Annotated in this window: 120 protein-coding genes, 1 tRNA gene and 2 pseudogenes (1 of these 123 running past the window's edge); 79 read left to right on the top strand and 44 right to left on the bottom strand. The window is 36.4% G+C overall.

The genetic code is table 11. The features are described from left to right. The 4 genes from B9N66_RS00980 to B9N66_RS00995 form a co-directional block, all read left to right on the top strand. Positions 1-1,017 (top strand): ATP-binding protein (locus B9N66_RS00980; RefSeq protein ID WP_445082232.1); only part of this gene is annotated, 1,017 nt, incomplete at its 5' end. Further along, a complete protein-coding gene (locus B9N66_RS00985; RefSeq protein WP_087579517.1) occupies positions 1,014-1,727 on the top strand; it encodes a hypothetical protein in 714 nt (237 codons plus the stop codon). The genes B9N66_RS00980 and B9N66_RS00985, both read left to right, overlap by 4 nt. After that, positions 1,727-1,924: a DpnD/PcfM family protein gene (locus tag B9N66_RS00990; protein WP_087579518.1), complete on the top strand. Its 198-nt coding sequence runs from the start codon at positions 1,727-1,729 to the stop codon at positions 1,922-1,924. The genes B9N66_RS00985 and B9N66_RS00990 overlap by 1 nt, the downstream gene beginning before the upstream one ends. A 26-nt stretch (positions 1,925-1,950) precedes the next feature. Then, entirely contained in the window at positions 1,951-2,112 is a 162-nt protein-coding gene (locus B9N66_RS00995) for a type II restriction endonuclease (RefSeq protein ID WP_257639757.1), read from the top strand. Here B9N66_RS00995 and B9N66_RS01000 read toward each other — a convergent pair. Then, positions 2,068-2,415: a DpnII family type II restriction endonuclease gene (locus B9N66_RS01000; RefSeq protein WP_087579520.1), complete on the bottom strand. Its 348-nt coding sequence runs from the start codon at positions 2,413-2,415 to the stop codon at positions 2,068-2,070. The genes B9N66_RS00995 and B9N66_RS01000 overlap by 45 nt on opposite strands. A gap of 45 nt (positions 2,416-2,460) precedes the next feature. Between B9N66_RS01000 and B9N66_RS01005 the strand changes: the two genes are divergently transcribed. The 15 genes and pseudogenes from B9N66_RS01005 (at position 2,461) to B9N66_RS01070 (ending at position 12,079) form a co-directional block, all read left to right on the top strand. Then, entirely contained in the window at positions 2,461-2,739 is a 279-nt protein-coding gene (locus tag B9N66_RS01005) for a DpnII family type II restriction endonuclease (RefSeq protein WP_374057412.1), read from the top strand. Then, positions 2,732-3,535, top strand: coding sequence for a DNA-methyltransferase (locus B9N66_RS01010; RefSeq protein ID WP_257639735.1), 804 nt, complete (start codon positions 2,732-2,734; stop codon positions 3,533-3,535). The genes B9N66_RS01005 and B9N66_RS01010 overlap by 8 nt, the downstream gene beginning before the upstream one ends. Further along, positions 3,525-3,659, top strand: a pseudogene (locus B9N66_RS09820) (hypothetical protein); the annotation flags it as partial. The gene B9N66_RS01010 and the pseudogene B9N66_RS09820, both read left to right, overlap by 11 nt. A gap of 163 nt (positions 3,660-3,822) precedes the next feature. Continuing rightward, the gene (locus B9N66_RS01015; protein ID WP_087579523.1) at positions 3,823-4,263 is read left to right on the top strand and encodes an isoleucyl-tRNA synthetase; all 441 of its coding nucleotides are present in this window, start codon (positions 3,823-3,825) and stop codon (positions 4,261-4,263) included. Positions 4,264-4,312: 49 nt separating this feature from the next. After that, entirely contained in the window at positions 4,313-4,864 is a 552-nt protein-coding gene (locus B9N66_RS01020) for a DUF507 family protein (RefSeq protein WP_087579524.1), read from the top strand. Continuing rightward, positions 4,864-5,982 (top strand): glutamine-hydrolyzing carbamoyl-phosphate synthase small subunit, encoded by a 1,119-nt coding sequence (gene carA, locus B9N66_RS01025; RefSeq protein ID WP_087579525.1) that lies wholly within the window; start codon positions 4,864-4,866, stop codon positions 5,980-5,982. Before B9N66_RS01020 ends, carA begins: the two co-directional genes overlap by 1 nt. Position 5,983: 1 nt before the next feature. Then, complete coding sequence (locus tag B9N66_RS01030) at positions 5,984-6,649, top strand: sulfite exporter TauE/SafE family protein (RefSeq protein WP_257639737.1); 666 nt, start codon at positions 5,984-5,986, stop codon at positions 6,647-6,649. An 80-nt stretch (positions 6,650-6,729) separates the two neighbouring features. Then, the gene (locus tag B9N66_RS01035; protein WP_021090989.1) at positions 6,730-7,413 is read left to right on the top strand and encodes a response regulator transcription factor; all 684 of its coding nucleotides are present in this window, start codon (positions 6,730-6,732) and stop codon (positions 7,411-7,413) included. Positions 7,414-7,505: 92 nt separating this feature from the next. Continuing rightward, on the top strand, positions 7,506-8,993 hold the full coding sequence (gene ccoN / locus B9N66_RS01040) for a cytochrome-c oxidase, cbb3-type subunit I (protein ID WP_087579526.1): 1,488 nt from the start codon (positions 7,506-7,508) through the stop codon (positions 8,991-8,993). Next, a complete protein-coding gene (gene ccoO / locus B9N66_RS01045) occupies positions 8,993-9,658 on the top strand; it encodes a cytochrome-c oxidase, cbb3-type subunit II (RefSeq protein WP_087579527.1) in 666 nt (221 codons plus the stop codon). The genes ccoN and ccoO overlap by 1 nt, the downstream gene beginning before the upstream one ends. Before the next feature lie 9 nt (positions 9,659-9,667). Continuing rightward, positions 9,668-9,877: a cytochrome c oxidase, cbb3-type, CcoQ subunit gene (locus B9N66_RS01050; protein ID WP_021090915.1), complete on the top strand. Its 210-nt coding sequence runs from the start codon at positions 9,668-9,670 to the stop codon at positions 9,875-9,877. Beyond that, entirely contained in the window at positions 9,865-10,728 is an 864-nt protein-coding gene (locus tag B9N66_RS01055; protein WP_087579528.1) for a cbb3-type cytochrome c oxidase N-terminal domain-containing protein, read from the top strand. Before B9N66_RS01050 ends, B9N66_RS01055 begins: the two co-directional genes overlap by 13 nt. Further along, the gene (locus B9N66_RS01060; protein WP_021090794.1) at positions 10,728-10,940 is read left to right on the top strand and encodes a DUF4006 family protein; all 213 of its coding nucleotides are present in this window, start codon (positions 10,728-10,730) and stop codon (positions 10,938-10,940) included. Before B9N66_RS01055 ends, B9N66_RS01060 begins: the two co-directional genes overlap by 1 nt. Before the next feature lie 106 nt (positions 10,941-11,046). Beyond that, positions 11,047-11,616, top strand: a complete 570-nt coding sequence (locus B9N66_RS01065) for a hypothetical protein (RefSeq protein WP_087579529.1) — start codon at positions 11,047-11,049, stop codon at positions 11,614-11,616. Beyond that, complete coding sequence (locus tag B9N66_RS01070; protein ID WP_087579530.1) at positions 11,609-12,079, top strand: FixH family protein; 471 nt, start codon at positions 11,609-11,611, stop codon at positions 12,077-12,079. The genes B9N66_RS01065 and B9N66_RS01070 overlap by 8 nt, the downstream gene beginning before the upstream one ends. Before the next feature lie 123 nt (positions 12,080-12,202). Here the strand turns inward: B9N66_RS01070 and B9N66_RS01075 are convergent, their stop codons facing one another. Continuing rightward, positions 12,203-12,790, bottom strand: a complete 588-nt coding sequence (locus B9N66_RS01075; protein WP_087579531.1) for a flavin reductase — start codon at positions 12,788-12,790, stop codon at positions 12,203-12,205. 150 nt (positions 12,791-12,940) lie between these two features. Here B9N66_RS01075 and B9N66_RS01080 point away from each other — a divergent pair, with 150 nt between their 5' ends. The 6 genes from B9N66_RS01080 to B9N66_RS01105 all read left to right on the top strand — a co-directional run bounded on the left by B9N66_RS01080 (position 12,941) and on the right by B9N66_RS01105 (position 20,886). Further along, the gene (locus tag B9N66_RS01080) at positions 12,941-15,286 is read left to right on the top strand and encodes a PD-(D/E)XK nuclease family protein (RefSeq protein WP_087579532.1); all 2,346 of its coding nucleotides are present in this window, start codon (positions 12,941-12,943) and stop codon (positions 15,284-15,286) included. Continuing rightward, positions 15,283-18,102 (top strand): RecB-like helicase, encoded by a 2,820-nt coding sequence (locus B9N66_RS01085; RefSeq protein ID WP_087579533.1) that lies wholly within the window; start codon positions 15,283-15,285, stop codon positions 18,100-18,102. The genes B9N66_RS01080 and B9N66_RS01085 overlap by 4 nt, the downstream gene beginning before the upstream one ends. An 80-nt stretch (positions 18,103-18,182) precedes the next feature. Then, a complete protein-coding gene (gene rplM, locus B9N66_RS01090) occupies positions 18,183-18,611 on the top strand; it encodes a 50S ribosomal protein L13 (RefSeq protein ID WP_002939292.1) in 429 nt (142 codons plus the stop codon). Positions 18,612-18,613: 2 nt separating this feature from the next. Then, positions 18,614-19,003 carry a 30S ribosomal protein S9 gene (gene rpsI, locus B9N66_RS01095; protein ID WP_087579534.1) on the top strand — a complete coding sequence of 130 codons (390 nt, stop codon included), beginning with the start codon at positions 18,614-18,616 and terminating at the stop codon, positions 19,001-19,003. 153 nt (positions 19,004-19,156) lie between these two features. Then, positions 19,157-20,173, top strand: a complete 1,017-nt coding sequence (locus tag B9N66_RS01100; protein ID WP_087579535.1) for an OmpA family protein — start codon at positions 19,157-19,159, stop codon at positions 20,171-20,173. A gap of 74 nt (positions 20,174-20,247) precedes the next feature. Continuing rightward, entirely contained in the window at positions 20,248-20,886 is a 639-nt protein-coding gene (locus tag B9N66_RS01105) for an HAD family hydrolase (RefSeq protein WP_087579536.1), read from the top strand. Positions 20,887-21,137: 251 nt separating this feature from the next. Here B9N66_RS01105 and B9N66_RS01110 read toward each other — a convergent pair whose 3' ends face one another. Beyond that, positions 21,138-22,274, bottom strand: a complete 1,137-nt coding sequence (locus tag B9N66_RS01110) for an NAD(P)/FAD-dependent oxidoreductase (protein ID WP_087579537.1) — start codon at positions 22,272-22,274, stop codon at positions 21,138-21,140. Then, positions 22,271-23,572, bottom strand: a complete 1,302-nt coding sequence (locus B9N66_RS01115) for an MFS transporter (RefSeq protein WP_087579538.1) — start codon at positions 23,570-23,572, stop codon at positions 22,271-22,273. The genes B9N66_RS01110 and B9N66_RS01115 overlap by 4 nt, the downstream gene beginning before the upstream one ends. A 114-nt stretch (positions 23,573-23,686) precedes the next feature. On the opposite strand from B9N66_RS01115, the gene B9N66_RS01120 reads away from it, so the two are divergent. Further along, positions 23,687-24,331 carry a non-canonical purine NTP pyrophosphatase gene (locus B9N66_RS01120; RefSeq protein WP_087579539.1) on the top strand — a complete coding sequence of 215 codons (645 nt, stop codon included), beginning with the start codon at positions 23,687-23,689 and terminating at the stop codon, positions 24,329-24,331. On the opposite strand, the gene B9N66_RS01125 is transcribed toward B9N66_RS01120, so the two are convergent. The 3 genes from B9N66_RS01125 to B9N66_RS01135 form a co-directional block, all read right to left on the bottom strand. Then, positions 24,299-24,553, bottom strand: coding sequence for a hypothetical protein (locus B9N66_RS01125; protein WP_141083423.1), 255 nt, complete (start codon positions 24,551-24,553; stop codon positions 24,299-24,301). The two genes, B9N66_RS01120 and B9N66_RS01125, sit on opposite strands and share 33 nt — an antisense overlap. A gap of 635 nt (positions 24,554-25,188) precedes the next feature. Next, entirely contained in the window at positions 25,189-25,752 is a 564-nt protein-coding gene (locus B9N66_RS01130) for a hypothetical protein (RefSeq protein WP_087579541.1), read from the bottom strand. After that, positions 25,742-27,136 (bottom strand): AAA family ATPase, encoded by a 1,395-nt coding sequence (locus B9N66_RS01135; RefSeq protein WP_087579542.1) that lies wholly within the window; start codon positions 27,134-27,136, stop codon positions 25,742-25,744. Before B9N66_RS01135 ends, B9N66_RS01130 begins: the two co-directional genes overlap by 11 nt. Before the next feature lie 95 nt (positions 27,137-27,231). On the opposite strand from B9N66_RS01135, the gene B9N66_RS01140 reads away from it, so the two are divergent. Continuing rightward, complete coding sequence (locus B9N66_RS01140; RefSeq protein ID WP_087579543.1) at positions 27,232-28,443, top strand: saccharopine dehydrogenase family protein; 1,212 nt, start codon at positions 27,232-27,234, stop codon at positions 28,441-28,443. Positions 28,444-29,233: 790 nt separating this feature from the next. After that, entirely contained in the window at positions 29,234-30,154 is a 921-nt protein-coding gene (locus B9N66_RS01145) for an MFS transporter (RefSeq protein WP_219336835.1), read from the top strand. 334 nt (positions 30,155-30,488) lie between these two features. On the opposite strand, the gene B9N66_RS01155 is transcribed toward B9N66_RS01145, so the two are convergent. The 9 genes from B9N66_RS01155 to B9N66_RS01195 all read right to left on the bottom strand — a co-directional run bounded on the left by B9N66_RS01155 (position 30,489) and on the right by B9N66_RS01195 (position 37,929). Further along, positions 30,489-31,034: a hypothetical protein gene (locus B9N66_RS01155; RefSeq protein WP_087579544.1), complete on the bottom strand. Its 546-nt coding sequence runs from the start codon at positions 31,032-31,034 to the stop codon at positions 30,489-30,491. A gap of 111 nt (positions 31,035-31,145) precedes the next feature. Next, complete coding sequence (locus B9N66_RS01160; RefSeq protein ID WP_087579863.1) at positions 31,146-32,252, bottom strand: NnrS family protein; 1,107 nt, start codon at positions 32,250-32,252, stop codon at positions 31,146-31,148. Continuing rightward, complete coding sequence (locus B9N66_RS01165) at positions 32,245-32,934, bottom strand: ABC transporter ATP-binding protein (protein ID WP_087579545.1); 690 nt, start codon at positions 32,932-32,934, stop codon at positions 32,245-32,247. Before B9N66_RS01165 ends, B9N66_RS01160 begins: the two co-directional genes overlap by 8 nt. Further along, positions 32,934-33,731, bottom strand: a complete 798-nt coding sequence (locus tag B9N66_RS01170) for an ABC transporter permease (protein WP_087579546.1) — start codon at positions 33,729-33,731, stop codon at positions 32,934-32,936. Before B9N66_RS01170 ends, B9N66_RS01165 begins: the two co-directional genes overlap by 1 nt. Then, on the bottom strand, positions 33,728-34,693 hold the full coding sequence (locus tag B9N66_RS01175) for an ABC transporter substrate-binding protein (protein ID WP_087579547.1): 966 nt from the start codon (positions 34,691-34,693) through the stop codon (positions 33,728-33,730). Before B9N66_RS01175 ends, B9N66_RS01170 begins: the two co-directional genes overlap by 4 nt. An 11-nt stretch (positions 34,694-34,704) precedes the next feature. Next, on the bottom strand, positions 34,705-36,555 hold the full coding sequence (locus tag B9N66_RS01180) for a TonB-dependent receptor domain-containing protein (protein WP_087579548.1): 1,851 nt from the start codon (positions 36,553-36,555) through the stop codon (positions 34,705-34,707). Between the two features lie 243 nt (positions 36,556-36,798). Continuing rightward, positions 36,799-37,260, bottom strand: a complete 462-nt coding sequence (locus B9N66_RS01185) for a molybdate transport repressor (protein ID WP_087579549.1) — start codon at positions 37,258-37,260, stop codon at positions 36,799-36,801. 11 nt (positions 37,261-37,271) lie between these two features. Further along, positions 37,272-37,706 carry a molybdopterin synthase catalytic subunit gene (locus tag B9N66_RS01190; RefSeq protein WP_087579550.1) on the bottom strand — a complete coding sequence of 145 codons (435 nt, stop codon included), beginning with the start codon at positions 37,704-37,706 and terminating at the stop codon, positions 37,272-37,274. 1 nt (position 37,707) lies between these two features. Next, positions 37,708-37,929, bottom strand: a complete 222-nt coding sequence (locus tag B9N66_RS01195; protein ID WP_087579551.1) for a MoaD/ThiS family protein — start codon at positions 37,927-37,929, stop codon at positions 37,708-37,710. A gap of 83 nt (positions 37,930-38,012) precedes the next feature. Between B9N66_RS01195 and nspC the strand changes: the two genes are divergently transcribed. Further along, the gene (nspC, locus tag B9N66_RS01200; RefSeq protein ID WP_087579552.1) at positions 38,013-39,152 is read left to right on the top strand and encodes a carboxynorspermidine decarboxylase; all 1,140 of its coding nucleotides are present in this window, start codon (positions 38,013-38,015) and stop codon (positions 39,150-39,152) included. Positions 39,153-39,556: 404 nt separating this feature from the next. Here nspC and B9N66_RS09830 read toward each other — a convergent pair whose 3' ends face one another. Further along, positions 39,557-39,889, bottom strand: a complete 333-nt coding sequence (locus tag B9N66_RS09830) for a hypothetical protein (RefSeq protein WP_257639738.1) — start codon at positions 39,887-39,889, stop codon at positions 39,557-39,559. 17 nt (positions 39,890-39,906) lie between these two features. Further along, positions 39,907-40,155: a hypothetical protein gene (locus B9N66_RS09835; protein WP_257639739.1), complete on the bottom strand. Its 249-nt coding sequence runs from the start codon at positions 40,153-40,155 to the stop codon at positions 39,907-39,909. Between the two features lie 398 nt (positions 40,156-40,553). Here B9N66_RS09835 and B9N66_RS01210 point away from each other — a divergent pair, with 398 nt between their 5' ends. The 9 genes from B9N66_RS01210 (at position 40,554) to B9N66_RS01250 (ending at position 51,334) form a co-directional block, all read left to right on the top strand. Beyond that, positions 40,554-41,501: a formate dehydrogenase subunit gamma gene (locus B9N66_RS01210; protein WP_087579553.1), complete on the top strand. Its 948-nt coding sequence runs from the start codon at positions 40,554-40,556 to the stop codon at positions 41,499-41,501. Positions 41,502-41,647: 146 nt separating this feature from the next. Beyond that, on the top strand, positions 41,648-42,250 hold the full coding sequence (yedF, locus tag B9N66_RS01215) for a sulfurtransferase-like selenium metabolism protein YedF (protein ID WP_087579554.1): 603 nt from the start codon (positions 41,648-41,650) through the stop codon (positions 42,248-42,250). Beyond that, positions 42,247-43,269, top strand: coding sequence for a selenide, water dikinase SelD (gene selD / locus B9N66_RS01220; RefSeq protein WP_374057413.1), 1,023 nt, complete (start codon positions 42,247-42,249; stop codon positions 43,267-43,269). Before yedF ends, selD begins: the two co-directional genes overlap by 4 nt. A gap of 93 nt (positions 43,270-43,362) precedes the next feature. Next, positions 43,363-43,992 carry an NAD(P)H-dependent oxidoreductase gene (locus tag B9N66_RS01225; RefSeq protein ID WP_087579555.1) on the top strand — a complete coding sequence of 210 codons (630 nt, stop codon included), beginning with the start codon at positions 43,363-43,365 and terminating at the stop codon, positions 43,990-43,992. A gap of 146 nt (positions 43,993-44,138) precedes the next feature. Further along, complete coding sequence (locus B9N66_RS01230) at positions 44,139-48,233, top strand: diguanylate cyclase domain-containing protein (protein WP_087579556.1); 4,095 nt, start codon at positions 44,139-44,141, stop codon at positions 48,231-48,233. Continuing rightward, positions 48,233-49,099 carry an ATP phosphoribosyltransferase regulatory subunit gene (locus B9N66_RS01235; protein WP_021090725.1) on the top strand — a complete coding sequence of 289 codons (867 nt, stop codon included), beginning with the start codon at positions 48,233-48,235 and terminating at the stop codon, positions 49,097-49,099. The genes B9N66_RS01230 and B9N66_RS01235 overlap by 1 nt, the downstream gene beginning before the upstream one ends. Before the next feature lie 2 nt (positions 49,100-49,101). Next, on the top strand, positions 49,102-50,352 hold the full coding sequence (locus tag B9N66_RS01240; protein ID WP_054196124.1) for an adenylosuccinate synthase: 1,251 nt from the start codon (positions 49,102-49,104) through the stop codon (positions 50,350-50,352). A 41-nt stretch (positions 50,353-50,393) separates the two neighbouring features. Then, positions 50,394-50,771 (top strand): flagellar export protein FliJ, encoded by a 378-nt coding sequence (locus B9N66_RS01245; protein WP_257639740.1) that lies wholly within the window; start codon positions 50,394-50,396, stop codon positions 50,769-50,771. Further along, positions 50,771-51,334, top strand: a complete 564-nt coding sequence (locus B9N66_RS01250) for a MotE family protein (RefSeq protein ID WP_087579558.1) — start codon at positions 50,771-50,773, stop codon at positions 51,332-51,334. The genes B9N66_RS01245 and B9N66_RS01250 overlap by 1 nt, the downstream gene beginning before the upstream one ends. Positions 51,335-51,453: 119 nt before the next feature. On the opposite strand, the gene B9N66_RS01255 is transcribed toward B9N66_RS01250, so the two are convergent. Together B9N66_RS01255 and B9N66_RS01260 are read right to left on the bottom strand one after the other, a co-directional pair. Then, complete coding sequence (locus tag B9N66_RS01255; protein ID WP_087579559.1) at positions 51,454-52,455, bottom strand: TerC/Alx family metal homeostasis membrane protein; 1,002 nt, start codon at positions 52,453-52,455, stop codon at positions 51,454-51,456. Positions 52,456-52,473: 18 nt separating this feature from the next. Beyond that, entirely contained in the window at positions 52,474-53,673 is a 1,200-nt protein-coding gene (locus B9N66_RS01260) for a molybdopterin molybdotransferase MoeA (protein WP_087579560.1), read from the bottom strand. Between the two features lie 135 nt (positions 53,674-53,808). On the opposite strand from B9N66_RS01260, the gene yedE reads away from it, so the two are divergent. The 3 genes from yedE (at position 53,809) to B9N66_RS09785 (ending at position 57,244) form a co-directional block, all read left to right on the top strand. Beyond that, positions 53,809-54,867, top strand: a complete 1,059-nt coding sequence (gene yedE / locus B9N66_RS01265) for a YedE family putative selenium transporter (RefSeq protein ID WP_087579561.1) — start codon at positions 53,809-53,811, stop codon at positions 54,865-54,867. Positions 54,868-55,160: 293 nt separating this feature from the next. After that, the gene (locus B9N66_RS09780) at positions 55,161-56,177 is read left to right on the top strand and encodes a TonB-dependent receptor (RefSeq protein ID WP_219336834.1); all 1,017 of its coding nucleotides are present in this window, start codon (positions 55,161-55,163) and stop codon (positions 56,175-56,177) included. Next, entirely contained in the window at positions 56,174-57,244 is a 1,071-nt protein-coding gene (locus B9N66_RS09785; RefSeq protein WP_257639759.1) for a TonB-dependent receptor, read from the top strand. Before B9N66_RS09780 ends, B9N66_RS09785 begins: the two co-directional genes overlap by 4 nt. Positions 57,245-57,336: 92 nt before the next feature. On the opposite strand, the gene B9N66_RS01275 is transcribed toward B9N66_RS09785, so the two are convergent. After that, positions 57,337-58,167 (bottom strand): peptidylprolyl isomerase, encoded by an 831-nt coding sequence (locus tag B9N66_RS01275; protein WP_087579562.1) that lies wholly within the window; start codon positions 58,165-58,167, stop codon positions 57,337-57,339. Between the two features lie 70 nt (positions 58,168-58,237). On the opposite strand from B9N66_RS01275, the gene gltX reads away from it, so the two are divergent. The 6 genes from gltX to B9N66_RS01305 all read left to right on the top strand — a co-directional run bounded on the left by gltX (position 58,238) and on the right by B9N66_RS01305 (position 63,045). Further along, positions 58,238-59,617 (top strand): glutamate--tRNA ligase, encoded by a 1,380-nt coding sequence (gene gltX / locus B9N66_RS01280; RefSeq protein ID WP_087579865.1) that lies wholly within the window; start codon positions 58,238-58,240, stop codon positions 59,615-59,617. Beyond that, complete coding sequence (locus B9N66_RS01285; RefSeq protein WP_087579563.1) at positions 59,614-60,867, top strand: malic enzyme-like NAD(P)-binding protein; 1,254 nt, start codon at positions 59,614-59,616, stop codon at positions 60,865-60,867. The genes gltX and B9N66_RS01285 overlap by 4 nt, the downstream gene beginning before the upstream one ends. Before the next feature lie 89 nt (positions 60,868-60,956). Beyond that, a complete protein-coding gene (gene upp, locus B9N66_RS01290) occupies positions 60,957-61,583 on the top strand; it encodes a uracil phosphoribosyltransferase (protein WP_004317747.1) in 627 nt (208 codons plus the stop codon). 9 nt (positions 61,584-61,592) lie between these two features. After that, entirely contained in the window at positions 61,593-62,099 is a 507-nt protein-coding gene (locus tag B9N66_RS01295; RefSeq protein WP_087579564.1) for a ribonuclease domain-containing protein, read from the top strand. Continuing rightward, complete coding sequence (locus B9N66_RS01300; protein ID WP_087579565.1) at positions 62,096-62,368, top strand: barstar family protein; 273 nt, start codon at positions 62,096-62,098, stop codon at positions 62,366-62,368. The genes B9N66_RS01295 and B9N66_RS01300 overlap by 4 nt, the downstream gene beginning before the upstream one ends. Continuing rightward, positions 62,365-63,045 carry an MqnA/MqnD/SBP family protein gene (locus tag B9N66_RS01305; RefSeq protein WP_087579566.1) on the top strand — a complete coding sequence of 227 codons (681 nt, stop codon included), beginning with the start codon at positions 62,365-62,367 and terminating at the stop codon, positions 63,043-63,045. Before B9N66_RS01300 ends, B9N66_RS01305 begins: the two co-directional genes overlap by 4 nt. Positions 63,046-63,086: 41 nt before the next feature. Here B9N66_RS01305 and B9N66_RS01310 read toward each other — a convergent pair whose 3' ends face one another. From B9N66_RS01310 to B9N66_RS01320, 3 genes are all read right to left on the bottom strand, one after another. Continuing rightward, positions 63,087-63,719 carry a DUF6803 family protein gene (locus tag B9N66_RS01310; protein ID WP_087579567.1) on the bottom strand — a complete coding sequence of 211 codons (633 nt, stop codon included), beginning with the start codon at positions 63,717-63,719 and terminating at the stop codon, positions 63,087-63,089. Between the two features lie 125 nt (positions 63,720-63,844). After that, positions 63,845-64,558, bottom strand: a complete 714-nt coding sequence (locus B9N66_RS01315; protein WP_087579568.1) for a formate dehydrogenase-specific chaperone — start codon at positions 64,556-64,558, stop codon at positions 63,845-63,847. Next, entirely contained in the window at positions 64,551-66,224 is a 1,674-nt protein-coding gene (locus B9N66_RS01320; protein ID WP_087579569.1) for a 4Fe-4S binding protein, read from the bottom strand. The genes B9N66_RS01315 and B9N66_RS01320 overlap by 8 nt, the downstream gene beginning before the upstream one ends. Positions 66,225-66,378: 154 nt before the next feature. On the opposite strand from B9N66_RS01320, the gene selA reads away from it, so the two are divergent. The 16 genes and pseudogenes from selA (at position 66,379) to B9N66_RS01400 (ending at position 84,004) form a co-directional block, all read left to right on the top strand. After that, positions 66,379-67,704 carry an L-seryl-tRNA(Sec) selenium transferase gene (selA, locus tag B9N66_RS01325; RefSeq protein ID WP_087579570.1) on the top strand — a complete coding sequence of 442 codons (1,326 nt, stop codon included), beginning with the start codon at positions 66,379-66,381 and terminating at the stop codon, positions 67,702-67,704. After that, positions 67,701-69,521: a selenocysteine-specific translation elongation factor gene (gene selB / locus B9N66_RS01330; RefSeq protein WP_087579571.1), complete on the top strand. Its 1,821-nt coding sequence runs from the start codon at positions 67,701-67,703 to the stop codon at positions 69,519-69,521. Before selA ends, selB begins: the two co-directional genes overlap by 4 nt. A 53-nt stretch (positions 69,522-69,574) precedes the next feature. Then, positions 69,575-70,315, top strand: a complete 741-nt coding sequence (locus B9N66_RS01335) for a thioredoxin domain-containing protein (RefSeq protein ID WP_087579572.1) — start codon at positions 69,575-69,577, stop codon at positions 70,313-70,315. A 285-nt stretch (positions 70,316-70,600) separates the two neighbouring features. After that, positions 70,601-70,807 (top strand): twin-arginine translocation signal domain-containing protein, encoded by a 207-nt coding sequence (locus B9N66_RS01340; protein WP_087579573.1) that lies wholly within the window; start codon positions 70,601-70,603, stop codon positions 70,805-70,807. 77 nt (positions 70,808-70,884) lie between these two features. Further along, positions 70,885-71,079, top strand: a pseudogene (locus B9N66_RS09840) (hypothetical protein); the annotation flags it as partial. Between the two features lie 48 nt (positions 71,080-71,127). After that, a complete protein-coding gene (locus B9N66_RS01350; RefSeq protein ID WP_257639760.1) occupies positions 71,128-73,794 on the top strand; it encodes a formate dehydrogenase subunit alpha in 2,667 nt (888 codons plus the stop codon). 11 nt (positions 73,795-73,805) lie between these two features. Beyond that, positions 73,806-74,366 (top strand): formate dehydrogenase FDH3 subunit beta, encoded by a 561-nt coding sequence (gene fdh3B / locus B9N66_RS01355; RefSeq protein ID WP_087579576.1) that lies wholly within the window; start codon positions 73,806-73,808, stop codon positions 74,364-74,366. Between the two features lie 268 nt (positions 74,367-74,634). Then, complete coding sequence (locus B9N66_RS01360; RefSeq protein ID WP_087579577.1) at positions 74,635-76,575, top strand: FTR1 family iron permease; 1,941 nt, start codon at positions 74,635-74,637, stop codon at positions 76,573-76,575. Positions 76,576-76,595: 20 nt separating this feature from the next. Continuing rightward, a complete protein-coding gene (locus B9N66_RS01365) occupies positions 76,596-77,117 on the top strand; it encodes an iron transporter (RefSeq protein WP_084041674.1) in 522 nt (173 codons plus the stop codon). A 50-nt stretch (positions 77,118-77,167) separates the two neighbouring features. Then, positions 77,168-78,547, top strand: a complete 1,380-nt coding sequence (locus B9N66_RS01370) for a Fe-S-containing protein (RefSeq protein WP_087579578.1) — start codon at positions 77,168-77,170, stop codon at positions 78,545-78,547. Continuing rightward, positions 78,544-79,836 carry an ABC transporter permease gene (locus tag B9N66_RS01375; protein ID WP_087579579.1) on the top strand — a complete coding sequence of 431 codons (1,293 nt, stop codon included), beginning with the start codon at positions 78,544-78,546 and terminating at the stop codon, positions 79,834-79,836. Before B9N66_RS01370 ends, B9N66_RS01375 begins: the two co-directional genes overlap by 4 nt. After that, a complete protein-coding gene (locus B9N66_RS01380; protein WP_087579580.1) occupies positions 79,823-80,965 on the top strand; it encodes an ABC transporter permease in 1,143 nt (380 codons plus the stop codon). The genes B9N66_RS01375 and B9N66_RS01380 overlap by 14 nt, the downstream gene beginning before the upstream one ends. A gap of 1 nt (position 80,966) precedes the next feature. Next, positions 80,967-81,656 carry an ABC transporter ATP-binding protein gene (locus B9N66_RS01385; RefSeq protein ID WP_021090626.1) on the top strand — a complete coding sequence of 230 codons (690 nt, stop codon included), beginning with the start codon at positions 80,967-80,969 and terminating at the stop codon, positions 81,654-81,656. After that, positions 81,646-82,140 (top strand): TlpA family protein disulfide reductase, encoded by a 495-nt coding sequence (locus B9N66_RS01390; RefSeq protein ID WP_021090806.1) that lies wholly within the window; start codon positions 81,646-81,648, stop codon positions 82,138-82,140. Before B9N66_RS01385 ends, B9N66_RS01390 begins: the two co-directional genes overlap by 11 nt. A gap of 8 nt (positions 82,141-82,148) precedes the next feature. Continuing rightward, on the top strand, positions 82,149-82,727 hold the full coding sequence (locus B9N66_RS01395; protein WP_087579581.1) for a hypothetical protein: 579 nt from the start codon (positions 82,149-82,151) through the stop codon (positions 82,725-82,727). A 29-nt stretch (positions 82,728-82,756) separates the two neighbouring features. Next, the gene (locus B9N66_RS01400) at positions 82,757-84,004 is read left to right on the top strand and encodes a DUF2920 family protein (protein ID WP_087579582.1); all 1,248 of its coding nucleotides are present in this window, start codon (positions 82,757-82,759) and stop codon (positions 84,002-84,004) included. Between the two features lie 44 nt (positions 84,005-84,048). Here B9N66_RS01400 and B9N66_RS01405 read toward each other — a convergent pair whose 3' ends face one another. The 6 genes from B9N66_RS01405 to der form a co-directional block, all read right to left on the bottom strand. Next, on the bottom strand, positions 84,049-86,421 hold the full coding sequence (locus B9N66_RS01405; RefSeq protein WP_087579583.1) for a tetratricopeptide repeat protein: 2,373 nt from the start codon (positions 86,419-86,421) through the stop codon (positions 84,049-84,051). Continuing rightward, positions 86,421-87,665, bottom strand: a complete 1,245-nt coding sequence (gene serS / locus B9N66_RS01410; RefSeq protein WP_087579584.1) for a serine--tRNA ligase — start codon at positions 87,663-87,665, stop codon at positions 86,421-86,423. Before serS ends, B9N66_RS01405 begins: the two co-directional genes overlap by 1 nt. A gap of 9 nt (positions 87,666-87,674) precedes the next feature. Then, positions 87,675-88,115 carry a hypothetical protein gene (locus B9N66_RS01415; RefSeq protein WP_021090475.1) on the bottom strand — a complete coding sequence of 147 codons (441 nt, stop codon included), beginning with the start codon at positions 88,113-88,115 and terminating at the stop codon, positions 87,675-87,677. 12 nt (positions 88,116-88,127) lie between these two features. After that, positions 88,128-89,090: a tryptophan--tRNA ligase gene (gene trpS / locus B9N66_RS01420; RefSeq protein ID WP_087579585.1), complete on the bottom strand. Its 963-nt coding sequence runs from the start codon at positions 89,088-89,090 to the stop codon at positions 88,128-88,130. Between the two features lie 534 nt (positions 89,091-89,624). Beyond that, a complete protein-coding gene (locus tag B9N66_RS01425; protein WP_087579586.1) occupies positions 89,625-90,146 on the bottom strand; it encodes a shikimate kinase in 522 nt (173 codons plus the stop codon). Next, positions 90,127-91,515: a ribosome biogenesis GTPase Der gene (gene der, locus B9N66_RS01430; RefSeq protein WP_087579587.1), complete on the bottom strand. Its 1,389-nt coding sequence runs from the start codon at positions 91,513-91,515 to the stop codon at positions 90,127-90,129. Before der ends, B9N66_RS01425 begins: the two co-directional genes overlap by 20 nt. Positions 91,516-91,667: 152 nt before the next feature. Here der and B9N66_RS01435 point away from each other — a divergent pair, with 152 nt between their 5' ends. The 9 genes from B9N66_RS01435 to B9N66_RS01475 all read left to right on the top strand — a co-directional run bounded on the left by B9N66_RS01435 (position 91,668) and on the right by B9N66_RS01475 (position 96,099). Next, entirely contained in the window at positions 91,668-92,558 is an 891-nt protein-coding gene (locus B9N66_RS01435) for a DMT family transporter (RefSeq protein WP_087579588.1), read from the top strand. A 10-nt stretch (positions 92,559-92,568) separates the two neighbouring features. Beyond that, positions 92,569-93,375 carry a 3-deoxy-8-phosphooctulonate synthase gene (gene kdsA / locus B9N66_RS01440; RefSeq protein ID WP_087579589.1) on the top strand — a complete coding sequence of 269 codons (807 nt, stop codon included), beginning with the start codon at positions 92,569-92,571 and terminating at the stop codon, positions 93,373-93,375. Continuing rightward, entirely contained in the window at positions 93,365-93,694 is a 330-nt protein-coding gene (locus B9N66_RS01445) for a DMT family transporter (protein ID WP_087579590.1), read from the top strand. Before kdsA ends, B9N66_RS01445 begins: the two co-directional genes overlap by 11 nt. Then, positions 93,691-94,014: a DMT family transporter gene (locus tag B9N66_RS01450; RefSeq protein WP_087579591.1), complete on the top strand. Its 324-nt coding sequence runs from the start codon at positions 93,691-93,693 to the stop codon at positions 94,012-94,014. Before B9N66_RS01445 ends, B9N66_RS01450 begins: the two co-directional genes overlap by 4 nt. 11 nt (positions 94,015-94,025) lie before the next feature. Then, a complete protein-coding gene (ribH, locus tag B9N66_RS01455; protein ID WP_021090940.1) occupies positions 94,026-94,496 on the top strand; it encodes a 6,7-dimethyl-8-ribityllumazine synthase in 471 nt (156 codons plus the stop codon). 1 nt (position 94,497) lies between these two features. After that, complete coding sequence (gene nusB / locus B9N66_RS01460) at positions 94,498-94,893, top strand: transcription antitermination factor NusB (RefSeq protein WP_054196158.1); 396 nt, start codon at positions 94,498-94,500, stop codon at positions 94,891-94,893. After that, positions 94,890-95,570 carry an orotidine-5'-phosphate decarboxylase gene (gene pyrF / locus B9N66_RS01465; RefSeq protein ID WP_087579592.1) on the top strand — a complete coding sequence of 227 codons (681 nt, stop codon included), beginning with the start codon at positions 94,890-94,892 and terminating at the stop codon, positions 95,568-95,570. Before nusB ends, pyrF begins: the two co-directional genes overlap by 4 nt. An 89-nt stretch (positions 95,571-95,659) precedes the next feature. After that, on the top strand, positions 95,660-95,884 hold the full coding sequence (locus B9N66_RS01470; RefSeq protein WP_087579593.1) for a helix-hairpin-helix domain-containing protein: 225 nt from the start codon (positions 95,660-95,662) through the stop codon (positions 95,882-95,884). Positions 95,885-96,008: 124 nt separating this feature from the next. Beyond that, positions 96,009-96,099, top strand: a tRNA-Ser gene (locus B9N66_RS01475). A 67-nt stretch (positions 96,100-96,166) separates the two neighbouring features. Here B9N66_RS01475 and B9N66_RS01480 read toward each other — a convergent pair. From B9N66_RS01480 to B9N66_RS01520, 9 genes are all read right to left on the bottom strand, one after another. Continuing rightward, entirely contained in the window at positions 96,167-97,057 is an 891-nt protein-coding gene (locus tag B9N66_RS01480; protein WP_087579594.1) for a tyrosine-type recombinase/integrase, read from the bottom strand. Positions 97,058-97,059: 2 nt separating this feature from the next. Next, positions 97,060-98,274, bottom strand: a complete 1,215-nt coding sequence (locus B9N66_RS01485) for a replication endonuclease (protein ID WP_087579595.1) — start codon at positions 98,272-98,274, stop codon at positions 97,060-97,062. 51 nt (positions 98,275-98,325) lie between these two features. Beyond that, a complete protein-coding gene (locus B9N66_RS01490) occupies positions 98,326-99,591 on the bottom strand; it encodes a type II secretion system protein GspD (RefSeq protein ID WP_180382044.1) in 1,266 nt (421 codons plus the stop codon). Further along, complete coding sequence (locus tag B9N66_RS01495) at positions 99,539-100,663, bottom strand: zonular occludens toxin domain-containing protein (protein ID WP_087579596.1); 1,125 nt, start codon at positions 100,661-100,663, stop codon at positions 99,539-99,541. Before B9N66_RS01495 ends, B9N66_RS01490 begins: the two co-directional genes overlap by 53 nt. Before the next feature lies 1 nt (position 100,664). Next, positions 100,665-101,111, bottom strand: a complete 447-nt coding sequence (locus B9N66_RS01500; RefSeq protein WP_087579597.1) for a hypothetical protein — start codon at positions 101,109-101,111, stop codon at positions 100,665-100,667. Then, positions 101,108-103,300, bottom strand: a complete 2,193-nt coding sequence (locus tag B9N66_RS01505; protein ID WP_087579598.1) for a hypothetical protein — start codon at positions 103,298-103,300, stop codon at positions 101,108-101,110. Before B9N66_RS01505 ends, B9N66_RS01500 begins: the two co-directional genes overlap by 4 nt. 240 nt (positions 103,301-103,540) lie before the next feature. Beyond that, positions 103,541-103,846, bottom strand: a complete 306-nt coding sequence (locus B9N66_RS01510) for a hypothetical protein (RefSeq protein WP_087579599.1) — start codon at positions 103,844-103,846, stop codon at positions 103,541-103,543. A gap of 37 nt (positions 103,847-103,883) precedes the next feature. Then, positions 103,884-104,105, bottom strand: a complete 222-nt coding sequence (locus B9N66_RS01515) for a phosphonate transporter (RefSeq protein WP_087579600.1) — start codon at positions 104,103-104,105, stop codon at positions 103,884-103,886. A gap of 125 nt (positions 104,106-104,230) precedes the next feature. Further along, positions 104,231-104,560 (bottom strand): hypothetical protein, encoded by a 330-nt coding sequence (locus B9N66_RS01520; protein ID WP_087579601.1) that lies wholly within the window; start codon positions 104,558-104,560, stop codon positions 104,231-104,233. A 284-nt stretch (positions 104,561-104,844) separates the two neighbouring features. Between B9N66_RS01520 and B9N66_RS01525 the strand changes: the two genes are divergently transcribed. The 5 genes from B9N66_RS01525 (at position 104,845) to B9N66_RS01545 (ending at position 109,199) form a co-directional block, all read left to right on the top strand. Then, entirely contained in the window at positions 104,845-105,075 is a 231-nt protein-coding gene (locus tag B9N66_RS01525; protein ID WP_087579602.1) for a histidine kinase, read from the top strand. A 4-nt stretch (positions 105,076-105,079) separates the two neighbouring features. After that, positions 105,080-105,532 carry a hypothetical protein gene (locus B9N66_RS01530; RefSeq protein WP_087579603.1) on the top strand — a complete coding sequence of 151 codons (453 nt, stop codon included), beginning with the start codon at positions 105,080-105,082 and terminating at the stop codon, positions 105,530-105,532. 180 nt (positions 105,533-105,712) lie between these two features. Beyond that, positions 105,713-106,999 carry a tyrosine-type recombinase/integrase gene (locus B9N66_RS01535; protein WP_180382045.1) on the top strand — a complete coding sequence of 429 codons (1,287 nt, stop codon included), beginning with the start codon at positions 105,713-105,715 and terminating at the stop codon, positions 106,997-106,999. A 50-nt stretch (positions 107,000-107,049) separates the two neighbouring features. Continuing rightward, the gene (locus tag B9N66_RS01540; RefSeq protein WP_087579604.1) at positions 107,050-108,726 is read left to right on the top strand and encodes a phage integrase SAM-like domain-containing protein; all 1,677 of its coding nucleotides are present in this window, start codon (positions 107,050-107,052) and stop codon (positions 108,724-108,726) included. A gap of 59 nt (positions 108,727-108,785) precedes the next feature. Continuing rightward, entirely contained in the window at positions 108,786-109,199 is a 414-nt protein-coding gene (locus B9N66_RS01545) for a hypothetical protein (RefSeq protein ID WP_087579605.1), read from the top strand. A 41-nt stretch (positions 109,200-109,240) separates the two neighbouring features. Here B9N66_RS01545 and B9N66_RS01550 read toward each other — a convergent pair whose 3' ends face one another. The 5 genes from B9N66_RS01550 to B9N66_RS01570 all read right to left on the bottom strand — a co-directional run bounded on the left by B9N66_RS01550 (position 109,241) and on the right by B9N66_RS01570 (position 114,344). Further along, positions 109,241-110,803 carry a hypothetical protein gene (locus B9N66_RS01550; protein ID WP_087579606.1) on the bottom strand — a complete coding sequence of 521 codons (1,563 nt, stop codon included), beginning with the start codon at positions 110,801-110,803 and terminating at the stop codon, positions 109,241-109,243. Between the two features lies 1 nt (position 110,804). Further along, complete coding sequence (locus B9N66_RS01555) at positions 110,805-111,365, bottom strand: ClpP family protease (protein ID WP_087579607.1); 561 nt, start codon at positions 111,363-111,365, stop codon at positions 110,805-110,807. Between the two features lie 106 nt (positions 111,366-111,471). Continuing rightward, on the bottom strand, positions 111,472-112,578 hold the full coding sequence (locus tag B9N66_RS01560) for a hypothetical protein (RefSeq protein WP_141083425.1): 1,107 nt from the start codon (positions 112,576-112,578) through the stop codon (positions 111,472-111,474). A gap of 242 nt (positions 112,579-112,820) precedes the next feature. After that, a complete protein-coding gene (locus tag B9N66_RS01565; RefSeq protein ID WP_087579609.1) occupies positions 112,821-113,840 on the bottom strand; it encodes a hypothetical protein in 1,020 nt (339 codons plus the stop codon). A 90-nt stretch (positions 113,841-113,930) separates the two neighbouring features. Further along, positions 113,931-114,344: an NINE protein gene (locus B9N66_RS01570; protein WP_087579610.1), complete on the bottom strand. Its 414-nt coding sequence runs from the start codon at positions 114,342-114,344 to the stop codon at positions 113,931-113,933. A 126-nt stretch (positions 114,345-114,470) separates the two neighbouring features. Between B9N66_RS01570 and B9N66_RS01575 the strand changes: the two genes are divergently transcribed. Continuing rightward, the gene (locus tag B9N66_RS01575) at positions 114,471-114,911 is read left to right on the top strand and encodes a hypothetical protein (protein WP_087579611.1); all 441 of its coding nucleotides are present in this window, start codon (positions 114,471-114,473) and stop codon (positions 114,909-114,911) included. A 361-nt stretch (positions 114,912-115,272) separates the two neighbouring features. Next, positions 115,273-115,343, top strand: partial view of an NINE protein gene (locus B9N66_RS01580; protein WP_141083426.1) — the 5' portion only. The gene runs 397 nt beyond the window's last position; the window shows 71 of its 468 coding nt (coding positions 1-71); the start codon lies at positions 115,273-115,275; its stop codon lies beyond the right edge, outside the window.

The following is a 115,343-nucleotide window of genomic DNA, read 5'->3' on the forward strand; positions in this document are numbered from 1 at the left end:
CTTGATAAATTTTTACAAGACGCAAAAGAGCTCGACGTGGACGCGATATGTGACGGCAAAGAGGTCTATATAGGTGCGATAATGGAGCACATTGAAGAGGCTGGAATTCACTCTGGCGACTCAGCTTGCATATTGCCACCGATGAGCTTAAGCGCAGAAATGATAAAAAAAGTGGAGAAGCAAACCAGAGATATTGCTCTAAATTTAGGCGTTGTCGGCCTTATGAATATCCAGTTTGCTATCTATGAAAACGAGCTTTATATGATCGAGGTAAATCCTCGCGCGAGTAGAACCGTGCCGTTCGTGAGTAAGGCTACTGGCGTGCCTATGGCAAAGGTGGCGACAAGAGTTATGTGGCAGGGAAATTTACGTGAGGCTCTTAAATTTTATGATGATTACAAGGTTGTTTATGAAGATGGCGATATCCTAAAACCTCGTGTTAGCTCGCATATTTGCGTAAAAGAGTGCGTGTTGCCGTTTAATAAGCTAAGCGGCGCCGATCTCATCCTTGGTCCTGAGATGAAGAGTACGGGTGAGGTTATGGGTATAAGCCACGATTTTGCAAGCTCATTTGCAAAGAGCCAGATCGCTGCAAGCAACACTTTGCCAAGCAAAGGCAGGGTATTTTTAACGCTAGCTGACGCTGATAAATCTTACGCGCCTGATCTTGCAAGAGAGCTAATAGCGCTTGGCTTTAGCATCATCGCAACTGGCGGCACGCATAAAATTTTAAGCGAAGCTGGCGTTGAGGCTGAGTTTGTCTATAAGATAAGCGAAGGCAGACCAAACGTCGAAGATAGGCTAAAAAACGGCGACATCGCACTTGTTATAAATACAAGCGATACAAAATCAAGCGTGGATGATGGCAAAAAGATCCGTCAAAACGTGCTTAGATTTAAAATTCCTTACTTTACAACGATCCGCGCAGCACTTGCTGCTGCTAAGTCGCTAAGTGCAGTTCTAACTGGCAAAGCACTTGAAGTAAAAAGCTTGCAAGAGTATCTAAGCGAGAAATGAGCCAAAAAGAGTGCGTAGTAGAAGCGTTAGCTAGCCTTGGTGGCATGGCAACGCTTTTTGATCTTTATCATAAAACTGATGTTAGCGCTTGGGGTAGTAAAACTCCATTTGCTAGTATAAGACGGATAGTGCAGACTAATAAAGAATTTTATAAGATCAGAACCGGACTTTGGGGACTTTGTGAGTTTAAGGATAAAAATTTAGCCAAAACAGGTGATAGCAAGAGTGAGCAAAATGAGAAATTTACACATTCTTATTTTCAAGGCGTTATCGTTGAGATAGGAAATTTAAGACATTTTCAAACATTCATTCCAGCTCAAGATAAGAACAAAATTTATAAATCAAATAAGAAACTTTGCGAGCTTGTGAGCTTGAGTAAGATATATAAATTTAGTTATGAAGATATCGTTAAAAGAGCAAAAACAATAGATGCGATATGGTTTAACGAAAGAAATTTACCAAACTCATTTTACGAAGTTGAACATAGTACAGACTTTAAAAATTCACTAAACAAATTTTTTGAGCTTCAAGACTTTAATGCTAGGATGTTTATAGTCGCAGACAAAAAGAGGCAAAGAGAGTATGAAAGCGTTTTGAAGGCTAGTATCTACGAGCAGATAGCTCAAAAGGTAAAATTTGCTAGTTACGAAGATATATCAAGGCAGCTTGAAAGAGAGAGTGAGCAAGCATTTATTAAAATGGGAATTTAATGAAAGAATTTGAAGTTGAGATAACTGAAATTTTAAGTAAAAAGATAAAGTTTAAAGCAAAAGATCAGCATGAGGCATGTAAGATCGCCAAAAAGGCTTATGAAAAGAGCGAGATCGTGCTTGGAGCTGATGATTTTACTGAGGTGAAATTTAATATCTTGCCCATAAGTAAGCCAAACAATCAAGGTAAAAAATGAATAATATAACTCCTTTTGATGAATTTATGGCAAGTTTAAAAGAGACAAATGCTACGCTCGGCTACTTTTGTGATTTTAAAAAATGTTCTAAAAACCTTGCAGAGGTCGCTACCAAACTTAATGCTTTAAATTCCTTACTTGGTTCAAAAGATTTGAAAACAGATATTTTCAGAGTGAAACCTTTCTGAGATTAAATTCGCAAAATTTGTTCCACTGCGGTTTTTTCTGGCATTTGTGTCAAGTCCAACCTCTACGCCAAACACATAATCACATAAATTTTTAATTTTTCTATCCTTGAAAATTTCATCAAGTCCAGTCTCTAAAAGAAAGTTGTAAATTTTCTCTGGCTCATCAAAATAACTCTTTAACTCAAGTAAACTGCCACTTGAACTCACAACTTTTCTACTACTTTCTCGAACGGCAATTAGTAAATTTAGCACCTCAAAACAGCTTCGATATTCTTTAAAAAGCGTGAAACTATCTGCTTTCAAGCTGAAGTATCAAGCTCAAATTTTTCATTAAATTTAGGTAGTGATGTGAAGATATTTGATTTTTCGACTCGCATACAAAATATCACTTATCTAATCGAAGCAAATTTTTATAGTGGCGGTGGCTCGAAATTAAACGAAGTAGCAAGAGCTTACATCGAAATAGCCAAAAGGATCTCCCCTTTGTCAGAGTATAAATTTATCTGGATCACTGATGGCTGGGGTTGGCACGATGCTAGAAATAAGTTGCAAGAGGCCTATAAGAGTGTAAGGATTTATAACCTTGCAAATTTGCACCTTTTTATAAATGAGCTTAAAAATGCGTAATGATTTCAGACTCATAAATGGTGACTGCTTCAGTGAATTGGCTAAATTTAAAGGTGAGTTTGATCTTATCTTTGCGGATCCACCATATTTTCTTTCAAATGGCGGACTTAGCATCCAAAGCGGGCAGATAGTTAGCGTAAATAAAGGCAAGTGGGATGAGGGCACAAATATCGATGAGATCGACGAATTTAACCTACAATGGCTCAAACTCGCTAAAAACGCACTTAGTAATAACGGTAGCGTGATGATAAGTGGGACGTATCACAACATCTTTTCTATAGGTAGAGCGCTTCAAAAGCTTGATTATAAAATTTTAAACATCATTACGTGGCAAAAGACCAATCCTCCGCCAAATTTTAGCTGCAGGTATCTAACACATAGCACTGAACAGGTTATTTGGGCTAGAAAAGATGAGAAACATAAGCACATCTTTAACTATGAGCTTATGAAGCGGATAAATGGAGATAAACAGATGAAAGATGTGTGGAGTTTTGCTGCGATTGCTCCTTGGGAGAAAGCATGCGGTAAGCATCCTACGCAAAAGCCACTTTCACTTTTGATAAGGCTTATCTTGATGGCAAGTAACGAAAATAGCATCATTTGTGATCCTTTTGCAGGCTCAGCAACAACTGGCATAGCTGCAAATTTACTAGGTAGAAATTTTGTTGGTATCGAAAAAGAGCAGGAATTTATGGATATAGCACTTAAGCGAAAGGCTGAGCTAGAAGCAAATTTTATAAAATTTAGAGATAAATTTAGTGATATAAAGTTGCTCGACAGCTTAAAATTTGGTTAGATTCAAGATACCTTACTTTACAACGATCCGTGCAGCACTTGCTGCTGCTAAGTCGCTAAGTGCAGTTCTAACTGGCAAAGCACTTGAAGTAAAAAGCTTGCAAGAGTATTTATCTAAAAAATAATAAATTTAAGGCAGTTTAGCTTATAGCTAAACTGTTTTTAAAGTATTGCTAGAAGCAGTAGATGTCTATGTATGGCATTTTGCTTTGAATTTTAGTCTAGCTTTCATCAATCTAGTAATATTAAAGCTTATGTTTAATATAATCTCACTCAAAAGGAGAGATTATGAAAATTTTAAATGCTTTTTTTACGGGTATTATATTTGCCCTTGCTCCTATTTTTACACTATTTGTTGGAATTTACAACAACTACTTTTCTTACTATGGCATAAGCGAGTATTTTAATGTTGTTTTTGTTGATAACGTGCCTTTCCTATGGCTTTTGCCTATATTTTTTATATTTGGGTATTGCTTTTTTTACGCGCCTTTTAGAAAAATTTTTAGAGCTTTTTATTTAGTTTTGCTGATAGTTTGTGCTTTTAGTTGGTATCCTGACTTTGGACGCACTTTAGGAGAGAATTATTTTATGAGTAAATCGCTATCTTTAGATATCTCATCAAATTTAGAAAATGAGCAAAAGACTGATGGAAAGATACTTTATGAAGGACGAAGAGAAATTTATTTTTTAAGAAGCGATAATAATAAAGTCGTTAAAATTTCAAAGTAAAGTTTTACCTTTATTTAGTTAAAATGGCATAAAAATTTAAAGGTTTAAAATGCGTTTAAAACTCCCACACGTTCCGTATATTTCACATAAAATAGCAATAGATCTTCTAAATTGTGGTTTCGTAAGACTAAATAAAGGTATTGAGCCAATCGTAGCAAAAACAAGTGAAATTTTAACAGTCGATATTCAAAAAGAAAGAGCTTTAGATGAGCGAGTAAATGAGCTTTTGGAGAAAAATGAAGATGAGATGCAAACTATGCAAATTGACCGCAAAAATATGTTTTGGCTCGTTAAAAAGAAGCTCGCAGGTGAATTTGATGTAATTTTAACCCACGAAGATAGATTTAGTAATATCGCTCACAAAGTGCTTGAAGCTATTTGGAAGAGCGGCTTTGTTGATTATAATGTATCTGAAAATCGCGTAAAAAATGTGATTTATAACTCAATAGACGAGTACTTAAAAAGCTATGAGAAGATAGAAGATGATGTTTATGAAATGATACAAAATTATAAACATAAGCTAATCCCAGGAACTGATGAATATGATCTTGTCTTTGAGCGTTTGTATCAAGATGAGCTTAAAAAAAGAGGTATGCTTTAATGAAAGCTTACATTTATATTGAAAATGGTGTTTTTTTAGAAGCAAAAGCTTTTGGTGCTCATGGTGAGTGTGCAGGCGAGCTCGTTTTTAATACCTCGATGACTGGCTATGAAGAGATCATGAGCGATCCAAGCTATGCTGGTCAGTTTATCGTCTTTACGATGCCAGAAATAGGTATAGTAGGCATAAATGAAGATGATATGGAGAGTCTTAGAATTCATGCAAGTGGCGTTATAATGAGAAGCTATAACGAGACTCCGTCAAATTACCGCTCGCAAAAATCTTTGGGAAAATTTTTCGAAGAGCAAGGTAAATTTGGTGTTTATGACGTTGATACTAGATACCTTACAAAGATGCTACGTGACGAGGGTGCGCTTATGGCTTATATCTCAACGCAGATAAGTGATAAAGACGAGCTAAAACGTAGGCTTGAAAGTAGCGGGCGTATCGAAAATATAAACTACGTAAAAACAGTTAGTGCGATGGATGAATATGAGCACAAAAAAGGCGCTTGGGATAGAAATTTAAAGTCATATAAGCCGCTAAAAAGTATTGGTAAAAAGATAGCTGTTTTTGACTTTGGTGTAAAGAGAAATATCCTAAACGAGCTATGTGAAACTGGTCTTGAAGTCATCGTAGTGCCACACGACACTAAGGCTGAAATTTTGATAGAAAAATTTAAAAATGGCGAGATAAATGGGGTGTTTTTATCAAATGGTCCTGGTGAGCCAAAAAATTTAAAGGCTGAAATAGGCGAGATCAAAAAGATGATTGAGGCTAAGATACCTATATTTGGCATTTGCCTTGGACATCAGTTACTCTCAAACGCCTTTGGGTACGAGACATATAAGCTTAAATTTGGTCAGCACGGAGCAAATCACCCAGTGCTAAATTTAGAGACAAAAGCGATCGAGATAACAACACAAAATCACAACTACAACGTACCTGAGAGTATCGCAGAAGTAGCTGTTGTGACTCATAGAAATTTATTTGACAACACGATCGAGGGTGTGAGATACAAAGACTATCCGATCTTTTCAGTTCAGCACCACCCAGAAGCAAGTGGTGGTCCAAGCGAGAGTAAATATATATTTAAGCAGTTTTTAGAAATTTTATAAGATGCAAAACATAAACCTTTACATGATTGTCTCAGTTGCATTTTTAAGCAGCTTTAGTCATTGTGTAGGTATGTGCAGCGGATTTTTGAGCTTGCAGACTCTATTTTTTAAAGGTAAGAATAAAATAGAAATTTTAATGCTAAGCACACTTTATAGTCTAGCTAGAATTTTTGCTTATGTAGTTTTAGGAGCTTTGTTTGGCGCCTTTGGAGTTGTTATTAGCTTTAGCATGCAGGCAAGAGGTCTTATATTTTTCATAGTTGGCTTAGTGATCGCGTTTATCGGCATTACCTTACTTTTTAGGGGTGAGCTTTTAAAATTTGTAGAGAATCAAAAGGCGCTTAATTTTGTAGTAAGAATTGCAAAAACAAGGATTCAAAAGAAAAATTTAGCAAATTTTTTATTACTTGGTTTTTTAAATGGCTTTTTGCCTTGTGGTGTGGTTTATTATTTTTTGGCACTTGGGATTTTAAGTGCAAATTTTATTGATTCGGCTTTTATAATGCTTGTATTTGGTCTTTGTACATTGCCAGCCATGCTTTTAGCTAGCTTTGTATTTGGGATTTTAAATGAAAAATTTAAAGACATAATGTTTAAGATTTCGGCTAGCATAATGATAATAAATGGAATTTATCTATCATTTTTAGGATATAGAGCAAATGCCTAAGATAGTAAAGTAAGAAAGATAATTGTTAATTGCGTCAAAATTTATGATGTTTGATAAATATAACCAAAAAGGAAGAATAAATGAGCAAGATTCTTAATAATCTAACCGTTCTTATCGTTGAAAATGAGGGAGATGGTAAAAAAATAGTACAAGAAGTTATGCGAGATAAATTCGAAAAAGTTATCACTGCTCAAAATGGCGATGAAGGACTTAAGAAATTTAAAAAATATAATCCAAATATGGTTATAACAGACGTTTTTATGCCTATAATGAATGGCCTTGATATGGCTAAAAGCATTAAAGAAATTTCAAAAGATACACCTATTATAGTTTTTAGTACAAATAGTGAAAAAGAAACACTTCTAAAGGCGATAGATGTTGGTATTGATAAATACGTTTTAAAGCCGATTGATCTTGATGATTTTTTGGTTACGTTAGAAAATGTTGCTAAAAATAAGATAGAAACAGCAAATATTATTCAGGTTACAAATGGATATAGTTTTAATAAAATAAAACGTGTGCTTATTAGAGATGGTGTTGAAATTTCTCTTACAAAAAAAGAGCTTGCATTTATATCTTTACTCATAAAAAGACTTGGTACGCTTGTACTTCACGATGAAATAAAAAATGTTGTTTGGGTTGGCGAGAGCGTGACAGAGGCTGCTATTAGGACCTTCGTTAAGCGTGTCAGAGATAAAGTCGGTAGTAATTTTATAAAAAATGTTCCTGGACTTGGTTACAAAATAGATAGAAGACTCTCCTAGTAAAAGAGAATTTATATTAATTAAGTCTTTTTATAGTTTTTCTACTCTAAAATAACCGAAAATTAATATAAATTTAACTAGGAGGAAAATTTATGCGACCATCCCAGTTGCTACATTATGATTATAGTGTGGTAAAACTCTTTATGTTCTCCACGATATTTTTTGGTATTGTTGGCATGGCTATTGGTGTTTTGGTGGCTTTCCAGCTTGCCTGTCCTGATCTAAACTATATAGCTGGTGAGTATTCGGCATTTGGTAGATTGCGTCCTCTTCATACTAACGGTATCATTTTTGGTTTTATGCTCTCTGGTATATTTGCCACTTGGTATTACATAGGACAGCGTGTTCTAAAAGTATCAATGAGCGAATCTCCGTTTTTGATGTTCATTGGTAAGCTTCATTTTTGGCTTTATATATTTGTTATGATTCTAGCTGTTGTGACGCTTTTTATGGGCGAGAGTACATCTAAGGAGTATGCCGAGCTTGAGTGGCCACTAGATATTGCAGTAGTAGTAGTCTGGGTGCTTTGGGGCATAAGTATATTTGGACTTATTGGTATTCGCCGTGAGAAAACACTTTACATCTCGGTTTGGTATTACATTGCTACATTTCTTGGCGTTGCTATGCTTTATCTATTTAATAACATGGAAATTCCAACAAGGCTAGTTAGTGGATATGGCTCATGGCTACACTCAGTTTCGATGTATGCTGGCTCTAATGATGCTTTGGTTCAGTGGTGGTACGGTCACAACGCAGTTGCGTTTGTATTTACAGTAGCGATCATCGCCCAAATTTATTATTTCTTGCCAAAAGAGAGCGGACAGCCAATATTTTCTTATAAGCTTTCGTTATTTTCATTCTGGGGCCTTATGTTTATCTATCTTTGGGCTGGCGGTCACCACCTAATATATACTGCTGTGCCTGATTGGATGCAGACTATGGGTTCAGTTTTTTCTATTGTTTTGATTTTGCCTTCTTGGGGCTCAGCTATTAATATGCTTCTTACAATGAAAGGCGAATGGACACAACTTCGCGAGAGCCCGCTTATTAAATTTATGATTTTAGCTTCAACTTTTTATATGTTTTCAACTCTTGAAGGCCCTATCTTGGCTATCAAATCTGTAAATGCACTAGCTCACTATACTGACTGGGTGCCAGGACACGTACATGATGGTGCACTTGGCTGGGTTGGTTTTATGACTATGGCAGCACTTTATCATATGACACCACGTGTCTTTAAGCGCGAAATTTATTCAAAATCCTTAATGGAAGCTCAATTTTGGATACAAACAACAGGTATCGTTTTATACTTTGCTTCTATGTGGATTGCTGGTATTACGCAAGGCATGATGTGGAGAGCAACTGATAGCTATGGAAATTTACTCTACTCATTTATTGATACTGTTGTAGTACTTATACCTTATTATTACATTAGAGCTATTGGTGGGCTTTTGTATTTGATTGGCTTTTTGATGTTTGCTTACAATATCTACAAATCAACTTCTGCTAAAGCTATTTTGGCAGAGCCAAAAAGTGCAACGCCTATGGGCGGTGCTAAAGCCAATGCGGAGGTGATGTGATGTTTGCTTGGTTAGAAAAAAATCCATTCTTTTTTGCAGTTTGCGTCTTTATCGTCATAGCTTATGCTGGTGTGGTAGAAATTTTACCTGACTTTGCAAATAGAGCTAGGCCACTTGAGGGCACAAAGCCTTATACGGTTTTAGAGCTTGCTGGAAAAAAAATATATATACAAAATGGTTGCAACACTTGTCACTCACAGATGATACGTCCGTTTAAAGCAGAGACTGATAGATACGGCATGTACTCGCTAAGTGGCGAATTTGCTTATGATCGTCCGCATCTTTGGGGTTCAAAAAGAACTGGCCCAGATCTTATGCGTGTGGGTAATTATAGAACGACAGATTGGCATGAAAATCATATGTTAAACCCAGCCTCTGTTGTGCCAGGTTCGATCATGCCGGCATATCCATTTTTATTTAAGAAAAATGCTGACATAGAGACTGCTTACGCTGAAGCACTAACTGTTAAAAAGGTCTTTAATACGCCTTATGATGAGAAAGATATGCCAGCTCTTGGTACTTTTGAGCAAGCAAATGCTAACGTGAAAGAGCAGGCTGCAAGTATCGTTGAAAGTATGAAAGACGAGCAAGTAAAAAGTGCTTTTGCAAAGGGTGAAATTCGTCAGATCGTGGCACTTATCGCCTATCTAAATAGCCTAAAATAGGAGTTAGTAATGGACATTAGAGAACTTCAAGCTTATGGCTATTTTATTTTGACAGCATTTTTAGCTATCACTTTGTATGCTTATTTTTTTCATCTTTATAAAAGTGAAAAGCAAGGTAGAAGAAATTATGAGAAGTATTCAAGATTAGCCCTAGATGATGAGATCGGTAGTAAAATTTTAGAGCAAAAGGCTACAAAGGAGAGCGTATGCAATGGCTAAATTTAGAAGATAATATAAATTTACTTGCGTTAATAGGTGCCATCTTAATTATCGTACTAACTGTCGTTGTAGCTGGCAAGTATGTTGGTCAAATGAAAGTTAAAAAAGATGAAAGCGTAGAGCTTAGCGAGCACAACTGGGATGGGATAGGCGAGTATAAAAATCCAGTTCCATTTGGTTGGGCGGTAGTTTTTTTACTAACTCTTGTTTGGGCGATCTGGTATTACTTACTTGGTTATCCACTAAATTCTTACTCACAAATCGGTGAATATAATAAAGAAGTAAAAGAGGCAAACGCTAAATTTGAAAAAGAGTATGCAAACCCAAGCAAAGAAACACTTCATGCTATGGGAGAGAGCGTATTTTTGGTGCAATGCTCAGCATGTCATGGTATCACAGGCGATGGCATTGGTGGTAAAGCTGCAAATTTACAAATTTGGGGTAGCGAACAAGGAATAATTGATACGATACTAAATGGCTCAAAGGGGCTTGATTATCCTATGGGTGAGATGCCAGCTGGGCTAGCTGATGCTAATGGAGCAAAGGCTATCGCAGCTTATGTTGCAAAAGAGATAAGTGCTATAAAAAGTACAAAAAATGAAAATTTAGTAGCTATGGGAAAAGAGCTTTACGCAGCTTGTGCAGCTTGTCACGGAGATGATGGCAAGGGCATGGATGGTATGTCGGCTGATCTTAGTAAATATGGTTCAAGTGAGTTCATCGTAGATGTACTAAATCGTGGTAAAAACGGCAATATCGGTGTTATGCCTAAATTTAATGATGGCAGATTAAACGAGATACAACAAAAAGCAGTTGGCGAATATGTCATATCGCTATCAAAGGGCGAATAATGGAAAATAAAAATAGAAATATCTTTGCTTTAAATGGTATTAGCGGTTATTTGGTGGCAGTTTTGCTTTTGCTATCTATCCTTGGCGTACTTACTTATATTGGTATTGGCTTGCAAAAAGATGTAGCAACCAAGCCTTACTCATTAAAAGATGCAAGTAGCATTGAGATGAAGAGCGTTGATAACGCTAAACACGTCATTATAAAGGAGTAGCGATGCTAGGCATAATAGAAAAAGCCATAATCTTGCTGATAGTTGTTGCAGGAGCTATTTGTGCGTGGTCAGTGCTTACATCAAACCACCTTTTTGTAGGCTAGGTGTGAGAAAATTTATACTCATTTTTATATTTTTGCTCTCGCAAAGTTTGGCTTTGGGAGCAAATTTTGTGATAAATAATGATGAAATTCTAAGCCAAAAAGTAAGTGCAAAGCTAAATGAGATCGGCAGTGAGCTTTACGCAAAAAGCGGTATAAATTTAGTAGTTGGCGTATATAAAGATGGTGAGCTAGAAGCTCTTTTTAAAGAGCAAAACCTTAGCTCACCTTATGCTTTTTTACTGCTTATAAAGGATAAAAAGAAAGTAGAAATTTTTGCCGATGCTAATACTTCAAAACTTTTTAATAAAGAACAAATTTTAAGTGTAAATCCAGAATCAGGAACGATAATTCCTATTTTGGTTTCTAAAAATGGCAAAGATGTCTATAACGCTGCTATATTAAATGGTTACGCTGATATTGCCGAGCAAATCGCATCTAGCTTAAATTTTCAGCTTGAAAGTAGTGTTGGAAATTCAAACAAAACTACGTTAAATTTTTTAAGATTTTTCATCTATGGTTTGGTTGTATTTTTTGTAATTGTTGTCTTTTATAAAAAGGTAAAAAATGGATAAAAAAACCTTTTGGCCTTATACTATCGTACTTAGCTTTATTGCTATCATTATCGCTTGTGCAGTAACGATCATTATAGCACTGAAACATCCAGTCGAGATGGATAGCTCCTATATGCAAAGCTACCAAAATGTCGATGAAAATATAACCTTTATCAAAGAGAGTGAAAAACGCTTTGATGAGAAATTTGATCTAAAATTTGAGCCAAATTTTAATACCCTAAATGCCAAGTTTAAATTTCATCTAACTCCTAAAAAAGGAGAAATTTCAGCTTTAAAATATGAAATTTTACTCACTCGCCCACAGACAAATAAAGAAAATAAAATTTTAAGAGCTTCATGGCATGAAAATGATCTAGTAAGTGAAGAAACAAGCCTAAAAGAAGGCAGGTGGCAGCTACTTTTAAGGCTAAGTGACACTAATGATACAAGGTATTATAAATTTGATCTTAATGTCACAAAATGATCTTAAAATCGTAGCTTTGGTATCTGGGAAAGATTTCAAAGCTAGATTTAAATTTTAACAAACTAATCTTTTTGGCTAAAACTAAAACCAAGTTGCTAAGTTCTTATCAAATAAAGCTATAAATCAAATCTCTTTAAATCCAAAATTTAATCCCAAACGCTCGCAAGTGCCGACATATTCTTTAAATTTATAGATTAATGGATGCCATTTTTGCGTATCTATCTTTTCATCTTTTAGCAAATTTTCATCTACAAAAATGCCTGTAATCTTACAAGTAACGATGCTAAACCACTCTTTTAACTCTATCTTTTCTACAGCCGTTTCTATCTGTATCTTACACTCTTTTATCCTGACGGTTTTTGCATTTATGCCAGGCTCTTTGTTGAGATTTGCCACCTTAAATTTGTCGTGCTCGTAGATGTAGCCAAGATTCTTTTTTTCTTCTGGCACGTTACTATCGCCAGTTAGTTTTTCCATTTTTTGCACAGCTTCTAACAGACCCTCATCACATAAATTTAGCGTGATATCTGAACCATTTTTGATATTTTTAAAGCCTTGATTTTCAATGCCTATGCCAAGCACCACTGTATTTCCTAACGTCCAAGAAGATGAAAGCACCGTGATATCATCGTTTGTGTTTTTATCTTTTGTGGTAGCCAGCAAAACCGGAAAGCCGTAGTAAAAACCTTGTCTGTTTAACTCTTTATGCATTTTTACTCCTTTTTTATGATTGTAGCTTTTGGCTCTTTAAGGCTTAAAATTTTAATGTATTTAGATAAAAATTTAAAGCTTTACCTAAGCGTAAAAAGCGCTCTTTTATCAGCATTTAGCTATCATTGCTTAAAAATTTAAGAGAGAAAAATGCATAACCTAAATCAACTTTTTGTATTTACGAACTCTCGTAAGATTCGTGAATTTAATGCAAGTTTTAATGATGAGCTAATCCCAAAAAGCCTAAGTATCGCCGAGTTTTATAAAAAGATAGTTTATGTAGATGGTAGGTTTGAGATTGATAGCACCTATGCTTTGGTGCTTATGAATAGAGCCTGTGCCAGTGTCAAAAAGGCAAACTCGGTTCTTAAAATTCCAACTGAGTTTTTTGAATTTTTGAAAAATAATGACTATCTTTTTTCATTTTTTAAAGAGCTAGCTATTAGTAAAAAGAGTATTGCTGAGATCAAATTTAACGATATTTACGCTAACTTTGAGGAGCATTTAAACATACTTGAAGAGGTTTTAAAAGAGTATGAGAGATTGCTTGATAGAGAAAATCTCTACGATGATATAACCTTGCCAAAAATTTACTCCATTAATGAAGGCTATATCAGAAGCTTTAGTGAAATTTCACTACACATAGATGGAATTTTAAGCGAATTTGAGTGGGAAATTTTAGAGAAAATCTCAAAGCTAACTACGCTAAAAATTATCTTTCAAACTAGTGTTTTCAACACAAAGCTAATCAATAAAATAAGGCAAATTTCAGCTATTAACGAGATTGAAAATTACAAAAAATATGAGCTAAATTTAAAGACAAATGAGCTAATTTGCTTAGAAAATATCAAAAAATTTGAGCCAGTCTTAGAAAAGCGGTTTGCCACTAGAAGCCTGCAATGTGCCTACGCTATGGCAAAGGCGAGCGAGTTTGTGCGTGATGGAATAAAGCCTGAAAACATCGCTGTCATATTGCCAGATGAGAGTTTTAGTGAAATTTTAAGGCTTCATGATAGCAATAAAATTTTTAACTATGCTATGGGCGAGAGCTTTAAAAATACAAAATTTTATGAGACGTTTTTTTACATTACAAGAGCGATAAACGAAGAGATAAAGCCAGTTTTTGATCAAAGTAAGTGTGAGAGCTACGAGGAGCTTGGTTTTATCTTGAACACACTTGGCGTAAGCGAAGAGCTTTTTAATAAATTTAAATCAAGCTATTTTGATCTTTGCGATTTTGCTAAATTTAAAGGGCTAATAGATGAGCTTTTAACTCTTGAAAATGAGCCAAGATGCGAAGAGAAGCTCGCGCTTGAGCTTTTTAGGATTGAGAATTTATGTAGGTATTTTAGCTTTAGCTTAAAGCAGTTAAGTGAAATTTTCTTGCTAAATATCTCGCGCCTTAGCATCGATGATGTGGGTGGTGGAAAGATCAGTGTCATGGGCATGCTAGAGAGTCGTGGAATGAAATTTGATGGCGTGATCATAGTTGACTTTAATGATAACTTCATCCCAGCAAGAAGCACAAATGAGATGTTTTTAAACTCAAAAGTGAGGCAAAAGGCAGGGCTTATAAGCTACCTTGAGCGTGAAAATTTGCAGAGATTTTACTATGAAAGCCTTATAAACAATGCCAAAAAGGTCGCCATAAGCTGTGTTTTAAACGAAGAGAGTATTCCTTCGAGATTTTTAAAAAATTTCAAAACAATAAAAGATGAGAAATTTAGTGACGAGGCATATTTAAAATTATTTTTAAAAGGAAATACAAGCCTAAATTTAAGCGATGATGAGATCATTTTGGAGCATGATTTTTTCACTAGACCGCTATCATTTTCGACACTAAATTTATTTCTAACTTGCCCAAGAAAGTATTATTACGCAAAGATAGCTGGTATAAAAGGAGCAAAAGCCATAGCAACTGAGCCAGGATCTAAGCAAGGAAATAGCGTGCATAAGGCGCTTTATGAATACTACACGAGTGAATTTTATAGACAAAAAAATATATTTGATTTGGCTATTTTTAAAGAAATACTTGCAAAGCAAGATTTTTCTTCGCTTGAGCTTGAGATTTGGTCGCAGAAATTTAAAGAATACGCAGAGTTTGAAAATGAACGTTTAAGTGCTGGCTTTAGAGTGCTTGAGTGCGAAAAAGACATAGAGAGCAGTTTTTGTGATGTAAAGATAAAAGGCATTATCGATAGGATCGATGCTAGCCCTGATGGTGAGCCTTTTATACTTGATTATAAAACTGGTGAGGCAAATGCGAACTCGCTTCAGCTTGCATTTTATGAAGCACTTTATGGTAGCGAGGTAAAAAGTGCTTATTTTGCTCTAAAGAATGAGCCTGTGCTTATCAGCTCTAAAAAAAGCGTGGATGATCTAAAGGCTGAGATAGAAAATCTAAAGAGCATAAATAACACTAAGATAAATTTTGAAAGAAAGAGCGGAGCTTGTAAATTTTGCGAGTATGTCATACTTTGTAGGAGAGAGTTATGAAAGATTTTTTAGCCCTAAAAGCAAGTGCTGGAAGCGGGAAAACATTCGCTTTAAGCGTTCGTTATATCGCTTTGGTGCTTAGAGGCGAAAATATAAACGAGATCATCGCTCTAACCTTTACCAAAAAAGCGGCCAATGAGATGAAAGAGCGCATAATCGCAACTTTTTTGGACTTGCAAAACAAAAAAGACGAGCTTGATAAGCTTTGCAAAGAGCTTAGTTTGAGCCAAGATGAGGTCATAAAAAGACGCGATGAGAAGCTTGATAGGTTTTTGCAAAGTGAGCTAAAAATTTATACATTTGATGCATTTTTCTCTGGAATCCTAAAGAAATTTAGTCAAAATTTAGGGCTTAGTCCTGATTACAGTGTGCAAGATAGTCTGCAAGATCTGGCGTGGAAGAAATTTGTAAAAGAGGCAAGCAAAGATCAAAAGCTTCTTAGTGAGCTTGCACTCATGATGATCATCTCAAGCCAAAAAGAGGCGAGTTTCTCACAGACTTTGGCTAAATTTTATGAGAGTTTTGGCGGTGAGCTAAAAGATAGTGGTGCAGGCTATCCAGATGATAGTAAGGTAAGGGCGGCGCAAAGGGCGATAAATGAGTATATAGCCTTGCAAAATGGTGCTAGTGATACGGCCAAAAAGACATTTAGTGAGCAAAGTTTGTTTGAGCTTTTTAAAAACAAGGTCTTTGAAAGAGAGAGCCTAGATTACCGCACTCTTAGTAAAATTTATACAAGTGAGCTTGATAGGCTCTTTAACGAGCTAAAAGAGGCGGCAAAAGAGTATATTTTGGAGGTCGAAAGATACAGACTTAGCGGTTTTAGCAAGCTCTTAAACGTTTATAAATACTCAAATTTAGAGCTAAATAAAGAGATAAATGCTTTAAGTTTTGCTGATATAAATAAGCTGGTCTTTAAGCTTTTGGTTGAAAATTTTGATAAAGATGTGCTTTATTTCAGGCTTGATGGCCGCATAAATCACCTTTTGATAGATGAGTTCCAAGATACAAATGTGATCCAATATGAGATCATCTTGCCGCTCATCGCTGAGATCGTATCTGGATATGGTCAAAATGGGCTTGGAAGCTTCTTTTATGTGGGCGATACAAAGCAAAGTATCTATAAATTTAGAGGTGGGAAAAAAGAGCTTTTTGACAAGCTTGGGGAGGATTTTAGTCAGATAGATATAGAAAATTTACCAAGCAACTACCGCAGTTTAAAGGCTTTGGTGAAATTTAATAACGCTATTTTTGAAGAAATTTATCATAGATATGGGCTTAGCTTTGAGCCACAAGAGCCAGCTAAAAAAGATAAGGAGCTAAACTACAAAGTAAGTGGCGAGTGTCCTTATTTTGAAGCCGAGGAAGATGACTATGGCTACTTGCGTGTGCTAAGTGACGAGGATATCGCGGGTGCGGCAGTTTCACAAGTAAAAGAGCTACTTGCTGCTGGCGTAAATGTAAGTGAGATAACTGTGCTTTGCTGGAAAAATAGCGACATCAGCCTCATCTCAGAGGTGCTTAGCAGTGAGGGGATAAAAAGCGTAAATGAAGGCACCTTGGAGCTAAAGCGAACGCCGTTTGTTGCAGCGATCATCGAGTATGCAAAATTTTGTCTTTTTAGTGAAGAAATTTATGAAAAAAATGTAAAAGCACTTGTAAATACAAATCCTAAAAGGCTAAAAATAAAAGCTGAAGATAGTGCGACAAAAAGCCTATTTTATTTAGCTAAAAATTTATATATAAATATGGCTGATGTTGATATTCTAAGGCTTTTTGAGCTAAGCAATGGCTATAAAAATTTAGGTGATTTTATCTTTAATCTTGAAAATTTTAGTTCTAAAATCAGCCCTAAAAATGCTGATGGCGTAAAAATAATGACTGTTCATAAGTCAAAAGGGCTCGAGTTTGCTCACGTGATAGTTTGTGATATGATGAGTAAGGGCAGAGGCGATGACTCAAACTTTATAGCAGAATATAACGAAAAAGGCGAGTGGATAGTAAAAAGTAGAATTTCTGGTAGAGAAAATTTTGACCCTGAGTATGCTGGCGTGTTAGAGCAAATAAAAGAGCTTGAGAAACAAGAAAATATCAATAAAATTTACGTCGCTTTCACTAGGGCTACAAAGTCGCTTATCATTATTAAACAAGCTGCTCCAAGTGGAAATAGTCCTAGCTTTTTTTCTTTTTATACTAGAAGCGATAAAAGCGAAGTAAACGACTATCTTGATTTAAAAGAGTTTAGTTTTGGTAAAATTTTACCTAGCAAGAGTGAGCAAAAAGAGGCAAAAAAAGATGAAAAAATGCCTGAAATTTTAAAGATAGAAAGGCAAGACGTAGAGGCAAGAGAGCAAAAAACGAGCGGTAAAAATTTAGAGGCAATCTATTTTGGCTTAGCGTTTCACTATTTGCTTGAGATGAGTGAGAAATTTGATGGAAATTCGCTTTTAAAAGCTAAGAGTTTAATGCTAAATAAATTTTATAAATTTCTCTCACCTGATAGGCTTGAAGATGCCTTTAAACGGGCAAAAATGCTAATAAATGAGCCAAAATTTCTAGAGTGCATAAAAGGCAAAGAAATTTACAAAGAGCAGCCGTTTAAAGTGAAAAATGAGCTAAAACAGATGGACCTTTTTTGCTTTAATGAGCGTGAAATTTGCGTGATTGATTATAAAACGACAGATAAAAATATAGAAGAGAACAAAAAACAAGTAAAAGAGTATAAAGATGCGCTTGCTAAATTTTATGAAAAACATAGTATAATCGCTGTCATTTTCTATGCACTTGAAGGCAAAATTTCATATATTGAAGTTTAAATGCTACTTAATTTAAGCTTTATTAAAGCATTGTTTAAATACAATCACAACTCAAAAATTAACTTGGCAAAGGTAAGAAAATGACAAAAATAACAAAGCCAAACGAAGTTAAACGAGACTGGATCGTTGTTGATGCAGCTGGTAAACGTTTTGGTAGATTGCTAACTGAGGTAGCAACTATACTTCGTGGCAAAAACAAACCATGCTTCACGCCAAACGTAGATTGTGGCGACTATGTTATCATCATAAATGCTTCAAAAGTAGAATTTACTGGTAATAACAAAGCTGAAGATAAACTTTATCACAGACACTCAGGATATTTTGGTAGCGTAAAGAGTGAAAAATTTGGCGATTTGATAGCAAATAAGCCAGAAAAACTATTTAAATTAGCTGTTCGTGGAATGCTTCCAAAAACTAAACTTGGAAGAGAGATGATAAAAAAACTAAAAGTTTATGCTGGCAGTGAGCATCCTCATACGGCACAAATAGCTAAAAAAGAAGGAAAATAATTATGGCAAAAGTTTATGCAACTGGTAAAAGAAAAACTGCCGTAGCAAAGGTTTGGGTAAAAGCTGGAAGCGGTAAAATCGTAGTAAATGGTATGGATCTTAATACTTGGCTTGGTGGACATGAAGCTATAAAGCTTAAAGTAATTCAGCCACTTCTAGTTACTAAACAAGAGAGTTTAATAGATGTAGTAGCTACAACTTTAGGTGGTGGTTATTCAGCACAAGCAGAGGCTTTGAGACACGGTATTTCACGTGCTTTAGCTGATATGGATGCTGATTTTAGAGCAGCACTTAAACCAAAAGGCTTGTTAACTAGAGATTCTCGTGTTGTTGAACGTAAGAAATTTGGTAGAAGAAAGGCAAGAAGAAGCCCACAATTTTCTAAACGTTAATGAATTTTTGCAAGTGCTTTTGCATTTGCAAAATTTAAGTTGTGTAAATTTCAAATTTACATTGTTAATTAAATTATGATTTAGAGTCGGTTAAATTTTATTCAGTTAAAATGTAACCACTTTAAAATAAATCCTAAGAAAGGAATTCTAAATATGAAAAAGATTGCTTTAGCTATGGTTGCCGCAACAGCGGTTTTTGCGTCTAACGCAGCATATAATTATGAAGTTACTCCAACTATTGGTGGTGTTCACCCAGAGGGAAATTTACGTGTAAAAGACCATAACTTCGTTGGTGTTAGAGCTGCTAGAAATCTTGAAGATTTTTTCTTTGATCAAGTAGAGCTTGGTGTTGATTACACTCAAAAAGCAAAAGAAAAAACAGGTAGCTTAACAAGAGAAGGAAGAGTTCTTAGATATCATGCAAATCTTGTAAAAGATATAGTTGATTTTGGACCAGTTAGTCTATATGGCTTAGTTGGTGCTGGTTATGAAGATGTTCCAGCTATTTTTGTTAAAAATGAAGATGGCGGTTTTGGCCAATATGGTTTTGGCTTAAGATATCAAGTAACTGATAGATTTGCTCTTAAAGCAGAAGCAAGAGACGCTATCAAATTTGAACATGCTGATCATAACCTATTCTATTCACTAGGCTTTGGTATCGGTCTTGACTCAAAAGCAGCTCCGGTTGTGGCAGCAGCTCCAGTTGCAGCAGCAGCTCCAGCAGCAACTCCAGTTCTTGATGATGATAATGATGGCGTGCCAAATGATATAGATCAATGCCCTAACACTCCAGCTGGCGTAGTTGTTGATGAAAGAGGATGCGAGAAAGTTATCGTTCTTAGAGATCTAGATGTTAACTTTGCATTTGATAGCTACAAAGTCGGACCAAAATATGCAGCTGAGATCAAAAAAGTAGCTGACTTCATGGGCGAACACCCAGATTATAAAGTTGTACTTGCTGGTCACACTGATAGCGTAGGTGCAGAAGCTTATAACCAAAAACTATCTGAAAAAAGAGCAAAAGCTGTAGCTGATGTTCTTGCTGGCTATGGTGTAAGTGAGGATAAAATTTCAACAGTTGGCTACGGTGAGCTTAAACCAATTGCTACAAACAAAACTAAAGAAGGCCGCGCTCAAAATAGACGCGTTGAAGCTACTTTCAATAAATAATCTTATTATTTAAAGTTACTTCTTTTTGGGGCTTAGCTTCGGCTAGGCCCTTTTTTATTTCTACGGAGAAAATGATGAAAAAAACCATACTTTTTGATTTGGACGGTACGCTTATTGATTCAACTTCTGCTATTTTAAAAGGATTTGATAGAGCTTTCTTATCCCATGGTAAAAAAGAGCCAGACCATAATGTATTAAAGTCTTTGGTTGGTCATCCGCTTGAAATAATGTTTGAAAGACTTGGTGCAAGCAAAAATTCAATTGATAGCTATATAAAAGAGTATAAAGCTTGCTACGAAAAAATTTATCTTGATGAGACGGTACTTTTAGATTATGCAAATGAAGCATTGAAGGAGGCAAGTAGCTTTGCTGATGTTGGTATAGTTACTACGAAAACTTCAACATTTTCTATTATCTTGCTTGAGCATTTAGGGGTTATGAAATATATAAAAACTGTTATTGGAAGAGACGATGTTACTAATCCAAAACCAAATCCAGAGCCTATAAATTTGGCTCTAAATAGACTTAATAAAGATAAAAATAATGCATTTATGGTAGGTGATACCATTATGGATCTAATGGCTGCACAAGCCGCTTTTATTACAGGCGTGGGTCTAACTTGTGGATATGGTCAAAAGAGTGATTTGGAGAAATTTAGTAAACATATTTTCTCAAACCCATTTGAAGCCGTTGGCTTTATAAAAGAGGTTTAATAATCTAATACTCCTAAACTACTTATACTTTAAATTAAATTCAACCTAATGTTTAGCTTGCTTGGCTATAAAAATTTATTCCAAAAATTCGTTGCTTTTGTTTTGGCATAAAATCTTTTTAAAGTATTTATTATGAATTTTAAACATCTAAATTACTCTGAATAAATTTGCTTAAAAACGCTACTTTCATGGTAATTTTATCTTATTTAAAATATGAAAATTTGTCTAAAAATTAGCTAACTTCTAGGAGATCATAGATTTAAGACCCTAGCCACCTTTAGAGCGCTTGCAAATGCAAAATGCAAGTTATATCCGCCAAGCATGCCAGTGATGTCCAAGACCTCACCAATGAAATAAAGCCCCTTAACGTTAGAGTCTTGTAAATTTTCATCTAAAAATTCAATCTTTACACCGCCTTTTGTGACTTCCGCTCTTTCAAAGCCAAATGTCCCAGCTGGAGCAAATTCATAAGCAAAAAGCCTTTTTATGATTTGTCTCTCTTTATCGCTAAATTCATAAAAAGCTCTATCTTTTAGGCCAAAATTTTTTAAAAACTCTAGCACAAATCTCTTTGGTAAGGGTAAAACCGAGCTAAGCTGCTTTTTGCCGTTTATTAAATTTTTCTCACTAAATCTAGGCAAAAAATTTATGCAGATTCGTCCTTTTTGCCAAAACAAAGATGCGTTTAGTATCGCTGGGCCGCTTATGCCTCTGTGTGTAAAAAGCAAGTCGTCACTAAATTTACGGCTCTCGTTTTTGGTATTTATCACTACATCCGCGCTTAGACTAACGCCGCTAAGCTCTTTAAACCAAAACTCATCTTTTTGCACGCTAAATCCAACAAGTGCAGGTGTAAGAGCTGATGTCTCAATACCAAAATCATTTGCTATTTTATAGCCAATGTCACTTGCACCAAGGGCTTTGTAGCTTAGTCCACCACTTGCGATGACTAAATTTCTAGCTCTAAATTTCTCATCTTTTGTCAAAATTTTAAAAATTTCATCTACTTTTTTAGCGCCAAGAACTTCTTTATTGTAAAAAATATCTGCATTTTGCCTTTTTAAAAGTACGCTCAAGACACTCTTTGCGCCGCTATCGCAGAAAAATTGATTTTGCTTTTGCTCACTAAATTTAAGCTCGCTAAAAAATTTTAAAACTTGATCTGGAGTCAGTACTTTTAAAATTTGCTCTATAAATTTTTGCTCTCCAATATAGTTTTTAGCGCTTATAAAGCGGTTTGTGATGTTGCATCTGCCTCCACCACTTGCTAGGATCTTTTTGCCAGCGCTGCTATTTTTCTCTAAAATCGCAACCTTTTTACCCTTTAAATTTGCTCCTAAAAATAGTCCGCTAGCACCGGCGCCAATGATGATGACGTCGTAGATCAAAACTTCAAACTCTCTTTTAAAGCCGCCTCGCTTGTAAGGCGAGAGTCAAATTTTATCACTTGATTTTTCTCGTTTTTGTAATAATCGACTACACCTTTTTGTCTGTTTAGCAGCTCTAAATTTAAGCTAACTTCAGGACTTAGATAGATGTTCTTAAAAATTCTTGGATCGCTTAAGCTAAAGAGCAAAACAAGCCATATCACGCAAAGTACTACGCAGATGATGGCGAGTACTTTAAAGCCAAAGGCATGCAAGATGTATCCACCAAACGCACCTCCAATAAAGCTTCCTAGATAGCCAAATGAATTAAATACACCAAGGGCTGAGCCTTTTTGTGAGGATTTTACAAATTTTGTCGCGGTTGATTGCATGATGGGCTCGTGAAGGTTAAATCCTATAAAAAATATAGCAACTCCCAAAACGAAGATAAAAAGCGTAAAACTAATGGCAAAAATAGTGTAGGTTAGGGCAAAAAGTAGCGTACCAGCTATCAAGATGACCTTGCTAAGTCCCTTGCCATCGCCAAGGGCGCCAGCTAGCCCCATAGCCAAAAAGCCAAGCACGGCGCCAAGCGAATAGATCTTGTAAAGCTCGCTACTTTCGTAACCATACTCTTTTACCAAAACGATAGGGATCACCAAAAATGCGATACTTGCTAGCATCTTTTGCATAAAAGAGGTGAAATTTATGATCATGTAGTCTTTTTGTAAAAACAGCTTACCAAATGGCACTTTTTCACTTTTGGCACTCACTTTTATCTCTTTTGGCACAACGGTATAAAGAAGTACAATGCAAAGTAGGCTAAGAGCGGCACTTAGGTAAAAAAGGCTTGAAAGCCCGAAACTTCTAGCAAGAAGCGGTCCAAGCACCATCGAAAGCGTGAAGCTAAGCCCTATAAAAGCACCCATTATCGCCATGGCTTTTGAACGTTTTTCTTCTGTTATATAGTCACTTATCATCGCAGTCGCAACTGCTCCGATAGCACCTACACCTTGTAAAAATCTACCAAATAGCATGGTAAAAATATCGCTTGTAAGTGCACAAATTATTGAGCCGATGATAAAAACCAAAAGTCCGATTGTTAATGTTTTTTTGCGTCCTATCCTATCCGAGAGCGCTCCAAAAGGCACCTGAAATATCATCTGCGAGATCGCATAGACGCCTACTATTAGCCCTACTAAAAACTCGTTTGCTCCGCGTAAATTTAAGGCATAAAGGCTAAGCACTGGCAAAACTATAAAAAGACCTAAAAATCTGCTTGCTATGATAAAAGATAGTGGTAAAACGCTTTTTAACATAAAATTTTCCTTATTTTTAAAAGGACTAAGTTTATCATTTTAACGCTAATTTAAATTTAAAAATTTAATCTACTTTTTTGTAAAATACGCCCAAAAAATCAAGGAGCTTTTGCAATGAAGATTGTGCTTGCGACGTCAAATTTAGACAAAGTAAAAGAGATAAAAGAGTATTTAAAAGGCTATGAAATTTACGCCTTAAGCGAGATTGTAAAGCCATTTGAGATCGTTGAAGATGGCAGCAGCTTTCAGCAAAATGCACTCATAAAGTCAAGAGCGGTTTTTGCAAAGCTTAAAGAGCAAGGGCTTGATAATGAGTTTATCGCTCTTAGCGATGATAGTGGCATTAGCGTAGATGCACTTGGTGGTGAGCCGGGGATCTACTCAGCTCGCTATTTTGACCTTGATGAAAATGGCAAAGTATGTGGCAAAAACGCAAATGACGCAAACAACAGAGTAAAGTTAATTAGCAAGCTAAAGGCGCTAAATTTAGAGAGTTCGCTAGCCCACTACACTGCCTGTATCGCTATTAGCTCAAAATTTGGCGACTACACGACGCATGGCTTTATGTATGGTGAGGCGATAGATGAGGAGCGCGGTACAAACGGCTTTGGCTACGACGCACTCTTTATCCCAGATGGCTTTACTAAGACGCTTGGCGAGCTAGATAATGAGACAAAGCTTAAAATTTCTCACCGCTCAAAGGGGCTTGAGCTGATAAAATACGTTTTAAGAATCTTGGAAGCGAAATTTAGGCGCTAAATTTGCCTTACCTCTCTTTATCTCTGCCCTTATCTCGTTTAGCGCTTTTGCGAATTTATCGTCCGTGCCCTGCTCTAAAATTTCGTCCAAAATTTTAAGTGATTTTTCATAGTTTTTTAGCGCCTCGCTTTTATTGTCGATTGCCACTAGATCGCCCGCTATCAGCGCGTAATATTTCGCCCACAATAAACGCTGACCGCCCGTGCCAAAAAACCTTCTCAAAAATTTTAAACGCGGTGGAGTGGTTCGCATACGCGCCAGCAAAATCGCTCATTTTATAAAGCGTATCGCCAAACCCCGCGTAGCAGCTCATCAGATCTTTTTGCATCTTCTCGCCACCTAGCTTATAGCATCTAATTGCCTCGCCGAAATTCGCTATCGCCTCATCGTATCGCCCAAGAGCTGCCTGCGCACTAGCTACGCCTTGATATGGCTTTGCCAGTACTTTTTGCTCTTTGCCGGGTCCTTTTTTTAAAATTTTAACGACCGTTCGTAGGCTGCGAGCACCCTTTGAGGCTCGCCTACAAACATAAAAAAGCTACCCGAGTTGTTTAACGCTATAATCGCACTCTCATGCTCTTCGCCGTACTCAGCCAGACAAATTTGCGCCGCCTTTTCGCCCGCTAGCGCCGTAGCCGTGGCGTTGCGGTCGCGCTTGAACTCCTATGCGCTAAGCTCTATCGCCTTCTCGTAGTTCGTTCCAAGTAGCCAAATCGGCAAACAAAAAAGTAAAGTTTTGGGCATAAGATTCATTTGAGATTTTCAGTCTTTTTTATAGCAAATTTAGGCAACTATGGTAACTAAAACCAAAAAAATTATACTATCAAAGGCAACACAACAGCGTAATTTATCTCTCACTATTCAAAGAATGAATAACCATCGGCGATATGAGCTGTTCCTTGTCGTCTATCTATCTCGATCTTCTTTAACAATATTTCGGAATTACCATAAACTTTACCCTTGGCGGAGATATTACTTGGATAAATATAATATTTTCTAGAAATATCATCCAAATTAAGTTCAGTAAAACAGTCTACACCAAAGTAATTTTTGTAGCAATTCAATAAATATTCCAAGAAAAGCTTTGAAGACTTTAATTGTAAAGCGGCTTTATCTATGTATTCAACACTTGGTTTAATTTCACAAAAACATATTCTTAAACCATCGTTTATTTTTAAAAATACTATAAAATCACAATGCGAATCGGTTGAAACACTATCTCCTTTAAAAAACTTAATAGTATGAGTTTTCTCTTTTTGTCGCAGTATTAAAACATCGTCTTTATTTTTAAATGTGAAATTTATTTCTTTAATGGGACTTTCTTTTTTTTCCTCTGTTATTTTAAATAAATTCCCGTGAGGTTTAATTTTTAAATCATCACAAATAGCTTCCCAAAAATCTTTTAAATTTTTATTTGTCATTTTTGTTACTCTCTAAAAGTGTAGCAAAAATTAAGCTTTGATTTTCATTTTGTGTATCTATTGGAGAATCAAAAGTATTCATAAAAATTCCGCGTTCATTGATATCAACACTACTCAAAATGTTTTTACCTTTTTTATTCTCTGCCAAATATGCTTTTACTTTTTGATGGTTAATTTTGTACTCTTTTGTATAACCTTTATTTTTAAACTTATCTATCTGGTCGTCAGTTAAACTTCCAAGCATTACACAATTACTTATTTCACGAACAATATAATCACTATGAGTTGTGATAAACACTTTTATGCCTGCATTTGCAAGTAATACCAAAAGCCTAGCGACTAAAATTTGATTATTCGGATGTAGATTTAATTCAGGCTCATCGATCATAAGAATGTCTTTCTTGCTGGCCGTATTAAGAATATAGAAATTTAACATCAAAAGAGATCTAACTGAGCTAGAGGCTATCTCTATATTGTAACCTTTTCTTGATTTTTTAGGTTGAAATAAAATTCCTATATCTGTAACCTTATATTTACCTCCAACTAAATTGCTTAACACCTTCAGGATTTCTTGATTCTTGCTATTGTCCTCTTTAAAACAACTATCTTTTTTAGATAGTTGTTTTAAGCTTCTTATAAAATTAATATTGTCTCTAACCGGCTTTGGGTATAGTTGTTTTTTTTCATCTAATATTTCAAATACATCAACATCTTCATCTCTTGCCATTCTTTTTAAAGTTTCCAATTTTGCTATTTTTGTAAAGTCGAGTTCTTCTTGAAAAATTGATGCTCCAGTCCTTTCAACGCTCAAAATAAAATTATTTCTTAAAATTATATGTAGTAAAGCGTCAGATAAAAGATTCATGTAATCTGCAATATTTCTTTTGTCTATACTATTTGTAGGTTTTATTATAAGTCCATCATCATATAAGATATGCTCAAATCTTCTTTTTGCTCTTACCAATAAATTATCTGATACTAAAAATACATTAATGGCGTCTTTTATTTCATCCATTGAAATTGAGATTTCAACATTAAATTCTAAATTTGCAAAGTCATCTTCTTTTCCAGCCATAACTCCAATTAAAAAATATTCTTCGTACATTTTTGACTTGCTTAACATATGTTTTTGTAACCGTTCTTTGATTTTATTATATGTAAGTTTTATTTCTTGCATATCATCATGTTCTACATTATCAGAAATATCCCCTCTAGCTCTATAATAAGGTATCTCTCGTATATTGCGCATATAGTCTAAATAGCCATACAAACTGTAAGTAGCGTAAGTTTTTCCTGTGTTATTTTCACCACATATAATAGTAAGATCGCCTACCTCAAAATTTGCCTCATCAAGCATTCCTACATTTTTTAGGCTTACCTTCATCAATAATCCTTTTAAAATTTTTAAATTTATAATTATTTAAACCGGATTGTATCTAAAAAAAGATAAAATCGAAGGAAATTTTAAGGAGCCAAAAAATGTCAAATATCTTAATCATCGGAGCAGGTGGCGTTAGCCAAGTCGCAACCGTAAAATGTGCGATGAACTCGGACGTTTTTACAAATATCACCCTAGCAAGCCGCACAAAAAGCAAGTGCGACGCGATCGCTAAATTTATAAAAGATCGCCTTGGTGTGCAGATAAACACCGCACAGATCGACGCTGACGACACAGCAGCCGTGGTGGAGCTCATTAAGCAAACAAAGGCTGATCTGCTTCTAAACGTCGCGCTGCCGTATCAAGACCTAACCCTTATGGACGCTTGCGTAAAGGCTGGCATACCTTACATCGATACCGCAAACTACGAGCACCCCGACACCGCAAAATTTGAGTACAAACTGCAGTGGGCGAAGGACGGCGAGTTTAAAGCTGCAAATACGATGGCGCTGCTGGGAAGCGGCTTTGATCCGGGAGTGACGAACGTATTTTGCGCCTACGCACAGCAAAATCTCTTTGACGAGATCCACGAGATCGACATCCTAGACTGCAACGCAGGCGATCACGGATATCCGTTCGCGACGAATTTCAACCCCGAAATCAACCTGCGCGAAGTAAGCGCAAAAGGCCGCTACTGGGAGCGCGGCGAGTGGAAAGAGACCGAGCCGATGGAAATAATGTTCAAATGGGACTACCCAAAAGTCGGCGTCAAAGATAGCTATCTGCTCTACCACGAGGAGCTTGAAAGCTTAGTAAAAAATATCAAAGGACTAAAGAGAATCCGCTTTTTTATGACCTTCGGACAGAGCTACCTAACTCACATGAAATGCCTAGAAAACGTCGGCATGCTACGCATCGACGAGGTCGAGCATAACGGCGTGAAAATCGTGCCGATACAGTTTCTAAAGACTTTGCTGCCGGACCCTGCGTCGCTAGGCCCCCGCACGAAGGGCAAAACCAACATCGGCTGCGTGATCCGCGGGCTCAAAGACGACAAAGAGCGCCAAGTCTATATCTATAACGTCTGCGACCACGAGGCTTGCTACGCCGAGACGGGCGCGCAGGCCGTTAGCTACACGACTGGCGTGCCTGCGATGATCGGCTCGATGATGGTTGCAAAGGGTATCTGGAGCGGAAAAGGCGTCTTTAATATGGAAAACTTCGACGCCAAGCCTTTCATGGACGAGCTAAATAAACAGGGCTTGCCGTGGGAGATTATCGAAATGAAACCCGGCGAGAGGTATGAAGTCTAAATTTAGACTTGTCTTTTTACGATATACTTTGTTAAATTTTACCTTGCTTCACTGCGACGGGACATACAGCCCGCCTCATTCGCAAGGTAAAATTTGCCGCGTCTAGCGAAAAGATACCACACCTTATCTTTAATTGTATTCAAATTTAATTCAATTCAGCAGGCTACTTGCCTAGATTATGCTTAAAAATATTCTGCTTGCAGCTACAAGCGAAGCTAAGTAGAAATTTCGCCTTACCTTCTTTTAAATTCAAATTTTTTACTAATTTAAATTTTACTGGGTCACGTATTTCATATACGCTCCCGTCGTAAAATTTAAATCCGCCTTGAGTAAGGCAAAAAATACTGCGCCTTGCTCTACTGCATTTAAATTTCTAGTTTAAATTTTGCGCCACCTGCATTCAAATTTTACATCAAATTTAATTTAAGCTTCCGCGCCGAAAAGCGTTTAAATTTAGCTACAATCGCGCAAATTTTATCAATGAAACTTTGAGTAAATTTAAAGCTCTCAATCTCCAGTCGCGTAAACCCTGCACCCACTCAAATAACAACAAAAGGAAAATTTTAAACTCCAAAAACTTCGCTATCTTTTTAGTCGTACTGAGCGCACTCATGGCTTGTACATCGCTATCTACGGACGTATATCTACCTGCTATGCCTACAATGGAGCGGCAGTTGCACGGAGACTCTGAGCTTACGATAACGGGCTTTTTGATCGGTTTCTCCATCACACAGCTCGTCTGCGGCCTATCAGTGATAGGATCGGGCGTAAAATCCCGCTTTTCATCGGTATGGCGCTCTTTGCGATCGGATCAGTAGGATGCGTGATGTCGGACAATATGGCTAGCGTCGTGTTCTGGCGTGTGTTTCAGGCCGTAGGCGCATGCGTAGGACCGATGCTAAGCAGGGTAATGATTATCGATATTTTCGGTAGCTCGCAGGCCGCACAGATGCTCTCTACGCTGGTTATTATCATGGCGATAGCACCGATAGTGGGTCCGTTATTGGGCGGCGCGATACTGGAATTTGGCTCTTGGCACGGGATATTTTGGCTGATGGCGCTAGCTAGCGCGGTTATGTTTGCGATGATTTTTTCTCTGCCGGAGATCTTGCCACCGCAAAAGCGCTCCACAAAGCCAATCGCATCGTCTTTTAGAAATTATCTAAGATTATTGCAAGACGCCAAATTTATGCGCTACACTCTTAGCGTGACGTTTGCTTGCGTTGCCGCCTATGCCTTTATCACGGGCTCATCGTTTGTATATATCGATTATTTCAGCATTCCTAGCAAATACTACGGATTTTTATTCGGCATAAACATCGTGGGCGTCATGGCGCTAAGTTTCGTAAATAAAAAGCTGGTAAAGCGCTATGCGCTAAACTGCCTACTCATAGTCTCCACGCTCGTCGCCGCGCTTGCTGCCAGCGTGCTGTTTGCATTTGCGTTTTTCAAAACGGGCGGCGTTCTTGGCGTGATAATCCCGATGTTTTTCGTTTTTAGCATGAACGGCATTATCACTTCTTGCTCCAATGCTGCCGCTCTTGATAGCGTGCCGCAGGAGATGAAGGGCTCGGTCGCTGCGCTCATCGGCTCGCTGCAATACGGCAGCGGCATCCTCAATTTTCGGTCACCAAGACCAAAAATCAAATTTAGCGCCGGCGGGCTTAGCCAAATTTTACTTTTTCTTATTTTCGCTTTTTTGCGCGTTTAGCGCCTCAAATTTCTGCTTTAAAATTTTAAAAATCTCGTGCTTTGGGAGTTCGTATTTGTTGTATATCACGGCGTTATCATCGCCGCTAGGCTGCATGAGGCCATATGCTAGCCCGCCTTTTTTTAAATTTTTATGTTTGAAACACTAATTTTGTGCTTGGCGTCTATCTCGGGGATGCCGATTTTGTCGATATCTTTAAAATAAAATTTCGCATTCTTACCGCCTTTTTGTATGAAAAATCCGTCATTTTCGATTTTTCGGCATCACAGAATAAGAAACTAGGATAAGGAGGTAACTTCGGCGCAAGCTAACTTACTGGCGCCGAATTTGAAAGTTATTTTATCACTGCTTCAAAGCTAATATCTACATCTGGATAGCTTTTTCCGCCATGAAATGGTTTGGCAGCAGCAGCAAATTTATCAAAGCTCTCATTTAACTTCAAATCATTTACAAGATCAACTGAAAATTTTGCCATTAGCTTGCCATTTTGCACTTCATATTTTGTTTTAAAAGTTTTTGAATTGCCATTTATGCTAAGCTCAACATCCATTTCTCCAGCCTTATCGTCGCCATTTACTGCTACGATCTTGCCATCTACTGCCTTGCCATCGAAAATAATGCCAATCCTTTTATCGCGGTCAGGCAGCTTTGTGTCGATATCTTTTGGCTCTAGCTTAAATTCAAAGCTCTTTAAAAAATCAGCAAAATTTGCATTTTCTTGACTTTTAAAATTTATCGTTTTAAAAGTACCTGGTACGGCTGTCTTATTTGCTAGCTTGTAGCCAGTAAATGTTACCTTTGGTTCACCTTCTACGCTAAATGCAAGAGCTGAAACTGCAAAAAATGAAGCTGCTAAAGCAACAGAAGTAAGTTTGTTCATAAAGAATCCTTTTTATAATATTGATAATAAATATCGCAAATTATATATCTACTTACTTCAAAAAAGACTTAAAATCTCTTTTTAATTAATGAATAAATTTTTAATAGCTTCTTACTCTGGATCATCGCTAAAATCGTTATCCCTAAAGATCGCATAAAAATTTATGAGCCAAAAAACAAAAGCGATTGCTATGAGCATTGCGGGCAAATGAATGTAAAAGCCACTCCAAAAATAAGCCAAAATTCCTCTACTAATGCCAGCTAAAAGAACTAAAATAAAAGCAATTCTACTAAGGCGTAAAAACTCAAGTTCTTGTCCGCTGTGACGAAGTCCTGCGACATTAAATATAAGCATCACGCTAAAAATTACCGCATTTATCGCTATTAGATGTATAAAATTTGTCTCAAGATGGAGTTCAAAAATGCCGCTAAAGCCGATACCTAAAAACCCAATCGCTAAAAATAGTTGCATAAAATAGTATAAAAGCACAAAGCTATGCCTAAAAAGCTCTTTATAGTGCCACTCTTTAAGCTTTGCAAGTACCGCACTTCCACAAGCTATCGCAGCATAATAGACACCTAAGCTTGCTTCAAAAAATATATTTAAAAGTAAAAAGGCACAAACGCAGCAGATAGCGATATTTTTATAGATAAAATTTGGCACAAAAACAGCTTCATCCATACCTTTTTCTCTTTTTAGCGCTTCTTTTCCGAGTACGACACTAACGCGGTAAGAGATGAGTAAAATAGCGATTACGTGGATAAAAACTTGTAAATTTAGAAATTTTTCATTGCCACTTATTAGATAATAAATTTCAAAGCTTAAAATGCCAAACAAAAAGCCAAGTACGCCAAATTGATCATCATTTTTATCTCGCCAGATCATATAAAGGCAAAGCATCACTAGATATGCCCAAAAAAGCGTAATAAAAAAATGTGCTAAAAATAAGCTAAAAAGTGCAGCTATAAAGCTAGTTGCAAAGAGTGAAAATAAAATGTAGGCGTGGACTTTTAGTGAGGAGCTGAAATTTGTCCAGTCGGTTAGTCCTGTGAGTAAAAATCCAGCATAGGCAAGTGCTAGAAAAAGGTGTAAAAATATAAATTTATGTAAACTCACAAAATCAGTTGGTGTAAAAAATATAGCAGCTCCTAGCACAGCACAGGCAGCGCTGGTAAGAAAAAATATCCTCATAGGATATGTAAAAAAGTTGTTAATCATAATAAATTTGCCCTTTAAAATTTTCATCTATTGTTTTACTAATAAATGCAAAATCACGGTTTTTAAAAGCCTCATCTAAAATAAGCTCTTTTTGTATGACCGCACCTTTATTTGCGAGAAAATAAATTCTATTTGACATCTTTACGGCCTCCATTCTGTCGTGTGTGACGAGTATTATGCTCATGCCCTCACTCACTCTTTGGCTGACAATATCGATCAAAATTTCTTTCATATCATAATCAAGCCCCGAAAATGGCTCATCCATTAAAAGCAGGTCAGGTTTTGTTACAACTGCTCTTACAAAAGCGACCCTTTGCCTCATGCCGCCACTTAGTTCACTTGGATATTTTAGTGCGTCTTTTTGACTAAGACCGACTTTAGAAAAAAGCTTTAAAACGCTGTTTTGATCAGGTTTATCCATAACCAAAAGCACATTTTCAAGAGCATTTTTCCATGTAAGTAGACGATTTTCTTGAAAAAAGTATGTCATCTTTTTAAATTTATTAAAAATTTCCCCTTTTCTGGGCTCATTTAGTCCGCTAATAAGCCGTAAAATAGTAGTTTTCCCACACCCTGAAGGCCCAAAAAGCGTCACTACTTCACCTTTTTCTACCTTTAGGCTAAAATTTCTTACGACCTTATCTCTTAAAATTTCATACTCTATATTTTTAAGTTCAAGCATCATCTTCTCCAAGGCATTAGAGCTATTTTTAAAGGCTCAATGATGAGGTACTCAAAAAGCATGATAAGAGTGATGCTTAAAAGAACATACGCCATTACCTCGGTTGTTTCAAGCATCGCCCTTGCATTTGCTATCTTTGCTCCCATGCCGTTATTTGCACCTAGTAGTTCGGCCATTATGACTATCTTTACGCCCATTGCAACAGCTACGCTAACAGAGCTTATGATATAGCTTGTAAGATGTGGGATATAAAGGTGTTTTATTTTTTTTAAAAAGCCTAAATGATAGGCATCAAACATCTCTTTTAGCTCCTCATCTACACTACTCATAGCAACTGCCGAGCTTGCAAAAGTAAGCGGTAAAACCGTTATAAAGATAGTAAAAATGGTGCTAAAATTTCCAAATCCAAACCAAAAAATAGCAAGCACTATCCAGATAATTGGCGGCATTGATAAAAGCAAGGTAATAACAGGCTTTAAAAAGGCCGCAAAGCTTTTAAAGCTACCTGCTATTAGCCCTAAAAATATACCAAAAAATGTTGCCGTGCTAACCCCAACTAGTGATCTGCAAAGCGTTATATTTATCTCGCTATTTTTGTAATCTTTTAAAATTTCACAGGCTTTAAAAAATACATCTTTTGGCGATGGGAGTAGGAGTGGGGAGCTAAACTCGCTTCCCACTTGCCAAATGGCTAATATCAAAAAAACTACGGCAAATCCGCTAAATCCGCCCCAAAAATAGTCAATTATTTTTAAAAAGCTTGAGCGATCTTTTTTAATGCCATCGATTAATATCATAAAAATAGACCTTTATCTGGCATCTTGCCACCTAGAAATTTTGGATTAAACTGATAAATTTCTTCAAAAAATGCCATGATCCCATTTTGTAGTTCATTCGCTTTTGTCACTGTTAGATTTGCCTTATCAAAAGCATTTGCAAGTGCTACTTCTGGAGCTGGCAAGTAGCTCGAGCCAATCTTTGCTGCACTTTGTTTGTTCTCAAGTATCCAAGAAAGAGCATTTTTAAGATCGCTATGAAGCGTATCAAATAGATTTAAGTTTTTCTCGTAAAAGCCTCTTTCTACGATAATGCCAGCCATTGGAATTATCGGTTTTGTGCCAAAGCTCTCGCCCCAAATTTTTGGAAAATCAACTGAGTAATGCACGCTAACGCCTGCTTTTTTACCACGCAAAATAGTCGCTTCACCAAGAGGTTGTGGGACTATTAAAATGTCAAAATCTTTTTGTAAAAATAAAAGCAGAGCCTCAGGTGGCGTTGCTGTATAGGTGATGTCTATTTTGCTAACGTCTATGCCTCTCTTCTTGCAAAGCGCTCTTAGGACAAGATCAGGCATGTCGCCTCGAAATGGCATGATAAGCTTTTTGCCTACAAAATCCTCTAAATTTTTGATCTTTTCATCCTTAACCATAGCGTTCATAACGCCAAGAGTCAGCAAATTTAACATCGCAAAATCAAGCCCTTGGTTTCTTAAATTTGCAGCGACATTTGATGGCGACATCGTGACCTTGATATCTCCGCTAGCCACGCCTGCACGAAGCTGATCTGGCATTTTCCATATATTTAGACTTACATCATAAGTTTTGTTTAACTCGCCTTGCAGCGCAGCAACCGCCATGATAACGCTTGGGATCGCTGGCGCACCCCACATATTAAAGCTCTCTTTTGCAAATAAATTTGGTGCAAATGCGCTAACGCCTAAAGCTGTGCTAAGTCCTAAAAATTTTCTTCTATTTAACATCTTTTTCTCCTTTAAAAACTGCTGTGGAAGCTAATGAAAAATGTCCTGCCAGGGGCATGAACGACTACCGGATCAAGTGCTGCTACGTGATCGCCGCTAATAAATTCTGCATAATCTTTATCAAATAAATTTGCTACGCCAAATCTTATGCCAACTTTATTTTTAAGCTCTACGCCGCCATAAAGATCAAGCAAACCAAAACCTTTTGCGGCCTCTTTTTTGTCGATGCCTAGACCATTTTGCTTGCTAAAATCGCCTCTAGTTTGCTTTGAAACTAGCCTTAGCGCAGTGCCAAGATTATAGCTGCCAAAGCTTGCATAGTCTTTGTAGTCAAATGCAAAATTTGCCTCAAAAGGCCTTATTTGATAAAGTGGCCTTCCATCGGTTTTGTTTTGTCCGTAGTTGTAGTAAAGTGAGCTTTTTAAGCCAAAGTGCCTTGCAAAACTATATTCTGTATTGAAATTTACACTATAAAGCGTTGCATCAACGTTTCTTGAGATGACGGCATTTTTATTTAGCGGCATCGTAGCTTTTGAGTGGCGTCTATCAAAAATAATCAAATTTTTAACGCTATCAGCGATGAAATGTCCTCCAAAGCTAAATGCATCTTTGTTTTGCAAAGAGTTTAGGTATTCTTTGTAAAACTGGCTGCCAAATTTAAAGCCAAGAACCGCTCTATTGTGCCTTTCTGGCTCTAAATTTGGATTTGCTATCCAGCCATTATCACCTGCACCATAAAGTGCATTAAAACGCTCCATATTGCTTGGCAAGCGAGATAAACTCTCAAGTTTTGCAAAATAGCTATCCTTATCGTTTGGTGTAAATTTATATTTTAAACTTGCGCTAAAAGCGTCTTTTTTGATCTTATCACTTACGTATTCACCGTAAATTTGACGAAGTAGTCCGCGAGTCGTGCTAATGGCTGGATTTGGTGCGAAATATTTAGTATCAAGCCCATTAAGCTTGCTTTTTTGATCTTCATATTTTAAGGCAAGAGAAGCTTCGTTTGCTTCATTAAATTTATAAGCAAGTGTGTCAAAGAGCATAAATTTATCATTTCTAACATCGGCAAATCTGTATCCGTTAAATACCCAGTTGTTGCCTTGCTTCATGTATCTTTTGCCGTCATGTTTGTCTTTTTCAAAGCCAGCGCCTATTTGATTGTGAAAGCTTGCAAAGTCAGCGTCATACTTTAAATTTGCCTCAAATATATTTCTCTTTAAATCCACTTTCACATTTGGAGTGTCATCTCTTAGATGAAAATTATCAGCTTTTCGCTCAACTTTTTTTAGGATAAATTCAAAATTTAGCGTATTTGAAAGATCTTCTTCGCCTAATCTAATATTTAGCTTGCCAACTTTTCTAGTAGTTTTAAAGGCATCCATTGCGTGCTCTGGCTGCTTGTCTTTATCGATATTGTCCCTTAAAAACGTAAGCCTAAGCTCGCTAAGATCATTTGGCACAAAACCTAAGATAGCGCTTTGGCCTTGTCTGTTATAGCCATAGTCCCATCTTTTGCCACTGCCATCTTTGTAGTTATTTGCTTTGGTGAAATTTGCGTTTAAAATGGTATAAAAATTTGAGCCGCGATATTTAAAAAGCGATGAATTGTAAAAGCTTTTGCCATACATTCCAGCTGAGATATGAAACATATCAGCTGAGTTATCAAGTAAATTTGTAACAAATGGATATTCGTTTCTTTGAGTGCGGTCAAATTGATTTTCCACAAAGGCACTTTGCGCAATGTTTGGCGTGATGACTGGTGGCGGTGCAAATTCTCTTATAGGCTTTATAATGTCTAAATTTGCTTCATTTGCTAGAAGCAGTGATGAAAGAATTGCTAGGCTTAAAATGGGCCTCATGTAAACTCCTTTTTAAAGATATAATTATGATTTCTTTTATCAGAATTGTAGTAGCAAAACCCTTTATAAAAGTTGATGTAAGTCATCTTTTAAATTTTTTAATCCACATTTATGAGCTTATTGTAGATAAAATGCTTAATTTTATTTTTGCAAGAGTAGCTAAATGGTGTAAATTTAATGTGAAAAATGTATAAAATTTTGATAATTGTTATATAAAAATTTTTAGATCATAGGTTGATTTAATTATGCTCTAAAATTATTAAGCCTATCTCTTAGCTCTTTTGAAATGGTAAATTTTGAGAGTTCGTATTTATCAAAAATGATGATCAAATCATCACCTAGTGGTTGCACTAACCCAAAGCAAGCATCTCTATCAAGACGGTTTTTCTTAAATTTTACGCTTAAAGTTTCGACTTTTTTCTTATCGCCAAAACTCTTAATGGCGATTTCGTCGATATCTTTAAAGTAAAATTTTATACTTTTTGAGCCTTTTGTGATAATAAATCCATCATCTTCAATACGTAAAAAGTTGTTTTGAAAAATTTTTCTAACACAAAAGAACGCTGAGAGAGCGCCAATGATGATGCCAAAAAGACTTGGCGTGCCAAGAGCTAGATAAAAGTAGCCAATGATGCTAAATATAAAAAGTCCAAGCCCAAAGGCTAGCGCCCAAAATACATCTTTTTTACTCTCTTTTGTTATCATCATTTTTCCTTTTAAGCTAAAATTCCAGCACCATTTATTGCTTGGCTGCGCTCTTTTGCATAAATTCTCTCGCCATTTATCACGTCATATTTCCAGATCGGCGCATTTGCCTTAAAGTCCTCGACAAACTCGTTTATAAGCCTTAGCGCGACCTTTCTTTGAGGGCTCACAACGCCTGCAACATAAGAGCTCGTATGCACGGCCACATCACCTTTTGAGTGAGCAAAGAGTACGTAGGCATTTTCTTTTTTGGCTCGCTCCTGCCAAGCATCTAGCCATTTTTTAAGGATCGGCTCATAGATATCAAAACTAAGCGCCGAAATGCCGCCTTCTTCTCTTACGATCCCAACAAAAGTGATGAGTGCACCGCAGTTTTTATCTTTAAAGCATTCATACCACTCGTTTGTGATGCTTTGAACGTCCAAGCTTCCGTCATAAATTTGCATCTTAGCCCCCACAAACCGGCGGTAAGATAGAAATTTTATCGCCTGTTTTAAGAGCGAAATTTATATCACTTACGATCTCGTCATTTACAGCCACAGCACAGATATTTAGCCATTTTTTAAGCTCTTCTTTCTGGCTTAAAGCCTCTTTTATCTCGCCTAAATTTTTTGCCTCTACTTTTATATTTTCAAGCCCGATAGGCCCAAGAAATTCGATCTCTATCACGTTTTATCCTTTGAGATTTTTGCTGATTTTACTTAAAAATAAATTTAGATATACTTATTTAAAAATTTAAAAAGCGAGCAAAAATGAACGAAATTTTAAAGAGTATAAAAACCCCAGCCTACGTCTGCGAAGAAGCAAAAGTACGTAAAAATTTAGAGCTTTTAAAATATGTCAAAGAGCAAAGCGGAGCCAAAATTTTAGTAGCACTTAAGGGCTTTGCATTTAGCGGAGTGATGGATATGGTGGGCTCTTATCTTGACGGAGCGACTTGTAGTGGGCTTCATGAGGCAAAATTTGCAAACGAATACGTAAAAGGCGAGATTCATACTTATAGTCCAGCCTTTAAGGATGAGGATTTTGATGAAATTTTAAAAATTTCGAAACACATCACATTTAACTCTTTTGCACAGTGGCAAAAATTCAAGGGTATTGCCTTGCAAAATGGCATAATCTGCGGCCTGCGCGTAAATCCAGAGGTCTCGCTAGCCCCAACTGACAGCTATAATCCATGTGGCAAATTTAGCAGGCTTGGCATCACAAGAGAAAATTTTAAGCCAGAGCTTCTTGATGGCATTAGTGGGCTTCATTTTCACGCACTTTGCGAGGAGAGTGCGAGTAGCTTACAAACCGTGTTAGAGGCATTTGAAGAGAAATTTGGGGAGTTTATCCCAAGGATGAAGTGGATAAATATGGGCGGCGGCCACCACATTACGAGGGCTGATTACGACGTGGAGCTGCTTATAAATATCATTAGGCGCTTTCGCGAGAAATATGGCGTAGAGGTCTATTTGGAGCCTGGCGAGGCCGTTGGCTGGCAAACTGGCTTTTTGATAAGTAGCGTGCTTGACATCGTGCATAACGAGAAAGATATCGCCATCCTTGACACCTCAGCCGAGGCGCACATGCCAGATACTGTGCTAATGCCCTACCGGCCAGCCGTTAGAGGCGAGAGCGAAAATGGCAAATTTGCTTATAGATTTGGCGGCAATACCTGCCTAGCTGGCGATATCATGGGGCTTGAGGCGGGCGATGCGGAGTATAAATTTGATAGCGAGCTAAAAATCGGCGACCGAGTCATCTTTGAAGATCAAATTCACTACACCATCGTGAAAAATACGACATTTAACGGCATAAAACTGCCTGATCTTCTACTTCTAAAAGAAAATGGCGAGATCAAGATGATTAGAGAGCTAGGCTACGAAGAGTATAGGCGTAGAAACTAGAATTTTGCTTTTTGAAGGTAAATTTGGCTTTTTAAATTTAGGTCAAATTTATCTACCTTGCCAATTTTGCCAAAATGCATTTGAACTGCCGCCTAAATTTCAGCCCTAAACATTTTGGATTTGTCTTTAATATAAAATATAAAAAGATGGAATAAATTTAGTTTCTACAAATTTATCTTGGTGGTATTTTTGGTAAAGATATTTTTATTTTAAAATTTAAACTTACTAAATTTGGCGAATTTGTATTTAGACTGCAAGCTGTAAATTGATTTAAATTTATTCTCTACAAATTTTATCTTGACGCTTCTTGCTAAAGATATTTTGCTTGCTATCTTTTTAAATTTAAAATCGAAATTTGATCGCTAAATTTAGTAATTTTCTGACTTTATCTAGAATTTTAAAATTTAATACCCATAAATTTTGGCAAATTTATCTATCTTTGAGCTTTTTTGCCAGTTGTATTCGGTTTCGGTTGCGATATTTTGGGCTAGCTCCTTGCCAAAATGATCGCCGATAAAGCCAAGCACCATATCCATGCCAGCAGCGACGCCTGAAGCTGTGTAAAACTTACCTACTCTCACCCACCTAGCGCGCTCTTGCCATTTTACAGCCTTGCCGCAACTTTTTACCCACTCAAGCGATCTTTTGTTTGAGGTAGCCTTAAGGCTGTCAAGCTCTCCAGTGCGAGCGATGAGAGCCGAGCCAGTGCATACACTTAGGCAAATTTGAGATGCCAAAACGCACTCTTTAAGCTTTAAGATAAACTCACTATCATATTTACAAGCGCCCTTGTGCCCTGACCTCCAGGGAGTAGCAAAACGCTCTCTTTTGGCATCTTGCTAAGCTTTTTTGTTTTTATAAAAAAGCCTTGCTTGCTTCTTTTCATCCCACCATCAAACGAGACGTAGCTTATCTTCATCTCAGGCACCCTTGCTAAAAACTCCACCGGCCTCATAAGATCAAGCGCCTCGTAGTCATCAAAGATAAGAGCGTAAATGTCCATTGCTTCGCCTTTTAATAGAGATCTAAAATGCTTTTGATATTTTAATTCAATTTTTAGAAAATATAAATTTAAAAAGGTATTTTGAGTTAAAAAGCTAAATTTATAAAGCATTGGCTTTTTGATAAAAATATTCAAATTTATTTAGTACTATTTCCAAATTTGAGTTTAACCACGTTTTTAGGTGAAAAATTGAGATTTTTACTGCTCAAAATTTATATCAGCGTTTATCAAAATTAACAAAACTTAAATATTTTTTATAAAAATTTTAGTAATCTTTTTTGCTAAGGTTTGCTTGTGATTAGCTCTGATATAATAGCCACAAAACGGCATAGCTGTGTGATTTTAGCATATTTAACCGAAGCTTAAATCATTTAAGCTTTAGCAAATAAAGGAATAAAATGACGAGAATTCTTACTCTACTTTTTACATTGTCCGTTGCGGCAATGGCCATTGAAGGACCAACTGGCGTCAATCAATTTGACAGCACCATTTGGGCAGCACAGAGGATAGAAAATATCAAGCCTTATGAGCATGGCTGGGGCCCGATATTTACTTTTATACAAGGCAACGACTACTTCGCGATAGCTGCACTTTCTATCATTTTAGCTGTTATCGGCGCGTTCGTGCTACACTTCTTGATCATCGGACCAAAACACTTTAGTCACGATGGCAAAAAAGTATTTGCGTTTTCACTGATCGAACGTATAGCTCACGGCTTAGCTGCGATCTCTTGGATCATCTTAGTGCCAACTGGCATCATCATCATGTGGGGTGCAGAGCTTGGTGGCGGCACATTTGTGCGTTTCTGTAGATACTTGCACGATATAGCGACTATTATATTTGCTATTTCTGTGCTTCCTATGTTATTTGCTTGGACTATCAGAATGCTTCCAGCTGTTTATGACATCAGATGGATGATGATAGTTGGTGGTTATCTATCAAAGAAGAAAAAACCAGTCCCCGCTGGTAAATTTAACGCTGGTCAAAAGGCATGGTACTGGATCGCTATCCCTGGTGGTATCGTGATGATCATCACAGGTGCGATCATGTATTTCATGGATATTAAAGAGCCAGCAGTTGCTAGTTGGTTTGGTCTTACACAAATTGATCTTTTAAGATATAGCGTAGTTATCCACAACTGCCTTGGCATCGTCTGTGCGGTATTTTTCCTAGTTCATATCTATATGGCTGCGATCGCTATACATGGCGCTATCTGGTCAATGGTCACTGGATACAAAGAAGAAGAAGAGGTCTATGTACTTCACCACTACTGGTATCAAGAGCTTGTTAAGAAAAACAAGATCCCAGTATCTGACTACGAGAAATCTTACACAAATTTAAAATAATCAATCTTGGCCTTGCGACCTACGCAGGGTCAAACTCCCTTTTATAGCAAATTTCACAGCACAAATCCTTTTAAAAAATTAATATTTTTTAGCTATAATCCAAAATCAGTTTCAAGGTTTGAAATACTAATCACAAAGGAAAAACAATGACAAGAACAATTGATTGTAGAAATTTAGAATGTCCAAAACCAGTCATAATGACAAAAAATGCACTTGATAGTTTAAGTGAAGGCGAAAGCTTAGAAATTTTGGTAAATGCCCTAGCCCCAAAAGAAAATATTTCAAGATTTTTAAAAAGTCAAAATATAAACTTTAGCCTCGAAAGCAATGGCAACGAAACTAAAATTTTAGCTACAAAAGGCAAAAATGCGCTTGAGCTTACAAATTTTGATGAGTTTGTCTGCGATATCACACCAAAAAATGAAAAAGTACTCTATCTGAATGAAGAGCGCGCGGGAAGTGGCGAAGTAGGAATAAATTTACTATCAAAATTCTTAGGAGCATTTCTTCAAGTTGAGAAAAAACCAAAGATAATAATCTGCGTAAATAACGCTGTAAAGATTACTACAAACCGCTCACACCCAAGCTTTAAGCCGCTTAAAGATCTTGAAGCTGCTGGTGTTAAAATTTTAAGCTGCGGAAGCTGCTTGGAGGCTTATAAGCTAGTAAGTGATCTTGCGATTGGCGAAATTTCAAATGCTTATGAGATCATCGACATACTCTCAACTCACGAGCAAATCAAATTATGATCTACCACGACAAAAAGCTTACGCAGTTCGTTAGAGCCGCTGGTTGAGCTGCTAAGCTTGACCCGTCGGGTCTAAACAAAACGATTAGTAGTTTAAATTTATCTCATCCAAATCTGCTCTCAAGCACCAATTCTAATGAGGATGCGAGTGTCTTTAAAATTTCAAATGATCTTGCACTTGTTCAAACGCTTGATTTTATAACGCCTGTGGTAAATGATCCTTTTATCTACGGACAAATCGCTGCTGCAAATAGCCTAAGCGACGTCTTTGCAATGGGTGGTGAGGTGATAAATGCTCTAAATATCGTAGGCTTTGATAGCTGCAACTTGGCACCTGAAATTTTAGGAGAAATTTTGCAAGGCGGAGCCGATAAAGTAAAAGAGTGCGGTGGCATTATCGTTGGTGGACATACGATCGAGACACAGCAGATGTATTATGGGCTTAGCGTCACTGGAAGGGTGCATCCTGATAAATTTTGGGCAAATAATACAGCCATAAAAGGCAATGTTTTAATACTTACAAAGCCCCTTGGAAGCGGCATTTTAAGCACAGCAATAAAGGCTGATTTATTAAGCATGGAGCAGATAAAAGAGGCTGCAACTATCATGGCACAGTTAAATTTTTATGCATTAAATGCACTTGATGGTATCAAAGTTTACGGCGCTACTGATGTGACTGGATTTGGCTTTTTGGGGCATTTAAGCGAAATGCTAAATGAAAAGATCAGTTTTGAAATTTATGAAAAAAACGTGCCAATCATTGCAAGCGCAAAGGAATTTGCCGATATGGGTATCATTCCAGAGGGAAGCTATAAAAACCGCGAATTTGCAAAGCATTTTGTGGACAAAGAAGCTGACATTTTGCTATTTGACGCACAAACTTCTGGTGGGCTTTTGCTTGCAGTTGGTGAAAAGGACGCGATGCTTGCAGTAAAACGCTTAAAAGAAGTAGGTTATGAAAGCTCGGCTATTGTTGGCTCTGCGGTGTCAAAGAGCGAGTTTGGTATATTTTTAAGATAAATTTTTAAAGATAGCATGCTATCTCATTGCGTTAGTGAAATCTTTTAATTTACTTAACCATTCTATAATTTCAAAAACTATAAAGGAGAGATGATGAACTATCTTGAAATTTTAAAATTTCGTCATGCTTGCAAAGTTTTTGACGAAAGCAAAAAAATCAGTGCTGGAGAGTTTGATTTTATACTAGAAGCTGGTAGACTAAGCCCTAGTTCAACTGGTCTTGAGCAGTGGGATATCTTAGTCGTTCAAAATAAAGAGCTTAGAGAAAAAATAAAAGCTCTTTCATGGAATCAAGCGCAAATCACATCTTGCTCACATTTAGTTGTCGTTTTAGCTAAGATCAAAGAGGTAAAATTTGGAAGTACCTACGTTAATAAAATGATCGCTAGAAATACCAATAAAGATCCTGAAGCCATTGCTGCAAGGCAAAAATTTTATCATGACTTTTTGCTTGCAAATTTTAAAAATGATGATGAACTAACATTTCAGTGGTCACATGAGCAATGCATGATAATTGCCACAAATATGATGAATGCAGCCGCGAGTTTGGGCATTGATAGTTGCCCGATAGAAGGCTTTGACAGACATGCTTTAAATGAACTTTTGGGGCTTGATGAGAGCTTTCAAAGAGTGGCTATCATGGTGCCATTTGGCTACCGCCTAAATTCACAACCAAAAAAACTTCGCAGAGAAATTTCTGATATTGTTACTTGGATCTATTAAGATATTTGAGCCAAATTTTAAATAAATTTTTGGCTCAATTTTAAATAAATCAATAAATTCTAAATAAATACTTACCTTTATAAACCCAAATCAAGTAAAAATGGGATAAAATCAGAGCCAAAACCTAAACTAACGAGGTGTCTATCGTGCTTGAGAAACAAAAAACCAGCCTTCAGATAGTAAAAATGTTTTATACAAAGGCTATTTTACTTCTACTCTCATTTATATTTTTAGCATTATTTGTAGTTTGTGCCGGTACGAACGATATAAAGTATGATCTTAGCTCAACGAATTCAAATATAAAATCATCAATCTCAAATAGCTTTTTTATAATAAAAAACGATCTATTTTTAAAATCAAAAATGGTTGAAGCAGGTCTTAGCGATATGCTATTTGATAAAAATTCAACAAAAAACGATCTTTATATAGCTTTTTATGTTTTTGATAAAAATAGAAATTTAATCTATTCAAAGAGATTTTTAGGTGCTGATGACATAGCCGAAAAGGATCTATCTTGGCTTAGTTTAAACGAGGCAGATGCTGGGAAATTTACAGTATCAGATCGAGTTTATAAAAACAATCGTTTTAAAGATGTTTATGCATCTTATGGACTAAAAAATGGAGGCAGTATCTTAGTTCAAATTAATATAAAATTTTTGCAAAACTACGCTAATGTAGATTACGATGAGAAAAGCAAAACTTATGCTTATTTGGTGGATAAATATGGAAATTTATCAAGAGATGAGTTTTATAAAAAATTTGATGAATCGATGTTTTTGCCTTATGTGAGTCTTGGCGACGAGTTTAAAGAGGATAAAATAATATTTTCTTTAAGCCATATGAGCTTTTATCTCATAAGCTATATGCCAGAGTATAAAATTTTTGTTATTACCGCTTCAACGAAGCATTTTCATATCTTTATGCAGTTTGTGTTATTTTGGCTATCGATCTTTTGTTTTATATCTTCTTTGATTTTATGGGTTAGAGATGTGAAATTTATAAAAAATAGAATAATGCCAGCCTTAAAAGAGGTAAGAGATACTTTAGATGGCAATGAATATGAGATAAGACGAAGCCTTAATGTAACAGAATTTGAAGATATAAAAAATGGAATAAACAAGCTAAAGATAGAAACCAAAAAAGCAACTGATGGGCTAGAAGAATACAAAAGTAGATTTGGCTATATTTTTGAGCAAAGCTTTTTGAAAATAGTAGTTTATGATGCTTATAGCGGCGATATTATTGATGCTAGTAATGCATTTTTGTCTTCCATTGGCTACACAAAAGATGAGATTATAGAGCTAAATTTAAATAATTTAATAGATGGCGATTTTGCATTGTTTATGCAAATGAAACAAGACGCTCAAAATAGTGATATGAGTTTTAAAATCAAGCTAAGAACAAAAGATGGCGGCACTAAAGAGGGATTTTTACAAGAGTCGCAGATCGAGCTAAGGGATTCTAGGCTAAATTTTATGCTTATACACGAGCTTGACGATGAAAAATTTACGAAAAAGGATAACGAAGCAATAAATGATTATTCTTTTTTATCGCCAAATGTAATAGCAGAAGCATTAAGCAGCGATCCATTTTCTATCGTAAGAAGTACGCAAAATATCGATAGTGTCTTTAAAGTCCCGCAAGATAAGAAGCTTATAAATTTAAAAGATCTAATAAGCCCTGAAAGTTTAGATGAGTTTGCTGTAAATATTTCTAATGAATCTAAAAAATTCTTTGAAAATGGCGGCAAAAATAGCGAAATCAATCTCGTAGCCAATATGCAAACAAATGAAAACAACAAAACGCCATTTAAGATAAAAGTAAAATTTATAGATAATGATGCTGATAAAGAGCGAAAGACAATCTACTTTTTTAATGACTTAAGTGATATAGCAAAGCTGCAAGAAAAGTACGATGCTGAATTAAAATATTTTCAAAGCATACTTTGGGCAAGCCAAGCGCTTGTCTTTTCATGGGATAAAAAAAGCGACACCCTTTATATCCCAAATGCTATTGCCAAGTCGCTCGGATATGCATTAAATGGGGATATGAGTATAAATTTTGAACGTGCAAAAACTATATTTGTAGATGAATTTGTAAGCTTTAAGGACTTTTTTGACCTTATAAAAAAAGGTGAAGTATATGATGGCGAAGTGCGTTTTTATAGGGCTGATAAAGAGATTATTTATGTAAGGATTAGAGCAAAAGCAATAGCTTTTTATGATGGTGAAGCAAGCGTTATAAAGGGCACAATGCAAGATCTTAGTGTGCAAAATAGCTTTTTTTCTTATCAAGACCTTTTAGCAAAAATTTTCTCATACGCAAAAGAGCAAATTATTATGCTTGATGATGAGTTTAGGATCATAGATGCTAATGACGCTTTTTTCGATACGCTTGACATTTCTAGAGATAAAAATTTTATAGAGAAAATTTACTCAAAAGATATAATTAATTTTAAAAACGGACTAAAAGATATTAAAGATGAAATTTTAAATTCACTTAAAATAACTGGCTTTTGGCAAGGTCTTATTCATGATGTTCGAAGCAAAAATAGACTCGAAGTCATAAGTATAAGTAAGCTTTTAAACGCGTTTGGCGACCAAGAGGGATATATATTGCTAGCTTCAAGCGCAAATGATGACTGCTACAATAAAGAGTACCTCGAATTTATCGCGTATCACGATACGCTAACTGGATTGCCAAATAGATTTTTGCTTTTTAATAAGCTAGAAAATCTGCTAAAACAAGCGAAAAAAAGCTTAAAAATAGCAGCTTTTTATGTCGATTTTGATAATTTTAAATCGATAAATGACGGATACGGACATCAAGTAGGCGATAAAATCCTAATAGAAATTTCAAAAAAAATAGATGAAATTTTTCCAAAACAAGGAATATTTGCGAGAATAGGCGGGGACGAGTTTATAGGTGCTATGCCTTATGAAAATTTGGGAGAAATTTACGAGACTGCTGAGAACATCTTAAGAGTGGGCCAGAGTAAAATTTCTATTGATGATGATGAAAAAAAACTTAGCGTAAGTATTGGTATTAGCTTAAGTAGCGATGCACTTGGCGTTGATGATCTAATCGAAAGAGCTGATTGGGCTATGTATCAAGCAAAGCTTAATGGAAAAAATAAATATTATGTATTTAATTCGAAAAAAGATACATACTTTAAAAATGAATATAGAGACGACTCAAAGATCATTGAAGCTATCGATGCTGGTGAGATGTTCTTGCTTTATCAGCCTGAGATTGATATAAAAAGTGGGGAAGTTAGCAGCTTTGAGGCATTTATTAGATGGAAAAATGGCGATAAGATATTAAGGCCATCAGACTTCTTGCCACTTGCAAAAGGCTCAAAAGCAGTTGTTGCTATCGCATTATTTACGCTAAAAGATGCTTTAAAAGCTAGGGCTGTGTGGCTAAAAGAGGGAATAAATGCAAAAGTTAGAGTAAATTTGTGCATTAAAAAGCTAATGACATCTGAGTTTTTTGAGAAATTTAAAAAGCTTTTAAAAGATGAGCAACTAGACGCTAATGGGCTAATCATAGATATCGTTGACTCTGCAAGTGGCGTAAATTTAGATGATGTTGTTAGATATATCGATGCTTATAAGGAACTAGGCGTTAGCTTTTCACTTGATGATTTTGCGTCTTATTCAGGCTCGGTAGAAGCTTTAGGCATGTTAAAAACAAATAGATTTAATATAGACAAAAGATTTTGCAAACAAATTTTTGATTCAGTAGAAGCGCTAAAGACCATACGCATGATAAAGTATGTATCAGATACATTTGATTTTGATGTCATGATAAAAAATTTAGAAGATAAAAGCATGCTTGAAATTTTTATTGGATTTGGCTTTAGTAGATTTCAAGGACGGCTTTTTGCGCCAGAGCTTAGCCTGGATGATGTACTCAAATTTAAATTTACTCTATCATCTCCGCTAAATGTAAGAAATTTTCAAGATGATGAGAACTACAATATGCTTTGCAAAATAGTAGGTGCAAAAGAGCTTATGACTCGTTTGATAAATTTGCTTAAATGCGATGAAAAAGTAAGCGAAAAATTAAAAGACGAAATAGCAAATCAAGTAGATGATATCAGAATAATAAATGAAAAATTAGCTGAAATTTTAGATACGATTCTTGTAAAAATAGACAAAGAGAATGTAATAAATTTAGCTAATGAGGCAATTTTATTATGTGACAATGATCTAAATTTGAGTGGAGCGAATAAATAATGAATGAAAATGCTTTAAATGTTTATGAGCATGAAATCCCAAATGGAAGCAAGCTATACTTTGCCAGTAGCGCAAAGCTAAAGAGGCAGATCGAGCAAAAAGCTAGTGAAATTTTAGAAAATGAAGGCTTTAGCGAGATCGTAACGCCATTTTTCTCATATCACCAGCATTTAAGTGTAGATGCTACAAATCTTTTACGTTTTAGCGATAGCCTAAATCACGAAATAAGTCTAAGAGCTGATAGTACGGTAGATACTGTAAGGATCGTGCTTAGAAGACTAAAAGCAAACGAATCAAAAAGATGGTTTTATATCCAACCAGTCTTTCGCTATCCAAGCCAAGAAATTTATCAAATCGGAGCCGAGCTAATCGGTGAAAATGATGTTTTAAAAAGCATAAATATCGTAGCAAAGCTTCTTAATGAGCTAAAAATGGATACATTTTTGCAAGTGAGCAATATACAAATTCCAAGGGTAATTTGTGAAATTTTAAGTGTACCTATTGAAATTTTTGAAAATGGACAAATGGAAAAAATTTTATCTCAAAATGTTCCATGGCTAAGTGCTCTTGCTCTTTTAAAGTCAGTTGATGAGTTGGATGAGGTGATTAAAATTTCTCCAAGCAAGCTAAAAGAACCGCTTGAAAATTTGAGAAATTTAGCCAGTGCTTTAGAATATAAAAATTTAAGAATAGTTCCGCTATATTACTCGAAAATGAGATATTACGATAGTTTATTTTTTAGATTTTTAAGAAATAACAGCATAATAGCAAGTGGCGGCAGCTACGAAATAGACGGAAAAATAAATAGTGGTTTTGCTGTTTATACAGATGCATTGATAGAAGAAAAAATTAATTTAAGGAAGTAAGAATGAGAAAGGCTGATTTAGTAGTTGGAGTTCAATGGGGTGATGAGGGTAAAGGCAAGATAGTTGATATGCTAGGACTAAACTATGACATGATCTGTCGCTCACAGGGCGGTCATAATGCTGGCCATACGATATGGGTTGATGGCGTTAGATACGCACTTCACCTTGTTCCAAGTGGAATTTTGCATAAAAATATCATAAACATCATTGGCAATGGTGTTGTTGTTTGTCCAGAAGTATTAATCACTGAAATGGCTCAGTTTGAAAATTTAGAAGGTAGGCTTTATATTAGCGATAAAGCACATTTAAATCTAAGCTACCATAGCCAAATCGATCAAGCAAAAGAGAGACTAAAAGGCGAAAAAGCAATCGGTACGACTGGAAAAGGTATCGGACCAACTTATGCTGATAAAATAAGTAGAAGTGGTCACAGAGTAGGCGAGCTACTTGAGCCAGAGCGTTTGTGCGATGCTTTAATGCATGATTTTGAGACAAATAAATGCGTATTTGACGCACTTGGTGTAAAAATTCCTAATGAGAATGAATTGCTTGAAGAGCTAAAAAGATATAAAGAGGTTTTGGCTCCATTTATCGCAAATACTACAAACCTAGTGTGGAAGGCACTTGATGAAAATAAAAAGGTATTACTTGAAGGCGCTCAGGGTACACTTCTAGATATCGACCATGGCACATATCCATACGTAACTAGCTCAAATACCATAAGTGCAGGTGCTTGCACAGGTCTTGGACTAAATCCAAAAGAAATCGGTGAAGTAATAGGCGTCATAAAGGCCTATACGACTCGTGTTGGCTTTGGCCCTTTCCCAACAGAAGATAAAGGCACGAGTGGCGATAAGATGTGCGATATTGGTAAGGAATTTGGCACAACAACAGGTCGCCGTAGACGTTGTGGTTGGTTTGATGCTGTGAGTGTAAAATATGCTTCAAGGCTTGACGGTGTCGATACTTATGCGCTTATGAAGCTTGATGTTCTTGATGGATTTGAGGTGGTAAAAATTTGCAAAGCTTATCAATATAACGGTGAAACTATCGATTATATGCCGACAGATCTTGAAAATGCAACTCCTATTTACGAGGAACTCGCAGGCTGGGATAGCGTAAAAGGCATAAGCAAATATGAAGATTTGCCAGCAAACGCAAGAGCTTATATCGAGCGAATAGAAGCGCTAACTGGCGTAAAGATCGGCTATATCTCAACAAGCCCTGAAAGAAGTGATACAATCATTAGATGAAAAGCAAATTTACCTCTATTGTTCGTGTAAAAAAGCAAGAAATGGACAAAGTAGAGGCCAAGCTCGCCGTTGCCAGGCTTAATGTGAGAAATTTTGAAGAAAATTTATCGCGTTTAAGAGCTAAACTTGGCGAGTTTGTTTTGCCAAAAAGTGGCAATATAGGCGAACTAAAGGAAAATTTAGAGCTGATAAATATAACAAGGCAGGAGCTAAATGCTTGCAAAGAGAGCCTTGAAATAGCCAACAAAGAAGTTTTACACTACGAGCATAAATATAAAAATGCAAATTTAGAGTACGAAAAGATGAAATATCTAGAAAAAGAAGAGTTCAAAAAAGAGATAAAACGCATACAAAAGGCCGAAGCACTTGCACTTGACGAGTTTGCAGTGATGAAATTTACAACTAAGAGAGAGTCGTGATGAGAGCGGTTTTATTACTCTTAACTATTTCAAATTTTGCATTTTGTTTTGAAGTACCAGTTGACTGTACGCAAATTTTTGAAGCTAGAAAAGAAGAAATTTTAAAGGAACTTGAGATCATAGATGAACAGCGCCAAGCTTTAGAGGTATTTCGCGCAAGCTCGGCAGCAGCCTATGAAGAAAATAATAAAAAGCTTGCCAAAAAAGAAGCTGATATAAATACGACAATGAAAGTGATCGAGCAAAAACGCAAAGAGATCGATGAAGTGGTCGCTAAAAATGAGAAAATTTTAAAAGAACTTCGCACAATGACTAGTGATAAAGTCAATGAGTCGTATTCTAAGATGAAAGATGGCGCGGCGGCTGAGGTGCTCTCTAAAATGCCTAGATCAAATGCAGCCACCATACTTTATGCTCTTGATGCCAAAAAGATATCTACTATCATGGCAAAAATGGATCCAAAAGTAGCATCTGAGATCACCACTTTGCTTCAAAAAGGGCCACCATTTGCTGATGAAAAAGGCGATATGCCAACTCCAGCCGGTAGCATAAATATACAGTAATAAATTTTTACACAAGCAAACAAAATTTTAAAAAATTTAGACACCAAGATATAAAGCACTTGCTTATAAATTTTTAATTTTAAGCTCACCTAACTTTAGCTTGTATACTTTTGTGGTAGCTATTTTTTAACCAAACTTACTACGACCCCAACTCCAAGAATGGCTAGAATGATAAAAAGGCTAATTTGTGCAGAAATTTCAAAACCATGATGAAAGATATGAGTAGTCGCATTTACAGCTAGCTTTGCTGCGATAAAAAATAAAAGCACGATCACAGAAATTTCTAAATACTTTAAAAAATTTTTGAGTGCTTCAAGTACAAAATAAAGCGTTCTTAGCCCAAGTATCGCAAATATCATTGCTGAATAAACAATCACAGGATCTTTGCTCACAGCAATGACAGCCGGAACGCTATCAAAAGCAAATATCACATCGCTTAGCTCAATTACGCAAAGACACAAGAATAATGGTGTTGCTATCCAAGTGGCTTTTAGCCTTAAAATTTGATCGTTAAGAGTAGTTTTTTGACTATCTGAAATTTGATTAGAAATTTCGCTAAATTTAACAAAAAAACTATGTCCAAAAAGCTGTGGTAAAACTGGAAAGAAGTGATAAACTGCCATATAAGCTATGTGGTTTGAATAATCTTTTATATCTTCATCACAGTTATCTTTTTTTATCATCATTACGGCACTATATGCGACTATTGCCGCAAATATTAGCTCCATCCAAGGTGAGATGGCAAAAAGCATCGTACCTGCGGCTACAAAGATGAGCCTAAATATCATAGCTCCTATAACGCCAAAATAAAGCACTCTGTGGCGATAAATTTCAGGTATCTTAAACCATGAAAAAATCGCCATCATCACAAAAAGATTATCTACCGAGAGCGACTTTTCTAGCGCATATCCTGCAAAATAAAGACTTGCTATTTCACTGCCTCGCTCAAAATATAAATATATGCCAAAAAGTACCGAAACTCCTATCCAAAAAATAGACCAAATACCAGCTTGTTTTAGTGAAATTTTCTCATCATGTTTATGAGCAAAAAGATCTATTCCAAAGGCAAGTGATGCCATTATAAGAAAAACTATAATTGTTTGAATTTCTAACGCGTTCAACTTTTATCCTTAAAATTTTTAGTAAGGCATCATCAAGACTTCTACTATTTCGCCTTTTTTAAGAATTTCTTTATCCATTGGGATCATTAAAAGTGCAGCTTTGTTTGTTAAATTATTTACTATCGCTGAACTGCCAAGCTTTTTGCCATTTAGATTTACAAAATTTTTTCCTTCACGATTTTCTAAATTTACAGCTGTAAATTCTAAAAATGGTGAGCGTTTTTTATAGTCTTCGTCCATTATCGCCGTGATCTTTGGCTCTTCTTGACCAAACCACGCATTTATTAGGACCCTCACGTAAAGCACACACATAACCATTGCCGAGTACGGAAATCCAGGCAGTGCAAAGATATATTTATCGCCTGACTTTGCCACTCTGATGTGACGACCTGGTTTTATGGCAGCACCCTCGATGATAAGGCTAAAATTTTCATTTAAAGCGCCTTTTACAAAGTCGTAATCACCCATACTTATGCCCCCAGTCGTCACTAATATATCAGCTGATTTTAGTGCGTTTATGATCGCTTTTTCGACAAGCTCAGCCTTATCTCTTACGATCTCACAAAGGATCGGCTCTGCGCCCATTTTGCGTATCTGCATAGCGATGCCTACGTGATTTGAGCTGTGAATTTGTGCTGGATTTTCTAGAGGTTCGCCAAGGTCTTTTATCTCGCTGCCAGTCGCTAGTATCGCAACTCTTGGGCGTATGAAAACGCTTACGTGAAAGACACCAAGCTCAGCAAGAAGTGCTATCTCGGCGTAGGTTAGATGTGTGCCTTTTTTGATCAAAATTTCACCTTTTTTGTAGCTTTCTCCTACTTCGCGCACAGCAAAACCCTTTGGTACGCTTTTTTTGATGATTATTTTCGAGCCGCTAACCTCGACATTTTCTACCGGCACAAGAGTATCAGTGCCTTCGCTCATTAGTGAGCCAGTGAAAGTTTTGACGCATTTACTACCCTCTATGACTAGTCCTTTGTCGCTACCTGCTGGAAGGTCTGTGATAAGCTCAAGCTCACTTAGACCATCTTTGAAGGCAAAAGCGTATCCATCCATCGCTGAAACTGGCTTTGCTGGGTAGTTTTCAGCAGCTGTCACGTCGTAAGCTATGTGTCTATCAAGTGCATCTGTTATGGCTACTTTTTCGATCTTATCCCACTCATTTATAGTATCTTTTAGAATTTTTAGGCTATCTGCGTAACTCATAAAATCTTTCATTTTTATCCTTTTTATGAAATTTTTGCATATTTTATCTACTTTGCTCTTAAAAAAATTAATCTTTGTTTTATTTAATGATTATTAAAATGTCGTTTAAGAAATCAGTTTGATTTTACCCTATACATAGGAATATTTATGAATAAAACAGTGCTTTACATCATTGCAGGTGCAAGCTTAGGCATTCTTGGCCCAGTGCTTGTTTATTTTGGCAACCCAGCAAATATGGGCGTTTGCGCGGCTTGCTTTTTAAGAGATAGCGTAGGTGCTTTTGGTTTTCATCAAGCCAAAGTGGTACAGTATCTAAGGCCTGAAATTTTAGGGCTTATCATCGGAGGCTTTTTAGCAAGCATGCTTTGGAGTAGAAATTTCACTCCAGTATCTGGCAGTGCGGCATTTTCTAGGTTTTTCTTAGGCGTGTTTGCTATGATTGGTTGCCTTATCTTTTTGGGCTGCCCATGGAGAGCGTTTTTGCGCCTTGGCGGCGGGGATATGACTGCTATTGCTGGTCTTGTCGGTTTATTTGCCGGAGTTTTTGTTGGACGATTTTTCAAGAAAAATGGTTATGTTATACCTGAAAATGATGCCACTACAAAACCAGTTGCGTTTTTGCCATTAATTATTGCTGTTTTGCTTTTAGCAGCCCTTGTTTTTGGTTTAAAGCTTGGCGATAATGGTGCTTTATTTAGCTCAGAAAAAGGCCCAGGTTCACAGCACGCAAATATCTTTATCTCACTTATTTGCGCCATTGTTATTGGCATTTTTATGCAAAGAAGCAAATTTTGCTCGGTTGGAGCGATTAGTAAAGTTTTTGAGCGTGATCTTTCAATGTTTTATGGCATTGTATCTATCATCGTTTTTGCAAGTATCACAAATTTAGCTCTCGGACAATATAAATTTGGCTTTGAAGCTCAACCTATCGCTCATAATGATGTTCTTTGGAATTTCTTAGGCATGAGCTTGGCTGGTCTTTGCTTTAGCCTAAGTTATGGCTGCCCAGGCAAACATTTAGTGCAAATGGGAGCTGGAAATTTAAGCTCGGCTGTATTTGTTTTAGGTATGGGAGCAGGTGCTGCGATAAGCCATAACTTCATACTTGCAAGCTCAGGAGCTGGCATCACTCCTTACGCTCCATATGCCGTAGCGATCGGCTTTATCTACGCTATTTATGTTGGAGTTTTTACTAAAAAAGCATAATATAAATTTGGCTGCCTTTGCAGTCAAATTTATTCACTCCTTATATCTATCACCTCATCAAAAAGTTCAAAAAGCTCGCGTTGGTGTGTGATCATTAAAATACTAGCCTTAATCTTAAAATTTTTTAGCGGCAATAGTAATGCATTTTGTTTTAAGATATGGCAAACGATAATTCTAAATCGAACTAAAATTTTAATAATGAATTGATAAAATTAATAAACATCAATATAAAGTAAATATTTTAAGCTATTTTGATATAGAATATCGATTTTGATTTTATCTAAAGGAATTCTATGAAGTTTAGTATACTTGCTTCATCACTGATCTTTAGCTCGCTGTGGGCTTTAGATACAAATAACAGTGATTATTCAGTTGTTTTACCAACTATCGAGGTGGAAGGTATCTCGGAGCAAAATACCCTAAAAGGTTATATCGCGTATGATAGCGCGGATATCAATAGAAATGGACTCAGTAACAAAGAGACGCCACAAACTATCGAAAATATAGATATACAAAAGAACAGAAACTACGGTACAAATGACCTTTCAAGTATCCTTGAGGGAAATGCTGGTATTGATGCAGGCTACGATATGAGAGGTGAGAGTATCAAGATAAGGGGTTTTAGCGTTGATGGCGGTGATATATATAGAGATGGTGTTAGAGACTCAGGACAGATAAGACGTAGCACAGCAAATGTTGAGAGAGTTGAAATTTTAAAAGGGCCAGCCTCAATCTTGTATGGAAGAAGTGACGGCGGTGCGGTTGTAAATTTGGTTAGTAAAAAGGCAAATTTTATGCCTGTTTATAAGCTTTCAGGCAGGGTTGGTAGCTGGAGCAGATATGGCGGTGGTATAGATGTAAACCACGTAGTAAATAATCAACTAGCCGTAAGACTAACGACTGATATGGAGCGTGGAAAGTCATGGAGAGATGGTATAAAATATAAAAATTTTATGATAAGTCCAAGCGTTGTCGTGACAAATGATGGCGGAACGGTTAGTTTTGAGGCACAATATACATATGATAATGCTTGGCGTGTACCTGATAGAATGCCAACAAAAAGTGTCTATGACAAACTTGGTATCGACTATACAAAGGGATTTTCTCACGATGGAGACTTTGTTGAAGATAAGCTTCATTTCTTCCGTACCGAGCTAAATGCGCAACTAGCAAAGGATATAAATTTAAAATGGGTCTTTGGCTATAGAAAAGCTAGTCAAAATTTTGATCATTATTTTAGTGGTACCATCATGCCTGGAAATAGATTAAAGCAAAACTATCCGATGATGACACGCTCTCAAATGCTATAACACTTACAAAAGAGCTTGAATTTACAAGATTTAAGCATAATCTTACTTTTGGATATGACAACAGCGTAGAAACTCGCCATCCAAGGCTTTGGTTTGATAGTGCAAAAAATGTAACTATAAATCCATATGCATCAAGATCAAGTTGGGGTAGTGTGGGCTACATACCACTTAATACTGATAATAAACATAAAGCTATAAATAATGGAGTATTTCTCGAGGATCTAATAAGCTTAGACGACAAATATAGGCTACTTGTTGGTGGAAGGTTTGACTTTTATAAATTTAAAACAAGAAATATTGCAAATATGACAAATAGCTACAAAGGGCACTCTTTTAGTCCAAGAGTTGGCTTGCTGTGGGACTTTTTGCCAGAACATACCGCATACGCCTCATACTCAAAGAGCTTTGCGCCTTATGGTGGTCGCGGAAATATAGGTATAAGTACAGGCGATACAACGATGCTTGATCTAAAACCGCAGAATAACGAGCAATATGAAATCGGCTTAAAAAGCACATGGGCTGATAATAGGTTTAGCTCAAACCTAGCGATATTTCAGATCGAGCATAATAATATAAGATACCAACCAGATTCTACAAATGATCCATATACATGGGCAGTTCGCGGCAAGGAGCGCAGCCGCGGTATCGAGCTAAACGTGCTAGGGCAAATTTACGAGAATTTATACCTGCGCAGCTCACTTGGATACATGAGAGCCATCATCGTAAGTGATAAGTCAAATCCATTAAACGAAAAACTTAGTCTAAAAGATACAACTAACTGGCAGGGCAATGTTTTTTTAAGATATGCTAAAAATGATAAATGGTATGTCGAAAGTGGCGTAACCGGGTACTCTAAAAGATATAGTTACAAAGTAACTAAAACAAGCGTAACCGATCAACACTTGCCCGGCTTTGCAAGGCTTGATGCAAGTGCTGGATATAACTTTAATGAACACACTCAAATGACACTAGCAATAAACAATATCTTAAATAAAAAATACTGGCGTTCAGACTCAAGACCGGGGGACGAGAGATCGTTTATGCTAAATATGCACTACACTTTTTAACTAAAATTTACACCGCCTTCTCTTTGGCGGTGTAATCTTTTGTCATGTGAAATTTGGAGAAATTTAGCCACCAAAGATGGCTAAATTTGAAGTTATCTTAAAATTTGAATCTTTGCTTTTGCACGGAGTTTATCAAAATAATCAGCCATAAGTTTTTCTTGCTCGCCTTGATAAAGCTCGTTTATAACATTATCCTTAACATCTGCAAAGCTTGGAGTGTATGAGCCTATTTTTTCTTTTACATAAAACATATCAAAACTATCAGCGCCTTGTAGTATTTGGGTAAATTCGCCATTATTTGTGCCAGATATTATAGCTGCTAGCCTTGGATCTATGCTTTGATAGTCTAAACTTAGCTCTTGCGTTTGTACGCTACTAAGTAGTGATGGACTTGTTTTTTGAGCTTCTAATTCTTCAGGATTTTTTGCCCTATAAAGAACCACTTTAGCAGTGCTAAAGACCTTAAATTTATCAGGATTAGCATCAAAATACATCTTTGCTTTTTGCTCATTTACATTTTTGCCAGCTTCAGCCAAAATGCTTTTATAAAGCTTTTCTTGAAGCATCTTTTTTTCTATGTTGTTTTTAAACTCCAAAAAGTCCATGCCTTGAGCTTGGATGGAGCTTCTAAACTGCGAGTTTGTCATGCCATTTTGTTTTGCGATCGCTTCGACTCTGTCATTTAATTCAAACGGTGTTACGCTTAAGTTTAAATTTTTTATCTGAGCATCTTCGAGTCTATCTCTTATGAGTAAATTTAAGGCATCTTGTTCGCTAGCTCTTAGCTGCTCTTTCAAGCTATAAACTTCATAAAGCGTGATTGGTTCGTTCTCTACAATAGCTGCGATACCGTTTATCATCTGAGCCGAATATAAATTTAAAGCACTTAGCATGCCAGCAGCCAAAAAGAGCAATTTTTTCATAATAAAACCTTTATTTAAGTATTTAGTAAATATAATTTTGGGCAATTATAACATAAAAATAAGGCACAAAATGATAGTTACTAGATTTGCTCCGTCGCCTACTGGATACCTACATATAGGCGGACTTAGGACAGCCCTTTATAATTATTTATACGCAAGAGCTAATAATGGAAAATTTTTACTTCGTATCGAAGATACTGACTTAAAACGAAACTCTGAAGAGGCTACGCAAGCCATAAAAGAGGCATTTGCTTGGTGCAAGCTTGATCACGACGGTGAAGTGACATATCAGTCAAAGAGGTTTGATCTTTACAAAGAGTATGTTAAGAAGCTTCTTGAAGAAGGCAAGGCATATAAATGCTATATGAGTAAGGATGAGCTTGAAGAGCTTAGAGCTAGCCAAGAAGCAAAAAAAGAGCGTCCAAAATATGATAATAGATATAGAGATTTTACAGGCAATCCTCCAGCTGGCATCGAGCCAGTCATCCGTATAAAAGCCCCGCTTAGCGGCGAGATTGTCATACATGATGGCATAAAAGGCGAGGTTAAATTTAAGGTTGAAGACATATTAGATGACTTCATCATCGCAAGAAGCGACGGCACACCGACCTATAACTTCACAGTTGTGATAGATGACGCATTAATGGGCGTAACAGACGTCATCCGCGGCGATGATCACCTCTCAAATACCCCAAAACAGATCGTTCTTTACGAGGCACTTGGCTTTAAGGTGCCAAAATTTTATCACGTCGCTATGATAAACGGCGAGGATGGCAAAAAGCTTAGCAAAAGGCATGGTGCGACTGATGTTATGGAGTATAAAAAGATGGGCTACTTGCCTGAAGCGCTCTTAAATTTTCTCGTTCGTCTTGGCTGGAGCCACGGCGATGATGAGATTTTTACTATTGAGGATATGCTTAAATACTTTAATCCAAACGACATCAACAAAAGCTCAAGCACCTACAACGCTCAAAAGCTTGACTGGCTAAATTCTCACTACATTAAGACTTTGCCTTACGAGAGGCTAGCGCACGATATGCTTGAGTTTGGTGTGGATTTTAAGGCTTTGGTAAAGGGTGAGCTACTACTAAATTCGCTCCGTGAGAGATCAAAGACATTAATTGAAATGGCAAATAGCGCAAACGCGATAATCAACGCTCCAAAAAGCTATGATGAGAAAGCTTGGGCTAAATTTATAAATGAAAATAGCAAAGAAATTTTGGCTAAATTTGCTCAAATTTTAGATCGTGACCTTGACGCAAAGGGCTACGAGGAGCTAACAAATAAATTTTTAGAGCAAAATGGCTTAAAGCTAAAAGACCTAGCTCAGGCCTTAAGGATAGCGCTAACTGGCTCAAGCGTGAGCCCAAGCATATTTGAGGTGCTTGAAGTAGTAGGCAGTAGCGAGACGAAAAATAGAATACAAAATTTATTAAAGGAAGAAAAATGACACATGTAACTAAAGAAGAAGCACTAAACTACCACATAGGCGGCAAGATCGAGATAAAGGTAAAGACGCCTTGCGAGACGTCAAGAGACCTTTCAATGGCCTATACGCCTGGCGTTGCAGAGCCTTGCAAAGAGATAGAAGCTGACAATGAGCTAGCTTATAAATATACAAATAAAGCAAATCTGGTAGCCGTCATCACTGATGGCACAGCTGTTCTTGGACTTGGCGACATCGGTGCCATCGCTGGTAAGCCAGTTATGGAAGGAAAGTCAGTCTTATTTAAAAAATTTGCAAATGTTGATGCCTTTGACATTGAGCTAGACGAGCACGATCCTGATAAGATCGTTGAGATTTGCAAGGCTCTTGCTCCAACATTTGGCGGCATAAATTTAGAAGATATCCGTGCTCCAAAGTGCTTTGAGATCGAAAGGAAGCTTCAAGAAGCAGTCGATATCCCAGTCATGCATGACGATCAGCACGGCACTGCGATGATAACAAGCGCTGGTATGATAAATGCGATGGAAATTTCTGGTAAAGATATCTCTAAAATCAAAATTGTAGTTAGTGGTGCTGGTGCGGCTGGTATCGCTTGTGCGAAGATGTATAAAGCACTTGGTGCAAAACATATCGTGATGATAGATAGCAAAGGCGTAATTCACTCAAAAAGAACAGACCTTACACCTGAAAAGGTAGAATTTGCACTAGATACAGAGGACAGAACTCTAGCTGATGCGATGAAGGGTGCTGATATGTTTTTAGGTCTTAGTAAGCCAGGAGTGCTTACAAAAGAGATGGTTGCATCTATGAATAAAGAGCCTATAATTTTTGCTCTTGCAAATCCAGTGCCTGAAATTTATCCAGAGGACGTTGAGGCTGTAAGAAGTGACGTTATGATGGGCACAGGCAGAAGCGACTATCCTAACCAAGTAAATAACGTTCTAGGCTTTCCATTCATCTTTAGAGGCGCACTTGACGTTAGAGCTAAAAAGATCACTGAAAATATGAAAATGGCTGCAGCTAGAGCGCTTGCGCAGCTTGCAAAAGAGCCAGTGCCAGCTGAAGTTTTAAAAGCAAGTGGCGTTAGCGAGCTAAAATTTGGCAAAGAGTACATCATCCCAAAACCATTTGACAAGCGCGTGCTAACAGCGGTCGCTCCAGCAGTTGCAAAAGCTGCAGTTGAAGATGGCGTAGCGAGAGTAAAAGATTTTGATGTTGAGGCTTACAAAGCCAAACTTGCAAAAGGATTTTAATCAAATTTAGCCCAAATTTTGGGCTAAATTCTTCTCTTGGCATTTTATAAAAGACAAACCTTGTAAAAAAGTAAATTTAAGGACAAAAAATGCAAAACGTGAAGCTCATCTCACACCCATTGATCGAGCATAAATTAACAATCTTACGTGATAAAAACACCCAGCCTTTTCAGTTTCGCATGCTAGTTGATGAGATCAGCTACCTTATGATCTTTGAGGCGACTAGAAATTTAAAGGTAAAAGATGTCAAAGTCCAAACACCAGTTGCGGTGGCAGACGCAAAAAGGCTCACTACAAAGGTGATGATATGCCCTATCTTAAGGGCTGCTCTTGGCATGCTTGATAGCGTCTTTACCATCATACCAGATGCGAGCGTTGGCTTTTTGGGCTTTCAGCGAAACGAAGAGACAGCGCAGGCTGAGTTTTTCTACGCAAAGCTTCCAAAAGACGCAAAAGAGCGCATGGCGATCATCATCGACCCTATGTTTGCGACTGGTGGCACGGCGATAGATGCAGTTAAGTTCTTGCGTGAAAAGGGCGTTAAAGAGATCAAATTTATCTCTATCATCGCCGCACCTGAGGGGCTAAAGAGATTTAGCGAAATTTATCCAGACGTCGAGGTCTATACGGCATCTATCGATGAGAAACTAAACGAGAAAAACTACATCGTACCAGGTCTTGGTGACGCTGGCGATAGAGTTTTTAACACTCTTTAAGGGCTAAATTTGAACAAAAGACTTTTGCCAGCTCTAGTTGCCTTTGTCATTGCTATCATCATCGCCACCTTCTTTTTTTCAAAAGAGGGTGGCGAGGCAAACAAAAACGCTCAAATTTTACTTGAGCAGCTCAATAAAGAAGGGCAAAAGAGCCAGAGCCTCGCAGAAAACGGCTCATATACCTCAAAAGATGAGGTCGCACTTTATATCTATAAATTTAACAAGCTACCAAAGAATTTCATAACCAAAAAAGAGGCACTTGAACTTGGCTGGGACGCAAAAAGCGGAAATTTATGGCAGGTAAGTGGCGGCAAAAGCATCGGTGGGGATAGATTTTCAAACAGAGAAAAGAGGCTACCTGAGGCTGATGGTAGAAAGTGGTTTGAGTGCGATGTGAATTATAATGGTGGCAGGCGCGGCGCTGAGAGAATTTTATACTCAAACGACGGGCTTATCTACTACACGCCCGATCACTACGAGCATTTTTACCTGCTTTATGAGAAGAGGATGCAATGAAAAGCGTGATCTTAGATGCCAAAAAGATGCTCGAAAAAGAAAAAATGCATGAGTATTTTGCTAAGAAATTTGACCTGCCAGAGTACTACGGCAGAAATTTAGACGCGCTCTTTGACTGCCTTTGCGAGATAAATGAGCCAACTCTTATAAAGCTAAAAAACGAAAATGCTTTGGATAGTGCCACAAAAGAGAGCTTAACCCAGCTATTTCGCGACGTTTGCAACGAAAATGAGATGGTTAAATTTGAGCTTGTAAAAGATGAAAAATGATATTTGGAAAAATTGATTATCTAAATTTACTCCCATTTCACGTATTTTTAAAATCAGCCCCATTAAGCTCTCAGATAAAAAAGGCGATCGAGTTTAAAAAAGGCGTGCCAAGCAAGCTAAATAGAGCCCTAAACGCTAGAAAGATCGACGCTGCGGTGATCTCAAGCATAGCTAGCAAAAAGGCAAATTTAAAGAAGCTAAATTTTGGAATAGTCGCCAAAAAAGATGTAAAAAGCGTGCTTGTGCGCAAAAACTCAGCCCCAAAGCCAGATCCTGCCTCAGCTAGCTCAAACGCCCTAGCCAAGGTGCTTAAACTAAATGGCGAGGTGATCATAGGCGACAGGGCGCTAAAGGCATACTTAAGTGAGGGCAAAGAGTGCTTTTACGACCTTGGTCAAATTTGGCACGAAAAGACAAATTTGCCATTTGTTTTTGGTAGATTTTCTTACGTAAAAAATGGCTCGTTTTACAAAAAACTGGTCGCAAAATTTCTACAAAAAAATGTAAAAATTCCAAATTATATATTAGCCCAGTATGCCAAAAGCCGCGACATAAGCGAGCAAGATATCAAGTGGTATTTGAAATTTATAAGCTACAAGATCGGTCCAAAAGAGCAAAAATCACTCAGAAAATTTTTTAAAGAGTATATATTATTAAAAGCAGCAAAAAAGAATTAAATTTTTATAGCTTCTTAGCAGCTGCCAAGAAGCTATAAAATTTAGTGATGCATATGCATATTAGTTGAGTTATCATCACTCATATTTTGCATCATCATATTCATATGCATCTCACCCATATTTTGCATCATCTTGTGGTGATCGTGCATTGGCATATCTGCTGGCATGTTCATCGGCATATTCATATGCATACCCATCTCACCGTTTTCAGCCTTGTAGCCAGTTATGGTAGGATCAACCATGCCAAATATCATAGCGACGTGTGCGACGACCAAGGCAAATATGAGTAGGAAAAAGTGAAGCTTTAGCTTTGCCTTTTCGCTTGCGTTTTTGTAGATCAAATTTAGCTCTAAAAGCGCGATGCCAAGAAGTGGTATGACGCTGATGAGATATGAGTAGACAGCGATGACATCGGCATATCCACGCCATTTTATACTTGGATAAATTTTTGCCATAAAATAGATCACAAGAGCTGTAAAATAGACCCCAAGCACTATGCCAGCAAATTTGCCAACAGCCTTAAAGCCAGTATTTTTGCCGCTATCCATGTGATACATAGTGAGAAACTCCATCGCCACTAAAAGCTCCGTAAGCCCCACAGGTATCACCATGAAGAGGATTAGATTGTAAGGTTGATTGAGCGATAAAAGCTCCATGTAGTGTGTCATTACCATTGTAAGTCCTTTGTAAAAAATTTAAAGAAGTTTAACGCCAAATTGCTAATAATCATAAAATATCAAGATAACAAATTTAAGCGGATGTTAAATTTACTCCTAGCTTGGCTAAGAGTAAATTTAAGTTAGTCTTTAAACTCGTGTGAGATGACTGGAGAAAATTCTTCCCAATGAAGTTTGGTTTTGATTGTTGGCATCTTGCTTTGAAATGGCTCTTTCTTAAGAGCTGCCATAGCGACACTATCGCCTTTTGGCTTAGCCGGTGCTTCTACGTTTAGTATAGAGCGTTCAAGATCAATGAAATCTTTTAAAATAATAGTATATGATTTAAAGAAATTTGCCTCTTTGTGAGCCAAAAGTAGCGAGCCAAACTCGTCTACAAATAAATTTAAGGTCTCAGAAAATAGCTTATTGCTAATATTTTTTGCATCATTAAACTCATCTTTTAAAAATGTAGCCATCGCTAAAAATATAAATCCAACATAGTCCTCGCTATCTTTGCAAAGCTCGCTATCACGCCTATATGGGCTTAGTTTTAAACATTCAATAACCCTAAGCCTAGCTGCCCCGTTATCTCTGCCCTCTTCATAAAATGAGGCACTTAAAGGGATGTTTGTAAAGCCAAAAAGAACGTCATTTTGTTCTTTTGAAAATTCTTCAAAGCTAAATTTATCTAAATTTTTAAACGCAGCATCACTATCCTCGCTTAAAGGATTTGCACTTAAGTATCTTAACTGCTCTTTCCACCTTGAAAATTTCTCATCATTTGTGTAAAAAAACATAGGATATGCTAGAAATTCGTAAAAATATGATCTTGCTTTTATGATGTTTTTATCCATTTAATAAATCCTCTTTCATTGCGTTTATTTGGGCTTGAACCATTAGTTTGGCCTTACAGTCAGCACAGCAGTAAAGTGCTTTTATCTTGACCCTATCGTTGCCAAATCTTGGTTGCATTATAGTTGCGATCTTTTCGACAGCTTTTTTAGTCGCAAACTCTTTTCCGCACTCAACACAGGCAAAAAGCTCATCTCTTGCCAGTTCATTATATGTAAAAAACTCAGGCTTAAGAGAAATTTTTCCAACCTCAAGGCTTATGGTATCTTTTTCAGCACAGCTTAGTTCGCAGTATCCGCAAGCTGTACAGACGCTTGGATTAAATAAAATCGAATTTGTCTTTTTATCAGCTACTAGCGCACTTACGTTACAAGCGCCAACGCAACTTAGACAAAGTGTACAGCTATCAGTGTTTATCTTGACATCACCGTATCTTATCATCTCACCGCTTTTTACCACGCCAAGATCTTCGCTGCCTACTAAAAACTCAAGCCTTTTTGCAAAAATTTCTCTTTTTGGCAAGGCATATTCGTTTATCGTGTGTTGTGAGTCAGCTATAAATTTTACCTTTTTGAGTGATTCTTCAAGCTCGTTTTTATCTTTAGCGTGATAGATCGCCGTCTCTTTAAATTTAAGCTCATAAATTTGATTTAAGATGCTAATGGCGTCTTTTTCGCCTTTGCCAAGAGTTTTGCTAAATAAAATCACACTCGCACCACTTTCTTGAAGCAATGTAAGTAGATGCGCTTGATTTAACATATGTGGTGCTAATATGAAAAAAGGTAGGACATTTTCAGGTAGGCTTATATTTAGCTCGTCTAAATTTGTTTCATTAGAGATTATTAGTGGAATTTTACCTTTGTAAAGTTTGGCAATAGTAGCAAATGAGTTTTGTGGCATAAGTGTAGAGTCAAGTGCGCCGCTAGGGCAGACGCTGATACAGTTTCCACAGTTTGTGCAATCTATTTGCGAAAAGACAAGGTGCTTTGTTTCATCCTCTTTTAATATCGCAACCGTTGGGCAAACTTCAGCACAACGTCCGCAAATTTCAGTCCTGCGCTCGTGATATTGACAGATCGAAGAATCGTATTGAGTTAGACTTTTGTACTTAAATTTTGGAGTTTTTTCATTTAAAATTTTAAGCACAGCTTCGTCTTTTAGTCCAGATATTTCGTAACAGCCGCTTTGCTTTAGCATATAATCCCTTGCGTTTTCAACCAAGAAAAAGTCGCAATCGACCTCAAATTCGTCGTTTGCTCTAAGTACTAAAACGCTTAGCTCACCAGCCGCACCGTATATAAATTTTACTTCAAAGTGCGTGAGTTCAATGACTTTATAGCCATTTTCTTTTAATAAATTTGCTAGCTCTTCGCGGCCTGAGTTGCTAACTATTACGACATTTTTGCCAACCTCTTTTTCATAATCGACATCCTTTGCCATCTCAAAGGCACTAGCTCTTGCCTCGTAGAGCAAAAGCGTGTTTTTAGCTTTTTCTAAGACGCTTGCGGTTGTATTTTCTAGATAAAAATTTATCTCAGGTGCGATAATGTTTGCTTTAAGCTTTGGCGAGTTAGAAACTAAATATTCTTCCTTTTCGTTATTTATTTCTATCTGTTCATTTAGCATTAAAGTATCGTCAAAATCGTTATAAAAGCCAAATTCTTTCATAGTTTCTCCTATTATCAAAAACAGGTTTATTTTAATATTAATGGGATTAATGGACTCTGAATTTTATATGTTCTTTTTTGCTCTAAGGTTTAATTTATAATATTTTTTATGTTAAAATCACGGCTTGGTAAAACTAACTTACTAGGAGCACGAATTGAGCGTTTTAAGAGATATCCCACAAGTTGATAAGATCATAAAAAACGAAGCATTTTCAGGATTTGATATAAATTTAGTCACATTGCTTGCGAGGCAAATTTTAAATGAAGTTAGAGCTAAAATTTTAAATAAAAATGCAAATTTTGCATTGCAAGAAATAATAGATTTAATCCTAAACGAATATCATAAATTTAATGAATCAAGCCTTCAAAGAGTGCTAAATTTAACTGGTGTAACCATTCACACAAACCTCGCTAGAAGCGTCATAGATAAAGAAATTTTAAGCCGTGCAACTCCGGTAATCACAGGGTATTCAAACCTTGAATACAACCTAAAAACAGGCAGTCGCGGCAACAGATATGACTATATCGGTGAGATGATCGCAAGAGCATTTGGTTTTGAGGACGCTATCGTCGTAAATAATAACGCAAGTGCTGTATTTTTGGTGTTAAACACCTTTGCAAAGGGCAGGGAGGTAGTCGTTAGTAGAGGCGAGCTTGTCGAGATAGGCGGTAGTTTTAGGGTGCCTGAGGTGATGGCAAATGCAGGTTGCTTTTTAAAAGAGGTCGGCACGACAAATAAAACTAGACTTAAAGACTATGAGTCGGCTATTTGTGAAGATACTGCAATGCTTATAAAAGTGCACCGCTCAAATTTCGACATCGTGGGCTTTAGCGAAGAGGTTACAGCAAATGAACTAAGCAAGCTAGCGCGTGAGCAAAATTTAATAGACTATTTTGATCTTGGCAGCGGTTTTTATGGAAATTTACCGTTTAATCTAGACAAAAATGAGCCAGATTTAAAGCATTTAAAAGACGTTTCGCTAGTTAGCTTTAGCGGTGACAAACTCCTTGGTGCGGTGCAGTGCGGAATCATTGTTGGTAAAAAAGAGCTCATCGCAAAGCTTAGAAAAAATCAGCTTTTAAGAATGCTTCGCGTAGATAAAGTGATCATTTCGCTTTTGGCTGAGAGCATGAAAGCTTATTTAAATAAAGAATTTGAGCTAATCACAACACAAAAACTACTTCACAAAAGCGCAAAAGAGCTTGAAAACTTAGCAAATTTTATAAATAAGAATCTAAAAACATCGCTAGAAATCGTTCGCACACAAACCTTTGTAGGAGGCGGTGCGATGCCAAATAAAAAAATTCCAAGCGTGGCTTTGGCGGTTAGTGGAGATGCAGTTTTAAATGAGCAGAAATTTAGGCAAAAAAAGGTAATCGGCCGCATAGAAAATGATAAATTTTTGCTTGATTTAAGAACGCTTTTAGATGAAGATGTAAATGAACTAATAAAAATAATAAATGAAACGGAAGAAAAATGAGTTTAATAATAGGAACAGCAGGGCATATCGACCACGGAAAAACCGCACTTATAAAGGAGCTAAACGGCTTTGAGGGGGACAATCTTGAAGAGGAAAAAAAACGTGGCATAACGATCGATCTAAGTTTTTCAAATTTAAGCAAAAACAGCGAAAATATCGCCTTTATCGACGTGCCAGGGCATGAAAATCTAATAAAAACAATGATAAGTGGCGCGTATGGCTTTGATGCGTGCTTATTTGTAGTGGCTGCAAATGACGGACTTATGCCCCAAAGCTTGGAGCATCTTGAAATTTTAAATCTCCTTGGCGTTAAATCCTTGATAGTAGCGCTTACAAAGTGCGACCTCGTAGATGAAGCGACTATAAATTTAAGAAAAAAAGAGATAAGAGAGGAAATTTCTAAATTTAAAAACCTGCAAATTTTAGAAATTTTCGCCATTAGCATAAAAGACAAGGTAAGTATAGATGAGCTTAGAAACTATCTCTTTACACTAAGGGCTAAAAAACGCGATGAGGACGGCGTTTTTAGATACTACATCGATAGGGTTTTTAGCCTAAAAGGTATAGGAAACGTCGTAACTGGTACTGTGATAGAGGGAAGTGTCAATAAAAACGAGAAGCTTTTTAACTACGACGCCGGTAAAGAGGTACTCGTAAGAAGCGTGCAAAGCCACGATGAATTTGTAGAGCGTGCAGGTGTTAGTAGCCGTGTGGCACTAAATTTGACAGGCATTGAGCTTAACGAGCTAAAAAAAGGACAGCTACTTAGTAAAAAAGGCTTCTTTAGAGGTTTTAGAGAGATAGACGCGGTCGTAACTGCTAAAAATTTGATCCACTCGCAAAACGTAACATTTTGCGTGGGCGCTAAAAATGTCCCTGCAAAGGTGCTAATACTAAGCCAAAAAGATGATAGCTACTTCGTGACCTTTAAATTCCAAAGCGATATGTTTTTGAAATTTGACGAGACTTTTGTTCTCATTTCAGACGCACGAGTGATAGGTGGTGGTAGAGTGCTAAACCCCGTACTTGAGCCACTAAAAAAGGCTGGGAAAATTCTCTTTTTGGCAGCACTTTTAAAGTATGATTTTGTGGAGGCATTTTCTATACTAAAAGATGCTCACAAAAATGGCTTTGGCATTATCTCGTCTTATCAAAGATTTGGCCTAAGTCACGAAGAGGCTGTGAGTGTAGCCAAAAAACTATCATCTGTTTTTGTTGATGAAAAGGCGTTAAATATTTACGATCTAAGTGCAGTTGAACGGATAAAATCAGTGGTTAAATTTATGATAGAGAAGAATGAATTTGCTGTTTTTTCAGCTCAGAGTATAAGCTTGAAACTTACTTGGGCTAGCGTTAGTTTGGCTCAAAAGGCACTTGATGAGCTTGAGAGTATAAATTTAATCGCCAAAAATGATGGTGTCTATACAAAAAAGGGCGTTGATATTAGCAAACTAAAAGTAAGGCTCGAAGAGAAAATTTATGAAATTTTAGAAAATGGTAAGCTGGCCCCAACTGCACCATATAATATATATGATGAGCTGGAGATTGATAGGCTAAGTGGCGATAATGCTCTTAAAAAATTAACCGCAATGGGCAGGGTTGTAAGGCTGGAGCATAACCTTTTCATTACAAGAAATTCGCTAAAAATGGCACTTGATAAGCTAAGAGAGATCATCAAAAATCAAGGCTTTGTAAATGTCACAAACGCCAAGGATGCACTAAATTTAAGCAGAAAATATGTAATCGCTTATCTTGAGCAGCTCGATCTTGAGAGTGACATAATGAAGCAAGGAAATGACAGAGTCTTTCGTGGTTAGTATTCATTTACAAAAAGTAAATATAATCCGCCAAATTTTTTAAAAGGAAAAAAATGAAAAAAGTGGTTTTGGCCTCAATATTAGCGGCAACTAGCCTAATGGCAGCAAGCGATAAGCAAATAGAAGATTTTTACTCAGAAGTTTTTAAAAATCAAAATATCGATGGTGTTAATGTAAAAGTCGTAGAACGCACTAAAATTTTAGATGATATAGAAAAAGTAAGCTTAAAATTTAGCAAAGGAGATATGTCTCAAGAAGATGTGACTTTTGTTAAGGGCGATCTTATGTTTCCTGATGTTGTAAATTTAAAGGAGCAGAAGTCTTATTTAGCTGAAGAAAAAAAGGTAATCGCAGAAAAAGCAGCACTTGATTTAGTAAAATCACTAGCTAAAATTTATAAAAAGGAAGACAAGGCAAATGTTATAACTCTTGGCAATGATAGTAAAAAGCCAACTCTTATCATGTTTTCAGATCCTGAATGCCCATATTGTAGAGCCGAGCTAGCAAAAATCGAAACGACATTAAAAGACAATAATGTTGAAATCATCCTAACTCCAGTGCATGAACTATCGTCTTTACAAAAAAGTGCTTTGATCTATAAAGATATAAAAAATGCAAAAAGTGATAGCGATAAGGTTAAAATTTTAAGAAAGTATTTTTCTGAAGATTATAACGTGGATGAAAAAAATGTTAGCAAAGAAGAGAGCGACAAGATCGATACTTTACGTAAAAAATATTTCTCAGCCGGCGTTAGATCAGTACCATTTATCATAAACAAAAGTGATCTAAAATAACCTTTTCTAGGGATCTCTCCCTAGAATTTCTTCTTTTAATAAAAATTCTTAAATTTTAAAATACATTTAACTATATTTTTAATAAATACTTAATAAATATAACTAATATTATATATTTACTTTTATTATTTTATAAATATGCTAAATTTACACAGTTTAATTCTAGGCTCTAAAAGCCCTGAAATAGACTGTTTGCAATATTTTAGTATCTCTAAATATGCAAATTTTACATATTATGGAACCAAATTTCTCAAATTTTTAAGATTTGAGGGGCAAGGAGAAAAAATGCAAGGATCAAGAAGAGATTTTTTAAAGAAATCTCTAAAAGTTGGTACTGCTGGCGGAATACTCGCAGTTTCTGCAATAGCAAAAACAACTAGTGATGACTTAGCTCCTGATGGCAATGGCGTCGTCGTTGGCAAGTCAAATAAAAAAGAGGTGCTTTATAAAAAAAGTAAGAACTGGGAAACCTACTATAAAATCGCATACTAAGGGAGAAAACCATGAGTGATGCACGTATAGGAAGACGTTCATTTTTAAAGCTAGCCGCACTAGGTGCTGGCACCACAATGGCTTTTGGACAAAATGATACGATAAGACACGCTAGCGCAGAGGAGATAAAAGATCCTTTCCCTGGCTCAAAAAAGGTTAGAACTATTTGTTCTATATGCTCAGCAGGCTGTGGTATCGAAGCTGAGGTAAAAGATGGTGTTTGGGTTCGACAAGATATGGCGATGTTTCACCCTATATCTCAAGGCTCACACTGCTCAAAAGGTATCGATCAGATCGACCTTACGCATAGCAAACAACGCATCAAATATCCTATGAAAAAGGTTGATGGCAAATGGCAGAGAATTTCATGGGAGCAAGCTGTAAATGAGATCGGCGATAAGATGCTTCAGATTCGTAAAGAAGACGGCCCTGATAGCGTTATATTCTTAGGTTCTGCGAAATTTAACAACGAGCAAGCATATTACTTTAGAAAATTTGCTGCGTTTTGGGGCACAAACAGCAACGACCACGTAGCAAGAATTTGACATAGCGCAACAGTCGCCGGTGTGGCGAATACTTGGGGTTATGGCGCGATGACAAACCACTTTGGAGATATGGCTGCAAATTCAAAATGTATATTTATAATAGGTGCAAACCCAGCTGTGGCAAACCCAGTTGGCGGTATGAAGCACACTTTACAAGCAAAAGATAGAAACAACGCAAAAGTGATCGTAGCTGATCCAAACTTTACAAAATCAGCCGCTCACGCTGATCTATACCTAAGACAAAGATCAGGTACCGATATAGCGCTTGTTTATGGACTTATCCATATCATCTTAAAAAATGGCTGGGAAGATAAAGAATTTATAAAAAATAGAACTTACGGCATCGACGAGATAGCAAAAGAGGCTGAGCACTGGACACCAGAGGTCACATCTGACGTTACAGGCGTGCCAGTTGATAAGCTTATAGAGGCTGCAAACATCCTAGCTCACACAAAACCAGGCACAGTGATCTGGGCACTTGGTATCACACAGCACTCAGTTGGTAGCTCAAATACGAGAATCTTACCTATTTTGCAACTAATCCTAGGCAACATGGGCAAACCAGGTGGCGGCTGTAACATCATCCGTGGTCACGACAACGTTCAAGGCTCAACCGATATGTGTAACCTCTCAGATAGCTTGCCGATGTATTATGGACTAACTGATGCGGCTTGGAAGTACTACTGCCAAGGCTGGGGTGTTGATTATGATGAGTTTGTAAAACGCTTTGCAGTCTCAACCAAAGAGCCAAAACAAGGCGGTACACCAGTTAAAAACACTGTTTTTGAAGAGTATTATTACCACGATCCTAAAAATCCAGAGGATAGAAACTGGAGAAATGAAAAAGGCTGGTCACTTTCAAAATGGTGGCAAGGCGTCTTAAAAGAAGAAAATACCTTTAGTAGTGGTGCATTAAGAGTTCTTTGGGTTCAAGGAACTGGTCTTACATCTATGGCGCACCTAGCTAAAATTCAAGAAGCAGCTTCAAAACTAGATATGATCGTCGTAGCCGAGCCATTTGTAAATGAAATTTCTATCCTTTCAGATAGAAAAGATGGCGTTTATATCTTGCCGGTGGCAACTGCCTTTGAAAATGAAGGCCACATAAGCGCTACAAACCGCTCAGGTCAGTGGAGAACAAAAGTCGTTGATCCACTTTATGAAAGCAAGGGCGATCATGAAGTAATGTTTGCATTTGCTAAGAAATTTGGCTTTTACGATGAGTACGTAAAAGGCATGAAAATGGGTATCGTAGATCATGAAATAAAACAAGTAAAAGATGATTTTGTATGGCCTGATGATGCGACAAATGAGATAGCAAGAATTGGAAATTCTATAGGTTATGGTGGTAGAACAGCTGAGATGTTTAGACGCCATCAAGCAAACTGGGATAAATTTGATCCAGATACGCTAATAGGTATTGGCGGTGAAGTCAAAGGCGAGTATTACGGTAAACCATGGCCAGCATGGGATGAAAAACACCCTGGAACTCCAATACTATATGATATGAGCAAACCTTATGCAGAGGGTGGCTCTGGCTTTAGAAATCGCTTTGGACTAGAGCACAACGGCGTTAGTCAGCTAGCTAGCGAAGAGACAACACTTGTTGGCTCAGCTATAAAAGGTGGCTATCCACAAATCACAAAAGAGAATATAGAAAAAGTCTTAGGCATAACTCTAACTGAAGAAGAGAAAGCTAAGATGGGACCAAGCTGGAGCATGGATTATAGTGGTATTATCTTTGAAAAATGCCGCGAAAAAGGTGTTGTTCCTTATGGTAATGCAAGGGCAAGAGCTATCGTTTGGGAATTCCTCGATCCTATTCCAAAACATAGAGAGCCTATTCACTCACCACGCTGGGATCTTGTTCAAAAGTATCCGACATTTGAAGATCAAGCTAGAAATTTCCGTGTTTCTACTAAGTTTAAGTCAGAGCAACAGGCAAAAGATTGGTCAAAAGAGTTCCCTATCGTATTTAGCACGCAACGCGTCGTAAACCTAAGCGGTGCTGGTATGATCGAAAGAACTAGTAAATATCTATCAGCTATTACGCCAGAGATGTTTGCTAATGTTAACCCAGAGCTAGCTTTACAATACGGCATAAAAGACCGCGATATGATGTGGATTCACAGCCCACAAGGCACAAAGATCAAAGTAAGATGCTATCACAGCCAGATGGTAACTCCAGATAGAATTTGTATGCCATACAACTTCGCTGGTATTATGCAAGGCGTTGATCTTTCAGCTCGTTATCCAGAGGGCACTAAGCCTTATGTTATCGGCGAGAGCTTTAACACAGTTACTAACTACGGATTTGACCCAGTTACTCAAATTTCAGAGTTTAACGCAGGTCTTTGTCGTATAGAAAAAGCTGAGGAAAATACATTTAAAACATCGTTTTTCCATGAATATGGCGAGAGAGACGCCATGGGTAAAGAGTAAGGAGGAATAAAATGGCAAGAATGAAATTTTTCGTAGATACTAATAGATGCATTAGTTGTTATGGTTGCCAAGTTGCTTGCTCTTCTGCTCATGAACTTCCAGTGGGAATTTATAGAAGGAAGGTCATTACGCTTCACGATGGTATCGAAGGTAAAGAGGTTTCAACTACCATTGCATGCCAACACTGTACTGATGCACCTTGTGAGCAAGTTTGCCCGGTTGATTGTTTCTACATTAGAGCTGATGGCATCGTGCTTCATGATAAAAATATATGCATAGGCTGTGGTTACTGCTTATATGCTTGTCCGTTTGGTGCACCACAGTTCCCTAAAGATGGAGCATTTGGTGTAAAGGGCGTTATGGATAAATGTACAATGTGTGCAGGCGGTCCAGAGCCAACAAACTCACACGAGGAGAGAGAGCTTTACGGTCAAAATAGAATGGCTGAAGGAAAAGTGCCTATGTGTGCGGCTGTTTGTGCTACAAATGCACTTTTAGTTGGAGATGCGGCTGAAGTATCAAATGTATATCGCAAACGCGTTATGCTAAGAAATACTGGGCTAAATGCCTAACAAGAAGGAGAGCATTTGCTCTCCTTTAAATTTTAGAATCTAAACTTAAAACCTTTTTATTTTTTATAAGACTACTATTCTTATATTCAAAAGATAAATTTTAAATTTACATTAGAAAATTTCTAAAATCATTTAAAATTGGCTATTTGAAGACAAATTTCTTTTTATTATCTCAATTTACTCTATTTTATGATAATCGTTTTTATTTTAATCAAAGTAAAGCCTTGATAATATTCACTTCAAAAAAATCTCACAGGTGGTTTATTTAATGAATAAATTCTTAAAATTTATGTTAATTATGTTGTTGCCTATTTGGCTCGTGGCAAAAAACGACGACTATGAGCAAGTCGCAGCTCAGATAAAAGAGTCGTTACAAAAAGTAATAACAGAGTATAGAGCGGGCAATGTTGAACAAGCGGTCAGTGATACTCAAAACGCTTATTTTGGCTTATTTGAAGATGTCGAAGCTGGCATTAGAATAAATTTAGGTCAGAAAAAGGCTTACTCTATGGAGAAGCAATTTGGCGAGATCAGAAAGGCGATAAAAGCAGGCGAAGCGCCAGATGATGTGCAAAAAAGAATAGATCAGATCAATAGCGAGATCGCTGAAGTTCTACCAGTTATCTTAAAAGGGCATAGACTAGTTGGTGAGTATTCAGACAGCCCAGCTCAAGCTGCTACAACTGATTATGATACTTCTAAATTTATCCCTGAGTGGAAAGTGGCATTTGCAAATTTATCAGCTGATCTAGATAAAGCAATAGCAAGCTATGAGAGCGATAAGCAAGATGATGCCAAAAGTGCTATTCAAGATGCTAAATTTACAGATTACAGAAATACTCAACTTGAAATCGCTATTCGCCAGCATATAGAAAATGGTAAAAGCATAGATGCTGATATCCAAAGAAAGATGGGCGAAGCGATCAGCGGCATCACAAATGGTATAAGCAAAGATGATTTTAAAACTAAGCTAGATGAGATCAAGAAACTAGCATATGAGGCAATCTCAAAACTCCCAGCAGATACTGCAAAACTAGCAAAAGTTGATATGAGTGATGTAGAAGCAGCTTCTGAAGAAGATAGTGGTGCAGATTATACCAAAGTCGTTCAAAACATAAACGACAAAATTCAAGCTGCTATCACACTTTATAAAAATGGTGATGTAAAAAAAGCTATGGGCGATATCCAAGACATCTACTTTGATGAGTTTGAAGGTAGCGGTATGGAGAATAAAGTAGGCGCAATAGATGTAAATTTAAAAACAGCTATTGAAGCTACATTTGGCAATCTTGTAGCCCTTATGAAATCAGGTGTAGACGAAAAAACTCTTCAAGAAAGCGCAAGCAAGATGTCATCTCAGCTAGCAGCCGCACTTGAAAAAACTAGCGGTTCAAGCTCACCTTGGACGCTATTTATCTGGGCGCTAACTATAATCTTAAGAGAGGGCTTTGAAGCTCTTATCATCGTTGCAGCCGTCGTTGCATACCTTGTAAAAACTGGCAATGCTAAAGCGATGGGCAAAGTTGTTTATAGCTCAGTTGGCGTGGCTGTCATCTTAAGCTTTGTTATGGCGTGGATCATGAACGTCATCTTTGGCGAGGCAGCAGGTCAAAAAAGAGAGCTTATGGAAGGCATCACGATGCTTGTTGCAGTGGGACTTCTATTTTACGTTGGCTTCTGGCTTCTTTCAAATGCTGGCGCTAAAAAATGGAACGACTACATCAAATCACATGTATCTGAGTCTATCTCAAGTGGCTCGAGCACAGCGCTTTGGTGGACTGTATTTTTAGCGGTATTTAGAGAGGGTGCTGAAACTGTACTATTTTATCAGGCGCTTATTTTTGGAGCTAAAGATTCAGCTGGTTACTCGATGATTGCAGCTGGCTTTGTGATAGGACTTATCGTTCTTTTAATAGTCTATTTCTTATTTAAAATTTTTGCTGTTAAAATTCCTATTAAACCATTTTTTATATTTACGTCAGCTATTATCTTTTATATGTCGATCGTCTTTGTTGGCAAGGGTGTTGGCGAACTAGTTGAGGGCAAAATTTTCATCCCAACTATCATAAAAGGACTTAGCTTCCCTGACTGGATGAGAGACTGGCTAGGACTTCAGCCATATTATGAGAGCTTAGTACCTCAAATCATTATGGTGCTTGCCTTAATTATAGGCATCGTTATCATGAAATCAAAACAAAATAAAAACTAATCTTATTTAAAGGAGAGGAAATGAATAAAATTCTTAGTTCAGCTCTAGCACTTAGCCTAGCAGCTGGTTTTGCACTTGCTGGAGAGCACCCAATCGGCGAGCCTGTAGAGGCTAATGGTATGGAGATAGCTGCAGTTTATTTGCAACCAATCGACATGGAACCAAAGGGTATTGACCTAGCTCCAAGCCTAGCTGATTTTCACCTAGAAGCTGACATACACGCTATTGCTGGTAATAAAAACGGCTTTGGCGAAGGTGAGTGGATCCCATACCTAAAGATTAACTACGAGCTAAAAAACCTTGATAACGGCAAAGTTAAAAAAGGTACCTTTATGCCAATGGTTGCAAGCGATGGCCCACACTATGGTGCTAACGTAAAAATGGATACAGGCGTAGGCAACTATGAGCTTAAATTCCACATTGATAATCCAGAAAAACAAGGTTTTGGTCGTCACGCTGACAAAGAGAGCGGTGTTGGTAAATGGTTTGAGCCTTTCACAACAACTTATAAATTTCAATGGACAGGTGGTCCTGTTAAATAATCACCAGGGGCGTTCTCGCCCCTTTTAAAAAATTCTCACAGGGTTTAGTTATGTCAATTTATTTCTATCAGGTCTTTTTAGCCCTCCTTGGATTTACGCTTTTTGCTGCCTTAAATAACAAGGATAAAAGTTTAAAAACACTCTTTTTACCGTCACTTTTTGGAGTTGTTGCTGGTATATTTATCTTTAAAGTCGTTCGTCACGCACTTGTAGATGATCAGTTTAAAATTTTCATTGATTCAGTGACACTAGTTTTTCTACTGATTAGCATTTTATGGATATTTCTTGAGCTTAAGATAGCAAAAATTGTAACATTTTTTATTTTAGGCATCGGCTTTGGCTTTGGCTACAGTTCAAGCAGTGTGTTATTTCCACTATTTGGTGGTGAGCTACTAGATACGCTTTCGGTCATTAGCTTCTTTCTAATGATATTTGCAATGATTTTGCTCGTATTTTTATTCTTTTTTATTTCGAATTTAAAATCTAGCATTTCTCCATTAATAGCTAAAACTTTAGCCCTTATCACTTTAGTTTTCTTGCTAATCGATAGAAGCTCTCAGACAGCGCTTGAGCTTTTGCGTGCTGGGGCTTTAAAAATAAGTAGTGAGTTAAACTCTCAGATTCTATCTGTTAGTGCAAAAGGTATTTACGTATCAGAATTTGGTACTTATTTTTATGTCTTTGTGATCTTACTTTTATGCATCACCGCGCTTTTCTTTATGCCAAAAAGTATTGATAAAAATAAATTTGGTTCTATCAAATACCGTTTTACAAAAGCCATTAGAGAAAATATTTCTGATAATGCAAAATTTGCATTTTGTAGTATTTTGATAGCACTTGGATTTTCGCTCTATTATGATCTTTACGCATCTCGTCCACCTGAAATTTCAGAGCCAGTCTTGGTTGAGCCAGTGGGAGATAAATTTATATTTGATGTTGATATGTTAAAAGATAATGAACTTCACAGATTTGCCTACATCACAGATGAGGGCAAGCAGATAAGATTTTTCTTATTAAACCGCTTTAGTGACCGTGTATCACCTGTTATCGTATTTGATTCATGCATGATTTGTGGCGATATGGGCTATATAAAAAAAGGCAATGACCTTATTTGTATCTCTTGTAATGTTAGAATTTTCTTGCCATCAGTTGGCAAAGAGGGTGGTTGCAATCCTATACCAATGCCATTTATCTTCGATGGTAAAAATATCATAGTTGATTATAAAACTATTACAGATGGAGCAAATTTCTTTAGTAAGGTTGTCGAAAAAATGGTGCTTGACCCAGTTAGTCGCAAAAAGGTGAGCAACCTTGAGTCAAGATCATATTTATATTATGGACGCACATATTTCTTTGAAAATAACGAAACTCAAGCGAAATTTGAAGCAAATCCAGAAAAATATGTAGAAACAAATGGAACGTTAAAATGAAAAATATGCAACTAAGAATGATAAAAAGCTCGATCACGGGCTCAAAGGTGCAAAAGACGATGGCCTTTATCACTATCTTGCTAGCTGCTCTTTTGATAGCTTGCATGCTAAATATTACGCTAAAAATTGGCGATCAAGTAGCAACCGAGCTTAGAGGATATGGCTCAAATATCGTCGTTTTACCGCGCGGTGAGAGTCTAAGCATCGAGATCGAGGGTAAAAATTTCACTCCGTTAAAATCGCAAAATTTACTCCCAGAAGCTGATATCTACAAGATAAAAGAGATCTTTTGGAGAAATAATATCGTTGCTTTTGCGCCGTTTTTAGAGGCAAAAGTTAAAGATGAAAAAGGAATTGAATTTGCCTTTGAAGGAACCTATTTTGATAAAAATATCGGTCTAAAAGATGAGCCAGAATTTAGTACAGGCGTTAAGAGTTTGTATGGATTTTGGGGCGTTGAGGGTGTTTGGCCAAAAGATGAAAGTATGGATGAAATTTTAGTTGGCGAAGAACTTTCTAAGGCTAAAAATTTAAAGGTTGGCGACAAGCTTAGTCTTGTGGGCAAAAATGGTACAAGAGAGGTTAAAATAGTTGGAATTTTAAAAGGAGCTAGTGACGAGGCACATAAGCTAGTTGGCTCACTAAAGCTTGCTGGAGATCTTTCTGGGCATGCAAACTCATACACAAAGGCTGAAGTATCAGCTATGACAATCCCAGAAAATGACCTATCGCTAAAAGCAAGAAGAAATTTAGACAACCTTGATAGTGCAGAGTACGACAAATGGTATTGCTCGGCTTACGCAGGCTCGATCGCATTTCAGATAGAAGAAAATTTACCAAACGTTAGCGCAAAAGCTAGCCTTCAAGTAAGTGATGCTGAGAGTAACATAGTAAAGAAAATCCAAAGCCTAATGGGCATCGTTAGCATCATCGCTCTTGTGGTTTCAGCCATTGGCATAACATCGCTAATGACAAGTGAAATTTATCGCCGTAAAAAAGAGATCGGCCTTTTAAAAGCCATAGGTGCAAGTAACTTTGAAATTTACGCCCTTTTTGCTAGCGAGAGCCTTGTGGTTGCCTTTTTTGCAGGCATAACGGGAGCATTTTTAGGATACGCGCTAAGCTACGTGATGTCTTACATCATCTTTTCTCATGGCATCGGTATAGCGTGGATCGTGCTACCAATAAGCGTGGCATTTGCCTTGCTCATCTCAGTCGTTGGCTCGCTAATGCCAATGAGAAACGTCATAAATTTACTACCTGCGGAGGTGCTATATGACCGCAAATAGCAAATTCTTTTACAATACAATTTATAAAAGTTTAAAAAACGGCTCATCAAGAGTGATGGTCATCGTGATCTCTATCTTACTTGGAGCATGCGTGTGTGCTGCATTTGTCAATGTCTATCTTGACATAGACTCTAAGGTCTCACGCGAGCTAAAAACTTATGGTGCAAATATGATCTTTGCTCCAAAAGATATGGCCTCAAGCGATAATATGAGTGAAAAAACTTATAATGAAATGATCGCTAAAGTGCCAAAAGACAAGCTTCTTGGTGAGAGCGGTTATCTCTTTGCTCAGGCAAATATCGGTCCAACAAACGCTATCGTCATGGGAACAAAATTTAGCAATCTAAAAAAAGTTAAACCATTTTTAGATGTTAGAGATGGAACGATGATAAATGTCGATTTTGACGATAAAAACGTGCTAATAGGCGTCGATCTAGCTCGTCAGGCTGGCTTTAAAGCAGGCGATGATATAGAAATTCGTGCCATTGGCTCAAATGAGAGCATAAATGTAAAGATAAAAGGCGTAGTCGCAAGTGGCGACAAAGAGGATGCGCTTTTGATCACGTCACTATCTTTGGCTCAAAAAATTTCAAATAAAGCTGGCAAAATAAACTATGCTGAAGCTGTTGTGCTTGGTAACTTTGATGAGATAACATCGCTTGCAAAGACTATAAGCAATGAAGAAATAGCCGCAAAACCAGTGGCAAAGGTCTCAAAGTCTGAGGGCTATATCTTGGAAAAGATCAAGCTATTAATGGCACTTGTTAGCCTTGTTATTTTGCTCATTACTTCAATGTGCGTAAACACAACGCTTAGTGCTATCTTGCTCTCTCGCTCAAAGGAAATCGCACTTCTTAGAGCCATAGGTGCAAGCAAAAAAGATGTGCTAAATCTATTTGGTTTTGAAACATTTGTGACAGCGCTCATCTCAGCATTAGTTGGTGCATTTTTAGGATATTTACTAGCTCAAATTTTAGGTTATGCGATATTTGATTCTAGTATTGATTTTAGAATTTTGAGCATCCCAGTAGCTGTGATAATATCGCTTTTATTTGCAGCGATCGCAGCATTTTATCCGATCAAACGGGCACTTAATAATAAAATGGCAGATACATTAAGAGGAGAATGATATGCAAAATGCACTAGAATTAAAAAATATTTGTAAAATTTTTGGCGATGTTAAAGCACTTGATGATATAAATTTTGAGGTTAAAAAAGGTGAGTGGGTCAGCGTAATGGGGCCAAGTGGTAGTGGTAAGAGTACGCTTGTAAATATCCTTTCACTAATGGATACTCCAAGCAGTGGTACTTATATGCTCGGTGGCGATGATGCGAGTAATCTAAATGCTGACGATACACTTAAATTTAGACGTGAAAAGATCGGTCTTATTTTTCAGCAGTTTCACTTAGTGCCATATCTTAGCGCACTTGAAAATGTGATGATCGCTCAGTACTATCACAGCTCAGTTGATGAAGAGGATGCTAAAAAAGCGCTTGAGGCAGTTGGTCTTTCTCACAGACTAACACACAGACCAAGTCAGCTAAGTGGTGGTGAGCAACAACGCCTTTGTATTGCACGCTCGCTCATAAACGATCCTGAAATTTTAATAGCAGATGAGCCAACTGGTAACCTTGATGAAGCAAATGAAAGAGTTATACTTGATCTATTTTGCAAGCTAAGAAAAGAGGGCAAGACGATACTTCTAGTCACTCACAACCCTGATCTTGGCGAGTATGGCGATAAGATCGTCTATCTAAGACATGGTAAGCTAGAAAAAATTCGCACTATTGAAAACCCAAAGGTGCCAAATGAGATATAAAATTTTATTTTTATGTCTAGTCTCAGCCCTAGTTATGGGCTGCGTCAAGCAGTATGAGAAGCATCACATTACGCTAAATGACTCAAGCGGCATTGATACGCAGTTTTTTCCAACAGAAAAGAGGCTAAAGATAGGCGATAAGCCATATATGCTATTTTTCTTTGGTACGGACTGCGGAGTGTGCAAGGCCGCTATACCTGATCTAAATACGCTTGAAAAAGAGTATGGTAAAGAGGTTCAATTCATTGGTGTTTTAGGACCTAGTAAAGGCTTTGATAAAGATATTGAGCTTTTAAAAGAGCACAACATTACATTTAAAACTACGAGTGATAAGGTTTCAGTTGATTACTTTAGCAAGGCAGTTGGTGGCGTCATGGGCGTGCCAGTTATCTATTTTTTTGATAAAGATGGTAAGATGCGATCAAAATTTATCGGTCTTACACCAAAAAGCGTACTTGAAAGTGCTATAAGATCGCTCTTGTAGGAGTGAATATGAAAAATTTCTTTTTATTTGTCTTAGCGGTATTTTTTGTTGGATGTGCTAGTAGCACTCCAAATATCTCGGTCAAAACGAGCGATCCAATCTTTTTTACACTTAATGAAGCAAATAAAAGCGTCTATGTAAATTTTAAAAATAGTGCGACCGGGCAAGATGTAAATGCTGAAATTTTAAGCGAATTTATAAAGGCTGGTTTTAGAAACGAGCCAAATATCAAGAATGCTGACTTCATCGTCCTTGGTGATGTGCAAAGCTTTTCTAGGATAATCAAAAGAGATCCTAGATTTTCAATGGGGATGGGATATGGCTTTGGTAGACCAAGCTTTGGCTTTGGCTACTCGATGTTTTTCCCATTTGGCTATTACGATGATGATGACTTTAGCACGAATAGCTATACTTATCACATGCAAGTAAGCGTGCTAGTGCGTCCAAAAAATGGTGGCGAAAAGGCGACAAATATCTCACTTATGCAAGCTGGCAATGTCTATTCGCCAAGCTACATTTGGCCATTTTTTAAAGAACGTCTAGCAAAACAGATTGTTAGCTTTTTTTATAATGTCTCGCAAAAATAGGAGAAATTAGTAAATTTAAAAGGATTTAAATGCTAGTTGATGGAAGCTATGAAATTTCATCTTGTGATGATATTGAACTTGGTATAAAAAGAAGCTCTCCTCTCTCCTTTTATTCATGTTATGACAATGCCAAGGATGCAAAAGCTCTTTTGGTTATTATCCCTGGGCTTGGAGAAGACTCTGACCTTGGATATAGGGCTAACCTTATGCAGACTATGGCAGAGACTTATGATGCTGCATGTATTAGTGTGGATTATCACTGCATAGGCAACCGCCCACAGCTTGGGGCGAAATTTGGGCTTGATGATATAGATCGCGAAATCTTAACAAGAGAACTATCAAGTATAGGTATAAATTTACCAATTGATCTAAAAAGTATCGACTGCCACGAGAAGGTTGATTTGCTACTTAAATTTCTCAGCAAAGAGATTACTATTCGAAAAGAGAGAGGTATTTTGCCGGCTGATTTTAGACTAAATGCTAGCATTACGATAGTGCCAACAAAAAATGAATATCAAAATTTTGGCGTTATGCAAGCAATGGATGTGCTAAATGCTGTACTTTATACAAAAAAATATATAAATAATGCCAAATTTGAACATCTGCCAGTGATAATGGTAGGCAGCTCACATGGTGGATATCTGGCACATATGTGTGCTAAGATCGCTCCATGGCTAGTTGATGCGGTGATAGATAATAGCTCTTATGCCATATTTTTATGGCGTCTTATTGGATTTGGTAAAGAGATAAATTTTACTAACTATTTTTGTTTTGGTACCGACACTTTGTATCAAAATTTATATCTTTATTTTTTTGATAAGACCTACTGGACGCTTAATGAAAAATCACCATACTATTTTATTGACGCAAGAGAAGAGATAAGAAATATCCTAAATTTAGATCATTTAAATGTTCAAAGCTGCTATGAAAAGCCAATTTACGTTAGCTATCACTGTATTTGTGATAAAGAAATAGCTCCAGCAAAGGATAAAATCGAGCTTTACGAGGCTCTTAAGAAACTTAAATTTGATGCAACACTACATATGATAAAAGATGAGAGTGAGGTTGATGGCAAATTTATAAAGTCTTTAGCACATGGAATGGGGATGTCTTATAAACTACTTTTACAAAAAGAGCTTCCCAGTATGATGGAGAAAATTTTATCTCAAAAAAATAAAAAGAGCAGCAAGAGTATTGAGTATAAATGCGGCGATACGATCTATAAATTTAGTGAAGTCTTAGATCAAATAAATCTTGAAATTTTAGATATTGCTTAGTATTTAAAATAGTTAAAACCAGGCGCATAAAGACCTGGTTTTTATCAGTCATTATCTATCTCAAAGCCATAAAATTCGCTTTCATACTCAACATTTCCTATTTTGCTGTATTGTATAAGAGCTGCTTTTATATTATCTATCTGCTGATACATTAGGCCAAGAGCTATTCTATTTTCGATAGCACTAGCATCATTTAGTTTTGTTAGCTCTAAAAGCGCGATTGCGTTTGATACTTTTCCAGCTCCTGTCGCGGCCACAGATGCTAAAAACAATGTGCTAGCGTCATTTACTTTAAACTCATCGATTGCCTGATTATAAAGTTTATAGCTTTCATCAAAGTCGTTTGTAAAGATATCGACATAGGCTAGAGTTTGGATCAAATTTATATTCTTTGGAGCATTTTTTAGCTCGGCTCTTAACTTATCACGCTCTCTTGTAAGTAAGCCTGAAATTTGAAGTAGCTTGATGTATTGCTTTTTGATGATGTCAGCGCCGTGATAGAAAGCGTTTGAATCAAGCTGCTTGCCATTAAAGTAAATTTGTATCGCTTTTGCATACTCTTTGACATTTTGCTCTTTGTTTTTCGAGATGAAAGTTAAGATATTTGCAATAATATCATTTGGCAAAATTTTTAGTAGCTCATCAGCTTTTTTTACCATTAGCTCATCATTGTTTGTTATTTTTGCGATGATGATATCAAAGGCTAAATTTAGCATTGTCTGCTCTTTTGGCTCTTCAAGCCACCTTATCATCGCACTTTGGTTGCCGCTAATCAGGCTTAGAAGCGAGGCATATAAATTTACAGGCTTTAAACTCTTGTCATTTTCTAAATTTTCGCCGATCTCTTCAATAAGCTTTGGGTTTAAATTTCTATTTATATCTAGACAAATCGCCCCAAAAATACCTGAAAGATGGTTATTTACATCTTGATGATAGCTTGCTATGAAGTGCTTTGCTGCAAGGCTAAAATTTCCAAGCTGAGCGTAGCTTAAGGCGAGGTTGTATTGTAAGATAGAGTGATTTGGATAAGTACTGGCTAGCTCTTCAAACTCTTTATTTGCTTCCTTTAAGCGGTAGCTTAGTGCTTTTGCAATAGCTTCGCTAAGTTTTGCATTTACTTTTGAAGCAGCCGCACTTTGGCTAAGATAGTCATTTGCTGCTGAGGTGTCGTCTAGAAAGACGCTAACGCCACCTTTTCTTATCTGCTCGATGCTCTGTTTTGCATCAAAGACCTTGTAAGGTGCGAAGTAAAAAAGCGTCTCATAGCGCCTTGTTCTATCAAAAAACATATCATCACTAAAGTGTGCCTGAGCTAGGCTGACATCAAAAAGATCAGGCTTTAGTATCGTTTTTATCTTATAAATTTTGCTTGGTAAAGAAGCATTGTAGTCGTAAACATCTTTGATAAATGCCGCTGCATCGCCGTAGTCAGCAGTTTTTAGATCGATTAGCGCCTCAGTCATCTTGATAAGATCGATATTTGGCGTATTTTTAGAAGCTTTTGTTAGATAATCCCTTGCTTTATCGTATTTGCCAAGTCTTGCATAGAGCTGTGCTAGCGTGAAGTCGGCCTTAAATGCCTTTTGGCCCTCGAGTTTGGCTATTGCTCTCTCATCATCTCCAAGAAGCGATAAAATTTTTGCACTTAAATAGGCATATTCGTTTTTATAATCTGCAGTATTTGGATGAGAAAGTGCTTGAAGCGCCTCGTAATAGTTGCCTTTATAGTAGTTTATAAGCGCGTAGTAATAGCTATAAAGTGGCGAGTTGTTTTCATACTGCAAAAATGAATCAGCAAGTCCTATATAGTAGTTAAAATTTTTAGTGTTATTTAGCTCAAGTGAGCAAACGGCAGCATTTATGGCGCTAACTGCTGTGTTTTCTCTATCGGTTATAGCTTTGTTAAAAGATACGATCGCCTCATCACATCTTTCTTGTTTCATCTGCGAAACACCGAGGTTGTAGTTTGAGAGAGACTGGTTATAAACAGCTACGTTTTCATAAATTTTTAGAGCCTCAAATTTATTGCCACGCTCATAAAGCTGATTGGCTTTATTTATCATTTCATCGATCTTTGAAGCGCCAAAATTTTGCGTTTGGTAGTTATTTTCTATATTTTTTACGATACTTACAGTATCTATGTTCTCTTTTTTGTCTTTCTTTAGCAAGATAACTAGCAAAACCACTATCAAAATGATAAGTACTAGAGCGACCATACCTGCTATTATAAAGAGCTTTTTATTGCTCTTTTTTACAGGGATTGGCTCTGGGATGCTCTCATCTTGTAGCACACCTTCACTTGCGATACTCTCAAGCGAGACGATCTCTTCAGGCGCTTCAGTTTTTGCCTCTTCAGGCGCTTCTTGCTCTGCTTGCTCGCCAGGTGGTTTTAAAACTACAACCTCTTCTTCAGCCACTACATATACCTTTTAAGAACTTCTGGAATTTCAATAGTGCCATCTGCTTTTTGGTAGTTCTCCATGATGGCAATAAGAGTCCTACCCACAGCTAGACTTGAGCCATTTAGGGTATTTACAAGCATATTTTTCTTGCCATCTTTAAAGCGAATTTTTGCACGCCTTGCTTGAAAATCACGAGTATTGGAAATAGAGCTAATCTCTCTATATTTACCTTGACCAGGTAGCCAAACCTCAAGGTCTATCGTCTTTGCCGCGCTAAAACCAAGATCGCCACTGCAAAGAAGCATATGGCGGTGAGGAAGTCCAAGGCTAGTTAGTAGATCGCTTGCGCACGCTACCATTTCATTTAGCACGTCTTCGCTTTGATCAGGCTTTGTGATACTTACTAGCTCGACCTTTTCAAACTGGTGCTGGCGGATCATACCTCTAGTATCACGTCCTGCTGAGCCTGCCTCTTGGCGGAAGCATGCTGAGTAGCAAGTCATCTTTATAGGCAGCTGCTCGGCTTCAATGATCGTGTCATTGTATAAATTTGTCACAGGCACTTCGCTAGTTGGGATGAGGTAGAGGTCTTCGTCACGCACTTTGTAAAGGTCTTCTTCAAATTTAGGCAGCTGACCAGTACCAAAAAGTGTGTTTGAACTTACTAGATAAGGGACATTTACAAGCTCAAAGCCTCGCGCGCTATTAAAGTCGATCATGTAATTAACAAGCGCTCTACTTAGCCTTGCTCCCATGCCACGAAGCACGGTAAAGCGAGATCCTGAGAGTTTTGCGCCCCTTTCAAAGTCAAGCCAACCAAGGCTCTCACCTAGCTCCCAGTGCTCTTTTGGTGTAAAGCTAAATTTAGTTGGCTCAAGCACCGTTTTTATGCAGACATTATCGTCCTCGTCCTTACCAAATGGCACATCATCATCGGTGATATTTGGCACGTTAAATGAAATTTGCTCAAGCTTTTCTTCATATTGTTTAACGATCTCATCAGCGTCAGCAAGTGCAGCTTTGTTTAAATTTAGCTTATTTTTAAGCTCGCTTACATCTTCGCCAGCTCTTGCCTTTATGCCAAGCTCTTTACTTTTTGCGTTTTGGATCGCTTGGAAATTTTCAAGTGCTTTTCTCTTTTGCTTTAGCTCGTTAAAAGTTTGTAAAAGCTCGTCAATCAGCTGAGCTTTTACATTTTTTCCCTCAAGTTTTTTTACAAATTCATCGTAATTTGTCTCGAGTAGTTTTAAATTTATCATCCTATATCCTTAAACCATAAACATAACTTTTGCAAAAAGTACGATAAAAACTGCCGCTGTTAGCGCAAATGGATGTATGTTGCCAAGTGGGCTAGGGCGTTTAAATATAAATTTGCAGCTCAAATTTGTTATAACCGCAGCTACGATTAGCATCGCTAAGAAAAATTTGATCATAAAAATGATTTGTAAATTTGTCTCAAAGTAGCCTCCAGCCTTTGATCCGACCCAGTTACTCATCATCATGCCTCCAGTTAATACCAAAAGCAAGATGCAAAGTGGCATTATCTTAATAGCAACTGAACCGATAGCTTGTTTTGCCTTTTGAGCAAGCTCAGGTGGCATTTTTTTACAAGCTGCCTTAAAAATGATTACATCAAAAAAGAGGTAACCAACAAAGATGATTGCACAGAAAAGATGAACTATCTGTGCGTATGGATATAAATTTTGCATATTTTTCCTTTATTAATAAATTCCGACTGCTTCACGAACTTTTTTTATTGTTGTTTGAGCAACATTACTTGCCTTTTTGGCTCCTATTTCTAAAATTTCAGACACTTCGCCAGGATTATTTTGATAATGCTCAAATTTCTCTCTCGCATCTTTAAAATAGCCCCAAATAAGCTCATTTAGATAAGCTTTAAAGTGCCCGTGACCCTCGCCACCACGCTCATATCTAGCTTGAAGCTCTTTTTGTCCACTCTCATCTAAAAAAAGTTTGGCGATATTATAGACGTTGCAGTTTTGCCACTGTTTTGGCTCTTCAAGCGGTGTGCCATCAGTCACGATGCTAGAAATTTGCTTTTTAAGCGTTTTGGCATCGGCAAAGATGTCGATTGTATTGCCATAGCTTTTGCTCATCTTTTCACCGTTTGTGCCAGGCACGGTGGCGACATTTTCATCGATCTTCGCCTCAGGCAATGTAAAAATTTCTCCATGTTCGTTGTTAAATTTTATCGCGATATCACGAGCGATTTCTACGTGCTGGATCTGATCCTTGCCTACAGGCACGACCTGCGCATTATAAAGCAAAATGTCAGCTGCCATCAAAACTGGATAGCTAAAGAGTCCGTGGTGCGAACTAAGACCTTTTGCGACTTTATCTTTGTAACTATGTGCGCGCTCAAGAAGCCCCATAGGCGTGTGCTGACTTAGTACCCAGTAAAGCTCAAGCACGTCTTTAACATCACTTTGCACCCAAAATATGCTCTTATTTGGATCGATCCCAAGTGCCAAAAACGCACATGCAGCCTCAAAAGTGTTTTGTTTTAGGGCTTTGGCCTCGCTAAGGCTTGTCATCGCGTGGTAGTTTGCTATAAACATAAACATCTCGTTTTTTTCTTGCATATCAACCATCTGTTTTATCGAGGCAAAGTAGTTACCAAGGTGTAGTTTGCCGGAGGGTTGGAGGCCGGTTAATACTCTCATCTTATCCTTTCAAATTTTGGCTTTTTCTCGTGAGCACTTTTGATAGAGATTTGAAATTTTAAGCTTTCGGCAGACTATTTGTCTAGCCTCGGCTTAAAATTTCTACACAACTATCAAAATCATCTCGCGATACTTCGCCAAAAATACTTTTTAAATTTTAACGTTACATTAGAGTTTTTGTATCTAATCTAATCTTAAAATTTAACTGGTAGACCATGCGTCTAGCCTTCGCTTAAAAACAAAATTTTGCCTCGCCTAAACAAAAAAATCTTTGCCAAAACGTTTAAATTTTAACATCACGTTAGACTTTTTGGTCCAGCTTAATCTTAAAATTTTTATCACACAACTCTCGTCGCTTTAGTGTTGCGAACAAAGTGAAGCAAAAAAAATCATCTTACGATACTTCGATAAAATTTCTAACTACAAAACGTTAAATTTAGCTCAAAGACTCAAAATTTCAACACCACGCCAGATAGCCATTTAGCCTGATCTTAAAAATTTATCGTTGCAAGCAGCAATCACGCTACTTTACAACTAAATTTTTAAAAGCATCCTTATCTCTTTTACGATCTGTTTTGGGGTCTTGTCCTCCACTTCAACAATATAATCAGCCTTTTTCTCATAAAGCTCCTCTCGCTCCAGATGTAACGCCTCGGCTCTTTTTAGATCACTTAAAAGCGGACGTTTGGCGAGTTTTTTCTCGCTATTTTTGCTATTTTTTAGCCTTTGCATGATCGCATCAAAACTAGCTTTTAGATAGATCACGGTACCAATTTTTTTTAAATTTTTAACCTTCGCAAAGCCCCCACCGGTTGAGATGATTGCATTTTTGACATTTGTTGCTATAAATTTAGCCAGATCCTTTTCAAGCTGCCTAAAATACTCCTCTCCGTACTCTTCAAAGATAGCCTTTATCTTCATGTTTTGCGAGCTCTCTAGCAAGTCGTCGCAGTCAAGATTCATCGTCTTTAGCGCCTTGCTTAGCGCCCTTGCAGTCGTGCCCTTGCCAACGCCCATAAACCCTATCAAAACGATATTATTGTTCTTTGTTTTCATCGCTCTCTCCACGTTTTTTAGGGATTAGCACGATAGGCACGCCAGTTAGGTTAAAACTCTCTCTAAGCTTGTTTGTCAGGTAGCGTTTGTAGCTAAAGTGCAGGCATTTTGGGCGGTTCATTATAAGCGCTATCATGATAGGTGCAGTCTTAAACTGCACTGCGTAGTAAATTTTCACAACCCTGCCTTTATCTCGTGGCAGTGGGTGTACTTTGGTCGCTTCACCGATCACTTCGTTTAGCTTTGAAGTTTGGATTTTTTGAGTGTAGTTTTTATAAATTTCAACTATGAGCGGGTAAATTTTATGCACTCTTTTACCACCAAGTGCCGAAACACTGATAATCGGCGCGTATGAGAGAAATTTAAACCTATCTTTTATCTCTTTGCAAAGCTCGTCAAATTCTTCGCTGCTTTTGTCCCATTTGTTTAGCACGATGATGACGCCAAGCTCAAATTTAGAGGCGATGCCAGCGATACGCTCATCAAGCTCGGTTAGTGGCTCAGAGCTATCAAGCACGAGTAGAGCTACGTCTGTCTCTTCTAAAATTTTCTCAGTTCTATTCAGTGCGTATCTCTCGATACCCTCGATCTTGCCACGCTTTCTAATACCAGCAGTATCAACAAACTCAAAAACCCTGCCATCATGCTCATAAATTTCATTTACTGGGTCGATCGTAGTTCCTGCCACGTCGCTAACGACAGCGCGACTCTCCTTTACAAGAGCGTTTAGAAGCGAGCTTTTGCCGACATTTACGCGGCCTATGATACCAACTCTAATGTTTTTGCTTTCATAGTCTATCTCGTCGCTTAGCTCGCCCTCGTCGTTATAGTTTTCTAAAAAATCATCAAAATCTTCGCTCGTATCGGCCTTTATCTGTACTTTATCTTCTATATGCTTTGCTAGCCACATACTAAGCTCATCTATGCCTGTGTTGTGGCTTACGGAAATTCCAAAGGCATTTTTCGCACCAAAGCTTACAAATTCCCACTCTCTTTGTTCGTCTTTTTTGCTGTCTATTTTGTTGATGATGAGTGCGATTGGTAAATTTAGCTTGCTAAGTTCATAAAAAATGGCTCTATCCTCGTCATCTGGCATCATTTTGCCATCGACCATGTATAAGATGACGTCTGAGTTTCTAGCCTCTGCTAAGGTCTTTGCTTTTACGTTTTTAAAAAGCTCGCTACTATCATCAAGGCCACCGCTGTCGATTAATATGCACTCTTTGCTCTCAACCTCGATCTTAGCTTTGTTCGTATCTCTTGTCGTGCCGCTAACATCGCTTGTTATAGCGATACGACGACCAGCTAAGCGGTTAAAAAGTGAGCTTTTGCCGACATTTGGCTTGCCTACTAATATTACTTTTTGCAAATTTTGTCCTTTTCGTGATGGCTGATTATACAAATTTTTGACTTATATAAAGTATAAAAATTTGCTTAAAGGCGCCAAAATAAAAGAAAAAATCAACCAAAATTTAAGCCACTTTTCATTAAAATGGCTACTTTAAATTTAAAGGTCTTGTGATGTTAAAAAGGTTTTATATTTCGCATCTTGGTATTTTTTATATGCTTTTTGCTTGCTTTATGTTTGCCGTTACTGGCGCATTTGCAAAGTATCTTAGCAAAGATATGCCATCTATCGAAGTTGTATTTTTTAGAAATTTAATAGGCCTTTTTATCGTTATTTATGCCATTTATAGATTTCCATTTAAGCAAGCTGGTGGACACTTTTTTTTGCTAATGTTTCGTGGTTTTGTGGGTACGGTCGCACTTTTTGCCTTTTTTTACAATGTCGCTCATGTAAATTTGGCCACAGCTTTTACATTTCAAAAGACAAATCCAATCTTTACAGCTATCCTTGCAGCTTTTATTTTCAAAGAGCGTCTAAGCTCACTTGGCTGGTTTGCTGTATTTTTGGGATTTGGGGGAATTTTGCTTGTTATCCAGCCAAATTTAGGCATAAGCAAGACTGATATCATCGGCATTTGGAGTGGTCTTGGAGCGGCTATTGCCTACACAAGCGTCAAGGAGCTAAACAAGAGTTACGGTACAAATGTTATCGTGCTAAGTTTTATGCTTTGGGGCTCGTTTTTGCCACTTATTTGCATGGGTTTGGCAGAATTTTTCACCTATGAGCCACTTGATTTTTTGTTTTCAAAATTTAGCATGCCAAGCTGGTATAACGTTATTTTTATCTTGCTAATGGGACTTAGTGGATATTTTTTTCAGTCGTACATGACAAAGGCGTTTGCGGTTGGCAAAAAGGCTGGAGTGATCGCCGCGGTTAGCTACGCAGACGTCATTTTTACGCTTATAATTGGCTATTTTATGGGCGATGTATTGCCAAATCAAACGGCACTTTTAGGCATCTTACTAGTAATAGTGAGTGGAATTTTAGTTTTGAAAGAAAAATAAAGGAGAAAAAATGATACTAATAGCAGGTCCTTGCGTCATCGAGAGCGAACAGCTCGTTTTTGACGTGGCAAAAAGGCTAGTTAAATTTAACGAAGATAAGCGGATAGATTTTTATTTCAAATCAAGCTTTGATAAGGCGAATCGCACGAGTATAAGCTCGTTTCGCGGGCCCGGACTTGAAAAAGGGTGCGAAATTTTAGCTAAGGTAAAAAAGGAATTCGGCTTTAAAATTTTAACCGATATCCACGAGAGCTACCAGGCCGCGCCTGTTGGCGAAGTGGCCGACGTGCTGCAAATCCCGGCGTTTTTGTGTCGCCAGACCGATCTGCTCGTAGCCGCGGCTAAGACAAAAGCCGTGGTAAATATCAAAAAAGGGCAGTTTTTAGCGGCGTCTGCAATGAAGCATTCGGTCAAAAAAGTGCTAGAAACAAGGGGTATTAGCGGCGACGGGTACGATGTCGCTAAACAAAACGGAGTGTGGCTAACGGAGCGAGGCAGCACCTTTGGCTACGGAAATTTAGTCGTAGATATGCGAAATTTGGTGCTGATGAGGGAGTTTGCGCCCGTGATTTTCGACGCGACTCACAGCGTGCAGATGCCGTCGGCTTTGGGTGAGAAAAGCGGCGGCGACGCGAGATTCGTGCCGTATCTGGCGCGAGCTGCGGCGGCTGCGGGCGTGGACGGATTTTTTTACGAGACGCATATTAATCCTTGCGAGGCGCTTTGCGACGGACCGAATATGCTAAATTTAGACGAACTAGACGCAAATATCACTCAAATTTTTAAGATAAAAGACGCCCTAGGCGATGCAAACTAAGGGCTTTTTGTGGGTGCTAGGCGGCGCGGTCGCCGAGTGCGGCTGGGCGTACGGGCTAAAACACGCCCAAGATGTCGTAGGATTCGCGCTTACTACCGCGTTAGTCTGCGTTAGCTTCGTATCGTTTATGAAGGCTATGAAATACTTGCCCGTTAGCGTTGCATATACCGCATTTGTGGGATTTGGAGCGTTTTTTATCGTGGTCGCCGAAAGCGTTAGCGAATACAGCTCAAGCGGCCAGATGCCAGATGCTTTGCGGCTATTTTTCATAGCGACGCTGATCGCTGGCGTACTGGGGCTAAAAAGGCTAAAATCTTGACGCATATTTTAGCTCTTTTGGCGGCCGGGTGCTGCGAGGTTTTGGGCGTGTTTTTTCTAACTAAATTTCAAAAAAGCTTAGGCGTGAAAAAGGCGGCGAATTTTTTGATTTTAGTTGCAAATTTCGCCATTTCGCTTTGGCTTTTGAGCTACGCGATGCAGGCGATGCCGATGTCGGTAGCGTACGCGATTTGGACGGGTATCGGAGCGGTTGGAGCCGTGGGCGTCGGAGTGATTTTTAACGGCGAAAAAATGAGTGCGCAAAAGGCGTTTTATCTATCGCTAATAACGCTAAGCGCGGTAATGTTAAAGATAATATAAAAGGAGAAATCATGAAAATAATCGAAGGAAATTTGGCTCTAAAAGGCGGCGAGAAGGTCGCCATAGTAGGCGCTAGATTTAACCACATCATCACCGATAGGCTGGTGGAGGGCGCGAGGGATGCGTTTTTGCGTCACGGCGGCGACGAGGCGAATTTGAGCCTCATTTTGGTGCCAGGCGCGTTTGAGATACCGATGGCGCTTGAAAAGGCGCTAGCTAGCGGTAAATTTGACGCAGTTTGCTGCGTGGGAGCGGTGATCCGCGGCTCTACGCCTCACTTTGACTACGTGAGCGCCGAGACTACCAAGGGCATCGCAAACGTCACGCTAAAATACGGCAAGCCGGTGACCTTTGGCGTGCTAACGGTCGATAGCATCGAGCAAGCCATCGAGCGAGCGGGCTCAAAGGCCGGAAACAAGGGCTTTGAGGCGATGACGGGCGTGATCGAGATGTTAAGCTTATATAAAAATTTGGAGGCGTGAAATGGCGACTCGTCATCAGGTCAGGCAGGCCGTCGTTTCGCTACTATACTCAAACGAGATAAATCCGGTAACTGCTACATTTGAAGAGGAATTTTTGGAAGAAAAAAAGATAAGAAACGAGCGAAAATATGAGGCGCAGCAGACCTTTAAAGAGGTGCTCGCAAATAAAGAAAAACTAGATGAAATTTTAAAGCCATATCTAAAAGACGGCGATTTTAGCAAGGTTGGTGCAACCGAACTAGCCATCCTTAGACTTGGGCTTTATGAAATGAAATTTAGCCAAACTGATAAAGCAGTTATCATAAACGAAGCGATCGAGCTTGCGAAAGAACTTGGAAGTGATCAGGCACCAAAATTTATAAATGGCGTACTTGATAAGCTAAAGGGCGATCTGTGAGGCTCTGTGTTGCACTTGATATGGCTAGTCGTGAAGAGAATTTAGCCCTTGTTCGCGAGCTAAAAGGGCTTGATCTTTGGCTAAAAGTGGGACTTAGAAGCTATCTTAGGGATGGGGCAAAATTTATAGAAGAGCTAAAAGGGATTGAAGGTTTTAAAATTTTTCTTGATCTAAAACTTTATGACATACCAAATACGATGGCAGATGCGGCTGAAGTAGTCTCAAAAATAGGTGTAGATATGATAAATGTGCATGCTAGCGCTGGTGAGCGCGCGATGAAGACAGTTATGGATAGGCTAGCTGGTCTTGGGAGCCGTTCTTTAGTGCTCGCAGTATCGGCACTGACTAGCTTTAACGAGAGTGAATTTGAAATGGTTTATAACGATACGCTTGCTCGCTCGGTTAGAAAATTTAGCCAGATGAGCTTTGAAGCAGGGCTTGATGGAATGGTCTGTTCTGTTTTTGAAAGCAAGCTCATCAAAGATGTTACAAACGAGAAATTTATTACGCTTTGTCCCGGTGTTAGGCCCTTTGGAGAGAGTGCTGGAGATCAAAAAAGAGTAGCTAACTTAGTGAGTGCAAAGCAAGAGGGCAGTGATTTTATCGTTGTTGGTAGGCCAATTTATGAAAACGCAAATCCAAGAGAAATTTGTGAACGAATTTTGGAGCAAATTTAAAATTTGAACTTGTGTGAAGTGGTTTTTAACTAAGCTTTTTTACAAAATGTTGCGTGAAGATGACATCAAAGCGAAGTGAGGAGCTAAATTTGAGTGATTTTAAGAAAATCCTCTATGTTGGCGAAGCGACGCAGGCCGATCTGCTGGCACTCGGCTACACAGACATTGCTTCGTTAAAGGGCGCAGATCTGGACGAGATGTTTGAGCGCACAAAAGCGCTCGGACGCGACAGCGATAGGTGTATCCTCTATGTTTACCGTATGGTTTGCTACTATGCAAATATGCCGCACCTAGACAAAGCCAAGTTAAAATAGTGGCTTTGGAAGGACTAAATTTATAAATTTTTGTTTTAGATTTTTTATCTAAGGTCTGCAATTGCGAAATATAAATTTAAGCAAGATATCAGCGGCCTTCAATTATAATGCGATTTCTTTTTATGGACAGATGGGTGAGTGGCTGAAACCACACCCCTGCTAAGGGTGCAGCTCTTAATCGGGGCTCGAGGGTTCAAATCCCTCTCTGTCCGCCACAAATCCCTAAATTACGACATTTAAGAACAATTTTTTAAAAATAAAAAATCCCTTTGACGACCCAGATTAATAAATTGAAATATCTCGCTTAAAATCTTTTAAGTTTGAATTAAGATAATTTACATATACATCGTAAATCATTTTAGGAGTGGAATGGCCCAAGAGCTTTGATAACTCTACTGGAGTAACATAATTACCATAAAGCATAGAAGTAGCATAAGTATGTCGCATATTGTAAAGCCGCCTATATGGCAAATTTAACTCATGTAATATAGGCTTCCAAAAATCAGAAGTAAAAACGCCAGTATCTCTGTAAGGTTCATTATATTGCGTTTGTAAAAGATAAATATTGTCTTGATAGTTCTCAATATATTTTTTAAGCTTACTATACAAATTATCCAAGATAGGTATAGTTCTAATTGAATAAATTGTTTTAGGTGTATTCTCGCCAAATCTGGACCTGGTAGAATTAATATTTATAACCCTATTTTCTAAATCAACATCTTTTATTTTTAAAGATAATATCTCACCAGTCCGCATGCCAGTAAAAAAGCCAATATATAAAAAAATTTGGAATCTATCATTATATCTAGTAGATAATCTTAGAATATCATTTACTTGCTGGCTAGTAAAAGGCTCTATTCTCGGTGTTTTATGGACTATGCTTTTAATATGTATAATAGGATTTTTATCAATTATTTCATCCTCTAAGGCAAGCTTTAAGATCATAGATAGAGAATTCAAATAATGTTTTTTGCTTTTATTAGAAACGTCTTGTATAGAATTAAGCCATAAACGAATAACGCTGGGCTTTATTTCGTAAATATCTAAATCAAAGAAAACATTTAACCTATTTTTTACAATGCCTTTATTCTTGCAATACGTCGATAATTTCCATTCAGACTTACCAAGCTTAAGATATAAATCGGCATAGTATTTAAATTTAACATTTTGCATAATTAAAACTCATTACAAATCAAAAGTCTATCTACAAAGCTATCAATATCAGGGGCATTTAAATCATGCCTTTCATGATAGTGTGTGAAATTATCTAAATTCCTATCAAGCATTAAATTTTCAACATAGGCTAAATGCTGGGCATTTACATCGCCACCCAAGCTTTGATAGTAATTAACTAATTCATAATCTTTCATTCTGCTTACTGGTTTAGGCTTTTCATCGCTTTTAAAAAGCTCATCACAAAGCTTTAAAATTTGCCTTTGATTTAGAGAATTACCAAAGCTCTTTATTTCATCGCTTGCATATTCATACCGTTTAATAGTGTTGCTATCTTTAATTATTCTAGTCTTTTGCCAAAGTTCGCCAAATTCATCAAATATTTTTAAAGGCTTCCTGGTATCAGGATCAACGACAACAGTAACCAAGCCTTTGTTATAATTTTTAGTAAGAGATATTAGGTCAATACTGCCGTTTAGTTTTCTATAAATTTCAAGACTTACAAATGTTTTTGACATTGTAAAACGTCTAATTTTATGCTTTAAATACCAGTAGCTTATATCGGTCAAATTATCCAAGTCAGGATTTTGGCGTAAATCGTCAAGAGTCTTAAAAATATACTTCATAACATACGAAGTAGCATTTTTAATATCAGTTTCGACTCTGCTATGAGTATCTAAAAAACGATCTTTAATAGCAGAAACGCACTTATCCAAATTTTCTTTAGGGACAAAGACGAGCAAATTTAAATGACAAGTTCCGTCCAAATGCGGTTCTTTAGTAGTTATATAACATCTTTGATTTTGTGATAAGCTCCTAAAATGCAATGAATTCATAATACTTCTAACTAAGGCTTGAAGCTTGCTAGCTCCTGCGCTAACGCTATGCTTTTCATCATCGATATACTTTTTATTATAAACAAGCTTTTTCTTGCCACTCTTAAGAGTTATAAGCTTTTGTTTATGATACTCACTAGGCAAGGTAAAAACTGCAAAGATAGGGCAAAGCCCTTGACTTTGAGCATAATCATTAAGGCTAGCTACTCGGTTATTAAGCTCCGCAATGTATCTATTCGAGTTATGCCAGCTAGAAAAATAAAAATTTGAGTAAGGGACATACTCGCCATTTATCATAAAGAAATTGCTATCAAGAAATTTCTTTTGATTTTCTAGTTTGGTTTTTAAAAAGATTTTATCAGTTTCACTAATTCCATACATCTTATTCCTTTAGGTTACACACTTATATTATATATAGCCAAGAGCGCACGCTCATTCCCCACTACGTGGGGCCCCTTTTGCGTTGCGCGCTGCGCTCGTCAAGTAGCGTTCTAAGGCAAGGTGTTTATCTTTTGGATCATAATAAAACTCAGAAAAAATATCTTTTTCAGACGGAAGCATTGTAATAAATATACTAAAACTATAATCAGTTGTTTTTTCGCTCTTATATGTAGTTATATCGCCAAGAATAGGAATATTTTCAACAAAGGGAATAGTTTTCGTTGATTTTATTGTTTCTTTGCTATTAATACCACCAATAAGAAAAGAATTTGAATCAGTAAGATATACATTTGTTTTTAGATGCCTACTAGAAATTCTAGGAGTCAATGTATCATCAAGCAAACTTTCTATATATAAATCCAAAGTAAAGCTAACGCTATCATTAGTAATTAAGACATTTGTAATATAAAGCTTTAAGCCAACATCTTGATAATCGACTTGATTTGTAGTCATTCTTTGATTGTTTTGAATTTCGATTGATGATTTTTGAATAGGGGTCTTTATAACACTCTCAATTACACTATCTTTATTATCAATAAGGGTAACTCTAGGATTATAAAGTAGATCAGATACGCCCTTTTCTTTAAGTAAATTTATAAGACTGGTGACAGAATCTTTATTGACTTTGGTGCTATCGACCGTAAGAACGTTGGTAATAATTTTAAAATAAAAATGATCTAGTGGATTTAAAAGTGATTCTATACGTGGGCCAATTTCTTTAAGTTTTGTGTTATCCGTGCTAATAATTGTAAAGCTAAGTTGCCTTAATTGATAGCTAGTGTCAAGCCCATTAATAAGATTATTAATAATCTCATACTGACTTTCAGTAGTAATAAGCAGTATCCTATCACTATAAACAGTGTATTTTATGTTTTCATTAAATAAAGAAAGAGCAGATACAACATCTTCTTTGGAAACGTGCTTAAATTTGATTATATAATCATTCAATACTGGCTTATCTTCAACGGTTGGATTATATATCAACAAGACACTATCTTGTATCAAATAATCAAGACCATTAACATTTAAAATATCTTTAAGTAACTTAGAAAAAGTATCAGTATTGCTTAGATCAAGCGTAGGTAAAAATACGTCAAAATTAGTATCAACGTTACCACTAATGACAATATTTTTGCCAGTTATAGAACTAATCTCGCCTAAGAAATCGTTAAAGGTAATGTTACGATATTCTAAGGCAGATAAACTACTTGAGAGTAGGAAGCATAGGACTAGAATCAGTCTTTGGAGATTTTTCATTTGCAAACCCTTGTGATGAATTTTCTAAGCTTTTTAAAACCCTTTCAAAATCCGCATGGCAAGAAACAAAATAATCAATGTAGTTGCCTGACTTCTTATCTTGTAAGAATATATGGCAGTTTGAGAAAGAAAGAAGTTGTAAGAAGCTATCTAAAGATAAATCAATGGCGTAATTTCTAAATTTACAACCATTTGGAAAGCAAGTTATCTTTAGATAGATTCTATTGTTATTAAAAATAGTGGTGTTTATGTCTGAATTATCTACGCTATTTGAAATTGTCTTAGGTGCTTTAGAATCAGAAGTATTTAAATCAACAAACCTGGTATCTTGACTAGATGACTGATCTGGCTCATGCTTAGGCTCTAAAAATTTATAAAGTAAATAAGAAAAAACTATAAAAGCTAATAAAAATAAGATTTTTTTAGTCGCATAGCTTTTATAAATTTCTTTTGAGCCACTACTATATAAATCTGAAACCTTTTGATTAAATTTTAGATTTTCAGAGCGAATAAGATTATAATTAAAATTAGACGAAGTGCTATAAACTTTATATTTAAAAAGACTACTAAAGAGCCTTTTGCCACTAGGCTGGGCCATATACATTAATTCAGTATGAACTAAATATTCTCTATTTGTCTGACGTTTAGACTGAAATAAAAAAATAATATCAATGCCAAAATGTCCGTGATAACTTAAAAACCTACCCAAGCTATCGTTAAATGTTTTAGTAAAGGTGTTGTAAGCTTCGTCAAGAACTATCAAGCAATGATGATAATTTTCATAGATGCCATTTTTTAAAGCATACTCATCATAATTATCTATATTATCTAAAAAGCCATTTTCATATTGAGAGCTAAGCGTATATTCTTGACTAACAGCAGTAAGAAAATCATTCTTATCATATTGCTTTACAAAGCCATTAAAATGATCAAATTTTAAGCCATTAATATTAGTATAAATAAATCTATACTTTGATTCATCTTTTAAATGTAGCTCATACTCATCGTTTATTATATGAACAGCTTTATATGTTTTTCCAGAACGTGGCGGACCAATGATCAAACTAAGCATTTTATCTACTCATTAATGTTAATAGATCAGTTATGATCTTAGTAATGTTGGCTCTAACATACAAGATTACCTTATAAAGCTGGAGAGCAAAGAAAAGACTAAGAATAGATATAAATAAAGTAATGGCAGTTGAAAAGGCAGAAGCTAGACCACTTTGATGTAAAAACTCCATAGAAGAGTTTAAAACAGTTTGATTAGGCAAGCCACCAAAAGAACCGCTAACACTAGAGCCATAATCAAACATCTTAGGGATATATTCTCTTAGTAAATTCCAAATTTTCATAATAAATAAAATAGCATAGCCGGCAAATGCAATAAGAAAAGCCACAAAAGAAGCATAAATAGGCACAATAAAGGCTAAAATGGTATTTCTTATACCAATTTTCTTAACTATAAATTCAATAAAATTAACTATAAAACCGCCAACAGCACCAATTAACCATTTCATGATTCACCGCCTACTCTAAAGAGATATTTCAAAGAAAACATAATGATCTCAAAGCTAAACCAAATCGTAAAAAATAGAGTAAGAATAGACCTATAAGGGGTAACAATACGACAAGGATCGATCACAAATGAATTATTTTTCTGACTACCAGGAGTTGGACCGCTAATAGTAAAAGGACAAGTACCTTTAGGAATATCAGGAGTTTCAATGCCTTTATTAAAAATTTCTAATGACTCATTAAAATTATTCATTAAATTGTCAATATCGCTTTTAAAGTTGTTTAAAAAATTAAAAGCGTCATTAACAGACACATCAAATTTAGCAAGCTCGCTTTGTAAAGCTGAAAAAGAAGTAGCAGTATTAATATTAGGATCATAATTCCATTGCTCTTGCTGTTGATTTTTAATAGCTGTCAAATTTTCATTGATAGAGTCAAGCTTTGAATTACTTTGACTAATAGCACGTTCCAAAGAGCTTAAATCAATAGACTGGGAGGGCTGGGTAGGTGTAGTAGTAGATGAACCGCTACCGCCATTACCTGAACCAGACGAGTTACCACCTGAACTTGACGTACCATCTTTAGGAATAGAATTATTAACTCTATTATCAGAACCAATAGTATTAACATAACCAGTTGAAAATTTACTACTACCTTTTGGAGTTTTATAAGTATAAGAATAAGTTACATCTTGAACCCTTGAACCAGTTTGTGTGGTAGTTTCTACAACATCAACATCTATAATACTTTGATCAGGCGTAACAATATTACCTTTGTAGGTTGCTTTATTGCCAGCATTGCTAGTTTGCTTTATTGTCATAGGCAAATTTGGAGTAGGCTTATCAGAAGTCTTAAACATAGTATTTAGATCATAATCAAGATTTATATTTTTAACTTGATTTGGAACAGTTATTTCTTTTGTGGGGATAGGCTTAGACATATCCTTTAGCTTTGCGGTAACAATAGTATTGTTTTCAATTTTAGAAACAGAAGCGTCTTTTGGAAGATCAAATTTTCTTAAATTTGGAGAAACATCAGCTAGTTTTTGTGGAGATTTTATAATATTTGATGAAGTTGAAGCAGCAGAATCAATCTTGCCAGTTTGTCTAAAGGTATTATTTAAAGCAATAGCGGAATCATCAACTGGCTTAAAATCAAAAACTGGCTCAGGGCCAGCCTTAGTAGCTTTAATATCAACTATTTGGGGTCTATACTCTAATAAATTTATCTTAGGTGCTTTAGAGCCACTAGCAAACAAACCTCTAAAAAAATTAGATAAAGAAGTAAGACCATTTTTTATAGCATTAATAGGCAAGGGGATCATAAATCCGCCCATAAGAAAAAGATCACTTTCGAGCTGTTGTTCGGCTTCAAGTTTATGAAGGGTAGAAGTTGTATAACAACCTTCAGGGAAACTCATACAAGCAGTTAATTCAAGACCATAAAGATCAGCACAATCATGATAAACCATGCCAAATGATTTACACTTATCCCTATCAATGTTAGGATCAGGAAGACACTCTTCAACAGTTGTATCTCTTAAAAGAAGCTCTACTTTTCTTTCATTGTAGATCATAGGAGAAGGACACCAATCAGGACGTTTAAGTTTAGGCTCACATTTACCAGTTTCTTTATTAAAAATTTGATCAGCAGGGCAAGAATCAACGCAAGCATTTTTTTCAACGTCCCATTTTTGGCCAACTGGACAAGGATCAACACATTGCATAGTGTCAACGTTAAATTCTTGATTTAGCTTACATCTAGCAACGGATTTAGTATTAAATTCAAGAAAAGTATAATAAGTAAAAACAGGGTCTTTTGGATTATCAGAAGCAGCATAATATTCATAATCGCCAGCACCGCCACGCTGAACAAAGCGACCAGTTTTAGCAGGACCGCCTATATAATAAAGTGAATAACCAGAATCTCTATAAAATCCAGGACTTTTTGAACCAGCAAAATAATAAGCGTCTCGCCTAATTGTAACAGAAATAATTTCATATAAATCCCAAACTGGCATTCTAAAGCCAATAAGATTATCACCTTTTAAAAATTTAGCATCAGCTGGAACAAATGTGCTGGGCAAGTTATAATCACGCATAACATCATAAAGGCCATTATCGCCATTTTTAGAAAAAGCAAGAGAGTATAAAAGAGATAAGAAAATGAAAGATCTAATTAGAAATTTCATACAAAATCCTTAAATAAATTTTTATTCATAAATATTTATCTCCTATAAATTACTGACGCCCTTCGGTTGTCGCTTCATTTTTTCAGGAAAAAATGAAGTTTAAAATTTAGTATCGAGCGCCTTTAAAATTTAAAACCTATTTGACAAAAGAAAGAGCTATAACGTAAATAAAAATAGGAACGAAAAAGAGAGAAAAAACGTTTAAAAAATAGTTAAATACATCGTTATTAAATACTTCAATCATCGTGTAGCTCCGACTATGATTAAGCCAATAAGGAAAGAAAATGCTATAAGTATCGCAGAAAGACCCATTAAAAAATTAAATTGATGTTCGTATATACCTAAGTTTGAAATTAAATCATTTTTTTGAATGTAGCAAATATTAGTTTCGGTATTAAAAATATAATTAGTTTGAAAATTAGAAAGAGAATCATAAGAAATAGAAACGCTACTATCAAAATTTACAAGAAATATTGTTTTATCTTTTATATAAAAATCTCTAACGCAGATATTTAAATTAGGGATATATATAGCACTTTCTTTCATTATTATACACCTTAAAAGGGGCAAGAAGCCCCTAAAACTACTTTATGAAAGACTTAACTCTGCCAGCAATCATAAAGACGAAAGTAACAGCGATAACACCAGCAAATACGTAGTCAAATAAAGCATAGTCAGCTTTTAACGGCGTAGTCGGTACTACTGGAGCATCTCCAGCAAAAAGAGCAGGAGCTGAAAGCAATGCAGAGCTAACAGCAGCAACTTTAACCTTAGTAGATTCTAGAAAATTTTTAGTTTTTTCCATATCTAACTCCTTTTTATAGATTTACGAGCTTTAAACTCTAGAAAATCTATAAAAATAAACTTTCTAGAGATTAATGCGGGAGAGGGTTTGCAACTCACATTAAGGCATAGCCCCCGCTTTTTTTGTTATTTAGATGGCTTTGATGTTTCTTTCAAAAAAGGGTTTTCGTTAAAGACTTGGAAACTCAAACTCTCATCAGGGAACATATAAGCACCATTACGAGTATTTAAAAAACGATATGGAACAGCAATATATTTGCCTTTGACGGAATCAAATTTAGGCTTTAAAGAAAAGTCATAATTGATAGTTTCGGTTGATTTGACAAGATAGCCATGTTGGTCACGACTTTCAAAGGTAATAGTTACATCAATAGACGATGAAACTTCGCCGGTCTTTTTGTCGATACGAGAAATTGGACGAACTTCGTCACAAAGGCCTAAAAGGTAAGTGTACATGTGTAGCTCCTTAAGAAATATTTATTTGTAGCTTAGTATTTTAGGGGCAGAGCTACACCACCCCCAACAGTTTTACAACATATTAAGGTTGTAACAACCAAGCCCCAAAACATCTTCACTCTGTTGCGGGCAGTTTGTCAATTTACAAATAGTTTAAAGCCATATTCAGGGCAAAAATTCAAAAATTCAGATATAATCAAACAATTTTTGAATAATTCAAAAACAACTTTTGAATTATTACAAATAAAAACTTAAAATTGAATAAAATAAATAGAAATATACAAATGGAAAAGAAAGAAATCGCAAAAATAATAAAAAAAGACATAACAACTTTATATAACTGGGAAAAAAGAAACCCTGAATTGTACAAAGCAGTTTACGAATATTACAACGGAATACAATTAGCAGAAGATGAAAGAGAAATATTAGAATTATTCAAAAAGTTGAATGATGCAGAAAAAGAATACTACAAAGCAGAAATAAAAGCAAGAATACTAAAAAAAGAAATAGGTTAATAAAGTGAGAATAATAAAAGCTTTATTATTATTTTGTATTTTCTTAATAGCAGATCCAATAGAAATACACATAGAAAAAAAGAACAACCAAGAAAAATACATAAAAGATTTAAATTTAGTAGGCGACTGGAACATACAAACGGAGAGATACTTTATAGATTTTATACTAACAGCAGGCAGTAACTGGGATATAAGTTTTGAGAAAAATCACGAAATTTTACTTGATAATCAACCAAGAGAAATGTTTTGGGACTACGACAACGAAAAAAGGAAAATAAATATCTACAACAAAAAAGAAATAACCATGTATAGCGGAGATGAAATAATAATAAAAGAATACATAGGAAATAAATGTTTTAAAGCAGAACTAAACAAAAACTACAAGATAAAGATGTGTAAAACAAAAGGAATAATAGTAAATAACATAAAAAACTTGATAAAAATAGAAATCAATTAAAAAGTTAGTATTCAAATCCCTCTCTGTCCGCCACAAATTCATTAAATTCCATTTATATATCCCTAAATTTCAATGTTTTAGCTATATTTTTAAATGAATATTTTTGTCCAAAATTTCGGACAAATCAGATTTGTTACAGAAAATTTGCTATTTTGTTACAGAAACTATTTGGATTATTCCATGAGTTCTAGAATGATCACCAAAGTTCCTAACAGACCAAATTTTTATTTTTTTGATACGGCTATTAAAAATAACAAGAAAATAACAGTAAAGTATTGTTTATTTACTAAGGATCTGGATGAGGCAAGGATACTGGCCAGACTTATAAAAAACACTGCAAATGATGAACTATCACGCCATCTAACAACAAAACACCCAAATCTTAAAAGCTTGACATCCTTAATAAACATAAAAAGACAAAATGAACATAAGATAAAACAAGAACGTTTATATTTGGATGTGAGTGAGTATAAAAAAATATCTCAAAGTGTTATAGCAAAATTTTACAATGTTTCAATATCAGTGCAAGATAAATCAGAAATAGAGGTGACACCAAATAATAAACAAGAGAAGTCAAGTGAGCTAAACAAGTCAGTGTCTTTTGAGACAATAGCTAAAAGATACGTGTCAACCGAGTGTTTGAAGCTAAAGTCCAGTGATAAGACCAAGGGCTATTATATTAAGACTGGCAAGCTTTTGGATGAGTTTTTTAAAAATCATTCAGGGGAGTTTAAATACAGCGATGCTGAAGGTTTTCAAGTAAGCTTGTTAAATAAAAATCTAAACAAAAAGACTATAAATAATTATACGTCTTATTCTAAGAGGCTTTTTAATTACGGTATAAAAATAGGCAAGCTTACAGTAAATCCTTTCAAAATGCTTACATCTTTTAAAATTACATCTGATGAGAAGTCGCCAAAAGATAATTTTACGTTAGATGAATTAAAGATAGTTTTTGACACTCAAAGAAAAGATTTGAGAGATTATATGATGTTTGCACTTCATACGGGATTAAGACTAAATGAAATTTGGCAACTTGATAGCGACAATGTTGGTGAGCAGGATGGAATAAAATTTATAAATGTTAGAACTGCAAAACAAAGAGGGGGAGTGAAAAAGTATAGACAGATACCTTTGCATGAAAATATTGAGTATTTAAGCGATCTAAAGTGGCTAGAAAATATTAAGAGCAGTAAGGTTAATAGCGATTACTTTAGTAAGCGATTAAATAGACACATCCATAAATGTATCCCACTAGCAAACGTTACATTTCATAGGCTTAGGGGAAATTTTGCTAAGGCTATAAAGGATTACTGTTTGGAGAATTCCTTGACCGATCTAACATCTGTTTTGCTAGGACATAGTGCCGATCTTGCAACTGATACGTACGCAAAGGAAATATCTTTAAAAGCTAAGCAAAATTCTATGATTGGACTAAAAATTTTTAAATTTTTACATAACCAGTGATTTTTGAAAGCAATCGGTATAATTAGTAATAAAAGCAAAAAGGATTTTCGATGGAAAACAATAAAAAATCTATGGATGTGACAATGCAAAAGCTGCTTTGTGTAGAAAAATATGAGGATGTTCATCATGGGAGAGTAAGGGCGTATTATGATACTGATATAAAGTTATTGAAGCAAGATGCAATATATTGCCTCAATAAGGGATACTCTAGGTCTAGTGGTGAGAAAAAAAGACAATATTGGCTTAAGATATTTTTAAACCTAGCAAGTTTGTATCCGTGTATTTTATCACTAGATAAAAAAGGCATAGTTAGTAGTACGATTACTAATTTTTTTAACAACTTAGCCGAAAAAGAGTCTCGAAAAAAAAGAATTATTAATCAAGATCAAGTCGTAAGTCAAAATAAACTACCGCCAGAACTTCATATAGATCAAAAAAAGTGGGATAGTTTTCTTCAACTGCATTATGGGCAGATAGACTTTAATGATTATTACAACACCCCAGTGAGTAAAAAAATATCTGATGGAGTGTATAAAGTAAGAGATGGCTTTCTCGTAAGGGGTCAATTTATACCGAGTTATATTTTTTTAGAAATTAGAGAGTGTATTATAAAACAAGAAAAGACAAAGATAGTACCTGTAAAGCATCAATATGGTGTTAAACTAGAAAACTTTGAAGATATAGAAAAAGATTTTATGGAGCATGTTGCAAGGAAGCGAAATTTTAGTGATAGTACAAAAAAAGAGTACCGTCATGCACTTAAGCTGCTTAAGGAATTTCTTAATGATAGAGACATCAGCATAAGCGATATAAATGTAAAAGTAGCTGAGGACTTTCATGAAGGTCTTATTAAAGAAGAAGGTGTGAGAGCAAGAAACGAAAAGAGAGCAAATAATATAGTAGGCTTTTTATCAAATGTGTTTAATAGACTTGCACATTTAGGAGTAGTTGGTGATAACTTTTTTAAAAAAGAAGCGATAGAGCGATTTGGTATTAAAGAGAAAACGACAAAGAGAAATTTCTCTATGAGCGAGTTAATGCTGTTATTTTCTGGAGAACATAATATAGAAAAAGAGATACTAGACTATTTTCGCTTTAAACTACATGTTGGACTTCGCATGAGAGAGTTTTTTGGTTTAAGTGCTGATAGCTTTAAAACAGAAACAATCAATGGAAAGACTTACAATTATGTCATCATAAATACAGCCAAAGGCAAGGGTGGTAGAACATCCCAAAGAGCGATAGTTATACATGAAAATATTAAAGATTTGCATAATTATGATTGGGTTAAAAAGATAATCTCAAAATACCCAGACATAAAGTCTTTTGGAAAAAAGGTTAATAGATGTATAAGAAAAATAACTTCTGATAAAGATGTCAGTGATCACCGTTTGCGTGGTAACTTTGCAAATATACTAACAGAGTGTGATTTACGAAATGAAATAAGCGAGTCTATTGCGGATGTTGATGGAGCTCTTGGCCATAAGCCAAATATTCAAAAATATGAACGTAGACAATATACAACACTAGTAGAACATATGCTAGGTTATGGACTGTCTGATGCTTTTGATATATATGCTAGATCTGAGTATTTAGAAAGAAAGCAAGAGATTATAAAAGGGTTTGACTCATTATTTGGCTTTTTTAAATACCTAGAAAATCCAAACATACCGCATCTTAAAACGGATAAACATAGAAAAAATTCAAAAAAGAGTCAGAAAAAGTAGAAAACTTTTCTGTAGGTATAATTATTATAAACAATAAATAATAAAATAAGGAGGAATAAATGCTTTATTTATTAGGGCAAGATCAAATTTTGTTTAAACCTCTTGATTCAGAGGAACCTTATACTTTAGACAATGGGCTACAGACTATCAATTGCTGGCTTGATATGGCTATTATTGGTTTAAAATATAAAATACCTTTTGTTTTAATTGGTTTTGAAACACTGTATAGTGATGAAAAAGAGAGGATGGAGTATGTAGTTGGTGGTAGCAAAAATGATCCATGGCCCTTTGAAAGAGTCTATAAGTTTTGCAAAAAATTACATAATGATGTCTCTGGGTTTATGGAGGAGCTAGTGTTAGAATATTGTAGGCTTTGTATCTGCTCTACAACAGTAAAAGAATTTGAGAAAGATTGCAAAAGGCATCTAAAAGAGCTTGAGGATAAACTCTCGAGACTAGACGATGTCTTATAGTCTATTATTAGACTCATGGGAGGTCAATCCCATGAGTGAGTTTATAATACCTCAATATCCTGACCACTACTAGCTACTTTTTTGGACTCTACTAGGTTGTTGATACTTTTTAGCAACTCTTTATCTTTTGCACTTAGTATAGGTAAAAAGTAAGTATTTTTTGTTTTTATATTTAGTACTGCGATCAAGCCATAGTCTTTAGCCATCTGCCTATGAAATACTAAAATTTCATCTTCACAAAGCTCCTTCTCAGTGTATTTTGCCCCTAGCTTAAGGCTCTTTTGATAACAAAGCTCAGCGTTTAAAAGGTCTTTTTCATCTAAAAACATAGGTTTTGTTTTATAAATTTTCTCCTCATGATAGCACTCAAAATTTTTAAGCCCACTAAAGTCTTTATTTTCTCCATTTGCGTATTGTTTTATGTGGTTTTTAAAGAAATATTGATGAGATAAATTTCCAACTAGCTCTTTATATTTTGACTCTCCACCTAAAGAATTTTTTAGCACATCTTCATTTTGAAAAGCAAGTATGAGCTCCACCTTTGCCTCTCTTAGTACATCTGCGTGCAGATCTGTTTGTGGGTTTAACACGCGTTGTGCCTCGTCTATAAAAATACTAACTGGTACTTTATATTCATCTAAAATGCGTCTTGTCATGCTTGAAAGAGTGGAGTTTAGTATGAGTTCTATCACATTATCTTTTAGTCCTTGCGCATTTATGATCACTATTTTTCCTTGATTTAGTAGGGTGCTTATGCTTTGCATCATAGTGATGTCTTCGTTTAGCATCTCATCATCAGCTAGTTCTCTTAGTGCTTGAAGCATAAACGTATAGTTTGAAAACATCCTTGCTCTATATGTCTCTATCTCGCCAACAGCACTAGTGTGTTCTTTAAAAGCTTGCAAAAATTTGCTAGATTTTTGTTTAAAAGTGTTTAATGTCCAAATATTTTCAGCTAGCATCATCGGCTGACAAAGAGTTGAGATTTTACTGCTTATGTCATCTGCTATCGCTTTGTTGTCATTTGCATATCTGCTTAGTTCAAGCACTATGTCATAGAAATTTCTAAAATCAGATAGTTGCTGGGTAAATTTACATAGATTTGCAAAGCTAGGATAGATGCCTTCTGCTTTTTTGCACAGTTTTATGCTGCAAAAGGCACTCTTGCTAAAGTCATATATTGCTTTCATCATATCAAGAGAGCTTGCTGAGATATTTGTGGCCAAATTTCCCCAAAAAGTATCACGCTCAGTACCAAATGTTTTTTTGAAAAAATTTGTTAGCAATACATCATTTGTGTCATACATTAAGTTTAGTTTGTAGCCCCAAGGGACATTTACCATCACAACATCACGCAGTCTACCGTGTTTTTGTGCTAAAAATTTTACCTTTTTATGTTCTACTCCTTTGTAATCAAGGATAAGCATTGCGTGATTTGCCTTTATACGCTCATCAATAGCTGGCAATATAACAGATGTGGTTTTTCCACAACCTGTCTGACCTGTGATCATTGCATGAGTAAAGCTAATAGGTATGCTAAGTGAAGTTTCTTTACTAGCTAGAGCCGTATTGTTTTGTTTGTTGATTAATGAAAAGACTGACATGTTATTCTCCTTTGTTTGATGTTATTATTTCGTTTGCTAAACCGTATTTTATGGCTGTATCTGCGTCTATGTAACAGTCTCTATCTGTTATCTGCTCAATTTTTTCTAGCTCTAGCTTACTTCTCTGCATTATCATGTTATTTATTTTTGATTTTGTCTTTAAAATTTGATTTGCCATTAGCTCTATATCGCTTGCTTGACCTGATACTCCGCCTAGTGGCTGGTGTAGCATCAGACTGGAGTTTGGTAGCATATAGCGTTTATCTCCGCTTAAAAATATCAGTGCTGACATAGAGGCGGCTAGACCAACACAAAAGGTATTTATGGGTGCTTTTATGGTTTGCATAAAATCAATCAACCCAAAGCCATCATATATAGAGCCTCCTGGCCCACTTATGTAGATATTTATATCACTGCTTTTGTTTGTGGAGTTTAGATATAAAAGTGTTTTTTGAGTATTTAGACAAATTTCTTGATCTATCTGTCCGTATAAAAAGATATTTCTATCAGCTAGTAAGCTCATATGAATATCGGTGAAATTTAGTTTCTCTTTTTCTTGCATTTTCACTCCTTTTGTTTTTTGTGAGTGAAATTGTAAAATAAAAAGATTGCCTACTTGTTCCACCTATTGCTTGAAATGTTCTATTCAGCTAGGGTAGATAAAATTTTTATAGTACTTCAAAGTCAATATTTTGAGCAAAAAGTGGGTAATTATGCTTGTTAAGGTAGTCATTTAGGCTTTGTTTTATGATATCTTCGAAATAAATTTTGGCTAGTTCTTTAGGGGTCTTATGCTCACAAAAGCTATGGGTGCAGGTATAAAGACCATAAATATCATCTATGAGCCAGCTTCTTGAGGTATTGTTTTGTGAGGCATTAAAACTTTTATATGAGAGGTTGTTTTTTAGACTATTTAGTGCACTTAAAAATTTCTCTAAAACAAGCACATTAGCTTTTTTAAGATCTCTATAAACTGCTTTGGGCTCTAAAAGTGATGAGTCATTAAGTGTCCTAAGCAAGCCTTTTATAAGAGATTTTTTGTAGCTTATTTCTTTGTTTCTTATTTTTATTATATCAGCATAAATTTGCGTAAAATTTCCATTAAAAAATCTCGGTGAAAATATGACTAACGCATCATTTTCTCTAAAACTTATGTATCTGTCTTTAAATATCTCAAGCTTAAAAATTTCAGCTTTTAAATTTATAAAGCTTACAGCGCGGTTGTCTTTATCTATTGCTTTTACTAAGCCATCTTTTATGATAAGCACGCTTATATCTTGTATAAATTTATAAAGCTTTTGCTCTTTGTATGCTTCTGTGCTAGTTATATAGCCTATGATATTTTCAGGCAGGATAGGCATAGGCATGTCTAGGCTTTTAAAATCTAAATTAGATTTTTTTATTATCCAGACAAATTCGTTTGTTTCTACATACAGGCATATCATCACAAAGGCACTATCTTGCAGGTAATAAAATTTCTCATCATCACTAAAATTTAGCTCATGTTTTATATGCTTAACATGATTTTGTAGATATGCGTTTGGGGATAATATATAGCTATTTTTGTCGTTTATATGCTGCACTTGGTTTGAGAGGTTCTTAGCTAAGTTAAGGATCAAGTAGTATTCATTAGATAGCTTTTTTAGGAGTTTATTTATATTTCTTCTTTTGCTATCTTGCTTTTTGTCGCTATCTTTTATATATGTTTTTAGATTGACAAAATTTGCTATCAGCCTAAGAGCATCTTTGCCACACTCTTTACATATTCTTTCCATATCTTTTTTGACCTGTTTAAGATCGCTTGCTTTGGAGCCTATATGTGGATAAAATATATTATCTAGATCATCAGTTTCGTTAAACCTATAAAACTCAACAGCAAAAAGACATAAGGCATATATATTTATAAGTGAGTTACTATAGCTTCTTTTGTTTTCCTTATTTTTATGTATACGACTAGAAGATATAGATTTTGATTTACTACTAAATAATAAATAGTCGAACTCTGGCATGATCCTTGTTACCTATATATGTATTTTTTCCCATCTTCTGATAAAAAATATTGCAATTCACTATTATAGTAAAAAGCTTTGGGTTGATGGCTATCATCTCTAAATAAGCTATATGAAGGATCATTTTTTTCAAATATATTTTTGTGAAACAAATACAATCTGCCTCTATAAGGATAAAGAGATATTCTATACTCCCCTATGCGTATATTATAGTATTTATCTAGGTTAAAGCCAGTTGTTCCACCATATTTTATATGGTTTATAAAGCGTGAATAATCATTCACAAAGTATTTGTTATCCAATACTTTACCGTTTACATCAAAAACTTCTATTTTAGCATAACTACCGTCAGCTGTGCCAGCTTGACAACTACAATACATATTGTATTTAAGCCCTAGTTTGTCCCCTGCGATATATATAGCTGTATAAGAGCTATAAGCTGGCATAAAGTTAAAGTTTTTGTTAAAAACATAGTCATTTAATGTTTTGTCGCCAAAAAGTGGCTCTAAAATAGTATCTATACCCTCATATTCTCCCAAAAATCTCTCTCTTTCTATTTTTTGTGTGTCATATATGGCAAATACCATTTTTTGGTCTAATACTTTTTTAAGCTCAATGTTTTTACCTATGAAATTTAAGCTATATGTGTTGTTTTTATCAGTTTTATTAAAGTTTAATACCAACTCTTCGTGGTCATTACCACATTTTATGTCTTGTGAGTTTTTTGTTTTTTTACACAAATAGTAGTATCCATCTATGATCAGCATACCTTTATTTCTCTGATCATATATAGTATTATCACAGCCTCCTTTTACTCTATCACTAGGTAGATCATCACTTATGCTAAAAAAATTAAATACTAGTTGCGCATAAAGATCGTCTGAGGCATAAATGGATTCAGTGCCTTGCAGTATCTTAGACGCAACTGTAACGCCATCTTTGGTGACAGTTTCTTCTATGTCATATTTGCCCTGAGTAGAAGCGTAAATACTGGTTGCCAACAAAAGTAAAGCAAATATCCTTTTCATCCATGTTCCTTTTATTTTTTAAAAATTTCGAGCAATGCACTAAAATACAGCATGTTATAAGGCTTGTGTTTGAACAAACACAAGCATAAATCAAAGCACCATAAGAACTTTATTTAGATTGTCCTTTTTGATACCAGTAAAAACTAAAAACAAATCAACAACACAAAAAATCATACTCACAATAAATAAAATACTTCCTACCACAAGAAGAGATTCGTCTTTTTCTGATAGTCCAGCGTCATAAAAAAACATACAACCAACTGACAATAAAAGCTTTATGATGCCAAGCCCTATATCGCCTTTGTAAAATCTATCTATACCCAATCCACCCAGAAGAAATCCAAGTATTAGCCCCACTATAGGACTTTTTAAATTTAGCATAGATATTGATGTACTTATTTTGTTTAAGCTCTCATCACTTGCGCTACTTAGTTTGTTGTGCAAGATAACATTTCCGTGGCTCGGTATCTTACCTGCCAAAGTTGTTAAGATTACATTTTTCATTTATTTACTCCTTAATGATTTTAAAAGAGCGAAATTATAGCATATATTATTCTATACGTATAAAAATATTTAATAAGCATAATTAGCAAAAGTATAATCGCATAAATTAGCCGTAGAGGATAAAATATGCAGATTCATGAAAGGATAAATTCGATCATTAAAAGCAAAGGGTTAAAGAAAAAGGACTTTTTGCAAAAATTTGTCTCTTTAGAGCCAAGGCTTAAAAGCACTGGTGAAATTCCATCTATCCCTACGATATACAACTATCTAAATGGCACTAGAGAGATAAAAGCTGAGCTTATACCGTATATGGCAAAGGCTCTTGATGTAAGTGAGCAGGAGTTATTTTTAGATAATGACTCGACTGAATTTTTTAAGGAATTTATTAAAAAACAAAGTGAAAACGAGAGCTCTAATGAGAAAAATAAAGCGATTTTTAAACTAATAAACCTATGCGAATACGCTTCTATGCCTATGCTTGAGAGATTAATAGAAATTTTAGAACAAAATAAGCAGCTTACTTTACAAAATATGAAACGCATAGGTGGATTAGAATTTAGCATGTAAGCTACTAAAATTCTTCTAGTAAACCCTATCTTTAATATATTTATCGCATATAAATTTTTCTTTTTTAACAATATACTACTAACTCAAATTCATTTCTCTATATCAATGTAGCTTTTATTATTCAATAAGCATAATATTAATAAAATTATCCGTATAGTAAATTTATCTCAAAAGTAAAATAATGACCACGTTTAAGGTATATGCCTTCGGGTCGATAGGGATGCTTTTGCTGGTTTTTAACGGACTTAAAGCTGAACGGACGAATTCGACGTAGTTGGCTCGATAGTCGCGGCCGTCGGTGTGGCGATACTGCTTTACGGCTTTCATATCAGATACAAATAGTTTTACAAATGAATTTTTAATGAGAAAGGATGAAATGGACGGTAGTTTTTTATTGATGCTTAAAGGTAGGGTGTCGGATATAAGTCTGAT

The organism is Campylobacter concisus, from assembly GCF_002165775.1.
Classification (GTDB): Bacteria; Campylobacterota; Campylobacteria; order Campylobacterales; family Campylobacteraceae; genus Campylobacter_A; species Campylobacter_A concisus_E.

What these genes read in the sequence shown, in the direction of transcription:
- B9N66_RS01275 (WP_087579562.1), bottom strand. Translation starts at nt 58,167, where the DNA reads ATGAAAAAATTGCTCTTTTTGGCTGCTGGCATGCTAAGTGCTTTAAAT.
- B9N66_RS01380 (WP_087579580.1), top strand. Translation starts at nt 79,823, where the DNA reads ATGACCGCAAATAGCAAATTCTTTTACAATACAATTTATAAAAGTTTA.
- B9N66_RS01495 (WP_087579596.1), bottom strand. Translation starts at nt 100,663, where the DNA reads ATGCTTAGTTTGATCATTGGTCCGCCACGTTCTGGAAAAACATATAAA.
- B9N66_RS01285 (WP_087579563.1), top strand. Translation starts at nt 59,614, where the DNA reads ATGACACATGTAACTAAAGAAGAAGCACTAAACTACCACATAGGCGGC.
- B9N66_RS01155 (WP_087579544.1), bottom strand. Translation starts at nt 31,034, where the DNA reads ATGAACAAACTTACTTCTGTTGCTTTAGCAGCTTCATTTTTTGCAGTT.
- B9N66_RS01120 (WP_087579539.1), top strand. Translation starts at nt 23,687, where the DNA reads ATGAAGATTGTGCTTGCGACGTCAAATTTAGACAAAGTAAAAGAGATA.
- B9N66_RS01510 (WP_087579599.1), bottom strand. Translation starts at nt 103,846, where the DNA reads ATGAAAGAAAGTGCTATATATATCCCTAATTTAAATATCTGCGTTAGA.
- B9N66_RS01575 (WP_087579611.1), top strand. Translation starts at nt 114,471, where the DNA reads ATGCAGATTCATGAAAGGATAAATTCGATCATTAAAAGCAAAGGGTTA.
- B9N66_RS01185 (WP_087579549.1), bottom strand. Translation starts at nt 37,260, where the DNA reads ATGATAACAAAAGAGAGTAAAAAAGATGTATTTTGGGCGCTAGCCTTT.
- B9N66_RS01075 (WP_087579531.1), bottom strand. Translation starts at nt 12,790, where the DNA reads ATGCATAAAGAGTTAAACAGACAAGGTTTTTACTACGGCTTTCCGGTT.
- B9N66_RS01375 (WP_087579579.1), top strand. Translation starts at nt 78,544, where the DNA reads ATGAAAAATATGCAACTAAGAATGATAAAAAGCTCGATCACGGGCTCA.
- B9N66_RS01435 (WP_087579588.1), top strand. Translation starts at nt 91,668, where the DNA reads ATGTTAAAAAGGTTTTATATTTCGCATCTTGGTATTTTTTATATGCTT.
- gltX (WP_087579865.1), top strand. Translation starts at nt 58,238, where the DNA reads ATGATAGTTACTAGATTTGCTCCGTCGCCTACTGGATACCTACATATA.
- B9N66_RS01170 (WP_087579546.1), bottom strand. Translation starts at nt 33,731, where the DNA reads ATGATATTAATCGATGGCATTAAAAAAGATCGCTCAAGCTTTTTAAAA.
- yedF (WP_087579554.1), top strand. Translation starts at nt 41,648, where the DNA reads ATGACAAGAACAATTGATTGTAGAAATTTAGAATGTCCAAAACCAGTC.
- B9N66_RS01250 (WP_087579558.1), top strand. Translation starts at nt 50,771, where the DNA reads ATGAGAGCGGTTTTATTACTCTTAACTATTTCAAATTTTGCATTTTGT.
- B9N66_RS01245 (WP_257639740.1), top strand. Translation starts at nt 50,394, where the DNA reads ATGGACAAAGTAGAGGCCAAGCTCGCCGTTGCCAGGCTTAATGTGAGA.
- B9N66_RS01300 (WP_087579565.1), top strand. Translation starts at nt 62,096, where the DNA reads ATGAAAAGCGTGATCTTAGATGCCAAAAAGATGCTCGAAAAAGAAAAA.
- B9N66_RS01020 (WP_087579524.1), top strand. Translation starts at nt 4,313, where the DNA reads ATGCGTTTAAAACTCCCACACGTTCCGTATATTTCACATAAAATAGCA.
- B9N66_RS01260 (WP_087579560.1), bottom strand. Translation starts at nt 53,673, where the DNA reads ATGAAAGATTTTATGAGTTACGCAGATAGCCTAAAAATTCTAAAAGAT.
- B9N66_RS01315 (WP_087579568.1), bottom strand. Translation starts at nt 64,558, where the DNA reads ATGGATAAAAACATCATAAAAGCAAGATCATATTTTTACGAATTTCTA.
- rpsI (WP_087579534.1), top strand. Translation starts at nt 18,614, where the DNA reads ATGGCAAAAGTTTATGCAACTGGTAAAAGAAAAACTGCCGTAGCAAAG.
- upp (WP_004317747.1), top strand. Translation starts at nt 60,957, where the DNA reads ATGCAAAACGTGAAGCTCATCTCACACCCATTGATCGAGCATAAATTA.
- B9N66_RS01145 (WP_219336835.1), top strand. Translation starts at nt 29,234, where the DNA reads ATGGCGCTCTTTGCGATCGGATCAGTAGGATGCGTGATGTCGGACAAT.
- B9N66_RS01100 (WP_087579535.1), top strand. Translation starts at nt 19,157, where the DNA reads ATGAAAAAGATTGCTTTAGCTATGGTTGCCGCAACAGCGGTTTTTGCG.
- B9N66_RS01175 (WP_087579547.1), bottom strand. Translation starts at nt 34,693, where the DNA reads ATGTTAAATAGAAGAAAATTTTTAGGACTTAGCACAGCTTTAGGCGTT.
- kdsA (WP_087579589.1), top strand. Translation starts at nt 92,569, where the DNA reads ATGATACTAATAGCAGGTCCTTGCGTCATCGAGAGCGAACAGCTCGTT.
- B9N66_RS01210 (WP_087579553.1), top strand. Translation starts at nt 40,554, where the DNA reads ATGACGAGAATTCTTACTCTACTTTTTACATTGTCCGTTGCGGCAATG.
- B9N66_RS01570 (WP_087579610.1), bottom strand. Translation starts at nt 114,344, where the DNA reads ATGAAAAATGTAATCTTAACAACTTTGGCAGGTAAGATACCGAGCCAC.
- B9N66_RS01480 (WP_087579594.1), bottom strand. Translation starts at nt 97,057, where the DNA reads ATGCAAAATGTTAAATTTAAATACTATGCCGATTTATATCTTAAGCTT.
- B9N66_RS01520 (WP_087579601.1), bottom strand. Translation starts at nt 104,560, where the DNA reads ATGTACACTTACCTTTTAGGCCTTTGTGACGAAGTTCGTCCAATTTCT.
- B9N66_RS01305 (WP_087579566.1), top strand. Translation starts at nt 62,365, where the DNA reads ATGATATTTGGAAAAATTGATTATCTAAATTTACTCCCATTTCACGTA.
- B9N66_RS01080 (WP_087579532.1), top strand. Translation starts at nt 12,941, where the DNA reads ATGCATAACCTAAATCAACTTTTTGTATTTACGAACTCTCGTAAGATT.
- B9N66_RS01525 (WP_087579602.1), top strand. Translation starts at nt 104,845, where the DNA reads ATGGAAAAGAAAGAAATCGCAAAAATAATAAAAAAAGACATAACAACT.
- B9N66_RS01385 (WP_021090626.1), top strand. Translation starts at nt 80,967, where the DNA reads ATGCAAAATGCACTAGAATTAAAAAATATTTGTAAAATTTTTGGCGAT.
- B9N66_RS01445 (WP_087579590.1), top strand. Translation starts at nt 93,365, where the DNA reads ATGCAAACTAAGGGCTTTTTGTGGGTGCTAGGCGGCGCGGTCGCCGAG.
- B9N66_RS01550 (WP_087579606.1), bottom strand. Translation starts at nt 110,803, where the DNA reads ATGTCAGTCTTTTCATTAATCAACAAACAAAACAATACGGCTCTAGCT.
- B9N66_RS01070 (WP_087579530.1), top strand. Translation starts at nt 11,609, where the DNA reads ATGGATAAAAAAACCTTTTGGCCTTATACTATCGTACTTAGCTTTATT.
- B9N66_RS01555 (WP_087579607.1), bottom strand. Translation starts at nt 111,365, where the DNA reads ATGCAAGAAAAAGAGAAACTAAATTTCACCGATATTCATATGAGCTTA.
- B9N66_RS01310 (WP_087579567.1), bottom strand. Translation starts at nt 63,719, where the DNA reads ATGGTAATGACACACTACATGGAGCTTTTATCGCTCAATCAACCTTAC.
- B9N66_RS01390 (WP_021090806.1), top strand. Translation starts at nt 81,646, where the DNA reads ATGAGATATAAAATTTTATTTTTATGTCTAGTCTCAGCCCTAGTTATG.
- trpS (WP_087579585.1), bottom strand. Translation starts at nt 89,090, where the DNA reads ATGAGAGTATTAACCGGCCTCCAACCCTCCGGCAAACTACACCTTGGT.
- B9N66_RS01320 (WP_087579569.1), bottom strand. Translation starts at nt 66,224, where the DNA reads ATGAAAGAATTTGGCTTTTATAACGATTTTGACGATACTTTAATGCTA.
- ccoN (WP_087579526.1), top strand. Translation starts at nt 7,506, where the DNA reads ATGCGACCATCCCAGTTGCTACATTATGATTATAGTGTGGTAAAACTC.
- carA (WP_087579525.1), top strand. Translation starts at nt 4,864, where the DNA reads ATGAAAGCTTACATTTATATTGAAAATGGTGTTTTTTTAGAAGCAAAA.
- B9N66_RS01180 (WP_087579548.1), bottom strand. Translation starts at nt 36,555, where the DNA reads ATGAGGCCCATTTTAAGCCTAGCAATTCTTTCATCACTGCTTCTAGCA.
- B9N66_RS01010 (WP_257639735.1), top strand. Translation starts at nt 2,732, where the DNA reads ATGCGTAATGATTTCAGACTCATAAATGGTGACTGCTTCAGTGAATTG.
- B9N66_RS01140 (WP_087579543.1), top strand. Translation starts at nt 27,232, where the DNA reads ATGTCAAATATCTTAATCATCGGAGCAGGTGGCGTTAGCCAAGTCGCA.
- B9N66_RS01425 (WP_087579586.1), bottom strand. Translation starts at nt 90,146, where the DNA reads ATGAAAACAAAGAACAATAATATCGTTTTGATAGGGTTTATGGGCGTT.
- B9N66_RS01130 (WP_087579541.1), bottom strand. Translation starts at nt 25,752, where the DNA reads ATGACAAATAAAAATTTAAAAGATTTTTGGGAAGCTATTTGTGATGAT.
- B9N66_RS01050 (WP_021090915.1), top strand. Translation starts at nt 9,668, where the DNA reads ATGGACATTAGAGAACTTCAAGCTTATGGCTATTTTATTTTGACAGCA.
- B9N66_RS01225 (WP_087579555.1), top strand. Translation starts at nt 43,363, where the DNA reads ATGAACTATCTTGAAATTTTAAAATTTCGTCATGCTTGCAAAGTTTTT.
- B9N66_RS01235 (WP_021090725.1), top strand. Translation starts at nt 48,233, where the DNA reads ATGAATGAAAATGCTTTAAATGTTTATGAGCATGAAATCCCAAATGGA.
- B9N66_RS01035 (WP_021090989.1), top strand. Translation starts at nt 6,730, where the DNA reads ATGAGCAAGATTCTTAATAATCTAACCGTTCTTATCGTTGAAAATGAG.
- selB (WP_087579571.1), top strand. Translation starts at nt 67,701, where the DNA reads ATGAGTTTAATAATAGGAACAGCAGGGCATATCGACCACGGAAAAACC.
- B9N66_RS01240 (WP_054196124.1), top strand. Translation starts at nt 49,102, where the DNA reads ATGAGAAAGGCTGATTTAGTAGTTGGAGTTCAATGGGGTGATGAGGGT.
- B9N66_RS00985 (WP_087579517.1), top strand. Translation starts at nt 1,014, where the DNA reads ATGAGCCAAAAAGAGTGCGTAGTAGAAGCGTTAGCTAGCCTTGGTGGC.
- B9N66_RS01115 (WP_087579538.1), bottom strand. Translation starts at nt 23,572, where the DNA reads ATGTTAAAAAGCGTTTTACCACTATCTTTTATCATAGCAAGCAGATTT.
- B9N66_RS01535 (WP_180382045.1), top strand. Translation starts at nt 105,713, where the DNA reads ATGAGTTCTAGAATGATCACCAAAGTTCCTAACAGACCAAATTTTTAT.
- B9N66_RS01335 (WP_087579572.1), top strand. Translation starts at nt 69,575, where the DNA reads ATGAAAAAAGTGGTTTTGGCCTCAATATTAGCGGCAACTAGCCTAATG.
- B9N66_RS01190 (WP_087579550.1), bottom strand. Translation starts at nt 37,706, where the DNA reads ATGCAAATTTATGACGGAAGCTTGGACGTTCAAAGCATCACAAACGAG.
- B9N66_RS01030 (WP_257639737.1), top strand. Translation starts at nt 5,984, where the DNA reads ATGCAAAACATAAACCTTTACATGATTGTCTCAGTTGCATTTTTAAGC.
- B9N66_RS01085 (WP_087579533.1), top strand. Translation starts at nt 15,283, where the DNA reads ATGAAAGATTTTTTAGCCCTAAAAGCAAGTGCTGGAAGCGGGAAAACA.
- B9N66_RS00995 (WP_257639757.1), top strand. Translation starts at nt 1,951, where the DNA reads ATGGCAAGTTTAAAAGAGACAAATGCTACGCTCGGCTACTTTTGTGAT.
- B9N66_RS01565 (WP_087579609.1), bottom strand. Translation starts at nt 113,840, where the DNA reads ATGAAAAGGATATTTGCTTTACTTTTGTTGGCAACCAGTATTTACGCT.
- rplM (WP_002939292.1), top strand. Translation starts at nt 18,183, where the DNA reads ATGACAAAAATAACAAAGCCAAACGAAGTTAAACGAGACTGGATCGTT.
- B9N66_RS01545 (WP_087579605.1), top strand. Translation starts at nt 108,786, where the DNA reads ATGCTTTATTTATTAGGGCAAGATCAAATTTTGTTTAAACCTCTTGAT.
- B9N66_RS01160 (WP_087579863.1), bottom strand. Translation starts at nt 32,252, where the DNA reads ATGATTAACAACTTTTTTACATATCCTATGAGGATATTTTTTCTTACC.
- ribH (WP_021090940.1), top strand. Translation starts at nt 94,026, where the DNA reads ATGAAAATAATCGAAGGAAATTTGGCTCTAAAAGGCGGCGAGAAGGTC.
- B9N66_RS01400 (WP_087579582.1), top strand. Translation starts at nt 82,757, where the DNA reads ATGCTAGTTGATGGAAGCTATGAAATTTCATCTTGTGATGATATTGAA.
- ccoO (WP_087579527.1), top strand. Translation starts at nt 8,993, where the DNA reads ATGTTTGCTTGGTTAGAAAAAAATCCATTCTTTTTTGCAGTTTGCGTC.
- B9N66_RS01500 (WP_087579597.1), bottom strand. Translation starts at nt 101,111, where the DNA reads ATGAAATGGTTAATTGGTGCTGTTGGCGGTTTTATAGTTAATTTTATT.
- B9N66_RS01370 (WP_087579578.1), top strand. Translation starts at nt 77,168, where the DNA reads ATGTCAATTTATTTCTATCAGGTCTTTTTAGCCCTCCTTGGATTTACG.
- serS (WP_087579584.1), bottom strand. Translation starts at nt 87,665, where the DNA reads ATGATAAATTTAAAACTACTCGAGACAAATTACGATGAATTTGTAAAA.
- B9N66_RS01490 (WP_180382044.1), bottom strand. Translation starts at nt 99,591, where the DNA reads ATGAAAAATCTCCAAAGACTGATTCTAGTCCTATGCTTCCTACTCTCA.
- B9N66_RS01560 (WP_141083425.1), bottom strand. Translation starts at nt 112,578, where the DNA reads ATGGAAAGAATATGTAAAGAGTGTGGCAAAGATGCTCTTAGGCTGATA.
- B9N66_RS01505 (WP_087579598.1), bottom strand. Translation starts at nt 103,300, where the DNA reads ATGAAATTTCTAATTAGATCTTTCATTTTCTTATCTCTTTTATACTCT.
- B9N66_RS01395 (WP_087579581.1), top strand. Translation starts at nt 82,149, where the DNA reads ATGAAAAATTTCTTTTTATTTGTCTTAGCGGTATTTTTTGTTGGATGT.
- B9N66_RS01060 (WP_021090794.1), top strand. Translation starts at nt 10,728, where the DNA reads ATGGAAAATAAAAATAGAAATATCTTTGCTTTAAATGGTATTAGCGGT.
- B9N66_RS09835 (WP_257639739.1), bottom strand. Translation starts at nt 40,155, where the DNA reads ATGGACATTTACGCTCTTATCTTTGATGACTACGAGGCGCTTGATCTT.
- B9N66_RS01015 (WP_087579523.1), top strand. Translation starts at nt 3,823, where the DNA reads ATGAAAATTTTAAATGCTTTTTTTACGGGTATTATATTTGCCCTTGCT.
- yedE (WP_087579561.1), top strand. Translation starts at nt 53,809, where the DNA reads ATGAATAAAACAGTGCTTTACATCATTGCAGGTGCAAGCTTAGGCATT.
- B9N66_RS01415 (WP_021090475.1), bottom strand. Translation starts at nt 88,115, where the DNA reads ATGCAAAATTTATATCCATACGCACAGATAGTTCATCTTTTCTGTGCA.
- nspC (WP_087579552.1), top strand. Translation starts at nt 38,013, where the DNA reads ATGAACGAAATTTTAAAGAGTATAAAAACCCCAGCCTACGTCTGCGAA.
- B9N66_RS01055 (WP_087579528.1), top strand. Translation starts at nt 9,865, where the DNA reads ATGCAATGGCTAAATTTAGAAGATAATATAAATTTACTTGCGTTAATA.
- B9N66_RS01360 (WP_087579577.1), top strand. Translation starts at nt 74,635, where the DNA reads ATGAATAAATTCTTAAAATTTATGTTAATTATGTTGTTGCCTATTTGG.
- B9N66_RS01540 (WP_087579604.1), top strand. Translation starts at nt 107,050, where the DNA reads ATGGAAAACAATAAAAAATCTATGGATGTGACAATGCAAAAGCTGCTT.
- fdh3B (WP_087579576.1), top strand. Translation starts at nt 73,806, where the DNA reads ATGGCAAGAATGAAATTTTTCGTAGATACTAATAGATGCATTAGTTGT.
- B9N66_RS00990 (WP_087579518.1), top strand. Translation starts at nt 1,727, where the DNA reads ATGAAAGAATTTGAAGTTGAGATAACTGAAATTTTAAGTAAAAAGATA.
- B9N66_RS01365 (WP_084041674.1), top strand. Translation starts at nt 76,596, where the DNA reads ATGAATAAAATTCTTAGTTCAGCTCTAGCACTTAGCCTAGCAGCTGGT.
- B9N66_RS01135 (WP_087579542.1), bottom strand. Translation starts at nt 27,136, where the DNA reads ATGAAGGTAAGCCTAAAAAATGTAGGAATGCTTGATGAGGCAAATTTT.
- B9N66_RS01515 (WP_087579600.1), bottom strand. Translation starts at nt 104,105, where the DNA reads ATGGAAAAAACTAAAAATTTTCTAGAATCTACTAAGGTTAAAGTTGCT.
- nusB (WP_054196158.1), top strand. Translation starts at nt 94,498, where the DNA reads ATGGCGACTCGTCATCAGGTCAGGCAGGCCGTCGTTTCGCTACTATAC.
- B9N66_RS01165 (WP_087579545.1), bottom strand. Translation starts at nt 32,934, where the DNA reads ATGCTTGAACTTAAAAATATAGAGTATGAAATTTTAAGAGATAAGGTC.
- B9N66_RS01485 (WP_087579595.1), bottom strand. Translation starts at nt 98,274, where the DNA reads ATGTATGGAATTAGTGAAACTGATAAAATCTTTTTAAAAACCAAACTA.
- B9N66_RS01340 (WP_087579573.1), top strand. Translation starts at nt 70,601, where the DNA reads ATGCAAGGATCAAGAAGAGATTTTTTAAAGAAATCTCTAAAAGTTGGT.
- B9N66_RS09780 (WP_219336834.1), top strand. Translation starts at nt 55,161, where the DNA reads ATGAAGTTTAGTATACTTGCTTCATCACTGATCTTTAGCTCGCTGTGG.
- B9N66_RS01105 (WP_087579536.1), top strand. Translation starts at nt 20,248, where the DNA reads ATGAAAAAAACCATACTTTTTGATTTGGACGGTACGCTTATTGATTCA.